This is a genomic window from Azospirillum brasilense, assembly GCF_007827815.1.
GTDB lineage: Bacteria > Pseudomonadota > Alphaproteobacteria > Azospirillales > Azospirillaceae > Azospirillum > Azospirillum brasilense_C.
In genome coordinates this window covers 1-83,865 of record NZ_VITH01000021.1, presented here as the reverse complement: position 1 = coordinate 83,865, position 83,865 = coordinate 1, and the positions used below count along the sequence as shown (strand labels likewise).

The following is an 83,865-nucleotide window of genomic DNA, read 5'->3' as shown; positions in this document are numbered from 1 at the left end:
GCTTGACCGAGATGCTCAAGCGACCCGCGATGCCAGTCCCCTCCGGAACCGGTCCGCGGCCAACGGTCAAAACCGCCGCCTGCGCATCCCTTCTCGATTTTCACGATCAACAATGTCAAAGATCCATCACCCGGCGAACCACACAAAATGACGGTCGGCGAACTGGCCGTGGTCGTCATCGGGTTTTTGAAGGCCGGAGAAGCACAAACGATCGTTCGTGCCAGCGGAGGGTCAATCTAGCGCTTACGGCAGAGAGCGTCAAGCCCTTTGTTTCGTATTCACCGAACCGCCTAGGCCGCCTGGGGCGGAAAACGGATCGGCCAGCGCCCTGACCTCCACCCCTCCAGTCTTTCGGGGCGCCCCCTCCGGACCGTGTCCGGCGAGGGAGGCGCTGTATAGGGCAGCGCCTGCCGGCGATCCAGCAAAAAGACTCGCCCTGCGACAGATTCGACTCTGCGCCGGTGATCGCCCGAGCGCGCGGCGACGGCTGGACAGCCCCCGTGCAGCGCCTTTATGGTTTTATCTCGAAACCGCAGGCACAGGGGAAGCCGGCATGCGCCCAAGCGCGCGCGCGACCGCCGAGGTCATGGCGCAGGTTCTGCGGACGACCGCCAGCCTCGCCTTCGCCGATGGGCTGAACCCGGCCCAGTGGGCAGCGCTGCGCTATTTCGCCCAGGCAAACGCGAGCGCCCGCAACGTCGTGGCCTTCGCCCGCCATCACGGGACGACCAAGGGCACGGCGAGCCAGACCATCGCTGCCCTCCTAAAGAAGGACCTGCTGGAGCGGCACCCCAGCGAGACGGACCGCCGTTCCATCCGGCTGACCCTCACGGCGCGGGGACGGGCGACGCTCGCCAACGATCCGCTGAACGAGCTGGTCACCGCCATCGACGGTCTGGCACCGGCCCAGCACGGCGCCCTGGCCGCCGGACTGGACGAACTGCTGCGCACGCTGCTGTCCCGCCGCGCCGAGGGTGGCCTGCGCGCCGGAGACCCGATGGACGCTCCCGGCCATGCCAACCGCAACGGCGCCGCGGCGGACTGACCGCTCCGCCATCCGCCCTTTACGCCATCGCATTGGGAGCGACCGAGCCCATGGCCCGAATTCTGGTGATCGACGACGTTCCGGCCTTCACAGCGCTGCTGCGCATGACGCTGGAGACGCAGGGCCACCGAGTGGCGGAGGCCAATGACGGCCTGTCCGGCCTCTTCATGCTGGAGCGCGAGTCTTTCGACCTCGCCATCGTCGACATGATGATGCCCGGCCTGGACGGCGTGGAACTGATCCGCCGCCTGCGCGCCCGTGACGCCCCCCATGCCCCGGCCGTTATCGCCATGTCCGGCGGCACGGACGAGTTCCCGGCGGCTTTCTCGCTGAATTTGTCGGCCATGCACGGCGCCGACCGCGTGCTCTACAAACCCTTCGACACCAGCGAGTTGACCGTCGCCGTGGACGAGCTGCTGGCCGCCCGCGCGGCCTGACGACGCGGCATCACCGCCACAGCGCGATCTTTTTTGAGCGGCGCGGGACTTTTTTTGCGCGTTGCGATCGTTCGCACACCCGCTGCGCTTGCGGCGGTCCGGATTGCGCCGCATACAGACGCCGTCCCGGACGGCCGGTGTCCGGCCTGACCCAGCCAGCGCGCGGCCCATGCACGATCCCAAATTGCTTTTCGACGTCCTGTTCCTGCTGCTGGCGGCGGTGGTGATCGTCCCCCTGTTCCAGGCGCTGCGCATCCCGGCGGTGCTCGGCTATCTGGTGGGCGGGGCGCTGCTGGGTCCGCACACGCCGGGGCCGGTGGTGGACATGGAGCTTCCGCAGGTCCTGTCCGAATTCGGGGTGGTCTTCCTCCTTTTCGCCATCGGGCTGGAACTGCCGCTGTCGCGCCTGCGGGCGATGCGGCGCTACATCTTCGGGCTGGGGCTGATGCAGGTCGTCCTGACCAGCGCCGCCATCGCCGCCGTCGCCTACGCGTTGGGCGAGGACGTGGCGGCGGCGCTGGTGATCGGTGGCATGCTGGCCTTCTCCTCCACCGCCACGGTGCTGAAGCTGCTGGTCGAGCGCGGCGAGACGGTGGCGCGCTTCGGGCGCGTGTCGGTCGCCGTGCTGATCTTCCAAGATCTGGCCGTCGTGCCGCTGCTGACCCTGCTGCCGCTGCTGGCCGGCGGCGACACCAGCATTCCCTGGGCGCTCGCCCTGGCCGGGGTCAAGGCCGTCGCCGCGATCGGCGCCATCATGCTGCTGGGCCGTTTCGTGGTGCGCCCGGTCTATCACTTCGTGGCCTCGGCCAAGAGCCCGGAAGTGTTCACGGCGACCAACCTGCTGGTCGTCCTGGCGGTCGCCTGGCTGACGGGGGCGGCCGGCATGTCGATGGCGCTGGGCGCCTTCCTGGCCGGCATGCTGATGGCCGACACCGCCTACCGCCATCAGGTGGAGGCCGACATCGAGCCGTTCCGCGGCCTGCTGCTCGGCCTGTTCTTCATGACCGTCGGCATGACGCTCGACCTGCCGGCCATGCTCCAGCGCGCCGACGACATCCTGCTGGTGACCGCGGCGCTGCTGGTCGGCAAGAGCATCCTGCTGTTCCTGCTCTGCCGCCTGTCGGGGCTCGGGCTGGCGACCTCGCTGCGCATCGGCCTGCTGCTGTCGCAGGGCGGCGAGTTCGCCTTCGTGCTGATCGGCAAGGCGACGCGGCTGGCGGTGCTGGAGGGTGAGACGGGGCTGCTGCTGTCCTCCTGCGTGGCGCTCAGCATGGCGGTCACGCCGCTGGTCGGCGCCATCGCCCAGCGGCTGGCCCAGAAGGTCGAGGCCCGCTACGGCGCCGAGGCCTTCGGCGTCGAGACCAGCGACATCACCGGCCATGTGCTGATCGCCGGCTACGGCCGGGTCGGGCGCGCCGTGGCGCGGCTGCTGCGCACCCACGACATCCCCTACGTCGCGCTGGACCTCGACCCGCAGCGGGTGGCGGCGGCGCGGGCCGAGGGGCTGCCGGTCTACTACGGCGATTCCAGCCAGATCGGCGTGCTGCGCGCCGCCGGGATCGAGCGGGCGCGGGCCGCCGTCATCACCGTCAACCGCCCCGACATGGCCGAGCGCGCCGTGGAGGCTATCCGCCGGGCCGCCCCGCGCCTGTCCATCGCCGCCCGCGCCCATGATCTCGACCGCGGCGCACGGCTGAAGAGGGCCGGGGCCAGCGCCGTGGTGCCGGAGACGCTGGAGGCCAGCCTGCAGTTGGCCAGCCTCGTGCTGCGCACCGCCGGGGTGGACGCCGAGACCATCGACCAGAGCCTGAAGAGCGTCCGCGACCGCGGCTATGACGCGCTGAGCGAGCCGGCCGGGCAGAACGATTGAGCGATCGCGTCAGCGCTCGACCCGCCAGAGGTCGAAGACGGTGCCGCGGTAGACCTCCTGCGCGCCCGGCGGCGGCGTCAGCCCGGCCGCGTGGAAGACGTTGGAGAACATCACCAGCACGTAATCGTACTTGTCCCGCCAGCCGATGTAATGCGGGCAGGGCTCCACATGGTCGCGCAGGGTCGCCTCCCCGGGGCGGGAGAGCAGGCGCACGTCCACCGGCACCCCCTCGTAGATCGCCATGCAGCGGTCACGGTAGGGCTGGGTCACGGTCAGCGGTTGCTTGCCGGGATGGCTGAACAGGGTCGGGACGAAGGCGCGCCGCTCCACGGTGATCAGCGACGGCAGATGGATCAGGCTGGGCAAGGCGACCAGCGCGTGCCGCCAGGGCGGCTGGGTGAGCAGGAACTCCCGCGTGTTGCAGCAACCGGCCTCCTGCCCCGCCCAGGTGATCAGGACGGAGCGTCCGGGTTCGATCCGCTCCATGGCGCGGCGCAGGTCGGCCACGTCGTCCTCGTAGGCCAGCCAGTTGAGAGTCAGCACGCCGGTCCGCACCGTCAGCAACGCGAGCAGCCCGGCGGCGAAGGCCGCCGCGGCGCGGGCCGAGGGAAAGCGGATGTCGGTGCCGGCGACCAGCAGGAAGGCCGCCAGAATCCAGAAGCGGATCGACACGAAATAGGTGCCGAAGAAGGGGTCCGGCACGACGAAGAAGGCCAGCACGAACAACCCCACCGCCAGCATCATCGCCGGCGCGGCGCGCAGCCAACCGGCCAGACGCGCCGCCACCATCCCGCCCAGGATCAGCAGTAGCGTCGCGACGTCCAGCAGCGTGTTGTAGTTCAGGACCGGGGCCAGCATGTCATGCAGCCGGTAGCGCCACTGCTTCAGCTCGGTCAGCTTCTTCAGCCGCCAGTAGACCTCCTTCAGCAGCAGGACCGGCGTGCTGTCGCGCGCGCCCACCGCCGCCGCGTCGGACTGCAGGAGGTGCGTCCCCACCGTGCCGGCGAACAGCGCCGCGGGAAGGGCCAGCAGCGCGGCGAAGCGCAGGGCGTCGCGCCCGAGGTTGGCGAGCGTCAGCGGCTTGCGCCCCCGCCCCACATATTTCACCGCCTCCACCGCGAACAGGCAAAGCAAGAAGGAGCCGAGCACGATGGCGTGAGCGAAGTAGAGGAACAGCGCGCAGCCCATCCCCACCGGCACCTGCCAGCGCCGCCCCGCCAGCGCGATCCACAGCGACAGCCCAATCAGCAGGAAGCCGAGGCCGAGCGAGAAGCTCATGAAGCCGCCGATCAGCGTGGCGTTGTAGATGAACAGCGCGCCGCACAGCGGCCACAGGCTCCACCGCCCGAACAGCGTGCGGTTCAGCAGCATCGCCCCGAACAGGGTGAGCAGTCCGGCCAGCGCCATGTAAACGCGCCCGGCGACGTACAGCGGCAGCACGCTGGCCAGCGGCAGCATCACCGCCTCCATCAGCAGGTTCGGAACCGGCGTCAGGGAGGCGGTGTAATGGTCGCCCAGAAAGGGGTCGGTCCGGTAATGCAGCAGCACGTCGACCCGCGCCAGATGGTTCGGGTAGTCGAGCAGCGGCGGCATCTCCACCAGGATGAGCGGCAGCAGAAGCAGCGCGAGGATCACCGGCAGCACGAGCAGCAACGGCGGCGACCAGGCTCCGGCCCCGGCGTCTGTCCGCAGGGCGGCGGCGGCGTGGCCGGGGGCCTGCGACAGTCCTGAATGGTCCACCGGAGCCTCCTGCATTTGGTGCAATGCGGAAGGCTCAACACATCCGCCGTCCGCATCGCCAGAAGGCAATGGCGTTACGAGTCGGCGTTGGACTTAGTCCATGGCCCGGACGGGGCAGGCTCCATGGTCCACAGAAACCCCGTTCGCATGAGGCGGGGCGCCCTCCCCACCCCTTTTCGCGGATAGGTCGGGCGCCGTCATGCCACCGTCAGGGTTGCGGGAAGACGCGGGCGCGGTCGATGTGGACGGCGCACTGGTCGCCGGGGCGCAGACCGAGGGCGGACAGCCGCTCGCGGTCCATTTCGGCCTCCAGCGGCAGGCCGGCGAGGTCGATCTCGATCCGCGCGTCCGGCCCCACCACATGGATGCCCGACACCCGGCCCGGCCCGCCGGCGCTGGGGCTGAGACCCAGGTCGTGCGGGCGCACATAGGCGATGGCCGGGCCGCGGACCGTGCCGTCGGCGGGGATCGACAGCGCGCCGTTGGCCGTCCGCGCCACCCCGTCCGCCACCACGCAGTCGAAACGGTTCACCTGCCCGAGGAATTCGTAGACGAAGGCCGAGGCCGGGCGGTCGTAGACCTCCGCCGGGCTGCCCACCTGCTCGATCCGGCCCTGGCTCATCACCACGACGCGGTCGGCCAGCTCCAGCGCCTCCTCCTGGTCGTGGGTGACGAAGACGGAGGTGATGTGGATGTCCTCGTGCAGCTTGCGCAGCCAGCGCCGCAGCTCCTTGCGCACCTTGGCGTCGAGCGCGCCAAACGGCTCGTCGAGCAGCAGCACCTTCGGCTCGATGGCGAGCGCGCGGGCCAGCGCCACGCGCTGCCGCTGCCCGCCGGAAAGCTGCGCCGGGTAGCGGTCGGCAAAATGGGCGAGCTGGACCAGCTCCAGCAGTTCCATGACGCGCCGCTTGATCTCGGTCGAGGTCGGGCGCTGGCCGCGCGGCCGCACTTTCATCCCGAAGGCCACGTTGTCGAAGACGGTCATGTGACGGAACAGCGCGTAATGCTGGAAGACGAAGCCGACCTGCCGCTCCCGCGGGGTGAGGCTCAGCGCCTCCTCGCCGTTCAGCAGGAGGCTGCCGGAATCGGCGAACTCCAGCCCCGCCATGATGCGCAGCAGAGTGGTCTTGCCAGAGCCCGACGGGCCGAGCAGGGCCAGAAGCTCGCCCGAGCGGACCTCGAGGTCCACCGCATCGAGCGCGCGGAACGTTCCGAATTGCTTGGTGATGCCGGATACCTGGATGGCCATGACGTGCGTCGCCTCAATGCCGGGTGGCCGCCAGCTCAGCCCCGAAGCGCCATTCCAGCACCGACTTCACGACCAGCGTGACGAGGGCGAGCATGGCCAGCACCGAGGCCACCGCGAAGGCAGCGACCAAGTTGTATTCGTTGTAGAGGATCTCGACATGCAGGGGCATCGTGTTGGTCTCGCCCCGGATGTGGCCGGACACCACCGATACCGCGCCAAACTCGCCCATCGCGCGGGCGTTGCACAGCAGGACGCCGTACAGCAGGCCCCATTTGATGTTGGGCAGGGTGACGCGCCAGAAGGTCTGCCAGCCGGACGCCCCCAGCACCAGAGCCGCCTCCTCCTCCTCGTTGCCCTGCTCCTGCATCAGCGGGATCAGCTCGCGGGCGACGAAGGGGAAGGTGACGAAGACGGTGGCGAGCACCAGCCCCGGCACGGCGAAGATGATCTGGATGCCCTGCGACTTCAGGAACGGCCCCATCAGCCCGTGCAGCCCGAACAGCAGCACGTAGATCAGGCCGGAGATCACCGGCGACACCGAAAACGGCAGGTCGATCAGCGTGATCAGCACGTCCTTGCCGCGGAAGTCGAACTTGGCGATGCACCAGGACGCCGCCACGCCGAAGAGGAGGTTCATCGGCACGGCGATGGCCGCGACGATCAGCGTCAGCTTGATCGCCGCCACCGCGTCCGGCTCCACCAGGGCCGCCCAATAGGCGTCCGTGCCGCGGCGCAGCGCCTCGACGAAGACCGAGACCAGCGGCAGGACCAGGAACAGCAGCAGGAAGGCCAGCGCCGTGGCGATCAGGAGCCCCTTCACCCAGCGGCTGTCGGCCAGCGCCGGGGTAAACCCGACGGCTTTCTTAACGAGCATGGCGCGACCTCATCCAGGCTTGCAGCAGGTTCAGGGCGAGCAGCAGAACGAAGGACGCCATCAGCATCAGCACGCCGACCGCGGCGGCGCCGGCATAGTCGTACTGCTCCAGCTTGATGACGATCAGCAGCGGAAGGATTTCCGACAGGCCGGGAATGTTGCCGGCGATGAAGATCACCGAGCCGTACTCGCCCACCCCGCGGGCGAAGGCCAGCGCGAAGCCGGTCAGCAGGGCCGGCAGGAGTGCGGGGAACACCACCCGCCGGAACGATTGCCAGCGCGTGGCGCCCAGCGCCGCGGCGGCCTCCTCCTCCTCCGGCGGCAGGTCCTGGAGAATCGGCTGCACGGTGCGCACCACGAAGGGCAGGCCGATGAAGGTCAGGGCGATGGCGATGCCCAGCGGCGTGAAGGCCACCCTCAGCCCGAACCACTCCATCAGCAGGGAGCCGATCCAGCCGTTGGGCGCGTACAGCGCGCTGAGCGCGATGCCGGCGACCGCGGTGGGCAGGGCGAAGGGCAGGTCGACCAGCGCGTCGACGATCCGGTCGCCGGGGAAGCGGTAGCGCACCAGCACCCAGGCGACGATGAAGCCGAAGACGGCGTTGATCGCGGCGGCGGCCAGCGACAGCCCGAAGCTGACCTTGAAGGCGGCCAGGACGCGCGGCGTCAGCACCGCGTCCCAGAAGCCGGACCAGCCCAGCCCCGCCGCCTTCAGCGCCAGCGCGGCCAGCGGCAGAAGGACGATCAGGGACAGATAGGTCAGCGTGAATCCCAGGGTCAGCCCGAAGCCGGGCAGGACGCTGGGTTTTCGAAGAACGCTCAACACCGTGCCCCCCGTATTGGGAAGCACGGCGTCGCTGGTGGTTGCCGCGACCACGGGTCAGCGGCCCTTCTGGTAGATCTGGTCGAAGACGCCGCCATCCGCGAAATGCTTCTCCTGCGCCGTGCGCCAGCCCCCGAAGGAACCGTCGATGGTCACAAGCTTAACATTCGGGAAGCGATCCGCATACCGCGCAGCGACCTCCGGAAGGCGCGGGCGGTAGAAGTTCTTCGCCGCGATCTCCTGCGCTTCGGGGGTGTAGAGGAAGTTCAGGTAGGCTTCCGCCGCCTTGCGCGTGCCCTTGCGGTCGACCACCGAATCGACGACCGTGACCGGCGGCTCCGCCAGGATCGACAGCGACGGCACGACGATGTCGAACTTGTCGGCGCCGAACTCCTGGAGCGACAGGAAGGCTTCGTTCTCCCAGGCCAGCAGCACGTCGCCGAGCTGCCGCTGCGTGAAGGTGACGGTGGAACCGCGGGCGCCGCTGTCCAGCACCGGCACGTTCTTGAACAGGTCGCCGACGAACTGCTTGGCTTTGGCCTCGTCGTTGCCGTTCTTTTCCAGCGCGTAGGCCCAGGCCGCCAGATAGTTCCAGCGCGCCCCGCCCGAGGTCTTCGGGTTCGGGGTGATGACCTGCACGCCCGGCTTCAGCAGGTCGTCCCAGTCCTTGATCTGCTTCGGGTTGCCCTTGCGGACCAGGAAGACGATGGTCGAGGTGTAGGGGGAGCTGTTGTTCGGCAGGCGCGTCTGCCACGTCTCCGGCAGGGCCCCGGAGTCGGCGATGGCGTCGATGTCGTACGCCAGCGCCAGCGTCACCACGTCGGCGTCCAGCCCGTCGATGACCGAGCGCGCCTGCTTGCCCGACCCGCCGTGCGACTGCTTGACGGTCACCGTCTGGCCGTTTTCCGCCTGCCATTTCTTGGCGAACGCCTTGTTGAACTCCACATAGAACTCACGGGTGGGGTCGTAGGAGACGTTCAGCAGCGTGGTCTGCGCCTTGGCCGGCGCGATGGTCAGCATGGCGAGGGCAACGCCCGCGGCCAATGCGGACAGGCGGCCTGTGGAGAGCCGGCCAACGGAAAACCGGTTCGCGCGGAGCGCGGAGAGCCGATCACGAAACGACATGGCACACTCCCTCGGTATGGTTCATTGGGGGGCGGTCACCGGCCCTTGAGGCCATGCGCCGCACCGCTGTTCACAAAGCCGGCGCTCGCGCCGTATCCACACTCTTTATAATGTATATGCAATATCCATTTGCCTCCTAGAGTTTGCATGAATCAGCGAAGGCCGCAAAGCTGTTTTTTGTCATTCCCTGCAACGCAGCGGGACAATTCCACAGGCGCTGTCAAATTCGGCCCCGGATCGCGTTGGAAGCGAAGCGCCGGATCGCTATCATGCGCACCCCTTCCGCCCCTTGTCCCGAACGGCCATGTCCGCAACAGCCCAATCCCCCTCCTCTGCCCTTCTGACCGCCCTTCTGGAGGCTGAGCGCGCGCTCGGCCGGCTGGCGGAGGTGGTGCGGGACCCGACGCGGCGGCGCCGGCTGTGGGCTGACGCGGCGCGGCGGGAGTCCTGCGCGGCGGCCCGGCTCGACGGCGTTGCGGTGGACCCGGCGGAGTTTCTGGTGGCGACCATCGGCACCGACCTCGTTCCCACCGCCGGGCGGGGAGCGGCGCAGTCGGTCCGCGCGCTGTGGCAGGGTGCCCTGTTCACGCAAGGCGTCATCGCCGCCCCCGCCCGCCGCGCCGAAAGCGCGCGGGTGCCCTTCCCGGCGAGCGGAGCCGCCGCCGATGCTTGGCGGGCGGTGGCGGAACTGGAGGCCGGGACGGACATCCGCTTCGCCTTGCCGACGGACGACGAGGATGACGCCGCCGCGCCCTTCACGGACGAGGCGCCCCCACCCTGGACGCTGGGCTGGGCGGAAGCGCTGTGGCGCTGCCTTCAGGCGGAGGTGTCCGGCCGCGATCCCGGACGGCTGGCCTTCTCGGCGGACCGCGAGGCGGAGGCCGCCACCCTGCTCAAGCGGCTGGACCAGGCCGGTGATCAGCCGGCGCTGCTCGGCGGCGTGGGGATGCTGGCCGAACTGCTGCGCCCGGCGCCCGATCTGCGGATTCCCGGCTGGGCCGTGCCCTCGGCCCGGCTGATGGGCGCGCTGGCGGTGGCGCGCTGCTGCCGGGTGCCGAACGTCTGGCTGCCGATGTCCGTCACGCTGCACGCCGACCGCACGGCCGCCAACCTCGCCGCACGCGGTCGGGAGGAGGGATGGCGGCTGTGGCTGGCCGACACGGTGGCGGAGACGGCGCGGCGGGAGCGGGAGCGCGCCCTGTCGCTGGACCGCAGCGCGGAGGGCTGGCAGCAGAGGGTGGGCGCCAAGCGCCGCAATTCCCGCACCCCGGACCTGCTGGAGCTTCTGTTCGAGGAGCCCGCCCTGACCGTGCGGCGGGTGCAGAAGCGGCTGGGCAGCACCTTCCGCGGCGCCCAGCTTCTGGTGGACGAGCTTCTGGAGGTGGGAATCCTGCGCGAGGCGACGAACCGCGCGCTGGATCGCGTGTTCATCGCCGTGGACTTGGTGCCTTGAGCCGTCGCGTCCGGGTCAGCGGTCCGCAATCAGATGTCGAAGTTGACGGGCAGGCCGCCGGTCGCCTGACGGTGGCGCAGAGCGTCGGACAGGGTCTGGTTGTCGAGCACCTGGGCGGTGGCGTCGCGCACCTGGACCATCAGCCAGCGCACCGAACAGGTCGGCGGGTCGATGCAGTCCTCGCAGGGGCGGAAGGAATTCTTGCTGGCGCAGGGGATCGGCGCCAGATGCCCGTCGATCAGCCGGATCACCTCGCCGAAGGAAATCTCCTCCGCCGGGCGCGCCAGACGATAGCCGCCGCTCTTGCCGCGCTTGGCGAACAGCAGACCATGCTTGCGCAGTTCCACCAGAATGGCTTCCAGGAACTTGCGCGGAATGTTCTCCCGCTCGGCGATTTCGGCGATCAGGACGAGTTCGTCATCCGTCCGTTCGGCCAGCATGATCAGAGCACGCAGGGCGTATTTGGCTTTTTGCGACAGCATTCGGTCCGGCACCGCCCCCCGCGGCGGAATGGGATAAAGATAAAGTGCCCTCCATATAGCCGTGTTGCCCAGGAATTGGTACCGGTTCTTGCCCTGGAAAACGGTGGCGCGTAAGGTCGTGCACGAATCGATCCCTGACCATTGATCATTGACCGGCGAAGGACGCGGCATGCAGACCATCATCGTTCCCGTCACTCCGTTCCAGCAGAACTGCACGGTGCTCTGGTGCCCGGAGACGATGAAGGGCGCCGCCGTCGATCCCGGCGGCGACCTGCCGCGCGTCCTGCGCGCCGCCCAGTCGAAGGGCGTGACCCTGGAGAAGATCCTGGTCACCCACGGCCACATCGACCACGCCGGTGCCGTTGCCGACCTCGCCGACGAGTTGAAGCTGCCCATCGAGGGGCCGCACCGCGAGGACCAGTTCTGGATCGACGGCATGCCGATGCAGAGCCAGATGTTCGGCTTTCCGCCGGTCCGTTCCTTCACGCCGGACCGCTGGCTGGAGGAGGGTGACACGGTGACGGTCGGCAACATGACGCTGGATGTGCACCACTGTCCGGGCCACACGCCGGGCCATGTGGTCTTCGTGCACAAGCCCAGCAAGATCGCCATCGTCGGCGACGTGCTGTTCCAGGGCTCCATCGGCCGCACCGACTTCCCCAAGGGCAACCACGGCGACCTGATCGAGTCGATCCGCAGCAAGCTCTTCCCGCTGGGCGACGACGTGACCTTCATCCCCGGCCACGGCCCGACCTCGACCATCGGCGAGGAGCGCCTCTACAACCCCTTCCTCAACGACTGAGCGTCTCGGAAGATCGCGGCGGGCGCTCGGCCCCCGCCGCGACCGGCTCCCCTTACTGGAACGCGATCTTCGCGTGATCCCCCGGCTTCGGCGGTTCACCGGTGATCTTCGCCTTCACATAGCCGTAGGCGTAGACCATCGCGCTCGACGGGCTGTCCCAATATTCGGCCTGATCGACGCTGACCTTCAGCAACGCAAGGTCGGGATCGTCCACCCCCTGGGGAAACCAGGTGGACAGGATGTCCCGCCACAGGAAACGGATCTTGTCGCGGTCGCGCACCGTCTCCGCCACCCCGGACACCGACACGTAGTCCTGCTTGTCGGGGTCGGCGTAGGACAGGTTGACGCGCCAGTGCGTCTTCAGTTCATGGACCTTCGGCGAGTCGGCCCGCGTAAAGAACCACAAGGTTCCATCGTCGAACCCCGCGTGCGGCAGGGTCGCCATCGGGCGGGAGTGCAAAATGCCGTTCTCGTCCAGCGTCGTCATCATGCAGATGCGGACGCCCTTGATCATGCCCCAGAGCTTCTCGGCGGCCTCGCGATCGTCAGCGCTTCTTGCCATGGTCTGACCCTCTATTGGTAGCCCAACGGAGTCCGGTCAACGCCCGCTGCCCGAAAAGGTTCCGAGCGCGTTCATGGCCGTGACCGACCAGGAACCGCCCCCATCACTGCCCAACTCACCGCCGCCGTGATGGTCGATCCGCGACAGCGACAGCGGCGCCACCGCCAGCCGCAGCGCCGCCTGCGGGGTCAGGTCCAGCGCCAGCGCCAGCGCGGCGCGGATCGACCCGCCATGGATCACCGCCACGATGTCGCGCCCGGCGTAGGCCGCGGTCAGCCGGGCGACGGCGCCGGCCACCCGCCCCATCACCGCCGCGAAGCTCTCGCCGCCCGGCGGGGCCTCCCGCGCCGGGTCGGCCCAGAAGCGCCGGGCCTCCTCGGGGCGGTGTTCCGCCACCCCGTCGTGCGACAGCCCCTCCCAGCGCCCGAAATCCTGTTCGGCCAGCGCCCGCTCGACCAGCGCCATGTCGCTGCCGGGCAGGCGCAGCGCCGCCGCCGTCTGCCGCGTCCGGCGCAGGTGCGAGGTCACCCAGACCGCCCGCGGCGGCAGCCGCGCCGCCAGCGCCGCAAGCGCGTCGGAATCGCCAATGTCGGCGGGGAGGTCGGTCCGCCCGTAGATCAGCCGGTCCGGATTGGGGACGGGGGCGTGGCGGATCAGCCACCAGCGCGTGGTCGTCATGCCGCCATCGCGGCCAGGGTGAGCAGAACGGCGGCCTCCGCCACCTGTTGGGCGGCGCCGAACACGTCGCCGGTGTGGCCGCCGATCTGCCGCCGCGCCTGCCACGCCACCGCCAGGACCGCCAGGACCGCCGCCAAAGCCGCCGCCGGAACAGCGCCGGGGGCCAGCCCCTTGACCGCCAGCGCCGCCACGCCGAGCGCCAGCGCGAGCGACAGGGCCACCGTGCCGGGCGACGGGCGCCCCTGCCGGGCGGCCAGCCCGTCGGCGCGGGCCGGGTCCAGGGCGCGGGCGATCACCGCCATGCCGCCGCGCGACAGGGCGCCGGAGGCGAGCAGCGCGGGGATGACGGCGCGCGGCTCGGCCAGCGCGGCCAGAGCCGCGGCGCGGACGGCGACCGAGAAGACGATGGCGAGCACGCCGTAGCTGCCGACCCGGCTGTCGCGCATGATCTCCAGCTTGCGGGCCTTGTCGCGCCCGCCGCCGAAACCGTCCGCGACGTCGGCCACCCCATCCTCGTGCAGGCCCCCGGTCAGCCAGACCATGGCGCCCAGCGCCAGCAGAGCCCCCGGCAGCGGCGGCAGATGGGCCAGCGCCGCCAGCCCGTAGACGGCCCCGCCGAACAGACCGACGCCGGCGCCGACCAGGGGAAACCAGCCCATGGCGCGGGCGTGGGCGTCGTCGGCCAGCGGGCCGGACAGGCGCAGCGGCAGCCGCGTCAGGAAGACGACGGCCAGCGCCAGATCGCCGACCCAGCGGGGGACGGTCCGGCGGACGGCGGGCGGGACGGGGGAATCCTCAGGCATGGCGCTTCGGAGTACGGCAAGCCCGGGCCCGCCGCAACGGATAACAGACCGGCAACGGGTGACAGGGTGGACGAGAGGCGCTTTGACAGCGGGTCGGGAATGGTCCAAGGTCGCGCCGCTTTTTTCATCGATCCCCGATCGCATCCTCTGCCGTCAGCGCCAGGACCCTTCGCCATGAGCAACCCGCAGCCCGCCATCACCTTCGAGGAAATCCGCGCGCTGGTGCGCAACCTGCCGGGGCCGGACCTCGACGCCGGCACGGCCGCCCTCCAGCGCGAACGGCAGCTCACCAAGCCGGCGGGCGCGCTCGGCCGGCTGGAGGAGATCGCCCAGTGGATGGCGACGTGGCAGGGCCAGCACCCGGCGGAGGTGCGCCGGCCGCGCGTCGCCGTCTTCGCCGGCAACCACGGGGTCGCCGCCCGCGGCGTGTCCGCCTACCCGGCGGCGGTGACCGCCCAGATGGTCCAGAACTTCCAGAACGGCGGCGGCGCCGTGAACCAGCTCTGCGAGGTGGCCGACGCCGACCTGCGCGTCTACGAGCTGGACCTCGACACCCCCACCGCCGACTTCACCGAAGGCCCGGCGATGGGCGAGCAGGACTGCTGCCAGGCGATGGCCTACGGCATGATGGCCGTGGAAAGCGGCGTCCAGCTTCTGGCGCTCGGCGAGATGGGCATCGGCAACTCCACCGCCGCCGCGGCGCTCTGCCACGCGCTGTTCGGCGGCGAGGCCAAGGACTGGACGGGCCGCGGCACCGGGGTGGACGACGAGGGGCTGGCACGCAAGGTCGCCGCCGTCGAGGCCGGTCTGGCCGCCAACCCGCAGGCCAAGGATGACCCGTTCGAGGCGCTGCGCTGCTTCGGCGGCTATGAGCTGGCGGCCATCGCCGGCGCCATCCTGGCGGCCCGCATGGCGCGGGTGCCGGTGCTGCTCGACGGCTACGCCTGCACGGCGGCGGCGGCGGTGCTGTTCAAGGCCGACCGCCGGGCGCTCGACCATTGCATGGTCGCCCACCGCTCGGTGGAGCCGGGCCACGACCATCTGCTGGCGGCCATCGCCAAGGAGCCGCTGCTCGATCTGGGGATGCGCCTGGGCGAGGGCTCGGGGGCCGCTCTGGCCATCAACATCGTGAAGTCGGCCTGCGCCTGCCACGCCGGCATGGCGACCTTCGCCGACGCGGGCGTCAGCACCCGCCGGGCATAAGGGGACAGGACATAAGGGGACGGGGCGTGAGGGGGCGGGGCGTTCCCGCCCCGAACCCGCCCGGCGCTCCCGTCACCCCTGCCCCGTCTCGATGGTCAGCGCCATCGGCAGCGGGTTGGCCAGCGTCTGGTAGACGACGCAGTAGCGCTCGGTCAGCTTGGTCAGGGTGGCGATGCGCTCCGGCGGCTCGTCGGTGTCCAGCTCGAAGCGCAGGCGGATGGAGCGGAAGCCGACCGGCGCGTCCTTCGCCACGCCCAGCGTGCCGCGGAAATCCAGGTCGCCTTCCGCCGAGACCGCTCCCCCGCGCAGGTTGAACTCCAGCGCCGTGGCGACCGCCTTCAGCGTCACGCCGGCGCAGGCCACCAGCGCCTCCAGCAGCATGTCGCCGGAGCAGGCCTGGGTGCCCGGTCCGCCGGTCGCCGGGTGCAGACCGGCCTCGACCAGCGCGCGGCCCGTGTCCACTTTGCAGGCGATGCCGGAATCGTCCAGCGTCCCGCGCGCCTTCAGCGTGACCACCGCGGACTCCGGGGCGTCCTTGTACTTCTCCTTCAGCGGCGCCTGGCGCGCGCGCAGATCCTGTGCATCCATACCCGTGCGTTTCCTCTGTACGGTTCGGCTTCTTGATTTGTGCGACCCGCGGATGATGGACCGCAAAGACCATCCCGGCAATGCCCAAAGCAAGGCCCGCCGCCCCATCCCCCTGCTCCTTTTTTGCGCCTCTTTTTGTTGCTCGTCCGCCGGCGGTGCTCGGGCGTAAGGTTTCGTTAACGAAACACGGGATGCGGGAGGTGGAACCATGCTGCGGTTGGGCACGAAGGTCCGTCATCGTGGACGGGACGCCATGGTGATCGCCCGGACCCTGGGTGGGCATCCATCCTACGACCTGCGGTTGGTCGACGGCACCATCGTGAAATACGCCCTGGAGGCGGACTGCGAGGCGCTGCCCGCCGACGGCGGCTTCCCGCCGCCCCCCGCCGGAGCGAGCGCGGCGGCGGGCCGCCCGGGCTGAACTCCCGGCGGTCGGCGTCGGGCAACAGCGCCGTTGCCGAAACCCGTCCATCCGCGCACTATCGCGCCATGGAACGGCTGGAAGATGATGGCGGCGACCCGCGGCGGCGCTGGCGGGTGATCGAGGGCGGCGGGGCTCCCGTCGAAGCCACCACCGCGCCCCGCGTTGGTGACGCGCGCCCGGACGGCGTCGTGGAGGCCGCGGCGCGCCCGGTCCCCGAGGATTACGGGCTGACGCGGGAGGATTTGCGGATCTGGTACGCGCCGGGCCGCGTCGGCGCCGCGCTGGCCGTGGCGGCCACGGTGGGCATGGCGGCGGTGCAGGCCTACGACGCCGGGCGGTTGTCCGATCCCTGGATCCTGGGCGCCCTGCCCGGCCTGCTCACCGGCACACTGATCGGTGGCTTCGCCGGGATGGGGCTGATGGTGCTGGTCCACTGGTGCGACCCGCTGGTCGGCATGGCCTGGCCGGTCTACGCGCGGCTGCGCCGATACCGGGACGCACTGGCCGCCGCGGTCGCCGCGGAGCGGAGCGTCAACGAACGGATGCCTTGATCGCCGCGAAGAACCACCGGACAACACAGCGCTCACGCTGCCACCAGCGGTGGAAATGAACGGCCTATCCCATTCGAGAGATGGTGCAGCGGCGTGTCGACCCAATCTGCTTAAGAGCAGACAGGAGAAACGCAGTGAACCGATTCGACGAAAAAGTCTATCGCGTGACCAAGCGCCGGGACGGGCCGAGCCTCCCGGAGCAGAAGAGTCAGTTGCTCCGCCTGAAGCAGGATCTCGAACAGTTCAAGTCCCGTCAGGCGGGCGCTGCGGTCGTCGGCAGCCTGCAGGCGCGCATCCGCGAGCTGGAATCCTCGATCTCCCGCGCCGAGGCGGCCCGGGTCACCGACCGGGATTCCCGCCGCCCGCGCGGCGATGAGGAGGACGCGGAATCCGGCGACATGACGATGCCGGACGGCACCATGCGCGCCACCTCCAGCCGCTTCCCGCCGCGCGGCCGGCCCGGCCGGACCTTCTGAGCCGCGGCGAGCCAAGACCCCGACGAATTCTCCCTCAAATTCTCCCTTACGGCCCGGACCACACTCCGGGCCGTTGCGCTGTCCGGTTGCCGCGTTGCCGGAGCGATGCGGTGTCCGGTTGATCCAGATCAGGGCGGGTCCTGGTCGGAATTCATACCTTTGGCTCGGTTCCGAGACCTTAGTCTGATGCTTTGGTCGGAGCCGATCGTCCGAATCGAGCGCGCCCTTGCCGGCGCCGAAGCGAGACAGACCAGAGGTGCATGTCATGACCTTCTCAGTCGCCACCATCGCCGACGCCGCTGTTGCCCCGCCGCCGATGACCGCCCCGCAGCCGCGTGCGGCGGAGACGGTGACCGGCCGCTGCGCCGGCTGCTCGGCGCGGAGCAAGGGGCTGTGCGGCGCCCTGACCGCCGGGGACCTGCCGGACCTGTCGACGACGTCGCGTCCGCTGGACCTGCTGTCGGCGACGCCGGTGGTGATGGAGGGCGAGGAGGCCTTGGCCGTCTTCACCGTCATGTCGGGCATGCTGAAGCTCTACAAGACCTTGCCGGACGGCCGTCAGCAGATCACCGGCTTCGCCACCGCCGGCGACGTGATCGGGCTGGCCGTCGGCAGCGTCTACGCCTACACCGCGGAGACGGTGACCGCCTCCACGGTCTGCCGCATGTCGCGGACGGCCCTGCGCCGCCTGATGGAGCGGCACCCGGCGGTCCAGGGGCGGCTGCTCGCCATGACCTCGGTCGAGCTGTCGGCGGCGCAGGACCAGATCCTTCTGCTCGGCTGCAAGACGGCGGTGGAGCGGGTGTCCAGCTTCCTCCTCGCTTTGTCGCGGCGGTCGCGGCCCCTGGCCGACGGCACGCCCAGCGCCTTCCTTCCCATGCCGAAGGTGGACATCGGCGCCTATCTCGGCCTGCGTCCCGAGACGCTGTCGCGCGTGCTGCGCAAGCTGGAGAGCGCCGGAGCGATCACCCGCCTGACCAACGACCGCATCCGCATCGAGAATCCGGCGGCCCTCGAAGCCGCCGCCTGATTCCCGGATCGTTCCTTCAGTCCCAGTTCCTTCAAGCCCCATTCCTTCAGGCCCCATTCCTTCAGGCCCGGCCCGCCACCGGATAGCCCTCGGCGCCGAACCCCGCCGCCACGTCCTTCACGAAGGCCTGCCCCACCCGGCGGTAGCCCAGCCGGCCGAACAGGCCCGCGGCGTCGAGCTTCGGCGCGGTCGCCGCGACGACGCAGCCGCGCTCGTCCACCACCACCGTCGAACAGCCCAGCTTGCGCGCCAGCAGGTCGATGCCGTCGGCCTGCGCCGCCGAGGTCACCGCCGCATCGAACAGCCCCACCGCGATGAAGATCGGCACCGTCAGCACGCGGATCATCCCCTCGGCGCTGACGCGGTAGCAGAACAGGCCGCGGATGTGGCCGTCGCTCATCTCGCAGGCCATCACCCCGCCGTCGCCGCCGTCCTGCAGGAAGAGGGAGGCGACCTGCCGCCACTCGTCCAGGGTCATGTCACGGTGCAGGGTCTGGACGACGGGCAGCGCCTGATCGGCCTGGGTTTTGGCGAGCGGGGAGAGAATGAAGCTTCTGGGCATGGGGGGCGATCCTTTCGCGGGCATTGTCCGCGATGCCCGGGGCCGCCGCTTTGATTTTGGTCATGCGCCGCGCGGGTGGCGGACGCAAGGGAGCGATTGCTCGGGTGCGGTGTTTCCCCAAGGACAGCGTCCATCACCGGGAACCGATATGAGCCGAACCGTCATGAGTCCCTACCCGCCGCCCCGGCAGGAACCCGACGTGCCGATCCCCATGCCGCTGCCGCCCGACGCCCCGCCGGACGAGCCGGTGGAGGCTCCGCCGATGCCCGGCGAGCCCCAGGAGCCCGTGTAGCGAATCCTTGAGGTCAGGGCTTGCGTCGGTAGAGCGCCATGGCGCGCTCCAGGATGCCGGGCGACGAATAATCGCCGAGGAACAGGTCGCCCAACGCGCGGCGCATCCGCGCCCGGATGCGGGAGCGGATGGCGTTGCGCAGCGCCTCCTCCTGCATGTGACAGCGGCGGCAGAGATTCTTCGGGCGGGCCTCCGGGTTGCCGGAAGGGCGGACCGGACGCACGACGACCTGCACATCACGGGTCTCGGCATACTCCACCACATCGGGCCAAGCCGCCCGCCGCCCGCGCCCGTCGCGCCAGGTCTGGTCGGCGGCGTCGTACCAGCGCCCGTCCGGCAGGCAGCGCACAACGGCACCGCCGGGCCGCCCGCAGCAGCGGCAGCGGTTCTCCCCGCTGGCGCCCTTGCGATGGGCCGGATCGAGGTCGGGTCGGAGAATCTTTGCGCGGAGCGGTCTGGTCATGGCTTGATGCCTGCCTCGGGGCCGGGACTGCCCCTGCGGGACGTGGCTCATGACATGGATGGCCGCGGACCGCCAGTGCGAATTTGTGAAAAGTTCTCCAGAGACCACGCCCTATGGACATGACCTCTCTTGATGAGTCGGCCGACCCGCATCTGGTGCACGAGCTGGCCAGCGCCCACCCCGACGTGGTGACCGCCGCCGCCGCTGGCGTGGCGCGGGTGGCCCATGGCGAGGGGCTGGGTCTGGTGCCGCTCGGCCTGCCGCTGCCCAAGGGCAAGCGCGACCTGCTTGTCCCGGCGGAGCGCCGCGAGGCGGTGCTTCTGGAAATCCACGGCACGCTCGACCGCGCGCGGCGGCGCAACGCCCTGCTCGCCCAGGGGCGCCGCGCGCTGGAGGGTTGGTCGACCAGCCTGCACCCGGCGGATGACCGCACGCGGGTCAGGGCGGTGCGCAGCGAGGATCTGCCCTGGCCCGGCCTGCCCGCCCCGGTGCGGCTCCAGGTGTCGCGCGTGCTCGACGCCATGGAACTGGCCGACCTTACGGACGACGATCTCGCCCTCCGGCTGGAGGGCGACCCGGCGCTGGCCACAGCACTGGAGGACGCGCTGTCGCGCACCGCCGCCCGGCTGCACCGCTACGCCGGGGAGGCGGACGGCGCTGACGATGCCTGGACCTTCGCGTCGCTGGCCGACCGGCTGTCCCGCGCCGCCCGCAACCGCCACGGGGTGGACGAGTTGCTGGAGCGCTGGGACCGCGAGTTCGCCGTGTGGCGGCGCGAGCGGGCCGAGGCGCGCGGGCGCGCCTATGTGGACCGGCATTTCGACCTCGCCCGCTTCGAGAAGCTGTTCCCGGTGGCCCGCGGGCTGGGGCGGCGGCTGGTCCTGGTGGTCGGCCCGACCAACTCCGGCAAGACCCACCACGCCATCGAGGCGCTGAAGGGCGCCTGGGACGGCATCTATCTGGCGCCGCTGCGCCTGCTGGCGCTGGAGGTGATGGAGCGGCTGAACGCCGAGGGCACCCCCGCCTCCCTGCTGACCGGCGAGGAGGCGATCACGACGCCGGGCGCCCGCCACACCGCCTCGACCATCGAGGTGATGGACCCTGACCGCCCGGTGGAGGTGGCGGTGATCGACGAAATCCAGATGCTCGCCGATCCCGATCGCGGCTGGGCTTGGACGGCGGCGCTGATGGGCGCCCCGGCGGAGACCGTCTACATCCTGGGCGCCCCGGAGGCCCGCCCGCTGGTCGAGCGGGTGGCGGCCCATCTCGGCGAGCGGCTGGAGGTGATCGAGCTGGAGCGCAAGGTGCCGCTGACCCTGATCGACCGCCGCCTGAACTGGGAGGAGGTGGAGCCCGGCGACGCGCTGATCGCCTTCTCCCGGCGGGAGATCCACACGGTGCGCGACACGTTGCGCGCCAAGGGCCTGTCGGTCGCCGCGGTCTACGGCGCGCTGGCCCCGGAGGTGCGGCGGCGCGAGGCGGCGCGATTCCTGTCCGGCGAGGCCGACGTGGTGGTGGCGACCGACGCCATCGGCATGGGGCTGAACCTGCCCTGCCGGCGGGTGCTGTTCACCGCGCTGGAGAAGTTCGACGGGACCAGCGTCCGCCCGCTGAGCGCGACGGAGGTCAAGCAGATCGCCGGCCGCGCCGGGCGCTTCGGCAAGTTCGAGTCGGGGGAGTTCGGCGTGGTCGGGCGGGGCACGCCGCAGGCCCTGCGCAGCCTGCTGGAGAAGGCGGACGGGCGGCTGCGCGCCGACGCCCCGCTGACCGTGCGGCCGACCCGCGCCATGCTGGCCCGTCTGGCCGATCACATCGGGACGGAGGAGACGGTCCTGCTGCTCGACTGCTTTGCCGACGCCCGCACGGCGGGGTCGCCCTACCGGGTGGGCGACCTGTCGGGAATGCGGCGGCTGGCGGTGATGCTGGACGAGCGGCGGCTGACCCTGCCCGCCAAGCTCGACCTGCTGCTGATCCCAGCCGATTTGGAGGACGAGGCGGAGGCCCGCATCCTCGCCGCCATCCTCGGCGCGGTGGAAACCGGGGAGCCGTCGCCCCTCGGGCGCTTCGTCCCGGCGCGGCTCGACGGGCTGGACGGGGCGGCGCTGGAGGGGCTGTCGCGGGCCTGCGACCTCTATTACTGGGCGGCGCGCAAGTTCCCGACCCTGTTCCCGGAACGGGAGGCTGTGCGCAGCCGCCGCGGCGAGATCAGCCGGCGTCTGGCCGACCTGCTCGCCACGCGCGGGGCGCGGTCCGCCGGGCAGCGGCGCGAGCCGCCGCCCAAGGCCGGTTTCCGCGGCGCCCCGCGCAAGCGCTTCGGGCCTCGGCGGTAGAGCGTCGGTAGAGCGGGACCTTACATCCCGCCCGGATAGTTCGGGCCGCCGCCGCCCTCCGGGACGACCCAGTTGATGTTCTGGGTGGGGTCCTTGATGTCGCAGGTCTTGCAGTGCACGCAGTTCTGCGCGTTGATCTGCAAACGCGGATCGCTGCCGTCCTCCGCCCGCACGATCTCGTACACGCCCGCCGGGCAGTAGCGCGTCTCCGGCGCGTCGTAGAGCGCCAGATTGACCGCGATCGGCACCGACGCGTCCTTCAGCGTCAGGTGCGCCGGCTGGTCCTCCTCGTGGTTGGTGTTCGACAGGTACACCGACGACAGCCGGTCGAACGACACCACGCCATCCGGCTTGGGATAGGCGATCTTCGGCATCTCCGACGCCTTCCTCAGCGTCTCGTGGTCGCCGTGGCGGTGGTGCAAGGTCCAGGGCGACTTGCCCTTGGTCGCCGTCTCGTAGGCCGCGTTGGCCAGACCGGCCCACAGCCCCTTCTGGAAGCCGGGGCGGATGTTGCGCACAGCAAACAGCTCCGACCATACCCAGGACGCCTTCAGCTTCTCCGGGTAGGCCACCGCCTCGCGCGCCGGCGCCTCGGCGGAGAGCAGTTCGAACACCGCTTCGGCCGCCAGCATGCCCGACTTCATGGCGGTGTGGTTGCCCTTGATCTTGGGCACGTTGAGGAAGCCCGCCGCGTCGCCGACGATCACCCCGCCGGGGAAGGTCAGCTTGGGGATCGACTGGAAGCCGCCCTCCGACAGCGCCCGCGCGCCGTAGACGATGCGCCGCCCGCCCTCGAAGGTCGGACGGATCGCCGGATGGGTCTTGTAGCGCTGGAACTCCTCGAAGGGCGACAGGTGCGGGTTCTCGTAGTCGAGACCGACCACGAAGCCGACCGACACCAGGTTGCCCTCCATGTGGTAGAGCCAGGAGCCGCCGTAGGTCTTGGGGTCCATCGGCCAGCCGATCGTGTGGACGATCAGGCCGGGCTGCGACTTGGCGGGATCGACCTCCCACAGCTCCTTGATGCCGATGCCGTAGGTCTGGGGATCGGCGTCGCGGCGCAGGTCGAAGCGCTCGAACAGCGTCTTGGTGAGCGAGCCGCGGCAGCCCTCGGCGAAGATGGTCTGCCGGGCGTGCAGCTCCATGCCCGGCGTGTAGTTGGCGGTCTTCTCGCCGTCCTTGCCGATGCCCATGTCGCCGGTGGCCACGCCCTTGACCGCGCCCGCGTCGTCGTACAGCACCTCCGCCGCGGCGAAGCCGGGGTAGATCTCGACGCCCAGCTCCTCGGCCTGCCCGGCCATCCAGCGGGCGAGGTTGCCGAGGGAGATGATGTAGTTGCCGTGATTGTGCATCTGCGGCGGGGCGAAGGGCGACTTCAGCGCCTTGGTCTCGGTGAGGAAGAGGAAGCGGTCCTCGCGCGCCGGGGTGGTCAGCGGCGCGCCTTTTTCCTTCCAGTCGGGGATCAGCTCGTCGAGCGCGTGCGGTTCGAACACCGCGCCGGAGAGCAGGTGGGCGCCGACCTCCGAGCCCTTCTCGACGACGCAGACCGACAGCTCCTGGCCCGCCTCGTTGGCGAGCTGTTTCAGGCGGATGGCCGCGCTCAGGCCCGACGGGCCGGCCCCGACGACAAGGACGTCGTACTCCATCACCTCGCGCGGATCGCGATCCATGGTCCCCATGCCTCCCGGTTGATTGAAGCGCCGGGGCCATTTCCGCAGGGTCCGGCGGCTTTCGGAACGGCGTATGCCTTTCGCACCCGCCAAAAAGGATATCTAAGCCCATGTAAGACCACAGGAGCCGTGGTAAGGTCAAACGATGATTGACCAATCCGACATCCTCGCCGCCCTGCGCTGGCACGTCGACATCGGGTGCGACGAAGCCATCGGGGACGAGCCCCTGGACTGGGCGACGCTGGCCGCCCGGCCGGCGGTGGCGCGCGCGCCGGCCGGCGCCTCGGCACTGCCGCCCGCCGCGGCGCGCCCCGCCCCGGCGGCGACGCCGCGGTCGGCGTTCGGGGGGGCGGCGTTCGGTGGTCCCTCCGGCGCGTCGATGTTCGGCGCACCCACGGCGGCGGATCTGCCGCTGGGCGCCAGCGAGGCCGGGGCGAGCGCCCGCGCCCGCGCCGCCGAGGCGCGCAGCCTGGAGGAGTTGGAAGCGGCCTTGCGCGCCTTCGACGGCTGCCCGTTGAAGGCGACGGCGATGAACACGGTCTTCGCCGACGGCAACCCCGCCGCGGACATCATGCTGATCGGCGAGGCGCCGGGCGAGGACGAGGACCGGCAGGGCAAGCCCTTCGTCGGGGTCAGCGGCAAGCTGCTCGACCGCATGCTGGCCCAGGCGGGACTCGACCGCGGCACGGTCTACATCAGCAACATCCTGCCCTGGCGTCCACCCGGCAACCGGTCGCCGACCCAGGCGGAGATCGCCGCCTGCCTGCCCTTCCTGGAACGGCACGTCGAGCTGATCGGGCCGAAGGTTCTGGTGCCGCTGGGCGGCACCTCCGCCAAGACCTTGCTCAACCGGGCGGAGGGCATCACCCGCCTGCGCGGCCGCTGGTTCGACTACGCCTCCGCCGGCCTGTCCGGCCCGGTGCCGGTCCTGCCGATGCTGCACCCGGCCTATCTGCTGCGCAACCCGATCGCCAAGCGCGAGGCGTGGCGCGACCTGCTGACACTGCGCCAGCGTTTTCCGGGCTGAGTCAGCGCAATCGTCGTTTTTCCCCCACCCTAACCCTCCCCCGCTGCGCAGGGGAGGGGACGGACGTCGCTTCGCGTAAGGCACGCTCTCCCTCGCAGAGGGGGAGGGCCGGGGTGGGAGCACGCCTTCACGATGGTTAACAGCGCTGATTTCTAAAATGTCCCGCTTATTGCGTTTATTCTTGCACGCTCCTTCGAACATTCGAGATCCGTAGACATTCCAAACATTGCTCAAGTACTTCGAAAGATCGGATTGGTTTACCAAGTCGCCGCTATGCCGTTGCGCCAATCCGGACAGAAAGGCCCATGACCTTGCGCCAAACGGGTCTTCCCACCGGGCTAGGGCCATTTTTCCGCCCCCACTAAGTTGCTGAAAACCCTTGCGAACAGACAGCCTCGACCGCTGTTGGGGAATCATCTTCTTGCGATTCCCGTCCACTGCGGTTATTCGAATACCATGTTCCGGATATTGTGCAGCGCAGCAAACACCGTCTCGCTGCGGCGGAAGGTCCTGGGAATGGCGGGAGTGGCGTTGGCGCTGTGCGCGGCGCCCGACCCGACGGGCGGCTATCGCCCGGCCCAGGCCGGCCTTGTGATCCACGCACCGGATGGGCGCCCCGTCGTCCCGCCGGGATTCGATCGTGCCGAGCAGAACCTGCTGCTGGCGACGGACGCCGACGCGCGTGCCCTGCAGTTGACGGAAGAGGATGCCCGCCATTACCGGCGCATCTTCGCCCTGCAGGAACGGGGCGAGTGGGAAGGTGCCGACTGGGAAATCCGCCTGCTGCACGACCGTCGCCTGATGGGCCATGTGCTGCGCCAGCGCTACCTGCACCCCGACCGCAAGGCGAGCTACGACGAATTGGCCGGCTGGCTCCAGCGCTACGGCGACCTGCCGGGCGCCGAGCGCATCCACGCCCTGGCCCAGCGCCGCGCCCCCGCCGGCCAGCAGCGCGCCCTGAAGCCGCCGCGCGGCGGCGACGGCGAGCGGCTGACCGGATCGCTGGAGCGGCTGGGCGGCCTGCGGCCGGAACCGCTGCCGGAAACCGTCTCCGACGAGGACCCGTCCGACCCGGACAAGAGCGCCGAGGCGGCCGAGGACAAGGCGAGGCTCACCGTCGCCCCGCGCAGCCGCACCGCCAGCCGCAGCACTCCCGCCACCCCGTCCCGCGTGACCGAGCTGCTGCGCGCCGGCAAGCCGGGGGCCGCGCTCGCCCTGCTCAACCAGGACGACTTCGGACGCAGCCTCGACCCGGTGCAGTACGACCAGGCGCGGGCGCGCATCGCCGCTTCGCTCTATTATTCCGGCGACGTGACACAGGCGCTGTCGCTGGCCTCGGCCAGCGCCGCCCGTTCCGGCCCGGCCCTGACGGAGGCGCATTGGATCGCCGGCCTCGCCGCCTGGCGGCTGAAGCAGTACGACCGCGCCGCCCGCCACTTCACCAATCTGGCCGAGGCTGGACCGCGATCGCCCTGGCTGGCTTCCGCCGCCGATTTCTGGGCCGCCCGCGCCCACGCCCGCCGGGGCCGCGAGGAGCAGGCCCGCGTCCATCTGGCCGCCGCGGCGCGCTACCCGCACACCTTCTATGGGCTGCTCGCCCACCGCAAGCTGGGCGGTTCGGGCGACCTCAACTGGCGCACGCCGGAGCTGACCGGGGACCATCTGAAGGCGCTGTCCGCCCTGCCCGGCGGCACCCGCGCCATCGCCCTGATCCAGGCCGGCCAGCGCGAGGCGGCGGAGCTGGAACTGCGCCGCATCCACCCGCGCGGCGACGCGCTGGCCGAGCAGGCGCTGGTGGCGCTGGCCGACCGCGCCGGGCTGCCGGGGCTGGCGCTCCAGGTCGGCAACGCGGTGGCCGGACCGGACGGCGCACCCTACACGGCGGCCCTCTACCCGGTGCCGCACTGGAAGCCGCGCGACGGCTTCGCCGTGGACCGCGCGCTGGTCTTCGCGGTGATGCGCCAGGAATCGCGCTTTGACCCGCGGCTGGTCAGTTCCGCCGGGGCCACCGGCCTGATGCAGATCATGCCGGCCACCGCCCAGCATGTGCAGGAGCGCAACGCCGACATCGGCGAGGCCGACGCCGGCCGCACCGGCCTGTTCGACCCCTCCACCAACATGGAGCTTGGGCAGCGCTACATGGCGGAGCTGCTGAACAGCCAGGACATCGGCAACAACCTGTTCCTGCTGGCCGCCGCCTACAACGCCGGCCCCGGCACACTGGCGCGCTGGCGGCGGGACCTGTCGGACATCGGTGACGACCCGCTGCTCTTCATCGAGAGCCTGCCCTACGCCGAGACGCGGAACTACGTCGAGAAGGTCGTCGCCAACTTCTGGATCTACCGACTGCGGTTGGGGCAGGAAATCGAATCGCTGGACGCCGTTGCGGCGGGCGGCTGGCCGGTCTATATGCCGGTGGATGTCTTCCCGGCGGCCCGGTCCACACAGGTCGCGCAGCACGGCGACGCCCCCTGACCGAAGCCCCACCATGCCGAAGATCGACGAATCCCGTCCGTTCCTGCCCGTCAACATCGCGGTCATGACCGTGTCCGACACGCGCACGCCCGCCGACGACCGTTCGGGCGACGCGCTGGCGGAGCGGCTGGCCGGCGCCGGCCACCGGCTGGGCGCCCGCGCCATCGTGAAGGATGACGTCGCCGCCATCCGCGCCCAGGTCCAGGCCTGGATCGCCGATCCGGAGATCGACGTGGTGCTGACCACCGGCGGCACCGGCGTGACCGGCCGCGACGTCACGCCGGAAGCGGTGGAGGCCCTGTTCGACAAGGCGATCCCCGGCTTCGGGGAGCTGTTCCGCCAGCTCAGCTACGCCAAGGTCGGCACCTCGACGATCCAGAGCCGGGCGACCGGCGGGGTCGCCAACGGCACCTACATCTTCGCCCTCCCCGGCTCGCCCAGCGCCTGCCGCGACGCCTGGGACGACATCCTGGTCTTCCAACTCGACAACCGGCACCGCCCCTGCAACCTCGTCGAACTGATGCCGCGCCTGCGCGAGCATCAGGTGTGACCGACACCACCGGTCTGTTCGGCGCGCTGACGCGGCTGCCGGCCTTCGCCGGTCTGCCCTCGGAAGCGCTGGAGCCGATGCCGCGCCGCGGCGTGGCGCACGACCATGTGCGGCTGGCGGGGAAGGGCCTGGTCGCCCGCGTCCCGCGCTGGAGCCAGCTCGGGCTCGACCCTTTCGCCAATCTGGAGCAGCAGGCCACCGCCTTCCGCCGCGCCGCCCCCGGCGGCCACACGCCGGAGCTTGCCGCCGTCCTGCCGCCGGGGCCGGAGCTGCCCATGGGCGCGCTGGTGGTGACGGAGATCGTCGGACGCCCGCCGCGCCTGCCGGGCGACATGCCGGCCATCGCGCGGGCGCTCGCCGCCCTGCACGCCCTGCCCCTGCCGCCGGACGACGCGCGTGCGCCCCTGCCCGCCCCCGCCGACCCGGTGGCGGCGACCCTGGCCCAGGTGGAGCGGCAGGCGGTGTGGTTCGAGCGCGCCGGGCTGGCGCCGGACGCCCTCGCCCTGCTGGAGCGGGAACTCGACGACGCCCGCGCCTTCCGCGGCACGGCGCCGCTCGCGGTCACGCTGGTCGGCAGCGACGTCCATCCAGGCAATTTCCTGATCGACGCCGCCGGCAAGGCGTGGTTCACCGACCTGGAGAAGGCCCAGTACGGCCACCCGGCCATCGATCTCGCCCACGCCAGCCTCTACACCTCGACCAAGTGGGAGCGGGAGGTCGCGGCGGTCCTGGCCACCGACGAGGTCGCGGCGTTCCACGCGGCCTGGGAGGCGGCGGTGCCGCCCGCGCTGGCCGAGACGGTGCGCCCGTGGCGCCGGCCCTTGCGCCGGCTGACCTGGCTGCGCACCTTGTCCTGGATGGCCCGCTGGCGGGTGGAGGGCGCCGCCCTGTCGCCGGACATGCCGGAGTCGCTGGCGGCCCACATGGACGCCCACGCGGTCGACGTCCTGCGTCCGGAGATCATCCGGCGGGTCGCCGCCGAGTGGCGTTGACCGGAGGGCGCCGGGCGGCCGAGACATGCGATGGCTCGGCCCGCAGCGTGTTAACCCTTGCCGGCGGTTGATGCTAGACTAAGGGTTCGAGCCTCAGGCTTTCCCGATCCAGACTCCGTAGGCGTGCAGGTGGACGCGGCATGATGACATTCCGATTTGTGCGGGCCCGATTTGGTCGGACGGCGTTTGGCGCCCTGCTCCTCTCCTCGGCGGGCCTCCTGCCGGCCGGCAGCGCCGTCGCCGCAGCCCCGCCGGCGGCAGAACGCCCGTCGCTGACCTCGGCGACCGGCAGCTATCTGGCCGGGCGCTTCGCCCAGCGCCAGGACGATTGGGCCGCCGCCGCCCTGTTCATGGCGCACGCCCTGTCCGCCGACCCCGGCGACCTGACGCTGCTGCGCCGCACCTACCTGCTGAAGCTGGGCGAGGGGCAGTTCGACGCCGCCATCGACCTCGCCAAGCGGCTGCTGGAGCAGGACAACGACCCGCAGATGGCCATCGCCCTGCTGGCCTCGGACAATCTGGCTCGCGGCAAGCTGAAGGAGGCCAAGGCCATGGCCGCGCGCATGCCCAAGGAAGGCATGGCGAAATACATCGGCCCGCTGATCGACGCCTGGCTGGCCGCCGCGGAGGGCAAGACCGACGCGGCGCTGAAGGCGCTGGAGCCGCTGTCCGCCGCCAGCGGCTTCGCTGCCCTGCATGACCTGCACGCCGGTCTGGTGCTGGAGCTGGGCGGGCGCAAGGACGCCGCCGCGGAGCGCTTCGCCCGCGTGCTCGACAAGGAGGCGCCGCTGCGCGTCATCCAGATCGTCGGCAGCTTCTACGAGCGCACCGGCCGCAAGGACGAGGCCCGCAAGCTCTACGAGTCCTTCCGCGCCGGCAACCCCGACAGCCTGATGGTCGAGCCGGCGCTGAAGGCGCTGGACGAGGGCAAGACCGCCGCCCCGGTGGTGTCCGACGCCAAGCAGGGGCTGGCGGAGGCCCTGTTCGACCTGGGCAGCGCCATCCACCACGAGGGGGCGGAGGAGACCGCCCTGCTGTTCGGGCGGATCGCCCTGCATCTGCGTCCCGACCTGTCCCTGGCGCGGCTGATGATCGGCGACATCATGGAGAACCGCGACCACCACAGCGACGCGCTGGTCGAGTTCCAGGCGCTGGAGACCGACCCGGTGCTGGGCTGGACCGCCCGGCTGCGCGCCGCCGAGAGCCTCGCCCGGCTGGAGCGCACCGACGACGCCATCGCCGCCTTCTCCGCGCTGTCCGCCGAGCGTCCCGAGCGGACCGACGCGCTGATTCGGCTGGGCGACCTGTACCGCGTCGCCAAGCGCTACGGCGAGGCCGCCGACAGCTACAGCAAGGCGCTGGAGCGCATCGGCACGCCGGAGGAGCGGCATTGGGCGGTGCTCTACGCCCGCGCCATGTCCTACGACAAGGTGGACCGCTGGCCGGACGCCGAGCGCGACCTGCGGGCGGCGCTGGCGCTGAAGCCGGACGAGGCCTTCCTGCTGAACTATCTGGGCTACAGCTACGTCGACCGCGGGCTGAACCTGGAGGAGGCCAAAAAGATGATCGAGAAGGCCGTCGCCCTGCGCCCCAAGGACGGCTACATCGTCGACAGCCTCGGTTGGGCGCTCTACCGCACCGGCGATTTCGAAGGGGCGGTGGAGAAGCTGGAGCGCGCGGTGGAGCTGAAGCCGACCGACTCCACCATCAACGACCATCTGGGCGACGCGTATTGGCGCGTCGGGCGCCGCAACGAGGCCCGCTTCCAATGGACCCGCGCGCTCCGCACCGCGGAGGAGGAGCCGCAGAAGGAGGACATCCGGGCCAAGCTGGACAAGGGACTGGTGGACCCCAAGGCCGCCGAGGCCGCCGCGCCCAAGAGCCAGTGAGGCCCGCCGCTCCCGCCTCCTCCTTCTTTCGCCGGGAGAAAGACCGAGGCGGGGCGCCAAATGTTCACTTTACGTTCCATTTGGCTGCGGCTATCCTGCCGCCATGGACGAAATTCCGCGGCAGGCCCTGAAAGGACGCGGGGCGATCAGCAACATGGCCTCCCGCTACGAGCGGGAGACGCGGGTGCTGGCCGACGACGGCTGGGGCGGGAACGAGGCGGTGACGGAGACCGTCCCGACCCAGGTCTTCGACGACACCGCCCGCTCGGTCCTGTCGAAGAACACGTCGCCCGATGTGATCTTCGAACGGTCGGTGAACCCCTACCGGGGCTGCGAGCACGCCTGCATCTATTGCTTCGCCCGGCCGACCCACGCCTATCTCGGCCTGTCGCCGGGGCTGGATTTCGAGACGAAGATTTTCCGCAAGGCCCGTGCGGCGGAGCTTCTGGCGGCGGAGCTGAGGGCCAAGTCCTACCACTGCCAGCCGCTGGCGCTCGGCGCCAACACCGATCCCTACCAGCCCGTCGAGCGGGAGCAGCGCATCACCCGCGCCGTGCTGGAGGTCTGCCGCGACTTCAACCAGCCGGTGATGATCATCACCAAGTCGGCGCTGGTCCTGCGCGACCTCGACATCCTGGCGCCGATGGCGGCCAAGGGGCTGGTCAACGTCGCGCTGTCGGTCACCACGCTCGACCGCGACCTCGCCCGCCGGATGGAGCCGCGGGCCAGCACGCCCGCCCGGCGCCTCGCCGCCATGCGTGAGCTGACGGCGGCCGGCGTGCCGGTGGCGGTGCTGGCCAGCCCGATGATCCCGGGGCTCACCGACCATGAGATGGAAGCCATCCTGACCGCGGCGGCGGAGGCCGGGGCGACGCAGGCCAACTACATCCTGCTGCGCCTGCCGCTGGAGATCAAAGACCTGTTCGAGGAGTGGCTGCGCGAGCACGCGCCCAACCGCGCCGAACGGGTGCTCAGCCTGATCCGCCAGTGCCGCGAGGGAAACTTGTACCAATCGCAGTTCGGCAGCCGCATGAAGGGCTCCGGCCCGGTGGCGGAGCTGCTGTCGAAGCGGTTCAAGCTGGCCTGCCGGCGCCTCGGCCTCAACGCCCGCGACGCCGCCCTCAATTGCGCCGACTTCAAGCCCCCTCCGGCGCGGGGCGAGCAGTTGACGATGTTTTGACCGTTCCGTCCTGCACAGGAGCCATCCGGCCCGCTCCGAGTTGATCGGCCGGCCGTGGCTGGGCTACCTTCGGCCGCCTGAACACGCCCGCAAGGGGGTCGATAATCCGGGTTGCGGTTCGAAGATTGAGGGAGAGGGTAATGGCCACGATCGGTGAAATCCTGGCCAAGGCCTTCGCCGATCATCGCGCCGGCCGCGTTTCCGAGGCGGCGGTTCTCTATCGCCGCATCATGGAAGCCGACCCGGCGAACCCCAACGCCGTGTATCTGCTCGGCATGGCCGCGTGGCAGACCGGCCGGGCTGCCGCGGGACTGACGCTGATCGGGCGGGCGCTCCGGCTCAATCCCGGCTGGATCGAGGCGCGCGCCAACCGGGCGATCATGCTGGACAAGGCCGGCGATTCCGCGGGGGCCATGGCCGACTGGCGGCGGCTGACCCTCTTCGATCCAGCCCACCCGCAGGCTTGGCGCAACCTCGGCGACGCTTTCCAGGCAAAGGGCGATGCCGGTACGCCGCAAGCCGTTCAAGCGCTGCGCCGTGCCGCCCGCCTCGATCCCGGTCTGGCCGAGGTCCATCACGATCTGGGGGTGGTTTTCCGTCGCGCCGGCCAACTCGACGAGGCGGTGGACAGCTTGGTCCGCGCCATCGCGGTCAAGGCCGATCTGGCGCCCGCCCACATGAATCTGGGCAACACCCTGCTCGAACGCGGCGGCGACGATGCGGCACGGGCCAGCCTGCGGCGCGCGCTGGCGCTCAGCCCGGCCAGCCCGGATTACTGGTACAATGTCGGCAACGCCCTGTACGCCCACGGCGATCCGCAACGGGCACTGAACGCCTACCGGCGGTCGGCGCGGCTTGGGCTCGGGCTCGCCCATCTGCGGGTGGCGACGGTGCTGAGCGATCTGGGCCGGCTGGCCGAGGCCGAAGGCGAATTGATCGCAAGCCTGCCGATCCCCGGCGTCGATGTCTCCCTCAGCATCGAGCTGCTGAGCAACCTCTTCCTGCGCGGCAACCGGCTGGCCGAGGGGCGGGCGTTCTTCACCCGGCTGGCCTCGGCGCCGCTCAGCGGCGTGACCTATCGCGGGGAATGCCTGACCGCGCTCGCCGCGCTCGACCTGCGGGACGGCGCCCCCGGAACCGCCCGCGACCGGCTGGCGGCGGTTCGCGGGGACAACGGCTGGTTCTTCACCGTGAAGTCGCTCGCCGCCTTGCGCGCGACCCTGGCCGATCAGGGGCTTCAGCTGGTCCGCCCGGCCTCCGTGGGGGCGGACGGCGGGCACCGGCCACCGCGCGTGACCTCCTCGTCCCTGGCCACCCGGGGCCGCTTCGCCCACACCGTCCTGGAATACATCCTGGTCCGGCTCTACGCCGAGAAGCACGGCTTCGTGCTGGAAACTCCCGACTGGGTGGGCGGCGCCTTCTTCGAGCTGAACGATCCGCCGCAGAGCGGTCCGCTGCCGCCGCTGCTGTTCGCCCGCCGCACCCTCAACGATCTGGTCAGCGGCGCCACGGAACGGGCGCCGATCGCCGACCGCGACATCCTCTCGCCCCTGTTCCTGTTCGAGCACAAGCAGGACTACCGGCAGCGGGTCCAGTCCTGGCTGAGGCCGCGCCGGGTCTGGGACCCGCAACTCGCCCCGGCGGTCGAGCGGTTGCGGGCGGCGGGGAACACGGTGGTCGCGCTCCACATCCGGCGCGGCGACTTCGTGACGTCCAACTACCCGATCACCGAGACCGCCTGGTACGTCGACTGGCTGCGCGACTGGTGGCCGCGTCTCGACCGGCCGGTGCTCTATCTGGCCAGCGACGACGTCCCGGCGGTCCGGCACGCCTTCGCGGAGTTCCACCCCCTGACCCGGGCCGACGTCGTGGAGGAATGGGTTGGGTTGGACTTCCTCCAGGACTTCCACGTGCTGATGAACGCCGACGTGGTCGGCACCAGCGCCGCCAGCGGCTTCAGCGTCCTTGCCGCCCGACTCAACACCCGCGCCCGCCTGTTCGTCGAGCCGGACGTCGCTGCCCGCCGCATCCGGCCCTTCGAACCCTGGACTCCTTGATGTTTACGCCCTGACGCCCTTGCGCGACGGGTTACGGGCGGGACCGCGCGAGGGCCTGTAGAGCGGCGCGGACGCGGCCGACGACGGGCGCCCAGTCGCCGCGCCGGTCCTGGCGGAACAGGCGCATGGTCGGGTACCACGGCGTGCACATCCCCTGGTCCAGCCAGCGCCAGTCGGGGGCGAAGGGCAGCACCGTCCAGACCGGGCGGCCGAGCGCTCCGGCCAAATGGGCCGGCCCCGTGCAGGAGCTGATGACGAGGTCGAGGTTTTCCATGATCGCCGCGGTGTCGGCGAAGTCCGAAATCTCATCGCCGAGGTCGGTGAAGGACGGCGGCAGCGGCCCGCAGGTCTCCAGGTCCTGCCGTCCCGCCCCCTTCTGCAGGCCGAAGACCTCGACGCCCGGAACGTCCAGCAGTGGAAGGAACGCCTTCAGGCGCGGCGAACGGATGCGGTCGGCCTTGAAGCCGGGGTTTCCCGCCCACACCAGCCCCACCCGAAGCCTCTCCCGCGGCCCCGTGCGCGGACCCGGCGACCCCAGGCGCGTCGCCCAGCGTGTCACCAGTTCCGGCTCGGCGCGCAGATAGGGGGTGTCGGCGGGAATCGTGTAGAGCATGGTGCCGAGCCGGTGCGGCAGGCTGGCCAGGGCGTCGTGCGCGTCGTGCGGCGGCGGCGGGTCGAACCGGCTGACCACGCCCTCGATGCCCGGCATGGCGGAGAGCAGACGGACGAGCTGGCTGTTGCACTCGATGACGACGCGCACACCCCGCGCCTGGAGCTGCGGGGCGAAGCGGGCGAACATGATGGTGTCGCCCACCCCCTGCTCGTCATGGACCAGCAGGGTCCGGCCGGTGAGGTCGGAGCCGTCCCAGGGGGGTGAGGCGAAGCTGCGCCGGGGCGACGGGAAGTCGGCCATGCGCGAGCGCCATTCATACTCGGCGAACCCCTCCTCCAACTCGCCCTTGATGAGAAGCGCGAAGCTCAGCGCGGTGTGCGCCTCCGCCAGGGCGGGGTCGAGCCGGACCGCGGACCGCGTCAGGGCGATCATCTCGTCGATCCGCATCAGGTCGCGGGCCGCCAGCCCGAGGTTGAGATGGGTGTGCGCGGCGTCCGGCTGCATCGCGATGGATTGCCGGAAGCAGGCCACCGCCTCGTCGAGCCGCCCGAGATCCTGGAGCGTGACGCCGAGGTTGTTGAGGACGCCGGGATCACCCGGCGCAAAGCCGAGCGCGCAGCGGTAGTAGCGCACCGCCTCCTCGGCCCGGCCGAGACGGCGGTGGGCCATGCCCAGGTTGGCGTAGGCGGCGACCGAAGACGGCGTCCTGCCGAGGAGGACCATCAGCTCCTCGATCGCCGCCTCGGCGCGGCCGTCCAGGATGAGCGCCTGCGCGAGCAGAAGCCGCTGGTCGGTCAGTTGGGGCTTGAGGCGCAGCAGCCGGCGCAGCGCGGTCGCGGCGTCACCGTGCCGGCCCTGATCCGACAGCACGTTCGCGACGTTGTTGAGCGCGTCGGCGGAGCCGGCGTCCAGCACCAGGGCGCGCCGGCAGCAGGCCACGGCCTCGTCGCGCCGGCCGAGGCGGCGCAGCGCGCTGGCGAGGTTGGAGAAGCCGGCCGCGTTGTCGGGGGCGGAGCGGATGGCCTGCCTCATCCACTCCACGGCCTCGCCCGGCCGGCCGGCCTGAAGCGCCAGCGCACCCAGCAGATGCAGGGCGCCGGGATGACGGGGATGGTCGGCGAGCACCCGCCGGTAGGCGCCTTCCGCTTCGGCCAGCCGACCGGCCCCGTGATGGGCGAGCCCCGCCGCGACGAGCGCGGCCGGATCGGGTCGATCAAGGGTGGCTTTGGTCGGGAAGGCCATGCGTCCGTGCTGTGTCGATGCGTTCCGGAGGAGCCGGCCGCGCGCCGGCCGCGCCCCGGCCTGGGACGGCAGAATAGCAGAACGCGGACGCCGATCCACAGCCCGCGCCGCGGTGCCGGCCGCTCGATTCCGCTGGAACGCGCCGCGCAGTTGTCGCACCTTCCCGAAGGGCGAAATCGCCCGCTGCCGGACAGCGACGGGAAAGGGTGAGGATGGGGGCGTGCCGAGACAGCCGCGATCGTCGAGGGCTTGATCCCGGTCGTTGCCCGCGGTTCCCGATGCCCGGCGGCCCGTCCGTTTCGCGGGGCGCGGCATGACGGCCGACGTCGTGGCGGCGGAGGCGCGGAGCTTCGCCGCCGCCCTGGCCCATCATCAGGCCGGCCGGCTCGACGCCGCCGAGGCGGCATACCGGGCGATCCTGCGCGACGATCCCGGACACGCCCACGCCAACAACAATCTGGCCATCCTTCTGCGCGGCATGGGCCGGAATGAGGAGGCCGCCGCCTGCTACCGCCTAGCCGTCGCGGCGCTGCCGGACGACGCGCCGATCCGCAGCAACCTGTCCTGCGCGCTGACCGACCTCGACCGGACGGCGGAAGCGCTGGCGACGGTGCGCGTGGCGCTGTCGCTGAGCCCGGACTACGCCGACGCCTGGTTCAACGCCGGCAACCTCCTGAAGTCCACCGGCCAGCCCGACCGGGCGCTCACCGCCTACCGCCGGGCGGTGTGGCTGAAGCCCGGCATGGGCGGGGCGCACAGCAACATGGCCGACCTGTTCCGGGACCGCGGGGAGTCGAGCCGCGCCGTGGACGGCTACCGGGCGGCGATCCGGGCGCAGCCCGACCTGCCGCAACCCGTCGTCAACCTCGGCGAGGCGCTGAAGGAGCAGGGGCGGATCGCAGAGGCCATCGCGACCTTCCAGGACGGGACCGAGCGTTTTCCCGATCTGGCCCTGCTGCACTCCAACCTGCTGCTCGCCCTGCATTACACGCCCTGGGTGCCGCCCGAGGTCGTCGCCCGCGCCCACGCGCACTGGAACGAACGGCACGCCCGGCCGCTGATGCCGCGGGACCGGCGGTTCGCCAACGACCGCGCCCCGGACCGCCGGTTGCGGGTGGGCTACGTCTCGCCCGATTTCCGCGCCCATGCCTGCGCCCATTTCATCGAACCGCTGCTGCGCACGCACGACCGCGGCGCGGTCGAGATCGTCTGCTACGCCACCTCGGACCATCACGACGCGGTGACCGACCGCCTGATGAGTCTGGCCGACGGCTGGCGGTCGCTGGAGGCCCTGGACGATGCGGCGGCCGCCGCGCTGGTCGGGCGCGACCGCATCGACATCCTGGTCGATCTGGCCGGCCACACGGCGCGCGCCCGACCGCTGCTGTTCGCCCGCAAGCCGGCCCCGGTCCAGGTCGCGTGGCTGGGCTATCCCGACACCACCGGCATGCCGGCGATCGACCACCGCCTGACCGACGCGGTCGCCGATCCGCCGGGCCCGACCGACTCCTGGCACGCCGAGCGGCTGGTCCGCCTGCCCAGGGGCTTTCTCGCCTTCCAGCCCTTGCGCGCCGCCGCCGCGGGCGAGGAACCTCCGGCGCTGGCCAACGGCTTCGTGACCTTCGGGTCGTTCAACAACGCCGCCAAGGTGACGCCGGAGGTGGTGCGGGTCTGGTCGGCCATCCTGACGCGCGTGCCGTCGGCCCGCCTGATCCTCAAGAGCCGCGCCTTCGACGACCCGCCGACGCGCGAACGCTATCTCCAGCGCTTTGCCGGCCACGGGGTGGACCCCGGCCGCGTCGACCTGCTTCCCCCGACGGGCGCCATCGACGACCATCTGCGGGCCTATGGCCGGATCGACATCGGCCTCGACCCGTTCCCGTACAACGGGACCACCACGACCTGCGAGGCGCTGTGGATGGGGGTGCCGGTGATCACGCTGGCCGGCGGCCACCACGTCGCGCGGGTCGGCGCCAGCCTGCTCACCCACTGCGGGCTGGCCGGGCTGATCGCCACGGACGAGGCCGGCTATGTCGAAACGGCCGTCGCCCTGGCCGGCGACACGGCGCGGCTGGTTGCGCTGCGCGGCGGCATGAGGGAGCGGATGGAGGGCTCGGCGCTCAACGACCACCGCGGCTTCGCGGCGTCGGTCGAGGCGGCCTACCGCGCGATGTGGCGGTCCTGGCTGGCGCGTGACGCGGAGGGGGCGCCTCCGGAACGCTGAGCGCGGGCCTTTTCACCGACTGGCCCCGTCACCGGCCGGTGCGGCGGCGGACCTCGTCGCGCAGAGCGTCCGCCGCCCGGACGAACACCGGGTCCCAGTCCTGGTCGGGGCCCTGGCGGAACAGGCGCATCGTCGGGTACCAGGGGGTGCGTTCGCCGGCAAAGCCGTAGACCCAGTAGGGGACGTGCTGCACGAGGTTCCAGACCGGCGTGCCGAGGGACCCGGCGAGGTGGGCCACCGAACTGTCGGTCATGATGACGAGGTCGAGCTGCTCCAGCATCGCCGCCGTGTCGGCGAAATCGTCCAGGTCGGGGCCGAGCGGAGTCACCAAATGACCGGCGACGCCGCTGTCGGCGAGTTCGGCTTCGGGCGGGCCTTTCTGAAGGCTGTAGAGCCGGACGCCGGGAACCTCGGCGAAGCGCAGGAAGCGGGCGAGGCTGGTGGCCCGCCGGCTGTTGTCGGCGAAGGTCACCCGCCCCGACCACACGATCCCGACGCGCAGCGTGCCGGGCTCGCGCGCCCCGAGCCGCCGGGCGGCCTTTTCGCGGGACGAGTCCGGAACGGCCAGGGTCACCGGCGGCGGGATCGAGGCCAGCGTGGTGCCGAACAGCCCGGGCAGGCTCATCTGCGACGCCTCGACGTCGAAGGCCGGCGGCGGCTCCCCCGGCGGCAGGACGGCGACGGCTCCCAATCCCGAAAGGACCCGGCGCAGCTCCGGATGGCATTCGTACAGCACCCGGCCGCGCTGCGCCGTGACCAGCGGCACGTAGCGCGCCGCCAGGATGGCGTCGCCGAACCCCTGCTCGGTGGACAGGAACAGCGTGCGCCCGTCCAGCGGGCCGCCGTTCCAGGCGCGGTCCGACGCCGGCCGGCCATGATAGGAGGCCAGCCCGTGACGGGCCTCGTAATCCGTGAAACCGTGGACGTAATCGCCGATCTGGAGGCGGGTCAGCGCCCGCTCCCACCGCAGCTCGGCCGTGCGGGTCCCGCCCGCCTCCGCCCGCCCGATCATCGCGAGCGTGTCCTTGAAGCGTCCCGCCTTGCGCAACGCCACGGCGTTGTTGAAGAGGAAGGCCGGAACGTCCGGTTCGAGGCGGAGCGCCTCCGCGTGCGCGGCCAGCGCCTCGTCGAAGCGACCGGCCTCCGCCAGGGCGTTGCCGAGGTTGCTCCAGATGCTGGCGGTGGCCGGAGCGACCTCCAGCCCCCGCCGGTGGCAGGCGATGGCGCCCTCCAGCTTTCCCGCGCGGCGGAGGAAATGGCCGAGCGTGCTCCAGGCGACACCGTCACGCGGATTGGCCGCGAGGGTGGCCTCCAGCGTGGTCGTGGCCTGTGCGTGGTCCATCCTCGGCTCCCTGGCGCGCCGTGGCCAAGGGGTGAGGCCACACTGCGAGCATAGGCCCGGTTGAGCGCGCGGCTGTCAACCGCGCGCCGCGGCCGGTCAGTAGGACTTCGGCAGGTCCAGGACGTGCTCGGCGACGTAGGCCAGGATCAGGTTGGTCGAGACGGGCGCCACCTGATACAGCCGGGTCTCGCGGAACTTGCGCTCCACGTCGTATTCGCTGGCGAAGCCGAAGCCGCCGTGGAACTGCAGGCAGGCGTTCGCCGCCTCCCACGAGGCCTTGGCGGCGAGGTACTTCGCCATGTTGGCCTGGGCGCCGCAGGGTTCTCCGGCGTCGTAGAGGCGGCAGGCCTCGAAGCGCATCAGGTTGGCGGCCTCCACCTCGATGAAGCTCTCGGCGATGGGGAACTGCACGCCCTGGTTCTGGGCAATCGGGCGGCCGAACACCTGACGATCGCGGGTGTAGTCGCACACCTTGTCGATGAACCAGTAGCCGTCGCCGATGCATTCCGCCGCGATCAGCACCCGTTCGGCGTTGAGGCCGGTCAGGATGTACTTGAAGCCCTGCCCTTCCTCGCCGATCAGGTTCTCCGCGGGGATTTCCAGATTGTCGAAGAACAGCTCGTTGGTCTCATGGTTGACCATGTTGCGGATGGGCTGGACCGTCATGCCCTTCTGCATCGCCTCCTTGATGTCGACGATGAAGATCGACATGCCCTCCGACTTCTTGCGCACCTGATCGAGCGGCGTGGTGCGGGCGAGCAGGATCATCAGGTCGGAATGCTGGACGCGGGAGATCCACACCTTCTGCCCGTTGATGACGTAGCGGTCACCCTTCTTCTCCGCGCGGGTCTTGATGCGGGTGGTGTCGGTGCCGGTGGTCGGCTCGGTGACGCCCATCGACTGGAGGCGCAACTCGCCCGCCGCGATCTTCGGCAGGTAGCGGCGGCGCTGCTCCTCCGAGCCATGCCGGACCAGCGTGTTCATGTTGTACATCTGGCCGTGGCAGGCACCGGAGTTGCCGCCCGAGCGGTTGATCTCCTCCATGATGACGGAGGCTTCGGTCAGGCCGAGGCCCGAGCCGCCGTATTCCTCCGGAATCAGGGCGGCCATCCAGCCGGCCTTGGTCAGCGCGTCCACGAATTCCTCGGGATAGCCGCGCTCCTCGTCGATGCGGCGATGGTACTCGCTGGGGAATTCGGCGCAGAGCGCGCGCACGGCGTCGCGGATCTCGTCGAAGCCCTGACCGATGCTGGTCTTCATGTCTCGTCACCCTGCTTTATTGATTGTTGCCGTGTTTCAGGCTTTGGGTTTCAGGCTTTGGGTTTCAGGCCGTGGGGGCGCTGCGCGCCAGGATGGCCTTCGCCCGCTCGGCGACCGGGCGGTCGACCATGCGCCCGTCCACCTGCACGGCGCCGCGCCCCGTCGCCTGGGCCTCGTCCCACGCCGCGACCACCCGTCCGGCCCAGGCCACGTCGGCGGCGGAGGGAGCGAAGACGTCGCGGACGACGGGCAGCTGGGCCGGGTGGATGCACAGCGCGCCGGTCATCCCGACGGCCCGCGCCTGCGCCACCATGGCGCGGTAGGCGTCGAGGTCGCGGAACTCGGCCAGCGAACCCGGCAGGCCGATCGCCGCGAGACCATGGGCGGCGGCGGCCAGCGCGATCTGGCGGCACGGCAGGGCGAGCAGCGCCTCGGTCGGCTCCACCCCCAGCGTCAGGGCGAAATCTTCGCTGCCGAGCGCCAGGGCCGCCACGCGCGGGACGGCGGCGATGTCGGTCAGCCGCTCCAGCCCCAGCGGACTTTCGATGAGGGCGACAAGGCCGATGGCGCCCGGCGTCAGGCCGCGCTCCGCCTCCCACTCCGCGATCATGGCGGAGAGGACGCGCAGCGCCCCGGCATCCTCGGCCTTGGGCACCACCAGGGCGGCCACGCCGGGACGGACCGCGGCCTCCAGATCGGCGACGGCGTCGCGCCAGCCGCTGTTGATCCGCACCAGCACCGGCACGCCCAGCCCGTGCAGCCGGTCGATCGGCGCGGGCAGCCCGCGCCGGGCCTGCGGCTTGCCGGCGGGCAGGACCGCGTCCTCAAGGTCGAGGATGAGGGCGTCCGCCCCGCGCTGGTGGGCCTTTTCCAGCAGCTTCGCGTTGTCGGCGGGGACGAAGAGATAGGATTGATACGGCAGGGACATCAGACGCTTCCTCCAACCGTGCCGCGATGCGCCGCCGTCATGACCGTTCGGCCTCCAGCTCGGCGGACATGGCGACGAAGCCCTCGTGGTCGGTCACCCACAGCGTGGCGCCGGTTTCGGTCGGCGCGCCGCACAGGGTCAGCGGATGGATGTCGAACAGCGGCCGCTTCGCCCGGAAGCGGAAGCCGGTCACCCGCGCCCCCGGATTCTCGCGCAGGAACAGGTCCATCAGCATGGTCGCGCTGAGCGGGCCGTGGAACACCAGCCCCGGATAGCCTTCGACGTCGCGGCAATAGTCGCGGTCGTAATGGATGCGGTGGCCGTTGAAGGTCAGGGCCGAGTAACGGAACAGCAGCACCGGATCGGGCTGGATGCGCCGCTGCCACACCGCCTCGCCCGCCGGACGCTCGCCGGGGACGGGGGCGTCGCCGGGCTTGGCGGCCTCGCGGTAGACGATGTCGTGGAATTCGGTGATGGCGACGCCGGCGGCGGTGCTGATCTCATGCCGGACCTTCACGAAGACCATCCGACCCGACCGGCCCTCCTTCGGGGTGACCTCCTCGATGGTCGAGCGGCGGGTGATCGCCTCGCCGCTGCGGATGGGGCGGTGGAAGGTCAGGGTGTCGCCGGCCCACATGCGGCGGGGCAGTTCCACCGGCGGCAGGAAGCCGCCCTTGTGCGGGTGGCCGTCCTCGGCGATGTCGCGCTGCAGAGCCTTGGGCAGGAAATACAGCCAATGCCCCAGCGGCGGCACCTCGCCCGCCGGCCAGGGCGGGTTGTCGTGGTCGAGCATCGCCACCAATCCGGTCAGCGCCGCCGGCGCCGCGACGTCCTCGGCGCTTTCCGACCGGCCGATCCAATCACGCAAATGGTCCATGCTCATGCTCCCCCCTTATTGTTTGAAGATTTCACGCCGGACGGCGTCGGTGTGTTGGCCCAGCGCCGGAACGGCGCCGGAGGCGTAGGGTCGGCCGCGCACCTGCACCGGCGGCGCCACCACCTCGACCGGTCCGCCCGGCGTCTCGGCGGTCACGCGGCGCAGCTGCGCGTGGGTGGACAGGTCGGCCACCTCGTTCAGCGAGCCGAAGGCGGTGCGCGCGCGGTTCAGCCGGCGCACCGCCTCGGCGTGGTCCATGGTCCGGAAGATGGCGGCGACGAGCGCGTCCAGCTCCGGCCGGTTGGCAACGCGGCGGTTGTTGGTCGCGAAGCGCTCGTCGGTCGCCAGCTCCGGCCGCAGCAGAACGTCGGCGCAGAAGGCCGCCCATTCGCGCTCGTTCTGGATCGACAGCACCACCTGCCGACCGTCGGCCAGGGCGAAGGCGGAATAGGGGGCGATGCTCGGGTGCATCAGCCCGACCCGTCCCGGCGCCTTGCCGCCATGGTCGTGGTGCATCAGCGGCACCATCATCCACTCCGCCAGCGAATCGAACAGGGACACGGCCACCGCCGACCCCTCGCCGCTGCGCTCGCGCTCCAGCAGCGCCTGGAGGACGCCGGTGTAGGCGTTCATGCCACAGGCGATATCGGCCACCGACACACCGACGCGCCCCGGCTGGTCCGGCGACCCGGTGATGGAGGCCAGCCCGGTCTCGCTCTGCACCAGCAGGTCATAGGCCTTCATGTCGCGGTAGGGGCCGTCGTCGCCGTAGCCGGAGATGTCGCAGGTGATCAGCCGGGGATGGCGGCGGCGCAGCGCGTCCGAGCCGAAACCGGCCCGCTCCGCCGCGCCCGGCGCCAGATTCTGCACGAAGACGTCGGCGCGTGCGATCAGCCGCTCCAGCAGTTCGGCATCCTCGGGCTTCTTGATGTCGAGGACGACCGACTCCTTGCCGCGGTTTAGCCAGACGAAATAGGAGCTTTGCCCGTGGACCACGGCGTCGTAGCCGCGGGCGAAGTCGCCCTCCGGCCGTTCGATCTTGATGACCCGCGCCCCGGCGTCGGCGAGACGCGACGTGCAGAGCGGCGCCGCCACCGCCTGCTCCAGCGACACGACCAGAAGTCCAGCCAGAGGGTAAGTCATTCCGCGAAGCCTCCGCTGCAAGCCAGGGCCGATTGTCCGTGACCGGGATGGTAAACAGCCGGACCGGCCCCGATCCAATACAGATGGAGCATGCATCGCATAACGAAGCGCTATGAGGCCGATCGCCGTCAGCCCCATCGCCGGCGCACCGTCGAGCGATCCAACGATCCGGCCTTTGCCGCCAAGGTTGAGGACATCCCCGCCAAAATCGACCGGCCCCCAGAACCTTTTAATAAGGCGGTGCTCCAGCCGTCTGATTGCAGCGGTCATACTCGCAATTCCCATCCACCTATGCGGGCAGCCCCCTTGCCGTCGTCGTTGCGACGGTTCAGCCTCGACGGCGTGTCTCGTTCAGCGTCCGCAGCCTTCCGATGGGCCGACCCCTCGGCTGGAAAGGAGACGTGATGGGAATTCTCCTGGCCTTCGCGCCCTTCATCGCCTTCGCCGTCCTCGACCGTCTGGTCGGGCCGGTGGAGGGACTCATCGCCGGTGCCCTCGTTTCAGCCACCCTGTTGCTGCGCGACTGGATGAGCCCCGGCAAGACACCGAAGATCCTTGAAGTCGGCACGGTGCTGCTGTTCGGTGGGTTGGCGCTCTACGCCGTGGCCGGCGGACCGACCCAGTCCATTATGGGAGGGGCCGTCATGGGGGGGGCCGTCATGGGGGTCCGGCTGCTCGTCGATGCCGGGCTTCTGCTGATCGTGCTGATCTCCATCGCGCTGCGGCGTCCCTTTACGCTGCAGTACGCGCGGGAGCAGGTCGCCCACGAATTCTGGGACGACCCGCACTTCATCCACACCAATTACGTGATCACGGGCGTGTGGGCTCTGGCGTTCCTCGTGCTGGTGATCGCGGACCTCATCCTGCTCTACCGGCCCGATCTGCCGCCCCGTTTCGGCATCGTCGCGACCGTGCTGGCGCTCGTCGGCGCGATCAAGTTCACATCCTGGTACCCGGAGCATCGGCGGTCCGCTGCCGGCACGGTGTGAATCCTATGTCTTCGGCCGTGCGCTAGGACGCCGCCGCTTCCTCATCCAGCAGCAGGGTGCCGGGCCAGTCGCCGCCGCCGACCAGATCGCGCACCACCCGCAGGAAGGTCTCCCGCACCGCCGCCGCGGCCTCGGTCACCGGGGCGCCGCGGGGCCGGCAAAGATGGACCGAGCGGCGCAGCGACGGCGACACGATCAGCCGGGCGGAGACCTGACCCGCCCGCCATTCCTCCATCACCGCCGAAATCGGCAGGACCGAGTACCCCACCCCCTTGGCGACCAGCGTCTTGATCTGCGGGAGCCCGTTGATCTCCACCGCCACGGTGACGATCGTGCAGGTCTCCCGCGCCACCCGTTCGATGCGGTCGCGCAGATTGTGCGGGCGGCTCGGCAGGATCAGATCCTTGCCGGCCAGCTCGTCGAAGGCGATGGCGCCGTCCCCGCCGCCCGGCGGCCCGATCAGGTAGAGATCCTCGCGCACCAGCGATTCGGCCAGCAGCGTGCGCGACCGCGTCACGTCGTAGATGCAGCCGAAATCCAGCCGGTCGTCGTTCAGCCATTCCAGGATCGTCCCGCTGAAGGACTCGACCACCCGCAGCGACACCTGCGGCAGCTCGGCGCGGACCGCCTGCACCAGGGGCACCGCCGCCACCAGCGCCACCGAGGAGGTGAAGCCGACGGTCACCAGCCCGCTCGGCGTGCCCGAGCAGTTGCGCACCTGCTCGGTCGCCTGGGCAACGTGGCGCAGGATGATCTCCGCATGCTCGTACAGCCGGGTGCCGGCGGCGGTCGGCTTGACCCCATGGACGCCGCGGGTCAGCAGCTTGACCCCGAGGCCCGCCTCCAGGTTGCGGATGTTGTGGCTGAGGGCCGGTTGGGCGACGTTCAGCTTCTGAGCCGCGGCCGTGAAGGAGCCTTCATCGACGATGCCGATGAAATACCGCAACTGACGCAGATCCAACGCTCACCTTCCTTTGCTGACCCTTTGCCCGCGGGGGCGATGAGCCCCCGGCGTTGCGCAATCATGTCGGTGCGTCGCAGGCGGATCAAGGCGGGTGGATGAGGAAGCGCCGGACAAACCCGGTTCAACCATCCGCAGGGCCGCTCCGTTCCATTGATCCGCTTCATAAGCCTTATCGGGTGGCGGCGGGTAATCCCGACAGCGGCACGGCCTAGCTTTTCCCCATCCGCACAAGCGGATGAGCCGTCCGCACGCCCGCGCCCAGCCCCGCCCCAATCCAAGGGGGGCGCCGGGATCACAGCCAGGAAGGGAAGAGGATTTCACCGATGCACCATTCCGGCGACCTCGACATGACGCGGCGCGGCCTCCTGCTTGGGACCGCCGCCACCGCCGCGCTGACGGCGGCGCCGTTCCGGGCGCCGGCGCGGGCGGCCACCGTTGGAGAGACCGCCATGCCACCCCCCGCGACCGGAGCCGACACATCCTCCCTGTCGCCCGTCCTGTCCAAGGTGACCTTCACCGTGAACGGGCAGCGCCGCGACCTCGAACTCGACACGCGGACGACGCTGCTCGACGCGCTGCGCGAGCATCTGCACCTCACCGGCACCAAGAAGGGCTGCGACCACGGCCAGTGCGGCGCCTGCACGATCATCGTGGACGGGCAGCGGATCAATTCCTGCCTGTCGCTCGCCGTGATGCACGAGGGTGGCGACGTCACCACCATCGAGGGGCTGGGCCTGCCCGGCAAGCTGCACCCCATGCAGGCCGCCTTCGTGGAGCATGACGGCTACCAGTGCGGCTATTGCACGCCGGGCCAGATCTGTTCGGCGGTGGCGATGCTGGACGAGATCAAGGCCGGCGTGCCCAGCCACGTCACCGCCGACCTCAACGCCGCGCCCCAGGCCACCGCGGACGAGTACCGCGAGCGGATGAGCGGCAACATCTGTCGCTGCGGCGCCTATTCCAACATCGTCGATGCGATCTCGGACGTCGCACGGAGGGAGGCATGAGACCCTTCACCTACGAGCGGGCGGACTCCCCCGCCGCCGCCGCGGCCGCCGTCGAGCGCCGGCCGGGCGCCAAGTTCATCGCGGGCGGCACCAACCTGCTCGACCTGATGAAGCTGGAGATCGAGACGCCGGCCCATCTGATCGACGTCAACGGGCTGAAGCTCGACACGCTGGAAGCGACGCCGGACGGCGGGCTGCGCATCGGCGCGCTGGTGCGCAACACGGATCTCGCTGCCGACCCGCGGGTGCGGCGCGACTACGGCGTGCTGTCGCGGGCGCTGCTCGCCGGGGCGTCGGGCCAGCTGCGCAACAAGGCGACGACGGCGGGCAACCTGCTCCAGCGCACGCGCTGCCCCTACTTCTACGACACCAACCAGCCCTGCAACAAACGCCAGCCCGGCAGCGGCTGCGCCGCCATTGGCGGCTACAGCCGGCAACTCGCCGTGGTCGGGTCGAGCGAGGCCTGCATCGCCACCCACCCCAGCGACATGGCCGTCGCCATGCGCGCGCTGGACGCCACGGTGGAGACGGTGCGGGCCGACGGGACGACGCGGACCATTCCCATCGCGGAGTTCCACCGGCTGCCCGGCGACACGCCGCACATCGAAACGGCGCTGGTCCCCGGCGAACTCATCACCGCGGTGACGCTGCCCAAGCCGGTGGGCGGCACCCACGTCTACCGCAAGGTGCGCGACCGCGCGTCCTACGCCTTCGCGCTGGTCTCCGTCGCGGCGGTGGTGCAGCGCGACGGCAGCGGCCGGGTGGCGGTCGGCGGCGTGGCGCACAAGCCGTGGCGCGTCGAGGCCGCCGAGGCCGAGATACCGCGCGGCGCCAAGGCGGTCACCGCCGGGCTGCTGGCCGATGCGAAGCCGACGCACGACAACGCGTTCAAGCTGACCCTGGTCGAGCGGACGCTCGCCTCGGTGCTGGCCGAAGCGAAAGGGTGAGACATGAAGTTCGACACTCCCGCGACCACCAACCCGATCGACCAGCTCAAGGTGGTGGGCAAGCCGACCGACCGCATCGACGGCCCTTTGAAGACGACGGGAAAGGCCACCTACGCCTATGAATGGCACAACGTGGCGCCGAACGTCGCCTATGGCTGGGTCATCGGCTCGGGCATCGCCAAGGGGCGCATCGCGTCGATGGATCTGGAGGCGGCGCGGAAGGCCCCCGGCGTCGTCGCCATCGTCACGGCGGAGAACGCCGGCTCCCTCGACAAGGGCAAGCGCAACGCCGCGACCCTGCTCGGCGGGCCGGAAATCGAGCATTACCAGCAGGCCGTCGCCCTGGTGGTGGCGGAGACCTTCGAGCAGGCGCGCACCGCGGCGGGTCTGGTGCGCATCGACTACACGCCGGCGGACGGCGCCTATGATCTGGCGGCGGTCAAGGACAAGGCGGAGAAGACCAAGGACGGCGATTCCGTTGTGGGTGATTTCGCGGGCGCCTTCGCGGCGGCTCCGGTGAAACTCGACGAGACCTACACCACGCCGGACGAAAGCCACGCGATGATGGAGCCGCACGCGACCATCGCCGCCTGGGAGGGCGACCGGTTGACCGTCTGGACTTCCAACCAGATGATCGACTGGATGGTGACCGACCTGTCGGCGACGCTGAAGATGCCGAAGGACAAGGTGCGCGTGATCTCCCCCTTCATCGGCGGCGGCTTCGGCGGAAAGCTGTTCCTGCGCGCCGACGCGCTGCTGGCGGCGCTGGGCGCGCGGGAGGCCGGGCGGCCGGTCAAGGTCGGGCTGTCGCGGCCGCTGATGATGAACAACACCACCCACCGCCCCGCCACCATCCAGCGTGTCCGCATCGGCGCCATGCCGGACGGCACGATCACCGCCATCGCCCATGAGAGCTGGTCGGGCAACCTGCCCGGCGGCTCGGAGGAGACGGCGTCCGACCAGACTCGGCTGCTCTACGCCGGGGCGAACCGGCTGATCGGCAACCGCATCGCCACGCTCGACTTGCCCGAGGGCAACGCCATGCGGGCGCCGGGCGAGGCGTCGGGGATGATGGCGCTGGAGGTCGCCATGGACGAGATGGCCGAAAGGCTGGGCATGGACCCGGTGGAGTTCCGCATCCGCAACGACACTCAGACCGACCCCGCCGATCCCAACCGGCCCTTCTCGCAGCGCCAGCTCGTGCAATGCCTGCGCCTGGGGGCGGAGCGGTTCGGCTGGGCCAAGCGCAACCCGAAGCCGGGGCAGGTGCGCGACGGACGCTGGCTGGTCGGGCTGGGGATGGCGTCGGCCTTCCGCAACAACCTGCTGACCAAGTCGGCGGCGCGGGTGCGGCTGGACCAGCGCGGGATCGTCACGGTCGAGACCGACATGACCGACATCGGCACCGGCAGCTACACCATCATCGCCCAGACCGCCGCGGAGATGATGGGGGTCGGGCTGGACAAGGTGGCGGTGCGGCTCGGCGATTCGAGCTTCCCGGTGTCCGCCGGCTCGGGCGGGCAATGGGGCGCCAACAACGCCACCGCCGGGGTCTACGCCGCCTGCGTGAAGCTGCGCGAGGCGGTGGCGCAGAAGCTGGGCGTCAACTCCGCCGACGCGCGCTTCGAGGATGGGCAGGTCGTCGCCGGCAACCGCAGGGTCCCGCTGGCCGAGGCGGCGGGCGCCGACGGCCTGTCCGCCGAGGACGGCATCGAATACGGCGACCTCGACAAGAAGTACCAGCAATCGACCTTCGGTGCCCATTACGTGGAGGCGGCGGTGGACGCCGCGACCGGCGAGATCCGCGTGCGGCGGATGCTGGCGGTCTGCGCGGCGGGCCGCATCCTGAACCCGAAGTCGGCGCGCAGCCAGGTGATCGGCGCCATGACCATGGGCGTCGGCGCTGCGCTGATGGAGGAACTGGCGCTCGACAAGCGGACGGGCTTCTTCGTCAACCACGACCTCGCCGGCTACGAGGTGCCGGTCCACGCCGACATCCCGCACCAGGAGGTGATCTTCCTCGACGAGACCGACCCGATCTCCTCGCCGATGAAGGCCAAGGGGGTGGGCGAGCTGGGCCTGTGCGGGGTGGGCGCCGCGGTCGCCAACGCGGTCCACAACGCGACGGGCCTGCGGGTGCGAGACTACCCGATCACGCTCGACAAATTCCTCGACCGGCTGCCCGCCATGGGGTGAGGGGTGGCGGAGTTTGGGCACGCCCCGGACTCCGCCGCGTCTTTTTCACAGGGTCCGTGACGCTCGACGGACCCCCGCCCTCTCCAACGCCGTTGCACCTGTTTCCCCAAGCGCCATAGAACACGCCCGCCATCATATCCACGTATGGCGCACATCAGGCTGAGGGACGCAAGGCATGGCACGACGGAGAGGCGGAGGAGCACCGCGAGGAGGCCGGAGGGGCCGCCCCATGACGCTGGGCGGGCTGGTCGCCGTCCTGCTGGTGCTGGCCGCGGTCTACGCGGCGGAGCGCTTCCACCTCGTCCCGCCGGGCACGCTCGACTCCATCTTCGGCGAGGAGAAGACCCAGCGCCAGCGTCCGATCCCGCGCCCTGTCCCGGACGCCAGCATCGACTACGCCGCCGTCGCCGCCCAGCTCGACCGCATCCAGGTGGCGGAGGAGCGTCGCCGAGGCTATGTGCGGGACGAGTGGCCGCATTGGCTGACCATCGATTCCAAGTGCCTGAACACGCGCGAGCAGGTGCTGATCCGCGACTCCGCCAAACCGGCGAAGCTGTCGGCCAACGGCTGCTCGGTGCTGTCCGGCGTGTGGAACGACCCCTACACCGGCGAGACCTTCACCGAGCCGAAGCAGGTGGACATCGACCACCGGGTGCCGCTGGAGGAGACCTACGCCAGCGGCGGCTACGACTGGCCGCGCGAGAAGCGGGCCGCCTACGCCAACGACCTCAGCGACCCGCTGACCCTTGTCACCGTCTCGGCGGCGGCCAACCGCGCCAAGGGCTCGAAAGGGCCGGAGGACTGGCTGCCGCCGCGCGAAGCGTACATCTGCGCCTATGTGGCGGGCTGGATCGCCGTGAAGGCGCGCTGGGAGCTGACCATGGACGAGCGGGAGCGCGTCACCGTCGGCAACATCCTGTCCGATTGCCGGCGCACCGCCGTGGGGGCCCGGCCCGCCCGCTGACCCGCCTCCCCGACAATTTCATGCGCCGGTATGCCTCGTCCGCAGCCAATGTCACTTTTGAAACCTAGCCGAAGTTGATAGAACCTTCGTAGGCGGTCTTCCTGACGGAACGGCGGCGGGGTGTTTCGGGGAGTGGCCGGGCGTCATGGCAAGGGAACGCGGTCTGCGGACGACGGTGGCTCTGACCGGCGCCGTTCTTGTCCTTGGCGTCTCCGTCGTGCTGGCGGCACTGACCGGCCTGCGCTCCCGCGAACGGATCGAGAGCGAGATCGGGCACTCGCTCGCCGAGGCCGCGCACAACATGGCCGACCGGCTGGACCGCTCCATGTGGTCGCGCGCCAGCGAGATCAGCATGCTGGCCAAGCTCGGGATCACGCCGGCCATGGGCGACCCGGTCCGGCTGCGCTGGCTGCTGGAGCAGTTCCAGGAGTTCTTCCCGACCGTTTCCTGGATGGGCGTGACCGACACCAAGGGCAAGGTTCTGGCCGCCACCGGCGGCCTGCTGGACGGCGTTGACATTTCCAAGCGCCCGGTCTTCCAGAACGGGCAGAAAACGCAGTTCGTCGGCGACGTGCACGACGCGGTGATGCTGGCCTTCCTGTTGCCGAACCCGACGGGCGAGGCCATGAAGTTTGTGGACATCTCCACCCCTGTGCACAACGAGCGGGGCGAGGTCGTCGGCGTGCTGGCCACGCATCTGAGCTGGGAATGGACGCGCGAGATCCGCCGCTCCCTGATGGACACCATGCGGGGCCGCGCGGAGCTGGAGCTGATCGTGGTCGCGGCCGACCGCACGGTGCTGCTCGGCCCCCGCGAACTGCTCGGCACTCCCCTCGACATCGAGGCGGTGCGGAACGCGCAGAAGAACGAGAGCGGCTGGATCGTCGAACGCTGGCCGGACGGGCAGCGCTATCTGACCGGCTACGCCTACGGCAAGGGCCACCTGAGCTATCCGGGTCTAGGCTGGAGCGTCGTGGCGCGCCAGCCGCTGGCCGTCGCCTACGCCCCGGCCACCGCCCAGATGATCGAGACGGTGCTGGCCGGCTGCGCCATGGTGCTGCTGTTCAGCGCGCTCGGCTGGATGGCCGCCGGGCGGGTCACCCGACCGCTGCGCCGCATCGCCCGGGCGGCCGAGCGCATCCGCAGCGGCGAGCGTGGGGCCGAAATGCCCGTGCTGGGCGGCAGCGCCGAAATCACCTCGCTGTCGGCGACCTTGCGCGATCTGGTGGACGGGCTGACCCACCGCGACGCCGCGCTGGTGCGATTGGAGGACATCGCCTATCAGGACCGGCTGACCGGCCTGCCGAACCGCCGCTATTTCGAGCAGTATGTGGAGGCCACGACCGCCGGCAACGGCACCGCCGCCTTCCTCTACCTCGATCTGGACGGCTTCAAGCCGGTGAACGACCGGCTCGGCCACGACGCCGGCGACCTCGTGCTGCGCCAGGTGGGGGAGCGGCTGGCCGCCTGCTTCCGCGGCGACGACGTGGTGGCCCGGCTGGGCGGCGACGAGTTCGCCGCCGTGCTGCCACAGCGCGCCGGCGCCGAGCCGCCGGACCTGGACGGGCTGGCCCGCCGCATCATCGAGGCGGTGAACGAACCCGTCAGCGTCCAGGGCGAGGCGGTGCGGGTCGGCTGCTCCCTCGGCATCGCTCTGTGGCCGGAGGATTCGCCCGACGTGGCGGAAACCCTGCGCCGCGCCGATCAGGCGCTCTATCAGGCCAAGCGGGACGGCCGCAACCGCGGCGTCCGCTGGACGGCCGACCTGCCGCCCGCCCCCGCCGAAAGCCAGGGCATAGCCGCGGAGGCGACGGGGAACGCGTCGTCCTAGGCCCCGCGGCCAAGCCCCCGCCCGAGCGGGGAACCGCGTCCGGCGCGCGCCCGGCCAGCGGTGGGTAAGGCGGTTGCACGCTGGAGCCTTGGCCCTTTTCTGCCGTTTCATGTCCATCGGAGCACGACTCGGACGGCCATGGCGGGAGATTGGAAGATGAGCCTCGACACCAAGGGACAGCGTGCCCGCATGCTTCGTCTGCTCGCCGTCGTCGAGCATTACGAGCGCAACAGCGCGGCGGGCGCGCAGTTGATGCGGGGCACGCGCTACGAGCTGGCCGTGCAGGCCACCGACGTGAACGGCGACCGCTGCCTGTTCCCCGCCTGCGGCTGCGCCCAGGCCGACTGCTCGCGCCAGCCCCCCGCCGGCCCACAGCTCAATTGGTGCGGTCCGCGCGGCGGCTGGAAGATGCGCTGAGCCTTGGCAGGAAAAATCGGTACAGGAGAGATCAGTAATGGGGCGGGGGCGGCTCGTCCTGCGCCGAACGGGGAACGCCGGACTCCAGCTCGGCGATCCGGTCGCGCAGGCGGCGCATCTGCGCGGTCATGAGGTCGAGGGTCCGCCCCTGCTCGAACAGGACGGCCGACATCTCCTCGGCCATGCGCTCGTGATGGGCGAGGCGGGATTCCAGCTCGGTCAGGCGGCTTTCGGCGTCGGCGTCCATGGATGACCCTGCGGTGTCGCGGAAGGGACAGAGCTTTAGAACCGCTCCGCAGGCCATGGCAAGTTCAATGCATCCCCGATCCAGCCGGCCTCAGTGCAAACGACTGGGAGCGATCACCCAGCGCTCGACGATCTGAAGCGCCTGCGGCACATCCAGTTCCGGATGATGCCAGCGCAGCACCACCGTGGCGGCCTCCAGCGCGTGGCGGTCGGGACGCCCGCAATCGACCAGCTCGCGGTAGGCACGCTCCACCACCGGGCGACAGCCGCACACCGCCGCCTCGCAGGCGGCGAATCGCTCCGCCGGATCGTGCTCCGGCCCGGTTCTCCGCTCCGCCGCCATCAGGCCGTCTCCGGGCCTTTGCGCTGGATGCGGCGCCCGAAGATCTCCAGCCGCTGCCCGATCATGTCGAAACCGAGATGGCGGGCGATGCGCGTGACGGCCGCCTCCAACTCCGGGTCCTGGAACTCCACCACCTCGCCGGTCTCGATGTCGATGAGGTGATGGTGGTGGTCGCCGCGCGCCTCCTCGTAGCGGGCCCGCCCGTCGCCGAAATCGTGGCGCTGGATGATCCCGATCTCCTCGAACAGCCGCATCGAGCGGTAGACGGTCGCGAGGCTGATCCCGGCGTCGATCGCCGCCGCACGGCGGTAGACCTCCTCCACATCGGGGTGATCGGCGGCTTCCGACAGGACGCGGGCGATGATCCGGCGCTGGCCGGTCATCTTCAACCCCCGCTCGGCGCAGGCGCGTTCCAGCCGCGACGGCAGGGCTTCTTCGGGCGTGGTCACGGGGCCGGTCCTTTCCGATGCCTAACCCATGGACTCAAGAGATGGAGAGGGAATCCCGCAAGGACAACGGTCTTCCGCGAGAGCAGCCATAAGACTTGCCTTTGGGCCTGGACCAATGGCCGCACCCCCGGCCCAAGGCATCGGGCGGAACGTCATCCGGGGGGCAGATGGACACATCCATTGCCCCGCCGCCTCACCGCCCGATACCCCGGATGACCCGGACGGGTTCCCCCACCGGGACGGCGCACCCCACCTTCCGCCACCGCGTTTTTTGTCTTGCTCATCCGTACATGATGCAAAGGCCGGAGCACAGAAAAGATCGGATGAGATCAAAGATTTCAAGACATCGATCCAATCCCATTCTCTGCACGTAGACATTCAAAGCCGCCCCTTCCGTCAACATCCCCCGGGAAGACCGAGCCCATGGACATGAGGACTCTTGTTGAGGACGACGGCGACACCATCGACATCACCCTTCAGCCTCTGGGCGATCCCAGAAAATTTGAAAAGATTTGGATTGATCTGGAAGAGCGGGCCGACGGGTCCTTCTTCCTGAGCTGGCAGTGGATCGGCAATTGGCTGGCCTCCCTGCCCCATGGCACGCGGCCCCACGCGCTGGTCGCGCGGCGCGGCGGACAGGTCGTCGGGCTGGCGCTCCTCTGCCCGCGCACCCAGTGGCGCTTCGGTCTTCTGCGCACCCGCTGCTGGCTGCTGCACGAGACGGGGGAACGGACCTTCGACCGGATTTTCGTGGAATACAACGGCATCCTCGCCGACCGGCGCTGCGCGGACGCCGTGCTGGCCGCCGGATTCGACTGGCTGGGGCGCCGCCTGACCAATTGGGACGAGCTGGTGCTGGGCGGGCTGGAGCCGGCGGCGGAAGCGGCGGTGCGGCTCGCCGCGGCACGGCAGGGCCACGCGTTGCAGGTCCGGGTGGCCGACAGCTGCCAATGGGTCGACCTGGAGGGCGTGCGCCGGCAGGGCGCCGGCTACCTCGCCAGCCTTGGCAAGAACACCCGCGCCGCGGTGCGCCGGGCCATGCGGCTCTACACCGAGCGCGGCCCGCTGACCTACCGCGTCGCCGCGACGGCGGCGGAGGCGCTGGAGGATTTCCACGCCATGGAGATCCTGCATCAGGCGAGCTGGAACGCCCGCGGCCAGTCCGGCGCCTTCTCCAACCCGGCCTTCCGGCCCTTCCACGAGCGGATGATCGCCAGCGGCGTGCCGGCCGGGACGGTGCGGCTGTGCCGGGTCAGCGCCGGGGACACGGTCATCGGCTACCTCTACAATTTCGTCCATCGCGGGCGGGTGATGAACTACCAGGGCGGTTTCGCCTACGAGGCCGACAACCGGCTGAAGCCCGGTCTGGTCGCCCACGTCCTGGCCATCGAGGACACGCTGGCCCGCGGCGAGGACTGCTACGACTTCATGTCCACCCCGGCGGGGCACAAGCCGCTGCTCTCCAACACCGAGCAGCCGATGAACTGGATCGCGCTCGGCCCCGACCGGCTGAGCCGCCAGCTCGACACCCGCCTGCGCCGCGTCAAGGCGGGGGTGGCGGACCGGATGAGACGGCTGATCCGCAGCCCGCTTCCCCTGATGAACCGCTGACTCCGTTAAGACCAACGCCGCAACCGCAGGGCCGCCGACCGGGCGGTTGGAGGATGCCGAAAATGAGAAACACCCCCGCCAGCAACCCCGCCTTGGCTTGCGTGATGGGCGACATGGACATGGTGCGCCCGCTGGGGCTGGCCGGGCTGCGCTGCGCCGTGGTCACCCATCCCGGCGCGCCCGCCCTGCATTCCCGCTTCACCAGGGACGCCATCCTGTGGGACGACCCGGCGCGCAACCCGGACGGGCTGGTGGAGGTGATGATGGCCTTCGCCAAGGACCAGCCGGAGAAGCCGGTTCTCTATTTCCAGGACGACACCCAGCTCCTGCTCGTCTCGCGCAACCGCGACCGTCTGGCCGAGGGCTTCCACTTCGCCATCGCCGACGCCGAGCTGGTCGAGGATCTGGTGGACAAGGGCCGTTTCCAAGCGCTGGCCGAGCGGCTGAACCTGCCCGTCCCGGCGACCCGCCGCCTTTATCCGACGCGCGAGGCCGCACCCGACGTGGTCGACCTGCGCTTTCCCCTGATCGTCAAGCCGCTGACCCGCCGCCGGGTGTGGGACGAGGCGGACGGCTTCGCCAAGGCCATTCAGGTCGATTCCGCGGCGGAGCTGCGCGCCCTGTGGCCGCGGCTGGCGGCGGTCGGGCTGGACCTGCTGGTCCAGGAGATGATCCCCGGCCCGGAGACCCGGATCGAGAGCTACCACGTCTATGTCGACGAGCGCGGCGGCGTGGCCGGCGAGTTCACCGGGGCCAAGATCCGCACCTACCCGCTGGCCTACGGGCACAGCACCGCCCTGACCATCACCGACGCGCCGGATGTGGCGGCGCTGGGCCGCTCGCTGACCGAACGGCTGGGGCTGCGCGGCGTCGCCAAGTTCGACTTCAAGCGCGCCCCGGACGGCACGCTGCACCTGCTGGAGGTCAACCCGCGCTTCAACCTGTGGCACCATCTGGGGGCGGTGGCCGGGGTGAACCTGCCGGCGCTGGTCCACGCCGACCGGCTCGGCCTGCCGCGACCGGCGGTCGGCAAGGCGCGGGCCGGGGCGCGCTGGTGCCACATCACCAAGGACCGGCTGGCCGCCAAGGACAGCGGCCTGTCGATGGCGGCGTGGCTGCCCTGGGTGCTGGGCTGCGAGGCCAAGGCCATCGCGCTCGACGACCCGATGCCCTTCCTGCACAACCAGCTCGCCCGTTTCCTGCCATCCCGTGCGCACCACGACGCGCCCGGCGGCGCGATGAAGGCCCAGTGAGGGTGCCGCGGCGATGAGGATCGGCATCCTGTCGGACATCCACGCCAACCGTGAGGCGCTGGAGGCCACGCTGGCCGACATGAGCGGCGCCGGGGTGGAGCGCGTCGTCTGCCTGGGCGACGTCGTGGGCTACAACACCGACCCATCGCCCTGCATCAGTCTGCTGCGCGAAGCCGGGGCGGTCTGCGTCGCCGGCAACCACGACCGCGCGGTGACCCGCCAGATCCCCACCGACGGTTTCAGCGTCCGCGCCATCCGGGCCATCGCCTGGACGCGCAAGCGCCTGCCGCCGGAGGATGTGGCGTGGCTGTCCGCCCTGCCGCTGAAGACCAACGTCGGCGAGCATCTCGTCGCCGTTCACGGGGCGCTTCATGTGGACCGGGGCTGCGAACTGGTCCGGCTGAACAGCGAGGACCGGATGCGGCGCACGGCGCAGGCCCTGCTCGCCCATCCTTCCGGCGCCCGCGTCTGCGCCTACGGGCACACGCACCGGCTCGGCATCCACGAATACCGCAATGGGGAGCTGTGGGAGCACGACCCCGGCAGCGAGGTCGCCCTGCGCGGCGGCTCCTGCTATCTGCTCAACCCCGGCACGGTGGGGGAGCCGCGGAGCGAGGAGCGGCGGGCGACCTGGATGCTGTTCGACACCGGCCGACGGACGGTGAGCGTGCGGCGGGTCGCCTACGACGACCGTGCGGCTTTCGAGAAAACGCGCCGGGCGGGGATCGAGCCGCGGCGCCTGCTCGCCATCCCGGCGCCGTTGCGCGCCGCCCTCCAGGGCGGGCTGCGGCGGATGGGGATTTACGAGATGGTGCGGCGGGTCATCAACTCGTGATCCGCGCCTTTACTGAACCGTCGCCAGCATCAGCAGCGACGCGCCGAGCGGCAACAGGGCGAGCAGCAGCTTGAGCATCGGGCCGGCCATCTTCATCTCGTGAGGGGTCTGCGAACGCGCGCGACTGTAGCCGGACGGGCGGCGATTTTCTGTGACAAATCCCACAACCCAGCCATCCCTTCCCGCGTCCTGAAAAATTTTCCTTTTGATCCAATCTCTCGGAAAATCCGTATCAACTCTTTGGTGCTATCGTCGGTTCCGCCGCGGGGTGGGCTTTCGGCAACCGGCGGCATCCAACGAGTCTTCGACGACACGGACCGGCGGGAGTGTGGACAATGAACTGGTTCCGAAACGCCAAGGTCGGCCTTCGGCTGATGCTGAGCTTCTCCAGCATCCTGGTGCTGATGGTCGCCCTGGCGGCCATCGCCATCTACAAGGTCAACAGCATCAACGACAGCCTTTCCACGATCAACGACGTCAACAACGTCAAGCAGCGCTACGCCATCAACTTCCGCGGCAGCGTGCATGACCGGGCGATCAGCCTGCGCGACGTCACGCTCCTGTCCGACGCCGCGGCGCTGAAGGCCGAACTCGCCACCATCGACCGGCTGGCCGCCGACTACGCGCGCTCGGCCGAGCAGATGGACCGCATGTTCGCCGCCGGCACCCACATCACCGCCCGGGAGCGGGAGATCCTCGCCTCCATCAAGGAGACGGAGGCCAAGACCCTGCCGCTGGCCCGCGGCGTCATCGAGGCGCGCCAAGTCGGCGACGCCAACCGCGCCGTGAAGATCCTGGTCGAGCAGGCCCGCCCCGGCTTCACCGAGTGGCTGGCCCGCATCAACGCCTTCATCGACCTTCAGGAGGCCGAGAGCCAGGCGGTGGCCAAGCACGCCCGGACGGTGTCGGAGAGCTTCCAGGTGCTGATGATCTCGCTGTGCGCGGTGACCGTCCTGCTCGGCGCCGGGCTCGCCTGGTGGTCGATCCTGACGGTGCGGCCGCTGCGCCGCCTGACCGACACCACGCTGAAGCTGGCCGAGGGCGACCTGACCATCGAAGTGCCGCAGGCGACCAGCCGCGACGAGGTCGGCGAGATCATCCGCGCCGTCCAGGTCTTCAAGGACAACATGGTCCGCGCCCGCCGCATGGAGTCGGAGAAGGAGGAAACGGAACGCCGCGCCGAGGCCGGGAAGCGCGAGGCGATGAACGGGCTGGCCGACCAGTTCGAGCGCAGCGTCGGTTCCATCGTCGAACTGGTGTCCCACGCCGCCGCCGAGCTGGAGGGCGCCGCCCAGACGCTGAACGCCACCATGGAGCGCGCCAACGATCAGGCCGGCACCGTCGCCGCCGCGGCGACCCAGGCGACGGCCAACGTGGAATCGGTGGCCACCGCCTGCGGTGAACTCGCCGGGTCGGTCAGCAGCATCGGCCAGCAGGTCCGCCAGTCCGCCGACATCGCCAACCGCGCCGTCCGCAACGCCGAAGACACCCAGGCGACCGCGGAAGGTCTGGTCAGCACGTCGCAGAAGATCGGGGAGGTGGTGCAGCTCATCAACTCGATCGCCCAGCAGACCAACCTTCTGGCGCTGAACGCGACCATCGAGGCGGCGCGCGCCGGCGAGGCCGGCAAGGGCTTCGCCGTGGTGGCGAGCGAAGTGAAGAATCTCGCCAACCAGACCGCCAAGGCGACCGAGGACATCACCGCCCAGATCGCCGGGGTTCAGGACGTCACCCTGCGCACCGTGCAGTCGATCCGCGAGATTGCCCAGGTCATCGGGGAAAGCAGCCAGATCGCCGACGACATCGCCCAGGCGGTGGAGCAGCAGGGCATCGCCACCCAGGAGATCGCCCGCAACGTCCAGCAGGCCTCGGCGGGCACGGCGGAGGTGTCGGGCGCCATCGTCCAGGTCAGCGGCGCCGCCTCGCAGGGCGGAACCGCGGCGGGCCGCGTGCTTGGCAGCGCGCAGGAACTGAGCCGCTCCGCCGCGCGTCTGCGGACGGAGGTCAGCGGCTTCCTGGCGAAGGTCCGCGCGGCCTAAGGAGGCGTATATCCCCTCTCCCCTCTGGGGAGAGGGTTAGGGTGAGGGGGTTGCGCGTGTCGGAACGTCCGGCATAAGCGCAACCCCCTCACCGGCCCTTCGGGCCACCCTCTCCCCAGAGGGGAAAGGGCTATATCGGACCTCACGCCGGGGAGCGGTCCTTGTACTTCACGATGACGTACAGCGCGTGGATCATGCCCGGAATGTAGCCGAGCAGGGTCAGCAGCACGTTGATCCAGAACTGGGCGCCAAACCCCACCTGGAGGAAGACGCCGACGGGCGGCAGCAGAAGCGCCAGGATGATGCGTATGATGTCCATGCCGCGATAACGCTCCCGCCCCGCCCCAGGTTCCCTTTCCTCGTCCCGATCCTCAGCCCAGCAGGCCGATCTGGTCGAAGGGCAGAGGATCGAACCCGTGCTGGTACACCGCCGAACCGGAGACCGGCACGAAGTTGTCGTGCGCGGCGTCGGTGAACTGCGGGTCGAAGGTGAAGGACCCCTTGTCGTAGCCGGCGGCCTGCCACTGCGCCAGCGTGCCGGTGGCGCCGTTCGCCATCACCTGCGGCCAAGCCTGGAACAGCGCCTCGTTGGGGTTGAGGTCGGCGTAGAAGTTGCCGGTGAAGGTCCCCGCCGTCTTCGGCCCGTCCAGCGCGACCGCCTGGCCATCGCCGGCGTCCACGATGTTCTGGGTGATGGTGTTGTTCGCCATCGGCGTGCCCTTCCAGCCGCCCCAGCCGACGCTCTGCTGCAGGCCGATCTGGGTGCCCAGATTGTCGGCCAGGATGTTGTCGGTGACCGTGTTGTTCCAGCCGCCGTGCAGGAAGATGCCGCCGACGTTGTCATGGACGACGTTGCCCTTCACCGTGGTGCCGCTGGTCCAGTCGTCCAGATAGATGCCCCAGCTCACCAGCTTCGTCGGGTCGAGGAAGGTGGGGGAGACCTTGCCGTCCCAGGTCACGTTGCCGAAGGCGGTGGTGCCCGACACCTCGTTGTAGGCCACCGTGTGGCCGGCCAGGTCCTGCTGGCGGTTGATCAGGTAGATGCCGCCGCCGTCGCTGGTCTCCTGGTTGGCGCCGATGATCTTGTTGTGGGTGATCGTCGCCCGGTAGGTGGCGTCGCCCGAGGCCTGGACGGAGCCGACCGCGATGGCCTTGCCCGGCGTGTCCTCGATCTGGTTGTGGGTGATGGAGACGTCGTTGCTGCCGTTCACCCACAGCGCGTCGCCGCCGTGGTCGACGGCGCTGGCGTGCTGGATCAGGTTGTCCGACACCTTGGTGAAGTTGGACCCGGCCTTGACGTAGACCGCCTCGCGCCCGGTCTCGGCGAAGTGATTGCCGGTGACGGTGCTGTTGGCGCTGCCCTCCACCGTGATGCCGTAGCCGGTGTTGGTGACGGTGTTGTTCTTGAAGGTCAGGCCGGCGGCGTTGTTGGCGTAGACCGCGTGGCCGTCCGGCGCGCCGTCGGTCAGGGTCAGCCCTTCGATCGTCACGTTCTTCGCACCGCCCAGCCCGATCAACACGGGAAGCTGCGCCGCGACCACCTTGTGCCCGGCGACCGCCCCGCCCTCCGGCTTGAACAGAACTTGGCCGGACGCCTTGTCGAAGAACCACTCCCGCGCGGTGTCGAGCTGGTCCTTGCCGTTGAACAGGTAGAAGCGGCTGCCGGCGCCGAGCGCGTCGTAGGTGCTCTGGGCCAGCGTGATGGTGTTGCTGCCGTAGTCGATGCTCTTCACCGGCACGGTCATGTTGTCGTAGCCGTGCTGGCTGAAGACGCTGACCATCAGCCCGTCCGTGCTCGAATAGGTCGGGATCGCCCCCGCCTTGAAGCCGAACTGGGTGTAGGCGTTGGCCCCGGCCTTGGTGGCGATCAGCCAGCCGCCGTCGATGGGGTGGCTGGGATCGGCGTTGGGCGTGCGGGCCACCGTCTGGCGGTCGCCGTCCATCGACAGGTCGAGCACCGCCTTGGACCCGCCGGGAAGCTGCGCGCTGTAGAGGCCGTTGCCGCGCGACACCCAGTTCTCCACCAGCGAGCCGCCGTGGAAGACCGGCTTCTCGCTGCCGTAGGCGGCGAAGCGGACCCCGCTGTCCTGGCCGTCCAGCCAGAGCATGTCCTTCATGTAGTAGTCGCCACCGCGGACGTAGGTCACGTCGATGGTCGGGTCGGCGCGCATGGCGTCGCGGGCGGCGGTCAGCGTCGCCTTCGGCCCGTCGGTGCCGTTGGCGTTGGGAGCGGCCAGCTTGCCCGACCAGCTGTCCTTGCCGTTGGTCGCCACGAAGATCGCCGGCCCGGTCGGGGCGGGGGACGGCGTGGGAGTCGGGGTGGGCGTGGGGGCCGGCGTGGACCCGCCGGTCGCGAAGAAGCTCTTGTCGGCGTCGACCACCAGCGTGCCGTTCCACCACAGGCCGGACTGGCCCTTGACCACGTCCTTACCGTCGAGCGCACCCTTGTCGTAGGTGACGATGCTGTCGGTGGCGGCGACGGACTTGCCGTTGATCGTGACCTTGTTGACGATCAGCGAGCGGTCCTGGCCGTTCACCACGGCGTCGTTGTCATACTGGATCTGCACCTTGTGCGCCTGATCCGGGGCCACGTTGGCGGTGAAGCTGTAGTCCTTGGCCGCGGTGCCGACCGTGCCCTCCCCCACCTTCTTGCCGTCGACCATCAGGTTGAAATGCGCGTTGGTGCCGCCCGCCGCGATGCCCTGCGCGTTCACCACGAAGGTGGAGGTTCCGGCAACCGGCGCCGCCGGGGCGGGGAAGTCGGCGGCCGGGGTGTCGACGACCAGCGTGCCGTTCCACCACATCCCGGACTGGCCCTTGACCACGTCCTTTCCGTCGAGCGCGCCCTTGTCGTAGGTGACGTTGGCGTCGGTCGGCTTGTGGGTCTTGCCGTTGATGGTGACCCCGCTGACGATCAGCGAGCGGTCCTGGCCGTTCACCATGGCGTCGTTGTCGTATTGGATCTGCACCTTGTGCGCCTGCGCCGCGGTGACCGGCACCGTGAAGCTGTAGGCGGTCGGGCTGCTGGCGTTGACGGTTGCCTGGCCCACCTCGACGCCGTCGATCAACAGGCGGAAATGCGGCCAGATGCCTCCGGCGGACTGCCCATAGGCACTCACGACAATCTTGGCGTCGGTCTTGCCCGTGGTGGTCGAAGCCATTGGATGGTTCCCTCGCTCTTATGCTCAACGGCGGCGAGCATGGCGGGGCCGGCCAGACATTTGTGCGCCATTTTGATAACAGGCGAGGGCTGCCGGGTCCGTGCTTCTATCCGCCACCGCCTATGACGGGAGAGGCGGTTGAACGGGAGTGATACGCACCAAAGCGCAGGCTCCCCCGGATTAAAGCGAAGCCTTACGTGTTGATGGCTTATACGGAACCAAGAGGCAGAGACCCCATGAAGAAGATCGCTGTAACCGCCTTTGTCGCCCTGTCGCTCGCCGCCTGCCAGAGCGGCGGCAGCGGCATCGGGACCAAGCAGACGGTCGGCGCGCTCGGCGGCGCGGCGGCCGGCGGCGTGATCGGCTCGCAGTTCGGCGGCGGCACCGGCAAGCTTATCACCACCGGTGTGGGCACGCTGCTCGGCGCCTATCTCGGCAGCGAGCTCGGCCAGTCGCTCGACCGCGCGGACGAGGGCTACGCCCAGCGCGCCGCCACCCAGGCCTACGCGGCGCCGATGGGCTCGACCATCCAGTGGAACAACCCGGAATCGGGCAACCGCGGCACCATCACCCCGATCCGCGACGGCCGCGACAACTCCGGCAACTATTGCCGCGAGTACCAGCAGACCGTCTATGTCGGCGGCAAGGCCGAGCGGGCCAACGGCACCGCCTGCCAGCAGCCGGACGGCAGCTGGCGCATCGTGTCCTAACACCCGGCACGCCCCCACCCCGGCCGTCCCTTCCGCAAGCCGCGGAGACGGCGGTCGGGGCGGGAGCCCCCGTCAGGATGCCGGAGTCATGGCACGGGAAGCGCGGTCAGCCGGATCGCCACCTGCTTGGTGTGCGGGCCGACGGCGATGATCTCCCAGGCCGCACCGGACTCGGCGGCGTATTCCATGAAGGCGCGATACTCGTCCTCGCGCCACGTCCGGTTCCCGATGAACTCGTCGAAGACCAGCACCGTCCCCGCCCGAAAGCGCGGTGCCAGAGCGGTCAGCACCGTCCGCGCCGACGAGTAGATGTCGCTGTCCACATTGACGAAGCGCACCGCGCCGCCGTGAGCCGCCAGGAAGGGCGGCAGCGTGTCCTCGAACCAGCCCGCGTGCAGCACCGCGTTGTCACGCACCGGCGGCAGGCTCTTGCCCGTGCTGAGCACGCCGCGCGGCGCGTTCACCCAGCCCTCCGGCAGCCCCTCGAACGAATCGAAGCCGTGCACGGCCTGCCCGGCAACCGCGGCGATCTGGTTCAGCGAGGTGCCGCGGCGCACGCCGAACTCCAGCACCAGACCGGGCACCGCCGCCCGCTCGAGCGCAAAACGCAGCAGTTCCGCCCCGACGCCGAACAGCCGAACATCCGAAGCGAGGTGCGGGCGGATCGCCGTCACCGCTTCGACCAGCGGCAGACGCTTCGGCTGACCGTCCAGCTTCTCGCCATACAGCGCACCGGCTTCCGCGTCGCGGCCCAGCAGCAGCAGGTAGGCGCACAGGAAGCCCCAGTATTTGCCCGCCGCCCCCGGACAGTCCGCGGCCCGGCGCAGGCGGCGCAGCGCGTCCTCCACCCCGTTCAGGTCGAGCGCTGCGGCGTGGCTGCCGAACCACGCAGCGGCGTGCTCCGGATCGTCGGCCAGCCGCTCGTCGAAGACGGCCAGGGCGCCCGCGGCGTCGCCGAGATGGGCGAGGCTGACCGCCCGCTCATAGAGGATGTCCGCCGAGCGGTTCCCGGCGGCCAGCGCTTCCCCTGTCACCCGGAGTGTCTCCTCATAGAGGGCGTCGCGGCGGTAGGCGCCGGCCAGCCCCTCGCGCAGGCCGGGGAAGGCAGGATCGGCCACAGCCACCCGCTCCAGCCAGCGGACGGCCTGCAAGCGGTCCCCGCCGGCCAGCACGGCCTGGGCGAGATGATGGAGGGTCTCGGCGTGCGCCGGCTCGCGCGCCAGGGCGCGGCGCAGGACGGTGGTGGCGGTCCCGGCGTCGCGCCGGCCGAGCGCGGCCATGCCAGTCAGCCGGTCGCGCTCGACGGACCCAGCGGATTGCCCCGCGGTGTCCCGCAGCAGGCGCACCGCCTGTCGGTAATGCCGCGCCGCGATCAGGCGGCGCGCCTCGCTCAGAACCTCATCCACGGGAAGAACCTGTCGGTCGGGCATGGTCGGAATGGGGCATGAGATGCCCTGCGTCGGCGGCGGGATGCAAGCGCCGCCTGCGGCCGTCGCGGGGGTGAAAAGAAAGAAATGCCCCCTTCGATATTTTTCCCTTTGACAGGGGGCCGTCTGGATTGCTATTCACCCGCTCCCGCCGGACGCTGCCGTAGCTCAGTGGTAGAGCACTCCCTTGGTAAGGGAGAGGTCGAGAGTTCAATCCTCTCTGGCAGCACCATGGGGCCGTAGCTCAGATGGGAGAGCGCCTCGTTCGCAATGAGGAGGTCAGGGGTTCGATCCCCCTCGGCTCCACCAACTTCTTCGGCGGTTGGTTGGTTGACTTGAGTAAGTTGGGTAAGGTTGAATTTAGTGCTTGCTTCGGCGGTCTTTGTTCTTTAGAAGGTCGCCTACGACGCGGGTGTAGCTCAGTTGGTTAGAGCGCCGGCCTGTCACGCCGGAGGCCGCGGGTTCAAGTCCCGTCACTCGCGCCACTTTCTTGTGGTTTAGGTCCAGTTCGGTTTGGTATCTCGCGGTTTGGTCCTGTAGCTCAGCGGGAGAGCACTACGTTGACATCGTAGGGGTCACTGGTTCAATCCCAGTCGGGACCACCATTGGGGGATCGTCTAGCGGTAGGACTCCAGACTCTGACTCTGGCTACCTAGGTTCGAATCCTAGTCCCCCAACCAACTTCCTTGAAAATCAACATCTTGCGGCAACGGCCTCCGGCCGGTGATCCGTTTACTCCACCGGCCTACTCCACAGGGCCGGAATGTTGACACGACAGGGCGCCACCTACCATTTCCGCCGACGCGTTCCCGTTGCGATCCGTCTGCTCTTGCGCCAATCCGAGGTTTGGGTTTCCCTGCGCACGACCGACCGCCGCCCCGCCCGGGCGACGGCCGCCGGTCTCTACGCGCTGACGGAGGACGCGCGACCATGGCCGAGAAGCCTACCCAACAAGACCCGGCCGCCGCTGAGAGCCAGTTTGGGAATGAGGGTTTGCCTGTTTTCCGTGTGGAAGCGGGAGACAGGCAATGTGGACGAAGGCTCATCGAGCGAAGCAGGCGGGGCCGGACCGGCGGTCACAACGGTATCCGACGGACCTGACGGACACGGAGTGGATCCTGATCGAACCATGGCTACCGCGCCCGGCCAAGCGGGGCCGGCGGCGCGGCGTCGATCTGCGTGAGGTCCTGAGCTGCCCCCTGAACCAGCGCCAGCCCCTATCCGAGGGCTGGGCAAATCAGGAGGAGGACGGAACGGCCCGTCGGAACAGATCATCGGCCTGTTGCGCGCCATCGAGGTGGCGGTGGCGTAGGGGCACACGGTCCGCGAGACCTGCTGCATAGAGGCTATCTCGGAGCAGACCTACGATCGCTGGCGCGCGGAGTTTGGCGGGCTGAAGCTGGATCAGGCCAAGCGGTCAAGGAACTGGAGTGCGAGAACCGGCGCCTGCGCAAGGCGGAGGCCGATCAGACGTTGGACAAGCTGACCCTGCAGGAGGCGGCACGGGGAACTTCCGATGGTTCCGGCCGATGAGGATGCGCTCACCAGTGCCATCTTGCGGCTGGCCGGCCAGTATGGCCATTACGGTTATCGGCGCACGTTCTTGGATCCTTGGATGAGATCGGGAGCGGGCCGGACGCGAGCGGATTGCCGTGCCTGTCAATGCGGGGACATCAAACGTTCTTGCACGCACGACAAACGAAGCGGGTTGAAGAAGACCATCGCGTGGTCGGGAACAATCGGCAGCGGCATACCGTCATCCGGCTTTCGACGGCGCGGGCCGTCAGTTCATCCTATGGCGTCGCATCGGCCCGGAGGACACGCTCCAGGATCGCGCTTTCGCGCGCCGGGACGACATACCGGCCGATCGCTGAGAGAACGCGCTGATGGCTGGCGCCGCGGCGCTGAGAACGATGGACGGTCACGCCACGGACATCACATGTCGCCAGCCATCCGTGCAGCGCCGCCCCATTGCCCGCCATCCAGCAGTCGTTGTCGGGCGTAAACAGCACGATGCCGGAAAGCAGGCGCGCCGCCTCCTGGCAAAGCCCGTCGACGAAGGAGAACAAACGGCGGTCGTCGCTTTCGTCGGCCGCAGCGTCATAGGCGCTGAGCCCCATCTGAAGGCACAGGAACAGCACCGGAATGGGCGAACCGGAGCGCGATCCCGGATCGCGTGGATGACAGACAGGAACGCCGGTCACATACTCGGCGAAGCGCTGCATCATCGCGACACTGCACGGCCAGTCAAGTTCAAGCCGCCGCACCGTCGGCATCAGCTCCACCTGCGACAGACGGAACCGGCGCAACGTATCCGCCGGAGCGGCAGCGGCAGTGGCAGCGAGAGAAATGAGCGGGCCGGCGACGGATTCCGGCGGATGCGCCCGATCACGGAGCGGCGCGTTCCAATCCCCGGCATCCCGATCCTCAATGGTCCGTTCTGGAGACAGCATAGGCGTGCACCCTGAATGGGAAGGGCCGGATGCACGTCACCGTAGCGAGGCACCCAGGCAACCGTACAGGGGGCTTGGACGCGTCTTTTTTTCACCATTCGACGAATGACGAAAAAAAGACGCGTCTTCCTGACATCGCGGAGCCGCGGCGGCGGAGAGTACACTCGGCCCACTATTTTCCGCTCGATCGCCGCTGCCGGCGAGTGCCTGGCGACGCGGCCGGCTATCCCCGATGTGTGAGGACGATTGATGACCGACCAGACTCTGTCACGCATGAGCGATCGACTGGATGACTGGCGGCCCGACGACATGGCCTTTTGGGTGGACGGCGGCAAGCCGATCGCGATGCGCAACCTCGCGATCTCGGCCTTCGCATTGCTTCTCGCCTCCTGCGTCTGGATGGTGTGGAGCGCCGTCGTCGTGCACCTTCCAATCGTCGGCTTCTCATACACAACCACACAGCTTCTGTGGCTGACGGCCGCGCCGGGCCTTTCCGGAGCGGTCCTGCGCCTGGTCTACGCCTTCACCGTGCCGATCTTCGGCGGAAGGTTGTGGACGACGATCAGCACGGCGTCCCTGCTCATCCCGGCTCTGGGCATCGGCATCGCCGTACAGCACCCGGAAACGCCCTACGGCGTGATGCTGGTGCTGGCGCTGCTGTGCGGATTCGGCGGTGGAAACTTCGCCTCCAGCATGGCCAACATCTCCTTCTTCTTCCCCAAGGAGCAGAAGGGCTGGGCGTTGGGCGTCAATGCCGGCATGGCCGACCTTGGCGTGGCGGTCGTGCAGTTCGCCGTTCCCCTGGTGATCGGCGGCGCATTGCTCGGCCCGCTCGGCGGCGGCCCACATGCCACGGCTGCGCTCGGCGCGCCGTTGGAAACCCATCAGGGCGTGTGGCTGCAGAACGCGGCCTTCATCTGGATCCCTTTCATTCTGCTGGCGACCGCGGCGGCTTGGTTCGGCATGAACGATATCGGCCATTCCCAGGCGTCCTTCGCCGAACAGGCGGTCATCTTCCGTCGCATGCACACCTGGATCAACGGGTGGCTCTACATCGGCAGCTTCGGCACCTTCATCGGCTTCGCGGCCACGTTCCCAATGCTGGTGAAGGCACAATTCCCCGGCATCGACCCGCTTGCCTACGCTTTCCTCGGACCGCTCGTCAGTTCGGCGGCGCGGTCGCTGTCGGGTGGCATGGCCGACCGGCTGGGCGGCGCACGCATCACCCTGTGGGCTTTCGTGATCCTGTTCCTCGCGGTGAGCACGATGACGATCTGCCTGAACAGCGGGATATTCTGGATGTTCCTGCTGAGTTCCATGCTGGTGTTCGCCACGGCCGGCGTCGCCTGCGCTTCGACCTATCAGATGGTGCCGATCGTCTTCCTGATCGACCGTATGCATGCATATGATCTGCAAGGCGATCTCGGCCGCGCGCGTGCGCTGAAGGAAGCGACGCTGGAGGCGGCGACCGCGCTGGGGTTCATCTCCGCGCTGGCGGCATTCGGTGCCTTCTATATTCCCGGCGTTTTCGGACTGTCGATCAGCCTGACCGGGTCGCCGGTCATGGCGATCCAGCTTTTCCTGATCTTCTATCTGTCCTGCATTGTCATCACCTGGATGTTCTACTGCCGGGCCGACGCGGGACTTCATTGCTGAGCGACACTGGCCATGGATGCACGACGCCCGCCGATCCGCCACGCCCTCAAAACCGACGCGGCGGCCGATAGCCCTGTTCTTCCGCGACCTCCGGCCCGCGTCGGAGTCCGACGGGCCGGGGCGGATGCCCCGCCCTCTTCTCGCTGCGCGGCGCCTGCAGGGTTGCCCGGCTTCGCGATGTTGAGCGGAACGATCGTCGAGGTCACCGACGAGTGGCTCCGCGTCCACCAGTCCTATCGGTTCGGCGACGCCGCGCCGATGAGCTACAGCCTGCGTTGGCCGATCCCGCCAGTCCGCGTCATCGGCTCCTTGCAGGCGGGACGGCACACGGAATTCCTTGCGCCGGACTGGCTGGTTCGGGACAAGCAGGCGGAAATCCATAAGCTGGCGCGCCATGCCGGGCAACGCCAATCGGTTTCGCCCGACGCCATAGCCTTCCTCTGACCCGTCCTGCCGGCAACAGCATCCGGTGGCACCCGCCATGGCAACCCGCGGCACCGGATCGCAACTATTGATCGAATGCGTCGAATTGTCGCCACCGCATGCAGGTTGCGAGGCGACGCATTATGCGGCATAAATCGGGAAAATAAAACTTCGCCTCGGCAGCCGTTATATATTCTTTTTCTATGCACATCGGGAGGAATACGAGGAACAACGGAATGTTTGAGCGGGAGAGGAACAGAATGGCCCCGATTTGTGGCGCACGCAAAAACAACAAAAATACTTTTAATCCTAATCTTCTCCGCCTTGAACCATTGCCGTCCGAAGGGCGGTGTACATGGTGAACAAGTGTGAGCAGCACCGGAAATTGGCGCTGGCAATACGTTTGATCAAGCGCAATCTCCGAACCTCAATCGTCGCGGTGCACACCAACCTCAGCGCGACACAGCTCCGCACGCTTTATCATGAGATTCATGGCCACGCTTCGGTGTCGGGCATGTTTCCGGAATCCGACCGGCTCTTCGCGACCCACCAGCGTGCGCTGGAGGCGTCGATCATCCTGACCGCCTATCTGAACTGCGCCGGCGCCGACGCGTTGCGCAGGATCGACATCGAGGCGCTGCTGCGCGCACATGACTTCTATATGGACGTGCGGCAGGAATGCACGGGTCTGAACCAGTCAGCCATCGACCTGACCATGGCCTGGATTCTCGCCCGCGACCTGCGCTCCTGTGTTGTCGACCTACGGACCTGCCCCTGCGGCATCCGCTTCGCCGTGCATGAACAGCAGCGCATCCAGGCGCATTGCCCGGTTTGCGGGTTGCCGCCGCTCTCCACCGCCAACGCTGCGGCTCACAGCTTCACGCCACCGGTGCCGGCCGACGCCGGCCACCTGACCGACCGCTTCTGCTGACCAACCCTCCACAAAAGCCTGGCGTCATTCCGATGCGTCACCAGGCACCGGAATGACGCCAGCAGATCACTGCTCCAGCCGCAAGTTGGTGAGTTGCGACCCGATGCTCTGGAACACGCTCTTGAGCTGGTCGGGGCTCGGCGTGTCCCAATAGTAGCTGGGCTGTGATGCACAATTCCGGTAGAGCGCCTGGGTGTTGGCGTTCGTCTGTCCGATGGTGATGGTGTAGATGGTGATGCCGGGCTTTGGTTTGCCGTCGGCATCGAGAACGCCGGGGTTCTTCAGCTTCTCGCACAGGCGGGCCATGCGCTTGTTGATCTCGGACGTCGATTCGGAAAAGGACTTGGTGCCGAGGCGCCCTTCATCGATGCGGCCATAGGCTGTGTAATCGCCGGTCGGCGGCTTGGAATGGTCGAACCAGCTATTCTCGCCGTCGGTGACCAGAACAATCGCCTTGCTCATTTCCGGAGAACCGTAGTCGAGCGGCATCCCCTTCGGCGTCGGGCTTCCCCACAGCCCCTGCCAGCGCGGCGACACGGTGAACCACCCCGCCTGAAGGCCGAGGTTCGCCATGGTGCCGCCACGGTTCACCGGCTGAAGCGTCGCGATCTTGTTCAGCAGGTCCTGTTTCACGTTGGTCAGCGGCAGGACCGGAAAACCGCAGCCGAGGTTCGGTCCGGTCCGGTCGTTGCTGTTCGTGTAGGTTCCGGTGTCGGTGATCGTCGGCCAATCATTGTCGCCGCCGCCCTTGCCGTTGTTCATGCTTTTGGTCGAGGGATAAAGGAACCGCTTGAACCCGGCCACCATGGGCGGGGAGTCATCCTCGTCGTAGGGGCTCGGCCGCGCCTCGACGCAGCCGCGCCAGGTGGACGGCGAATAGGCGCCGGTGGACGGGCCGCTCAGCGTCATCCAATCCCCGTGGCCGGTGCCAAGATTGACCTCGGCCGAATAGGGGACAACGGAGATCCACAGCTTCTGGGTATCGGTCTGGTTGCCGAACAGGATATTCACCAGCGAGGTCGCCGCATCACGCAGCTTGCCGATGCGGTTGTCGGTCGCCATCGATCCGGTGACATCGAGCACGAGAGCCAGTTCCAACCCGCCGGACATCTGGCGCCGCACACGGTTTTCAACCGTGATGGGCAGGGTATCGATGCCCAGAACCCGGATCAGGGTGGTCGGAACCCGCACGCTGGACTTCACCGATACGGTCTGCCGGTCGGCGCTGATGGTGACCTCGGGGTCCGGAATCGGGGTGTCGAGGTAGGTCGTCGGAATGTTGGCGCGAAAATACTGGATCGCGTCCGCCTGGACGTTGGTCGTGTCGAGCACCCTGCCCCCGGCCAGTGCCCCGGCGTCGATGGCCGACGACAAGCGTTGTCGCACGAGATAGCCGCGCCCCATGTCGACCGACAGGCCGATGGCCCCGATCAGCGGAACGACCATCGCGGCGACCATCACGGCGGTGGCGCCACGCCGGTCGTCCAGACAGCCGCGCAACGCGGAGAGCAGGTGCTGGGCGGCCGCACCGGCACACCGCCAGCGAACAGCGGTCTTCTTCATGTCACGGGTCCAGTATGGTCAGGTCGCCGAAACGGGGGCGGGATACGGCTTGGCTGTAGACCGGCACGCCGGAGGGATCGCCGCCGAACAGGCTGCCGCTCAGCACGGTCGGCTGATAGGTGTGGAAGACCTCGACGAAGACGGCGCTGTCCCCGCTGCGAATCGAGAAGGCGGTGGGCAGGGTGGCCGCTCCGCCGACGGCCGAGCCGATGCGGCTGGTCCAGGAGGAACTGCCCGAGCGCTGCTGCCACGCCACCTTGCTGCCGCCGCTTCCCGAATTGGCGACCGAGGTGACGATCACCGCCCCCGCCTTGTCGATGTCGAGCGGCTGGGCGACCTGCCGGGCCGCCTCGAACAGCACGCCGACCTCGTCGCCGCGCTGGACCGTCATGCCCTGGCGCAGCCGCTTGAACTGGGTGGCGATCTTCGCCGTCTCGCTGGCGGCGCGCGCGATCTTGCCAACCGCCGAAACATGCTGGCCGAAATCCACCGCGGCGACGAGCAGAAGAACGAATGCCAAAGCGATTCCCGCCACTTCGATGGTGACGAGCCCGCTGCGGTTTCGGGCGAGACGGCCCGGCAGATGGCCCATGCGCCCCTCCTTGCTAGAACGGTTCGTTGCGGACGACGACGCGGGATTCGTAGTGGTAGGTCGGGTCGTCGAGCAGGCTGGCGGCGAGGCCGGTCAACGGCTTCCCCGTGTACTGCACCAGATAGGCGACCGTCTGGCCGCTCGTCCCGGCGCCGGCGGCCCCACGGTCCGCATCCCAGACTCCATTCCCGTTGACGTCGGTGAAGGGCTCCCCGGGATCCCACCGTCCGTTGCCGTCGATGTCGCTGTAGGGTTCCGGCTTGCCGACGCTGCCGGCGTCCTGGTAGGCGAGCAGGCTGACGGTGAGCTTTGCCGGGTCGACGAAACCGAAGGTCGTGTTGACCATGATCTTCCGAAGCTGCTGGTCGCGCGTCGAGCCGGCCGGCGGCGGCGCGCCGGTCAGCCCGGCGCGTGCCGCCTCGCGCGTGCCGATGTCCAACGCCACCCGCACCGCAAGCATGAAGCTCACCTCGATGACGATCACCACGATCAAAAGGACGATCGGGGCGCCGATGGCGAATTCCACCACGGTGACTCCCGCCGCGTCTTCGGCCAGGGATTTTCTGCGCAGCATGGCGCCACTCCTCAGGTCCCGCTCGCGTTTACCGCGCGGGCGATGGCGGCGTGGCCGTCGGCCTGCTTGTCGAGCGACCGCAGCATGGCGTAGTAGGCGAGGTTCTCCTTCACCGCTTCGGGGCTCAGGTCCATCCTCGCGACCTCCGCCGCGGCATCCATCCGGCCGGACATGCCGAGCGCCAGGGCCAAGTTCTGCCGGACGCGCTCCTGCCCGGCCGAGCGCTCGGCGCTCAGCTCGCGGAACAGGGGGATGGCCTGCTCCTTGTCACCGGCCAGCAGCATCGACAGCGCCAGATTGTTGCGGGCGCCGCGGTTGCCGGGCTGGAGCGCCTGCACCTGCCGGTACAGGACGCGGGCCTCCTCCGGTTTTCCCATCAGGTCGAGCGCGACGCCCTTGCCGTTGAGCGCGGCGGCATGCTGCGGCGCGGCGGCGAGCGCCCCGTCGAAGGCGGCCAGGGCCTCCCCCGGCAGGTTGCGCGCAAGGTCGACGCGGCCGATGCCGACTTGCGCATCGGGATTGCCGGCGTCGAGCCGCAGCGCCGCCTGATAGGCGGCGATCGCCTCGTCGAAGGCGCGCCCTTCGTAGAGCGCATCACCGAGACCGAGCAGCGGTAGCGGCGAGGTCGGGTGGGCGGCGACGATCTGGCGGTAGAGAGTGATCGCCGCCTGATTGTCGCCGCCGTTGCGCGTGGCCTCGGCGATGCGCAGGCCGGTCGCCAGTTCCGGGGACGGCTTCGCCGACGCCATGCCGGCCAACTGGCCGAGGCCGGAGGGGTGAGAGCAGGCGCCCAGCATCAACGGAAGGGCGAGCAGAATGGCGAAGTGCAGGGAGACGGTGCGCATGCTCGTCAGAGCCCCTTCATGATGTCGATGAACGCCGGCCCGGCCACGACGATGAGGACGGCCGGCATGATGAGGACCATCAGCGGCAGGCTGATCAGCGCCGGAATGCGCGCAGCCCGCTCCTCCAGCGCCAGGATCCGGGCGCTGCGTTCTTCCCTGGCCAGCGTGCGCAACGCCTGGGTCAACGGTGTTCCATAGCGTTGCGCCTGGAGCAGCGTGACCACGAGGCTGCGGATCGCCGGCACGTTCGTGCGCTCCACCAGATTGTCGAGCGCTTCGCGGCGGTCGGAGAGCAGTTGCATCTCGTTCGCCGTCACCGCGAGCTCGTCGGCCAGATCGGGGAAGAAGCGGGCGATTTCGCGCCCCACCCGCTGGATCGAAACGTCCAGGCCATAACCGGCGTTGGCGCAGATGATGAGGAGGTCCAGCGCATCGGGCAGCGCCGCTTCGATGGCGGTGCGCCTTGTCCGGCCCCGCCGCTGGAGCGCGGCCTCCGGCACCAGCCCGCCGACGAAGCCGGAGAAGACCGTCGCGGCCAGCGCCATCATCGGTGCGATCTCTGTTTGCAGGACCAGTTGCGCGCTCCCGGCGAGCAGCGCCCCCGCCCCGAAACCGAGCAGTTTCGCCGCGACGAAGAGCGCCACGCTTTCCTTCCCGCGGATGCCGGCGCGGACGAGCAGCCGGCGGATGTCCTCCTGGTCCTTCTTCCTGACCAGCGGCAGGCGGGCGGACAGCAGCATGACCCGCCGCAGCAGGGCGATGCCGGACAAGCGCAGCGGCTTCGCCGCCGCAGCCGTACTGTTCCGGCTCATTGCCCTCTGTTCCGATGCCTGCCGGACGACGCCGAGAAGACGGGCGCGGAAGCGATCCCGTTCGCGGTCGACGACGGCGGCGAGCGCCAGCAGGACCGCCGTCAGGACGAGCCCGCCGGACAGGACCAGACACTGCAATGCGGACAGAGCGCTCATTCCGGACTCCGGGTCATGCGGGCGATGACGAGCAGGCCAAGGCCGAGCGCAACGCTGGCGGCGAGGAGCATCCGGTTGCCGGTCGGGTCGTCGATCAGCTTCCGCGCGTAATTCGGATTCAGGACAAAGAGCCCGAAGCCGGCGACGAACGGGATGGCGGCGACGATCTTGGCGGAAACCCGCCCCTCCGCGGTCAGCGCCCGCTGCTTGCGCCGCAGATCCTTGCGGCGGCGCAGGATGTCGCTGAGGTTCTGCAGAGTCTCGGCCAGCTGCCCGCCGGTCTCCCTCTGGATCATCAGGCAGATGACGAAGAAGTCGAAGTCGGGCAGGCGAACGCGCTCTGCCGTGCGGTCCAGCGCTTCCTTCAGGTCGATGCCGATGGCGACGGAGTCGGACAGTCGCTTGAACTCGCCACGCACCGGGTCCTGCACCTCCTGCCCGACCAGCGTCATCGCCGCGGTCACCGGAATGCCGGCGCGCACGCTGCGCACGATCAGGTCGATGGCGTCGGGCAGCCCTTCCAGGAACTCCCGGCGGCGTCGGGCGACGAGGCTGTGCAGGGTCATCCGCCCGGCGACCGGAGCCGCCGCCACTGCCAGCGCCAACGCGACCAAAACGGAGATGTTGAAAACCTGCGTCAGCAGCAGGAACCCGGCAACCGCCACGCCCAGCGCGACCGCAGCCGCACCAAGCAATGGCCGCTGTCCGCCGGCCGGTGCCATGCGGAACTCGAGACGCTCCGACCAGGGAATGGCCCGTCGCCACCATGGCACGATCTTCTCGGTCCGCAATTCCTCTCGGGCCGCGCTCAGCGCCTGGCGCTCCCGCCACATCTGCGGCACATCGCCGATGGCCGCCGCCAGGCGCCGCTGCCGCCGCGCCGCCGCGCCGCCGCCGGACAGGCCACGCAGCAACAGAAGCGTGACGAGCATGCCCGAGCCCAGCAACAGCAGCCCGATGGCGAAGAGGGGGGAGGAGCCGGCCATGGCGGTCACCTCATCGCGGCGAGCAGAGTGTCTTCCAGTCCGTAATAGGCGGCGCGCACGCTGAATTGCGGGCGCACGCCGCTGCTCTCGAAACGGCCGGTCACCGCCTCGCCGCCACCTTGCACAAAAGTGAAGAGTTCCTGGGTGGTGATGACGTCGCCTTCCATGCCGACCACCTCCACCACCTGCTGGATGCGGCGCACGCCGTCGCGCATGCGCTCCACCTGCACAATCAGGTTCACCGCGCTGGCGATCTGGGCTCGGATCGTCTGGAGCGGCAGGTTGCCGTTCGCCATCATCACCATGCTTTCCAGACGGCTGAGCGCGTCACGCGGACGGTTCGCGTGGATCGTCGACATCGACCCGTCATGGCCGGTGTTCATCGCCTGGAGCAGGTCGAACGCCTCGCCGCCGCGCACCTCGCCGATGATGATGCGGTCGGGGCGCATGCGCAGCGCGTTCTTGACGAGGTCGCGCTGCGTGATCTCGCCAGTGCCCTCGATGCTGGCCGGGCGGGTCTCCAGGCGGACGACATGCGGCTGCTGGAGCTGCAGTTCCGCCGCGTCCTCAATGGTGACGATCCGTTCGGCGGGATCGATGACGCGGGACAGCGCGTTGAGCAGCGTCGTCTTGCCGCTGCCCGTGCCGCCGGAGACCAGCACGTTCAGCCGGCAAGCGGTCGCGACCTCCAGCATGCGGCCGAGCGGGGCGGACAGGTTCCCTTGCAACACCATGTCGGCGATGGCGACGCGCCGGCGGTTGAATTTCCGGATGGAGATGCTGGGACCGTCAAGCGCCAGCGGCGGCAGGATGACGTTGACGCGGCTGCCGTCCTGCAGCCGGGCATCGACCATCGGGCTCGATTCGTCCACGCGCCGCCCCACCGAACTGGCGATGCGCTGAGCGACGTTGATGACGTGGGCGTCGTCGCGGAACCGCAGGCCGGTCAGTTCCAGCTTGCCTCGGCGTTCGACATAGATCTGGTTGCAGCCGTTGACCAGAATGTCGGTCACGCCGTCGTCGGCAAGCAGCGGCTCGATGGGGCCGATGCCGAGCATGTCGTCGAGAAGCATGTCGATCACCCGATCCTGGTCGATGGCACTGATCGGGATGCGCTCCGCGGAGCAGATATCGCCGACCAGTCCGGTCAACTCGCGGCGCAGGGAGTCGCGCCCGGCCATGCCGGCGACCGGATTCTGCAATTTCTCCAGCACGCGCTCACGGATGCGCGGAAGGACGTCGGCGCTGCGGGAGTCCTCCGCCGCGGCGCGGTTCGCAGGAATGCGCGCCGGTGCACAGGGAGGGGCACCCGGCGGAAGCAGCCCCACCAGCTGATGGGACAGGATATCCGGCACGGCTTCGGCGATCTTGCGTCCGAACATGGGCTCAACTCCAGAACATGCGCTTGAAGGAATTCGGGATCATTGACCGCTTGCCCGACAGGTCGTTGGAGACGTCGAGCAGCATGTCGGTGATCGCGCCATGCTCGGTGGCCAGCGGAATGCCACCATTCTCGGCGGCAAGCGCCTTACGGTCGAAGGGGATCTCGTAGTCGATGCGCCGGCCGATCGCCTTCTCGAATTCATCGCGCGAGACGATGCCCTTGGCCGGTGGGCATCGGTGGTTCAGGATGACCAGCGCACGTTTGCCGATATCGTCGCGTCCGGTCATCCGCAGGACGCGCACCGTCTCCCGCACCGAAGGCAGCGTGGGGTCGGCGATGATGATTCGGACATGGGCGAGGCTGAGGAAATGCTGATAGAGCGGGCCATAGCGCCGCGGCACGTCCAGCATGACGTAGTGGAAGCGCTGCGTCAGCAAGGTGGCGATCTGCTGGATCGCGGAGGCGGCGAGCGGCGGTTCGTCCTCCAGCTCCTCATGCCCGGTGAGCAGGAACAGCCGGTCGCTGCATTGCTGCATGATGCGGTCGAGGAACAGGTCGTCGACGCGGTCGATGTTCTGCAACGCTTCGGACAACCCGCCGCCGGGCTCCGCGCCCAGCATCAGGGACAGGCTGCTCGCCTGCAAATCGAGGTCGACCAGCGCCACCTTGCGGCCGGACCGGTGGGACAGCAGCCAAGCGAGGTTGACCAGAAGGGTTGAGGCCCCCACCCCGCCCCGTGCGCCGGTGACCGCGATCACCTTGCCGGTGCGGCTGCGCGGCTTCACCGCGGCCGGACCGGACCGCATGGCGATGGTCCGCCGCAACAGCTCGGTGGTGATCGGCTTGGCGACGTAGTCGGCCACGCCCGCGTTCATGAGGTCGCGGAACAGGCCGATGTCGTTGCTCTCGCCCAGCACGATGACGGTCACGCTTGGCTCGCAGACATCGGCCAAGGCCTCGATGTCGGACATCGGCATGGCGGAAGCGCTGATGTCGACAATCAGAAGCTTGGGCGACGGTGACGTGCGCAGATGGCCGATGGCGTCCCGGACGGTACCACGGCGGACGACCGTGAAGGTCATCACCTCCTCGTCCACCAGATCACGAATGGTCCGTTCGGTGTCCGGCTCGGTGACGAAGGCGACCAGCTCCGGGTTGCGGGAGGCGCCGGTCTCGGCGGATGCGCGGGCGAAGATCGACATCGGCCCCCTCCTACTGCTGCGACGCGCCGGTGAGCACCGTGCTGGAGGCTTTCAGCGGCGTGACCTTGTTGGTTTTGTAGCGGTCGACCGCCGCTTCCTGCGCCGCCCCGTCGGCCGGCCCCAACCGGCGTGGCGCCGCGAGGTCGCCCGGATCGGCCAGCATGACGGCGAGATTGTTGGCGTTGGCGCAGCCGAAGTTGCTGGACGGCCGGAAGCTGTTGTCGTCCATCACGGTGCGGCGCCAGTCCGGGCAACGCGGCGGAACGGCGGCGTAGAGCTCCGCCGTTACGGCGATGCCGCGGACCGGACCGGCGTCGCCGCCCAGCTGCCGGGCGACGGTGATGTTCGCGGGATCGACACCGAAGCCGGCAAGCGCGCGGACCACCGGAACCGCCTGATGCTGCTCGGCGCCGGTGGGCAGCGCGATGGTGACGCGGGTCCGCGGCGGCTCCCCCAGCTCCTCGATCAGCCGGCGCAGTTGCGCCGTGTCGGCGGGAGCCAGCCGGTTGCGGGTGGCCGGCAACCAGGCGGCGCTCTCGGCACGCTCAACCGTCACGTCGCGGGGCGTGTCGGCCGGTGTCCACAACGCTTCCACCGGTGTGCAGGCGCCGGCCAGCAGCGTCAGCGCCAGAAGGACGGCTTGACGAAGCGGGCGTTGCGGGAAATGGTCATTCATGCCCCGTCTCCTCAATAGATGAAGCCAGCGGCACCGTTCAGCCGGGCACCGCCGGGACCGACCGGACCACCCGATCCGGGGGCGGGGCTTTCCTTGGCGAGGCGGCGGGCAAACAGGCGTTCCAGTTCGCTGGTCGGCCGCAGACCGTCGAGCGGGGTTTGCAGCGCGCCGGGCCCCGCCGGATTGACCAGATAGGGGGTGACGATCACCACCAGCTCGCTCTCGTTCTTGCGGAAGCGGGTGGAGGAGAACAGCGGGCCGAGCACCGGCAAATCGCCGAGCAGCGGGAATTTGGTGACCGCGTCGCGGATGTTGTTCTGCAACAGGCCGGCAATGGCGAAGCTTTCCCCGCTGCCCAGTTCCACCGTGGTTTCCACCCGGCGCACCGAAAGGCCGGGGATCTGGATGGAGCCGATGGTGACGGCACCGGCTTCCGACAGCTCGCTGACTTCCGGGCGGACGGTCAGGCTGATGCGTTCGGGCGACAGCACCGTCGGCGTGAAGTTGAGCCCGATGCCGAACTGCTTGAAGACGACGGAAACGCGGTTGTTCTCCTCGGCGACCGGAATGGGGAACTCGCCGCCGGCGAGGAAGCTCGCCGTCTGGCCGGACGCCGCGGTGAGGTTCGGCTCGGCCAGGATGGTCACCATGCCCTCGGCGTCCAGTGCGTCGATGACGGCCGTCAGGTTCACGCGGTTGCTGGAATAGTTGGAGACCAGGGAACCCGCGTTCTCCGCCGACCGCTGGAAGACGTCCCGGCCGTAGTTGGTGTCGAACTTCATGAAGTCCCGCCCGGTGATCAGGCGGAAGGCGAAGGCGCCCGGATTGAGCAGGGAATCCCAGTGGATGCCGAACTGGTTGTCCGTGTTGCGGGCCATCTCCGCAACGCGGACGCGCAGATGGACCTGGGTGGGAACCGTGACCTTGAGCTGGTTGACCACCGTCTCGCCCTGTCCGACATAGCCCTTGGCCAACGCCATGATCGCCTCGGCGTCCTGGGGCGTAGAGACGGCGCCGCCGACGACCAGCCGGCCCGGTGATGACGTGAGGGAGATGCGGTAGGCGGGGAATTCCGCCCGCAGCTGATCGGTGAACTGCGCGGTGTTGTGAACCACCACGATGTCGCGCTGCACCAGCAGCTTGTCCCCGGCCCCCAGCGCGTAGAGCGTCGTCCGTCCGGCCTTCTTGGCGACGACGAAAACGCTGCGCTCCGTCGGCGACTGGATATCGGCGATGTCCGGGCTGGCGATGAAAAGGCTCGTGGCGGGTTCGCCCAGACGGACCAGGGTGCCGCTTCCGACCGCCAGTTCCATGGCGCCGCGCGTCGCGCGTTCCGCGGTGTTCCCCTGGGCCGCCGCGATCCGCGGAGCGAGGAGGAAGCCAACCACAAGAACGGACAGGCACAGGAGGAGAGGGAGTTTGGCCGTGCGAACCGGCTCGCACGGAGCTGGCAGGGGCATGGTGGGTTTCCTGGGGCAGCGGGTTGGCGTCAGTAGGATTGCCGGACGAGTTCGGTGCCACGGATGACGGCGAGGCGGGGGCGTTCGTTGGTCTTGCGGTCGCCGCTCGGGCCGGTGAGCGCGGCCGACACGTCCGACGCCCAGACCGGCTCGGCCGCCGTCGGCGCGACCGCCTCGCCCGCTGGGGCGATGCTGTGCAGGCTGAGCGTGAGATGGCCGAGTTCCGCGGCGACGGCGACCTTTTCGGCTTGGCGGGCGCCGACCTCCAGAGTCACGGTGGTGGCCACCTTGCGACCGTTCCCGGCGTTGGTGCGGTCCTTGGCGGCCTCCTCGACCCGCTGGTCGACGGCGATGACGCGCACTCTCTCCAGGACCGTTTCACCGACCAGCCGGCGGGCCGGATTGTCCTGTTCGTTGGGCAGGGCCTGCGTCAGGATCAGGTCCACCAAGTCTCCGGGAGAGATCAGGCCGGCGGCACCCGACACCTCGGTCACCGCGACGGAGATCGCGCGCATCCCCGGTGACAGGACGGCGGCCAGGAAGCCGCGCTCGCCGGGAGCGATCAGGCGGGAGCGCATCAACGGCTCCCCGGCGGCGATGCGGTGGCGGACCATGGCGCCGATGCTCGGGTCCTTGTCGCTGCCGGACAGAACATGCTCTTCCAGCACGGCGCTTTGCGGCCAATCCTGCCAGCGCACGTCGGAATCTTGGATGAAGGTGCCGGGCGCCAGGTCGTGCGCGGCGACCCGCAGCTTCGCCAGCGCCGGCGGAGCGGGTGCCGCCACGACAGGCGGAGGCGGCTGGGTGCCGGGAAGGGCCAGCAGGATCGCCCCGCTGCCGAACAGCGCAAGGGCGGCGAGGGAAAGGAGAATGGTGCGCGGAGCCATGCGTCACATCCCGGTGGAGCCGAAGGGGGACAGGATGGACAGGCCACCCGCCGCGATGGCGATGCCGTAAGGCAGGCCGGCCTCGCCGAGCGGAAGAGCATCGACGTTGCGGGTTCGCAGCAGCGTTTCCAGCCACAGCCTGGCCTTGGCCGTTGCCGAACAGGGGAAGAAGAGGGTCAGGGTGTCGGCGGCTCGCCGTGCCATGACGCGCGCCAACGCCACAATCGCCAGAACGCCGCCCGCCAGCACCGTGACGAGCAGCAGCGCGGGAAGCTGCTCCCAACCGGACCACAGCGACGCCGCCGTCAGAAGCTTGACGTCGCCACCGCCCATCTTCCCCCCCGCGAAGAGGATCAGCAGGGGAACAAAGACGAGGACGGCGCCAGCCACCGACGACAAGGGCGGGTACGTCAACGGATCGACGATGGCCGCCGCGGCGAACAGCAGGCCCAGAAAGGCCGGTATCCAGTTCGGAATGATTCGGGTTCGGAAATCGGAGATGGCCGCCGCCATGAACAGCATGGCCGCGCCGCCGGAAAGAAGCGTCTTCATCGCTGCTGGCTCCGAACCAATCGTTTCGAGCCTTGTCGAAGTCCTCCGCACAGCAGCTGCCAGACACCGGATGCGCCCGGCAGCCGCCTGAACGGGGAGACGATCTCACCTCATTCCGGACTGACGATCGCCGTTCCGGTGAGCTTGGTCGCAATGTCCGCGAATTTCTGGTTGATGGCGCTGCCGAGCGAAGTGAACCCCGCCGTCGCGGCGAAAGCCACCAGTGCAGCCAGCACGCCATACTCGATCGCGGTCACGCCGTCTTCGTTCGCGATCAAAGATGCAAAGAGAGTGCGCATGCCTTTATTCCCCGTGTAGGTTTCGGACATCTTCGATGACTTGATCTCCGCATGCAGCGGTCGATGTCCATTTGGTTACCGAAATATCATCGGCCCCGCAACCGCATGAAAAGTGCATCACAATTGATGCAGATCAATTGCGCAAATTTCCGTGAAAGGAATTTGGTCCTATGATCAAAGGCTCGAAACGAAATAACAAGGCGATCGTGCCGGGATTACCGCCCGTTATCCCAAAATTGCGGATTGTGCGAATAATTGCGTTAACTGTGGGTGCTCGGGTGCGACATAATTACATGCCACCGCTGACCAGCGCCCCACCAGGCCCAAAACGCGCGATTTCCGGAAAACGGCCTCGAGCCATACGCGGCCTGGCACCGCGACTCACCGGTGGGACATTGTCCGCTGGGCGGCTCTCGTCAGGTCGCCGCAGCGAGGCTCCGCTTCCGGGCGCGGGTCTCGTCCAGCATCACCTGCACCCGGACCGGCAGGACTCTTGCCATCAGGTCGGGGACTGCCGCGACTTGACCGGTGGGCGTCAACTGGTCCGTCGTGCAATCGACGACGGCGTCGATGAAAGCCAGAAGGCGATACCAGTCCTCGTCCTCAATCACCGCGGCGTAGGCCGCGAGGGCTCGCTGACGGCAGAGTTCACCCAGCTCGGGGGATGGCATCAGAGGCATCACAGCGGCGAGAACCGAGCCGGCCACCGGCCAGTCTGCCAGCAGCCGTTCCATCAACTCGTCGCTGTCGATCCGGCGGATACCCCACGCGCCGCAGTCGCTGCACATGATGGCTGCACCGTCCACCGGTTCGGGAAGAACTCGGGAGGGAGTAAACGAACAGGCCATGAAAACCACCGACCACCCGAGATGAAACCTGACGAAGATCGGCCGGCAGATTATTGGAGACTGATATCCTTGTAAAGACAGCCTGATCGTGAACAGCAGCGTAAGGCGGGTATATCTTAAAAATCCAGGACCCTCCTGCCTTGGTTACTACCTGGTAAACATAATTACAACGGCAAATTATATTGAAATGAACTCACACATTCGTCCATTGCGGGATGGATCCTGTGAAGCGGCTTATCTGCGACAATTTGGACGGCGCTTTCGGGCGACTGGCTTGTAAGATTTGGGATGGCACGTTGAGACATGTTGCCACTCCCCGAGACAGGTGGACATTGCGAGTGCGGCGATGGCAATCGATTTCCAGCAAGACATCTACGAACTCAATCTTCATTACCTCATGGTCCTGCAACGGGTTGCGCATAACGACGTCGCCGAAGCGGCGATGCGGTTCGGGATTGACGCCAAGACGGCTGAAGCCGTATGCGATGCCTCGATTCGGGAGTTGCAGACCGTCGCATCGGGCGTAGTGGCCATGATTTCGGCGCGGCCGCTGCTCCAGGAACTCACCTCGCGCAACCCAGTGGACCGGGCGGACCGTCTGCGTGCGGGTGCGATTCTGCGTTCGATTTCGACACCGGATCGCTGACCGCGGCCCCTGGAGCGGGAGATTGTCTTTCTGGAGAAAGGTGCGCCGATGTTGCCGGGTGGCGCCCAGATCGACAGCGGCGCTCCCCCGGTTGATCCGTTACAGCTAGCAGGACGCGGAAAAACGAACATATTCCGGCTTTTTGCCTCCGCTGAGGCTTGAAAATAGCGTTTCCGACGCCCGTTTTTGCCAGAATGGAG

Annotated in this window: 79 protein-coding genes, 5 tRNA genes and 1 pseudogene; 43 read left to right on the top strand and 42 right to left on the bottom strand. The window is 69.4% G+C overall.

Annotated elements, in window-relative coordinates:
* Positions 1–553: 553 nt before the first annotated feature.
* From FBZ83_RS28955 to FBZ83_RS28945, 3 genes are all read left to right on the top strand, one after another.
* A complete protein-coding gene (locus FBZ83_RS28955) occupies positions 554–1,045 on the top strand; it encodes a MarR family winged helix-turn-helix transcriptional regulator (protein WP_145690211.1) in 492 nt (163 codons plus the stop codon).
* Positions 1,046–1,095: 50 nt separating this feature from the next.
* Positions 1,096–1,482 (top strand): response regulator transcription factor, encoded by a 387-nt coding sequence (locus FBZ83_RS28950; RefSeq protein ID WP_145690210.1) that lies wholly within the window; start codon positions 1,096–1,098, stop codon positions 1,480–1,482.
* Positions 1,483–1,651: 169 nt separating this feature from the next.
* Positions 1,652–3,352 carry a monovalent cation:proton antiporter-2 (CPA2) family protein gene (locus tag FBZ83_RS28945; protein WP_145690209.1) on the top strand — a complete coding sequence of 567 codons (1,701 nt, stop codon included), beginning with the start codon at positions 1,652–1,654 and terminating at the stop codon, positions 3,350–3,352.
* A 9-nt stretch (positions 3,353–3,361) separates the two neighbouring features.
* Here FBZ83_RS28945 and FBZ83_RS28940 read toward each other — a convergent pair whose 3' ends face one another.
* The 5 genes from FBZ83_RS28940 to FBZ83_RS28915 form a co-directional block, all read right to left on the bottom strand.
* Complete coding sequence (locus FBZ83_RS28940; protein WP_247888525.1) at positions 3,362–5,092, bottom strand: hypothetical protein; 1,731 nt, start codon at positions 5,090–5,092, stop codon at positions 3,362–3,364.
* 208 nt (positions 5,093–5,300) lie between these two features.
* Positions 5,301–6,341 (bottom strand): sulfate/molybdate ABC transporter ATP-binding protein, encoded by a 1,041-nt coding sequence (locus FBZ83_RS28930; protein WP_145690206.1) that lies wholly within the window; start codon positions 6,339–6,341, stop codon positions 5,301–5,303.
* Positions 6,342–6,354: 13 nt separating this feature from the next.
* Positions 6,355–7,215: a sulfate ABC transporter permease subunit CysW gene (gene cysW / locus FBZ83_RS28925; RefSeq protein ID WP_145690205.1), complete on the bottom strand. Its 861-nt coding sequence runs from the start codon at positions 7,213–7,215 to the stop codon at positions 6,355–6,357.
* Complete coding sequence (gene cysT, locus FBZ83_RS28920) at positions 7,205–8,038, bottom strand: sulfate ABC transporter permease subunit CysT (RefSeq protein WP_247888524.1); 834 nt, start codon at positions 8,036–8,038, stop codon at positions 7,205–7,207. The genes cysW and cysT overlap by 11 nt, the downstream gene beginning before the upstream one ends.
* A gap of 57 nt (positions 8,039–8,095) precedes the next feature.
* Positions 8,096–9,163, bottom strand: coding sequence for a sulfate ABC transporter substrate-binding protein (locus tag FBZ83_RS28915; protein ID WP_211101713.1), 1,068 nt, complete (start codon positions 9,161–9,163; stop codon positions 8,096–8,098).
* A gap of 304 nt (positions 9,164–9,467) precedes the next feature.
* On the opposite strand from FBZ83_RS28915, the gene FBZ83_RS28910 reads away from it, so the two are divergent.
* Positions 9,468–10,616: a hypothetical protein gene (locus FBZ83_RS28910; protein WP_145690203.1), complete on the top strand. Its 1,149-nt coding sequence runs from the start codon at positions 9,468–9,470 to the stop codon at positions 10,614–10,616.
* 29 nt (positions 10,617–10,645) lie between these two features.
* Here the strand turns inward: FBZ83_RS28910 and FBZ83_RS28905 are convergent, their stop codons facing one another.
* Complete coding sequence (locus FBZ83_RS28905; protein ID WP_014198135.1) at positions 10,646–11,098, bottom strand: RrF2 family transcriptional regulator; 453 nt, start codon at positions 11,096–11,098, stop codon at positions 10,646–10,648.
* Between the two features lie 169 nt (positions 11,099–11,267).
* Here FBZ83_RS28905 and FBZ83_RS28900 point away from each other — a divergent pair, with 169 nt between their 5' ends.
* Complete coding sequence (locus tag FBZ83_RS28900) at positions 11,268–11,900, top strand: MBL fold metallo-hydrolase (RefSeq protein WP_145690202.1); 633 nt, start codon at positions 11,268–11,270, stop codon at positions 11,898–11,900.
* Positions 11,901–11,952: 52 nt separating this feature from the next.
* On the opposite strand, the gene FBZ83_RS28895 is transcribed toward FBZ83_RS28900, so the two are convergent.
* Genes FBZ83_RS28895 through cobS form a run of 3 tightly spaced genes read right to left on the bottom strand, consistent with a single transcriptional unit; the run spans position 11,953 to position 13,943 of the window.
* Positions 11,953–12,462, bottom strand: a complete 510-nt coding sequence (locus FBZ83_RS28895) for a pyridoxamine 5'-phosphate oxidase family protein (protein ID WP_014239309.1) — start codon at positions 12,460–12,462, stop codon at positions 11,953–11,955.
* A 36-nt stretch (positions 12,463–12,498) separates the two neighbouring features.
* Entirely contained in the window at positions 12,499–13,140 is a 642-nt protein-coding gene (locus tag FBZ83_RS28890) for a histidine phosphatase family protein (protein WP_145690201.1), read from the bottom strand.
* Positions 13,137–13,943 (bottom strand): adenosylcobinamide-GDP ribazoletransferase, encoded by an 807-nt coding sequence (gene cobS / locus FBZ83_RS28885; RefSeq protein ID WP_145690200.1) that lies wholly within the window; start codon positions 13,941–13,943, stop codon positions 13,137–13,139. Before cobS ends, FBZ83_RS28890 begins: the two co-directional genes overlap by 4 nt.
* A gap of 174 nt (positions 13,944–14,117) precedes the next feature.
* Here cobS and cobT point away from each other — a divergent pair, with 174 nt between their 5' ends.
* Positions 14,118–15,146 (top strand): nicotinate-nucleotide--dimethylbenzimidazole phosphoribosyltransferase, encoded by a 1,029-nt coding sequence (cobT, locus tag FBZ83_RS28880; protein WP_145690199.1) that lies wholly within the window; start codon positions 14,118–14,120, stop codon positions 15,144–15,146.
* A gap of 72 nt (positions 15,147–15,218) precedes the next feature.
* Here cobT and FBZ83_RS28875 read toward each other — a convergent pair whose 3' ends face one another.
* Positions 15,219–15,734, bottom strand: coding sequence for an OsmC family protein (locus tag FBZ83_RS28875; RefSeq protein WP_145690198.1), 516 nt, complete (start codon positions 15,732–15,734; stop codon positions 15,219–15,221).
* Between the two features lie 208 nt (positions 15,735–15,942).
* On the opposite strand from FBZ83_RS28875, the gene FBZ83_RS28870 reads away from it, so the two are divergent.
* The 4 genes from FBZ83_RS28870 to FBZ83_RS28855 all read left to right on the top strand — a co-directional run bounded on the left by FBZ83_RS28870 (position 15,943) and on the right by FBZ83_RS28855 (position 18,215).
* On the top strand, positions 15,943–16,155 hold the full coding sequence (locus FBZ83_RS28870; protein WP_145690197.1) for a hypothetical protein: 213 nt from the start codon (positions 15,943–15,945) through the stop codon (positions 16,153–16,155).
* Between the two features lie 68 nt (positions 16,156–16,223).
* The gene (locus FBZ83_RS31600) at positions 16,224–16,709 is read left to right on the top strand and encodes a hypothetical protein (RefSeq protein WP_186466220.1); all 486 of its coding nucleotides are present in this window, start codon (positions 16,224–16,226) and stop codon (positions 16,707–16,709) included.
* Positions 16,710–16,843: 134 nt separating this feature from the next.
* On the top strand, positions 16,844–17,185 hold the full coding sequence (locus tag FBZ83_RS28860; RefSeq protein WP_145690196.1) for a Gas vesicle protein V: 342 nt from the start codon (positions 16,844–16,846) through the stop codon (positions 17,183–17,185).
* Between the two features lie 265 nt (positions 17,186–17,450).
* A complete protein-coding gene (locus tag FBZ83_RS28855; protein WP_145690195.1) occupies positions 17,451–18,215 on the top strand; it encodes a Crp/Fnr family transcriptional regulator in 765 nt (254 codons plus the stop codon).
* 61 nt (positions 18,216–18,276) lie between these two features.
* Here FBZ83_RS28855 and FBZ83_RS28850 read toward each other — a convergent pair whose 3' ends face one another.
* Positions 18,277–18,777, bottom strand: a complete 501-nt coding sequence (locus tag FBZ83_RS28850; RefSeq protein WP_145690194.1) for a hypothetical protein — start codon at positions 18,775–18,777, stop codon at positions 18,277–18,279.
* A 148-nt stretch (positions 18,778–18,925) separates the two neighbouring features.
* Here FBZ83_RS28850 and FBZ83_RS31595 point away from each other — a divergent pair, with 148 nt between their 5' ends.
* Entirely contained in the window at positions 18,926–19,069 is a 144-nt protein-coding gene (locus tag FBZ83_RS31595; protein WP_186464949.1) for a hypothetical protein, read from the top strand.
* A 13-nt stretch (positions 19,070–19,082) separates the two neighbouring features.
* Here FBZ83_RS31595 and FBZ83_RS32150 read toward each other — a convergent pair whose 3' ends face one another.
* Positions 19,083–19,532: a hypothetical protein gene (locus FBZ83_RS32150; RefSeq protein ID WP_051140500.1), complete on the bottom strand. Its 450-nt coding sequence runs from the start codon at positions 19,530–19,532 to the stop codon at positions 19,083–19,085.
* A gap of 119 nt (positions 19,533–19,651) precedes the next feature.
* Here FBZ83_RS32150 and FBZ83_RS28840 point away from each other — a divergent pair, with 119 nt between their 5' ends.
* Complete coding sequence (locus FBZ83_RS28840; RefSeq protein ID WP_247888523.1) at positions 19,652–21,862, top strand: helicase-related protein; 2,211 nt, start codon at positions 19,652–19,654, stop codon at positions 21,860–21,862.
* Positions 21,863–21,882: 20 nt separating this feature from the next.
* On the opposite strand, the gene FBZ83_RS28835 is transcribed toward FBZ83_RS28840, so the two are convergent.
* Positions 21,883–23,532: an electron transfer flavoprotein-ubiquinone oxidoreductase gene (locus FBZ83_RS28835; RefSeq protein WP_145690192.1), complete on the bottom strand. Its 1,650-nt coding sequence runs from the start codon at positions 23,530–23,532 to the stop codon at positions 21,883–21,885.
* A 145-nt stretch (positions 23,533–23,677) separates the two neighbouring features.
* Here FBZ83_RS28835 and FBZ83_RS28830 point away from each other — a divergent pair, with 145 nt between their 5' ends.
* The 7 genes from FBZ83_RS28830 (at position 23,678) to FBZ83_RS28800 (ending at position 33,702) form a co-directional block, all read left to right on the top strand.
* Positions 23,678–24,559, top strand: coding sequence for a uracil-DNA glycosylase (locus FBZ83_RS28830; protein WP_145690191.1), 882 nt, complete (start codon positions 23,678–23,680; stop codon positions 24,557–24,559).
* 516 nt (positions 24,560–25,075) lie between these two features.
* Entirely contained in the window at positions 25,076–27,034 is a 1,959-nt protein-coding gene (locus tag FBZ83_RS28825; RefSeq protein ID WP_145690190.1) for a lytic transglycosylase domain-containing protein, read from the top strand.
* Positions 27,035–27,047: 13 nt separating this feature from the next.
* The gene (gene moaB / locus FBZ83_RS28820; protein ID WP_014197702.1) at positions 27,048–27,584 is read left to right on the top strand and encodes a molybdenum cofactor biosynthesis protein B; all 537 of its coding nucleotides are present in this window, start codon (positions 27,048–27,050) and stop codon (positions 27,582–27,584) included.
* A complete protein-coding gene (locus tag FBZ83_RS28815) occupies positions 27,581–28,576 on the top strand; it encodes an aminoglycoside phosphotransferase (RefSeq protein WP_145690189.1) in 996 nt (331 codons plus the stop codon). Before moaB ends, FBZ83_RS28815 begins: the two co-directional genes overlap by 4 nt.
* Before the next feature lie 143 nt (positions 28,577–28,719).
* Entirely contained in the window at positions 28,720–30,465 is a 1,746-nt protein-coding gene (locus FBZ83_RS28810) for a tetratricopeptide repeat protein (protein ID WP_145690214.1), read from the top strand.
* A 103-nt stretch (positions 30,466–30,568) separates the two neighbouring features.
* On the top strand, positions 30,569–31,645 hold the full coding sequence (locus tag FBZ83_RS28805; protein WP_145690188.1) for a PA0069 family radical SAM protein: 1,077 nt from the start codon (positions 30,569–30,571) through the stop codon (positions 31,643–31,645).
* Positions 31,646–31,785: 140 nt separating this feature from the next.
* Complete coding sequence (locus FBZ83_RS28800; protein ID WP_145690187.1) at positions 31,786–33,702, top strand: tetratricopeptide repeat protein; 1,917 nt, start codon at positions 31,786–31,788, stop codon at positions 33,700–33,702.
* Positions 33,703–33,733: 31 nt separating this feature from the next.
* Here FBZ83_RS28800 and FBZ83_RS28795 read toward each other — a convergent pair whose 3' ends face one another.
* Positions 33,734–35,557 carry a tetratricopeptide repeat protein gene (locus tag FBZ83_RS28795; RefSeq protein WP_186466217.1) on the bottom strand — a complete coding sequence of 608 codons (1,824 nt, stop codon included), beginning with the start codon at positions 35,555–35,557 and terminating at the stop codon, positions 33,734–33,736.
* 313 nt (positions 35,558–35,870) lie between these two features.
* Here FBZ83_RS28795 and FBZ83_RS28790 point away from each other — a divergent pair, with 313 nt between their 5' ends.
* On the top strand, positions 35,871–37,781 hold the full coding sequence (locus tag FBZ83_RS28790; RefSeq protein ID WP_145690185.1) for a tetratricopeptide repeat protein: 1,911 nt from the start codon (positions 35,871–35,873) through the stop codon (positions 37,779–37,781).
* 28 nt (positions 37,782–37,809) lie between these two features.
* Here FBZ83_RS28790 and FBZ83_RS28785 read toward each other — a convergent pair whose 3' ends face one another.
* The 5 genes from FBZ83_RS28785 to FBZ83_RS28765 form a co-directional block, all read right to left on the bottom strand.
* A complete protein-coding gene (locus FBZ83_RS28785; protein ID WP_145690184.1) occupies positions 37,810–39,123 on the bottom strand; it encodes a tetratricopeptide repeat protein in 1,314 nt (437 codons plus the stop codon).
* Between the two features lie 96 nt (positions 39,124–39,219).
* Positions 39,220–40,383 carry an acyl-CoA dehydrogenase family protein gene (locus FBZ83_RS28780; RefSeq protein WP_035676557.1) on the bottom strand — a complete coding sequence of 388 codons (1,164 nt, stop codon included), beginning with the start codon at positions 40,381–40,383 and terminating at the stop codon, positions 39,220–39,222.
* 64 nt (positions 40,384–40,447) lie between these two features.
* Positions 40,448–41,311, bottom strand: a complete 864-nt coding sequence (locus FBZ83_RS28775) for an HpcH/HpaI aldolase/citrate lyase family protein (RefSeq protein WP_145690183.1) — start codon at positions 41,309–41,311, stop codon at positions 40,448–40,450.
* A gap of 37 nt (positions 41,312–41,348) precedes the next feature.
* Positions 41,349–42,188, bottom strand: a complete 840-nt coding sequence (locus tag FBZ83_RS28770; RefSeq protein ID WP_145690182.1) for an FAS1-like dehydratase domain-containing protein — start codon at positions 42,186–42,188, stop codon at positions 41,349–41,351.
* Between the two features lie 15 nt (positions 42,189–42,203).
* Complete coding sequence (locus FBZ83_RS28765) at positions 42,204–43,331, bottom strand: CaiB/BaiF CoA transferase family protein (RefSeq protein WP_145690181.1); 1,128 nt, start codon at positions 43,329–43,331, stop codon at positions 42,204–42,206.
* Positions 43,332–43,735: 404 nt separating this feature from the next.
* Between FBZ83_RS28765 and FBZ83_RS28755 the strand changes: the two genes are divergently transcribed.
* The gene (locus FBZ83_RS28755; RefSeq protein WP_145690179.1) at positions 43,736–44,320 is read left to right on the top strand and encodes a hypothetical protein; all 585 of its coding nucleotides are present in this window, start codon (positions 43,736–43,738) and stop codon (positions 44,318–44,320) included.
* Between the two features lie 22 nt (positions 44,321–44,342).
* Here the strand turns inward: FBZ83_RS28755 and FBZ83_RS28750 are convergent, their stop codons facing one another.
* Positions 44,343–45,281, bottom strand: coding sequence for a LysR family transcriptional regulator (locus tag FBZ83_RS28750; protein WP_137141501.1), 939 nt, complete (start codon positions 45,279–45,281; stop codon positions 44,343–44,345).
* A 326-nt stretch (positions 45,282–45,607) separates the two neighbouring features.
* Here FBZ83_RS28750 and paoA point away from each other — a divergent pair, with 326 nt between their 5' ends.
* The 6 genes from paoA to FBZ83_RS28720 all read left to right on the top strand — a co-directional run bounded on the left by paoA (position 45,608) and on the right by FBZ83_RS28720 (position 52,646).
* Complete coding sequence (gene paoA, locus FBZ83_RS28745; protein ID WP_145690178.1) at positions 45,608–46,291, top strand: aldehyde dehydrogenase iron-sulfur subunit PaoA; 684 nt, start codon at positions 45,608–45,610, stop codon at positions 46,289–46,291.
* Positions 46,288–47,238, top strand: a complete 951-nt coding sequence (locus tag FBZ83_RS28740; RefSeq protein WP_145690177.1) for an FAD binding domain-containing protein — start codon at positions 46,288–46,290, stop codon at positions 47,236–47,238. The genes paoA and FBZ83_RS28740 overlap by 4 nt, the downstream gene beginning before the upstream one ends.
* A gap of 3 nt (positions 47,239–47,241) precedes the next feature.
* On the top strand, positions 47,242–49,434 hold the full coding sequence (gene paoC, locus FBZ83_RS28735) for an aldehyde oxidoreductase molybdenum-binding subunit PaoC (protein ID WP_145690176.1): 2,193 nt from the start codon (positions 47,242–47,244) through the stop codon (positions 49,432–49,434).
* 229 nt (positions 49,435–49,663) lie between these two features.
* Positions 49,664–50,398 carry an HNH endonuclease family protein gene (locus tag FBZ83_RS28730; RefSeq protein ID WP_247888522.1) on the top strand — a complete coding sequence of 245 codons (735 nt, stop codon included), beginning with the start codon at positions 49,664–49,666 and terminating at the stop codon, positions 50,396–50,398.
* 145 nt (positions 50,399–50,543) lie between these two features.
* Positions 50,544–52,229: a GGDEF domain-containing protein gene (locus FBZ83_RS28725; RefSeq protein WP_145690174.1), complete on the top strand. Its 1,686-nt coding sequence runs from the start codon at positions 50,544–50,546 to the stop codon at positions 52,227–52,229.
* A gap of 156 nt (positions 52,230–52,385) precedes the next feature.
* Positions 52,386–52,646 carry a hypothetical protein gene (locus tag FBZ83_RS28720; RefSeq protein ID WP_145678623.1) on the top strand — a complete coding sequence of 87 codons (261 nt, stop codon included), beginning with the start codon at positions 52,386–52,388 and terminating at the stop codon, positions 52,644–52,646.
* 31 nt (positions 52,647–52,677) lie between these two features.
* Here the strand turns inward: FBZ83_RS28720 and FBZ83_RS28715 are convergent, their stop codons facing one another.
* The 3 genes from FBZ83_RS28715 to FBZ83_RS28705 all read right to left on the bottom strand — a co-directional run bounded on the left by FBZ83_RS28715 (position 52,678) and on the right by FBZ83_RS28705 (position 53,663).
* Positions 52,678–52,893 carry a SlyX family protein gene (locus tag FBZ83_RS28715; RefSeq protein ID WP_145678622.1) on the bottom strand — a complete coding sequence of 72 codons (216 nt, stop codon included), beginning with the start codon at positions 52,891–52,893 and terminating at the stop codon, positions 52,678–52,680.
* Positions 52,894–52,983: 90 nt separating this feature from the next.
* Entirely contained in the window at positions 52,984–53,235 is a 252-nt protein-coding gene (locus FBZ83_RS28710) for a hypothetical protein (protein WP_081863184.1), read from the bottom strand.
* On the bottom strand, positions 53,235–53,663 hold the full coding sequence (locus tag FBZ83_RS28705; protein ID WP_035677391.1) for a Fur family transcriptional regulator: 429 nt from the start codon (positions 53,661–53,663) through the stop codon (positions 53,235–53,237). The genes FBZ83_RS28710 and FBZ83_RS28705 overlap by 1 nt, the downstream gene beginning before the upstream one ends.
* Positions 53,664–54,113: 450 nt before the next feature.
* Between FBZ83_RS28705 and FBZ83_RS28700 the strand changes: the two genes are divergently transcribed.
* From FBZ83_RS28700 to FBZ83_RS28690, 3 genes are all read left to right on the top strand, one after another.
* Positions 54,114–55,295: a GNAT family N-acetyltransferase gene (locus FBZ83_RS28700; RefSeq protein ID WP_247888521.1), complete on the top strand. Its 1,182-nt coding sequence runs from the start codon at positions 54,114–54,116 to the stop codon at positions 55,293–55,295.
* Between the two features lie 62 nt (positions 55,296–55,357).
* A complete protein-coding gene (locus FBZ83_RS28695) occupies positions 55,358–56,548 on the top strand; it encodes an ATP-grasp domain-containing protein (RefSeq protein ID WP_145690172.1) in 1,191 nt (396 codons plus the stop codon).
* Between the two features lie 13 nt (positions 56,549–56,561).
* Positions 56,562–57,383: a metallophosphoesterase family protein gene (locus FBZ83_RS28690; protein WP_145690171.1), complete on the top strand. Its 822-nt coding sequence runs from the start codon at positions 56,562–56,564 to the stop codon at positions 57,381–57,383.
* A 9-nt stretch (positions 57,384–57,392) separates the two neighbouring features.
* Here the strand turns inward: FBZ83_RS28690 and FBZ83_RS31590 are convergent, their stop codons facing one another.
* Positions 57,393–57,548: a hypothetical protein gene (locus FBZ83_RS31590; RefSeq protein ID WP_186466216.1), complete on the bottom strand. Its 156-nt coding sequence runs from the start codon at positions 57,546–57,548 to the stop codon at positions 57,393–57,395.
* 170 nt (positions 57,549–57,718) lie between these two features.
* Between FBZ83_RS31590 and FBZ83_RS28685 the strand changes: the two genes are divergently transcribed.
* Positions 57,719–59,422, top strand: a complete 1,704-nt coding sequence (locus FBZ83_RS28685; protein ID WP_145690170.1) for a methyl-accepting chemotaxis protein — start codon at positions 57,719–57,721, stop codon at positions 59,420–59,422.
* Between the two features lie 142 nt (positions 59,423–59,564).
* Here the strand turns inward: FBZ83_RS28685 and FBZ83_RS28680 are convergent, their stop codons facing one another.
* Entirely contained in the window at positions 59,565–59,741 is a 177-nt protein-coding gene (locus FBZ83_RS28680; RefSeq protein WP_040134614.1) for a YqaE/Pmp3 family membrane protein, read from the bottom strand.
* A 52-nt stretch (positions 59,742–59,793) separates the two neighbouring features.
* Positions 59,794–62,583 carry a carbohydrate-binding domain-containing protein gene (locus tag FBZ83_RS28675; protein WP_145690169.1) on the bottom strand — a complete coding sequence of 930 codons (2,790 nt, stop codon included), beginning with the start codon at positions 62,581–62,583 and terminating at the stop codon, positions 59,794–59,796.
* A gap of 236 nt (positions 62,584–62,819) precedes the next feature.
* Here FBZ83_RS28675 and FBZ83_RS28670 point away from each other — a divergent pair, with 236 nt between their 5' ends.
* Entirely contained in the window at positions 62,820–63,293 is a 474-nt protein-coding gene (locus FBZ83_RS28670; RefSeq protein ID WP_014197686.1) for an RT0821/Lpp0805 family surface protein, read from the top strand.
* Positions 63,294–63,379: 86 nt separating this feature from the next.
* Here FBZ83_RS28670 and FBZ83_RS28665 read toward each other — a convergent pair whose 3' ends face one another.
* Positions 63,380–64,699, bottom strand: a complete 1,320-nt coding sequence (locus FBZ83_RS28665) for a class I SAM-dependent methyltransferase (RefSeq protein ID WP_247888520.1) — start codon at positions 64,697–64,699, stop codon at positions 63,380–63,382.
* A 178-nt stretch (positions 64,700–64,877) separates the two neighbouring features.
* On the opposite strand from FBZ83_RS28665, the gene FBZ83_RS28660 reads away from it, so the two are divergent.
* From FBZ83_RS28660 to FBZ83_RS32140, 7 genes and pseudogenes are all read left to right on the top strand, one after another.
* Positions 64,878–64,952: transfer RNA gene (locus FBZ83_RS28660), tRNA-Thr, on the top strand.
* 1 nt (position 64,953) lies between these two features.
* Positions 64,954–65,029, top strand: a tRNA-Ala gene (locus FBZ83_RS28655).
* 99 nt (positions 65,030–65,128) lie between these two features.
* Positions 65,129–65,205 (top strand) — tRNA-Asp (locus FBZ83_RS28650).
* 45 nt (positions 65,206–65,250) lie between these two features.
* Positions 65,251–65,325 (top strand) — tRNA-Val (locus FBZ83_RS28645).
* Position 65,326: 1 nt separating this feature from the next.
* Positions 65,327–65,400: transfer RNA gene (locus tag FBZ83_RS28640), tRNA-Gln, on the top strand.
* An 83-nt stretch (positions 65,401–65,483) separates the two neighbouring features.
* Entirely contained in the window at positions 65,484–65,903 is a 420-nt protein-coding gene (locus tag FBZ83_RS32570) for a DUF6538 domain-containing protein (protein ID WP_432612506.1), read from the top strand.
* Between the two features lie 45 nt (positions 65,904–65,948).
* A pseudogene (locus tag FBZ83_RS32140) lies at positions 65,949–66,317 on the top strand (transposase); the annotation flags it as partial.
* A 196-nt stretch (positions 66,318–66,513) separates the two neighbouring features.
* Here FBZ83_RS32140 and FBZ83_RS28630 read toward each other — a convergent pair.
* On the bottom strand, positions 66,514–67,173 hold the full coding sequence (locus tag FBZ83_RS28630) for a hypothetical protein (protein ID WP_145690166.1): 660 nt from the start codon (positions 67,171–67,173) through the stop codon (positions 66,514–66,516).
* A gap of 249 nt (positions 67,174–67,422) precedes the next feature.
* Between FBZ83_RS28630 and FBZ83_RS28625 the strand changes: the two genes are divergently transcribed.
* The 3 genes from FBZ83_RS28625 to FBZ83_RS28615 all read left to right on the top strand — a co-directional run bounded on the left by FBZ83_RS28625 (position 67,423) and on the right by FBZ83_RS28615 (position 70,183).
* Positions 67,423–68,829, top strand: a complete 1,407-nt coding sequence (locus FBZ83_RS28625; RefSeq protein WP_211101712.1) for an MFS transporter — start codon at positions 67,423–67,425, stop codon at positions 68,827–68,829.
* 162 nt (positions 68,830–68,991) lie between these two features.
* Positions 68,992–69,273 carry a hypothetical protein gene (locus FBZ83_RS28620; RefSeq protein WP_145690165.1) on the top strand — a complete coding sequence of 94 codons (282 nt, stop codon included), beginning with the start codon at positions 68,992–68,994 and terminating at the stop codon, positions 69,271–69,273.
* Between the two features lie 334 nt (positions 69,274–69,607).
* Positions 69,608–70,183, top strand: coding sequence for a FlhC family transcriptional regulator (locus FBZ83_RS28615; RefSeq protein ID WP_137142505.1), 576 nt, complete (start codon positions 69,608–69,610; stop codon positions 70,181–70,183).
* 66 nt (positions 70,184–70,249) lie between these two features.
* Here the strand turns inward: FBZ83_RS28615 and FBZ83_RS28610 are convergent, their stop codons facing one another.
* From FBZ83_RS28610 to FBZ83_RS28545, 14 genes are all read right to left on the bottom strand, one after another.
* Positions 70,250–71,746 (bottom strand): pilus assembly protein, encoded by a 1,497-nt coding sequence (locus FBZ83_RS28610; protein ID WP_145690164.1) that lies wholly within the window; start codon positions 71,744–71,746, stop codon positions 70,250–70,252.
* A gap of 1 nt (position 71,747) precedes the next feature.
* Complete coding sequence (locus FBZ83_RS28605) at positions 71,748–72,338, bottom strand: TadE/TadG family type IV pilus assembly protein (protein ID WP_145690163.1); 591 nt, start codon at positions 72,336–72,338, stop codon at positions 71,748–71,750.
* A gap of 13 nt (positions 72,339–72,351) precedes the next feature.
* Positions 72,352–72,912, bottom strand: coding sequence for a TadE/TadG family type IV pilus assembly protein (locus FBZ83_RS28600; RefSeq protein WP_145690162.1), 561 nt, complete (start codon positions 72,910–72,912; stop codon positions 72,352–72,354).
* Between the two features lie 11 nt (positions 72,913–72,923).
* Positions 72,924–73,757 (bottom strand): tetratricopeptide repeat protein, encoded by an 834-nt coding sequence (locus FBZ83_RS28595; RefSeq protein ID WP_145690161.1) that lies wholly within the window; start codon positions 73,755–73,757, stop codon positions 72,924–72,926.
* Positions 73,758–73,762: 5 nt separating this feature from the next.
* Positions 73,763–74,725 carry a type II secretion system F family protein gene (locus FBZ83_RS28590; protein WP_145690160.1) on the bottom strand — a complete coding sequence of 321 codons (963 nt, stop codon included), beginning with the start codon at positions 74,723–74,725 and terminating at the stop codon, positions 73,763–73,765.
* Positions 74,722–75,711 (bottom strand): type II secretion system F family protein, encoded by a 990-nt coding sequence (locus FBZ83_RS28585; protein ID WP_145690159.1) that lies wholly within the window; start codon positions 75,709–75,711, stop codon positions 74,722–74,724. Before FBZ83_RS28585 ends, FBZ83_RS28590 begins: the two co-directional genes overlap by 4 nt.
* A gap of 5 nt (positions 75,712–75,716) precedes the next feature.
* Positions 75,717–77,093: a CpaF family protein gene (locus FBZ83_RS28580; protein ID WP_145690158.1), complete on the bottom strand. Its 1,377-nt coding sequence runs from the start codon at positions 77,091–77,093 to the stop codon at positions 75,717–75,719.
* A gap of 4 nt (positions 77,094–77,097) precedes the next feature.
* Positions 77,098–78,297, bottom strand: coding sequence for an AAA family ATPase (locus FBZ83_RS28575; RefSeq protein ID WP_145690157.1), 1,200 nt, complete (start codon positions 78,295–78,297; stop codon positions 77,098–77,100).
* A gap of 10 nt (positions 78,298–78,307) precedes the next feature.
* Complete coding sequence (locus FBZ83_RS28570; RefSeq protein WP_145690156.1) at positions 78,308–78,973, bottom strand: CpaD family pilus assembly lipoprotein; 666 nt, start codon at positions 78,971–78,973, stop codon at positions 78,308–78,310.
* A gap of 11 nt (positions 78,974–78,984) precedes the next feature.
* Positions 78,985–80,433: a type II and III secretion system protein family protein gene (locus FBZ83_RS28565; protein WP_145690155.1), complete on the bottom strand. Its 1,449-nt coding sequence runs from the start codon at positions 80,431–80,433 to the stop codon at positions 78,985–78,987.
* A 29-nt stretch (positions 80,434–80,462) separates the two neighbouring features.
* A complete protein-coding gene (gene cpaB / locus FBZ83_RS28560) occupies positions 80,463–81,320 on the bottom strand; it encodes a Flp pilus assembly protein CpaB (protein WP_145690154.1) in 858 nt (285 codons plus the stop codon).
* A gap of 3 nt (positions 81,321–81,323) precedes the next feature.
* On the bottom strand, positions 81,324–81,872 hold the full coding sequence (locus FBZ83_RS28555; protein WP_145690153.1) for an A24 family peptidase: 549 nt from the start codon (positions 81,870–81,872) through the stop codon (positions 81,324–81,326).
* 110 nt (positions 81,873–81,982) lie between these two features.
* Complete coding sequence (locus FBZ83_RS28550; RefSeq protein WP_200478291.1) at positions 81,983–82,201, bottom strand: Flp family type IVb pilin; 219 nt, start codon at positions 82,199–82,201, stop codon at positions 81,983–81,985.
* A gap of 386 nt (positions 82,202–82,587) precedes the next feature.
* Entirely contained in the window at positions 82,588–83,019 is a 432-nt protein-coding gene (locus FBZ83_RS28545; RefSeq protein WP_200478290.1) for a hypothetical protein, read from the bottom strand.
* 346 nt (positions 83,020–83,365) lie between these two features.
* Here FBZ83_RS28545 and FBZ83_RS28540 point away from each other — a divergent pair, with 346 nt between their 5' ends.
* A complete protein-coding gene (locus tag FBZ83_RS28540) occupies positions 83,366–83,665 on the top strand; it encodes a flagellar transcriptional regulator FlhD (protein ID WP_145690151.1) in 300 nt (99 codons plus the stop codon).
* The last annotated feature ends 200 nt before the right edge of the window (positions 83,666–83,865 follow it).

Coding starts and splice junctions, on each gene's coding strand:
- FBZ83_RS28955 (WP_145690211.1), top strand. CDS start 554: ATGCGCCCAAGCGCGCGCGCGACCGCCGAGGTCATGGCGCAGGTTCTG.
- FBZ83_RS28950 (WP_145690210.1), top strand. CDS start 1,096: ATGGCCCGAATTCTGGTGATCGACGACGTTCCGGCCTTCACAGCGCTG.
- FBZ83_RS28945 (WP_145690209.1), top strand. CDS start 1,652: ATGCACGATCCCAAATTGCTTTTCGACGTCCTGTTCCTGCTGCTGGCG.
- FBZ83_RS28930 (WP_145690206.1), bottom strand. CDS start 6,341: ATGGCCATCCAGGTATCCGGCATCACCAAGCAATTCGGAACGTTCCGC.
- cysW (WP_145690205.1), bottom strand. CDS start 7,215: ATGCTCGTTAAGAAAGCCGTCGGGTTTACCCCGGCGCTGGCCGACAGC.
- FBZ83_RS28915 (WP_211101713.1), bottom strand. CDS start 9,163: ATGTCGTTTCGTGATCGGCTCTCCGCGCTCCGCGCGAACCGGTTTTCC.
- FBZ83_RS28910 (WP_145690203.1), top strand. CDS start 9,468: ATGTCCGCAACAGCCCAATCCCCCTCCTCTGCCCTTCTGACCGCCCTT.
- FBZ83_RS28905 (WP_014198135.1), bottom strand. CDS start 11,098: ATGCTGTCGCAAAAAGCCAAATACGCCCTGCGTGCTCTGATCATGCTG.
- FBZ83_RS28900 (WP_145690202.1), top strand. CDS start 11,268: ATGCAGACCATCATCGTTCCCGTCACTCCGTTCCAGCAGAACTGCACG.
- FBZ83_RS28895 (WP_014239309.1), bottom strand. CDS start 12,462: ATGGCAAGAAGCGCTGACGATCGCGAGGCCGCCGAGAAGCTCTGGGGC.
- FBZ83_RS28890 (WP_145690201.1), bottom strand. CDS start 13,140: ATGACGACCACGCGCTGGTGGCTGATCCGCCACGCCCCCGTCCCCAAT.
- cobS (WP_145690200.1), bottom strand. CDS start 13,943: ATGCCTGAGGATTCCCCCGTCCCGCCCGCCGTCCGCCGGACCGTCCCC.
- cobT (WP_145690199.1), top strand. CDS start 14,118: ATGAGCAACCCGCAGCCCGCCATCACCTTCGAGGAAATCCGCGCGCTG.
- FBZ83_RS28875 (WP_145690198.1), bottom strand. CDS start 15,734: ATGGATGCACAGGATCTGCGCGCGCGCCAGGCGCCGCTGAAGGAGAAG.
- FBZ83_RS28870 (WP_145690197.1), top strand. CDS start 15,943: ATGCTGCGGTTGGGCACGAAGGTCCGTCATCGTGGACGGGACGCCATG.
- FBZ83_RS31600 (WP_186466220.1), top strand. CDS start 16,224: ATGGAACGGCTGGAAGATGATGGCGGCGACCCGCGGCGGCGCTGGCGG.
- FBZ83_RS28855 (WP_145690195.1), top strand. CDS start 17,451: ATGACCTTCTCAGTCGCCACCATCGCCGACGCCGCTGTTGCCCCGCCG.
- FBZ83_RS28850 (WP_145690194.1), bottom strand. CDS start 18,777: ATGCCCAGAAGCTTCATTCTCTCCCCGCTCGCCAAAACCCAGGCCGAT.
- FBZ83_RS31595 (WP_186464949.1), top strand. CDS start 18,926: ATGAGCCGAACCGTCATGAGTCCCTACCCGCCGCCCCGGCAGGAACCC.
- FBZ83_RS32150 (WP_051140500.1), bottom strand. CDS start 19,532: ATGACCAGACCGCTCCGCGCAAAGATTCTCCGACCCGACCTCGATCCG.
- FBZ83_RS28840 (WP_247888523.1), top strand. CDS start 19,652: ATGACCTCTCTTGATGAGTCGGCCGACCCGCATCTGGTGCACGAGCTG.
- FBZ83_RS28835 (WP_145690192.1), bottom strand. CDS start 23,532: ATGGATCGCGATCCGCGCGAGGTGATGGAGTACGACGTCCTTGTCGTC.
- FBZ83_RS28830 (WP_145690191.1), top strand. CDS start 23,678: ATGATTGACCAATCCGACATCCTCGCCGCCCTGCGCTGGCACGTCGAC.
- FBZ83_RS28825 (WP_145690190.1), top strand. CDS start 25,076: ATGGCGGGAGTGGCGTTGGCGCTGTGCGCGGCGCCCGACCCGACGGGC.
- moaB (WP_014197702.1), top strand. CDS start 27,048: ATGCCGAAGATCGACGAATCCCGTCCGTTCCTGCCCGTCAACATCGCG.
- FBZ83_RS28810 (WP_145690214.1), top strand. CDS start 28,720: ATGACATTCCGATTTGTGCGGGCCCGATTTGGTCGGACGGCGTTTGGC.
- FBZ83_RS28805 (WP_145690188.1), top strand. CDS start 30,569: ATGGACGAAATTCCGCGGCAGGCCCTGAAAGGACGCGGGGCGATCAGC.
- FBZ83_RS28800 (WP_145690187.1), top strand. CDS start 31,786: ATGGCCACGATCGGTGAAATCCTGGCCAAGGCCTTCGCCGATCATCGC.
- FBZ83_RS28795 (WP_186466217.1), bottom strand. CDS start 35,557: ATGGCCTTCCCGACCAAAGCCACCCTTGATCGACCCGATCCGGCCGCG.
- FBZ83_RS28790 (WP_145690185.1), top strand. CDS start 35,871: ATGACGGCCGACGTCGTGGCGGCGGAGGCGCGGAGCTTCGCCGCCGCC.
- FBZ83_RS28785 (WP_145690184.1), bottom strand. CDS start 39,123: ATGGACCACGCACAGGCCACGACCACGCTGGAGGCCACCCTCGCGGCC.
- FBZ83_RS28780 (WP_035676557.1), bottom strand. CDS start 40,383: ATGAAGACCAGCATCGGTCAGGGCTTCGACGAGATCCGCGACGCCGTG.
- FBZ83_RS28775 (WP_145690183.1), bottom strand. CDS start 41,311: ATGTCCCTGCCGTATCAATCCTATCTCTTCGTCCCCGCCGACAACGCG.
- FBZ83_RS28770 (WP_145690182.1), bottom strand. CDS start 42,188: ATGGACCATTTGCGTGATTGGATCGGCCGGTCGGAAAGCGCCGAGGAC.
- FBZ83_RS28765 (WP_145690181.1), bottom strand. CDS start 43,331: ATGACTTACCCTCTGGCTGGACTTCTGGTCGTGTCGCTGGAGCAGGCG.
- FBZ83_RS28755 (WP_145690179.1), top strand. CDS start 43,736: ATGGGAATTCTCCTGGCCTTCGCGCCCTTCATCGCCTTCGCCGTCCTC.
- paoA (WP_145690178.1), top strand. CDS start 45,608: ATGCACCATTCCGGCGACCTCGACATGACGCGGCGCGGCCTCCTGCTT.
- FBZ83_RS28740 (WP_145690177.1), top strand. CDS start 46,288: ATGAGACCCTTCACCTACGAGCGGGCGGACTCCCCCGCCGCCGCCGCG.
- paoC (WP_145690176.1), top strand. CDS start 47,242: ATGAAGTTCGACACTCCCGCGACCACCAACCCGATCGACCAGCTCAAG.
- FBZ83_RS28730 (WP_247888522.1), top strand. CDS start 49,664: ATGACGCTGGGCGGGCTGGTCGCCGTCCTGCTGGTGCTGGCCGCGGTC.
- FBZ83_RS28725 (WP_145690174.1), top strand. CDS start 50,544: ATGGCAAGGGAACGCGGTCTGCGGACGACGGTGGCTCTGACCGGCGCC.
- FBZ83_RS28720 (WP_145678623.1), top strand. CDS start 52,386: ATGAGCCTCGACACCAAGGGACAGCGTGCCCGCATGCTTCGTCTGCTC.
- FBZ83_RS28715 (WP_145678622.1), bottom strand. CDS start 52,893: ATGGACGCCGACGCCGAAAGCCGCCTGACCGAGCTGGAATCCCGCCTC.
- FBZ83_RS28710 (WP_081863184.1), bottom strand. CDS start 53,235: ATGGCGGCGGAGCGGAGAACCGGGCCGGAGCACGATCCGGCGGAGCGA.
- FBZ83_RS28700 (WP_247888521.1), top strand. CDS start 54,114: ATGAGGACTCTTGTTGAGGACGACGGCGACACCATCGACATCACCCTT.
- FBZ83_RS28695 (WP_145690172.1), top strand. CDS start 55,358: ATGAGAAACACCCCCGCCAGCAACCCCGCCTTGGCTTGCGTGATGGGC.
- FBZ83_RS28690 (WP_145690171.1), top strand. CDS start 56,562: ATGAGGATCGGCATCCTGTCGGACATCCACGCCAACCGTGAGGCGCTG.
- FBZ83_RS28685 (WP_145690170.1), top strand. CDS start 57,719: ATGAACTGGTTCCGAAACGCCAAGGTCGGCCTTCGGCTGATGCTGAGC.
- FBZ83_RS28680 (WP_040134614.1), bottom strand. CDS start 59,741: ATGGACATCATACGCATCATCCTGGCGCTTCTGCTGCCGCCCGTCGGC.
- FBZ83_RS28675 (WP_145690169.1), bottom strand. CDS start 62,583: ATGGCTTCGACCACCACGGGCAAGACCGACGCCAAGATTGTCGTGAGT.
- FBZ83_RS28670 (WP_014197686.1), top strand. CDS start 62,820: ATGAAGAAGATCGCTGTAACCGCCTTTGTCGCCCTGTCGCTCGCCGCC.
- FBZ83_RS32570 (WP_432612506.1), top strand. CDS start 65,484: ATGTTGACACGACAGGGCGCCACCTACCATTTCCGCCGACGCGTTCCC.
- FBZ83_RS28630 (WP_145690166.1), bottom strand. CDS start 67,173: ATGCTGTCTCCAGAACGGACCATTGAGGATCGGGATGCCGGGGATTGG.
- FBZ83_RS28625 (WP_211101712.1), top strand. CDS start 67,423: ATGACCGACCAGACTCTGTCACGCATGAGCGATCGACTGGATGACTGG.
- FBZ83_RS28615 (WP_137142505.1), top strand. CDS start 69,608: ATGGTGAACAAGTGTGAGCAGCACCGGAAATTGGCGCTGGCAATACGT.
- FBZ83_RS28610 (WP_145690164.1), bottom strand. CDS start 71,746: ATGAAGAAGACCGCTGTTCGCTGGCGGTGTGCCGGTGCGGCCGCCCAG.
- FBZ83_RS28605 (WP_145690163.1), bottom strand. CDS start 72,338: ATGGGCCATCTGCCGGGCCGTCTCGCCCGAAACCGCAGCGGGCTCGTC.
- FBZ83_RS28600 (WP_145690162.1), bottom strand. CDS start 72,912: ATGCTGCGCAGAAAATCCCTGGCCGAAGACGCGGCGGGAGTCACCGTG.
- FBZ83_RS28595 (WP_145690161.1), bottom strand. CDS start 73,757: ATGCGCACCGTCTCCCTGCACTTCGCCATTCTGCTCGCCCTTCCGTTG.
- FBZ83_RS28590 (WP_145690160.1), bottom strand. CDS start 74,725: ATGAGCGCTCTGTCCGCATTGCAGTGTCTGGTCCTGTCCGGCGGGCTC.
- FBZ83_RS28585 (WP_145690159.1), bottom strand. CDS start 75,711: ATGGCCGGCTCCTCCCCCCTCTTCGCCATCGGGCTGCTGTTGCTGGGC.
- FBZ83_RS28580 (WP_145690158.1), bottom strand. CDS start 77,093: ATGTTCGGACGCAAGATCGCCGAAGCCGTGCCGGATATCCTGTCCCAT.
- FBZ83_RS28575 (WP_145690157.1), bottom strand. CDS start 78,297: ATGTCGATCTTCGCCCGCGCATCCGCCGAGACCGGCGCCTCCCGCAAC.
- FBZ83_RS28570 (WP_145690156.1), bottom strand. CDS start 78,973: ATGAATGACCATTTCCCGCAACGCCCGCTTCGTCAAGCCGTCCTTCTG.
- FBZ83_RS28565 (WP_145690155.1), bottom strand. CDS start 80,433: ATGCCCCTGCCAGCTCCGTGCGAGCCGGTTCGCACGGCCAAACTCCCT.
- cpaB (WP_145690154.1), bottom strand. CDS start 81,320: ATGGCTCCGCGCACCATTCTCCTTTCCCTCGCCGCCCTTGCGCTGTTC.
- FBZ83_RS28555 (WP_145690153.1), bottom strand. CDS start 81,872: ATGAAGACGCTTCTTTCCGGCGGCGCGGCCATGCTGTTCATGGCGGCG.
- FBZ83_RS28550 (WP_200478291.1), bottom strand. CDS start 82,201: ATGTCCGAAACCTACACGGGGAATAAAGGCATGCGCACTCTCTTTGCA.
- FBZ83_RS28545 (WP_200478290.1), bottom strand. CDS start 83,019: ATGGCCTGTTCGTTTACTCCCTCCCGAGTTCTTCCCGAACCGGTGGAC.
- FBZ83_RS28540 (WP_145690151.1), top strand. CDS start 83,366: ATGGCAATCGATTTCCAGCAAGACATCTACGAACTCAATCTTCATTAC.